A 115,343-nucleotide genomic window follows, 5' to 3' on the forward strand; every position below is an offset into this window, starting at 1 on the left:
AGTGTCAATTGATCGCCTACATCATGTCGTTCACAATTCATGGTAGCTACAGCCAACGCTTCATTAGAAATATCCACGGCATCAACCTGAGCCTCAGGGAATGCATAACAACAGGCAATCGCTATACAACCACTCCCGGTACACAAATCCAAAACATGATGTACTTGTTCTGCTTCTATCCAGGGGGAAAATTGATTACTGATTAACTCTCCTATTGGTGACCTGGGAATAAGCACTCGTTCGTCAACATAAAAAGGCAAATCGCAAAAATAGGCCTCCTTGATTAAATAAGGTACGGGGACCCGTTGATTAATTCGTTTATCCAGTTGATTACAAAGATGTTTACGTTCACTGGTTGTTAAACGTGCATTTAACAAAAAAGGATCAACATCGTAGGGTAAAGACAAACTTCTCAAAATCAGGGATCTCATGTCATCCCATGCATTATCCGTACCGTGACCATAAAATAATTGTGCGTTTTCAGCACAGGACAAACTAAATCGTAAAAAATCCAGAATAGTAACGAGTTCTTCTGTTTCCTTGATAAAATAACTGCTCACGAGCTTATCAACCATAACCATAGAAAAAGTACAAATTGTACACTAAATTAAAACATATGTCGTGCATTCTTTAATTCAAGGGATGTGATCAAAAGAGTGCCTTTGCATAGCTCGATTCTCACCTAAAGAATTACTCCAAATTAAGTTATAATTAAATATACTCTTTTGATTCCTGTTAAAAAATGACTGATGATTTCCTGACTGATGAGGATAAAGCCCTGTTTCGTCATCATATGCGTTCTGTAAAACCATTAAACGAAAAAACAAAGCGAGAGAAAACCTCGACTTTGCACACCCATGAAAAAAAAACCACAACTTCCAAGAGTCACTCCGTACCCAAAGAAGAATATTTTTTATCCGATTTCATTCGTGACGCTGTGGAGTCTGATACTGTTTTGTCTTTTTCAAATTCCAGTATACCCAATCAGCGATTCCGAGCGCTAAAAAATGGACAAATTCCGTGGGAAGCGAAACTAGATTTACACGGATTAAAAACTGAAACAGCTCGTCAAGCTCTTTATGATTTTATCCAGACTCAATCTCTCAATAATAAACGCTGCTTACTCATTATTCATGGCAAAGGAGGCCATCAAGGCGCTCCTCCGGTAATAAAAAATCTAATCAATCGCTGGCTGCCGCAATTTAGTCAAGTCCTGGCATTCCATAGTGCTCTTCCAAAGGATGGAGGCTTGGGAGCTGTGTACGTCTTATTAAAAAGAAATAGAGAAAAGGATGAATAAGGCAATTACTAGTAACACTTTACTTGCGTTAAAGCAGTAATCTTAGGATAATTCGTCAAATTAAAAAATATCTTGAGTACAGCTATGGAAAAATTAGGTCAGTTCATCATGAATCATTGGCAACTCTGGCTTGCCTTTGTTGTGGTTATATTTTTAATTTTCATTAATGAAATACTCTCTCAAAGAAAGAAAGCCAAGGAGGTTTCACCGCAATCCTTAGTGGATTTAATGAACAATGAAAATGCCATCGTAATCGACATACGCGACAAGGAATCATTCAAAAATGGCCATATCATTAATTCAATGAACGTAAACCCCGATGATTTTGATCAACAAAAAATGAGCAAGTACAAAGATAAACCCATTATTCTGGTCTGTGCCCGAGGCTTACAATCTCCAACCCTTGCAATGAAAATCCGCAATCAAGGCTACCAACCCCTAGTGCTGAGTGGAGGAATTCAAGCTTGGCAAAACGCTGATCTTCCTTTAGTCAAGGGTAAATGAACAGATGAATGAAGTCATACTCTACACTACGGCTTATTGTCCTTATTGTATCAAAGCGAAAGAATTGTTAGATAAAAAGAAAGTTATCTACAGCGAAATCCGCGTCGATTTACAGCCTGAATTACGTGAAGAAATGATACAAAAAAGTGGTCGACGTACAGTGCCTCAAATATTCATTAATGGCCAGGCAATAGGTGGCTGCGATGATTTATATGCCCTGGAAGCCCAGGGAACATTAAATGAACTTTTAAAAAAATAGGAATAAAACATGACTGAACAACTGAATACTAATCAGCAAAATGATGAAGCTCAATTCATGATTCAACGAATCTATATCAAAGATTTATCCTATGAAACACCAAATACTCCGGCTGTTTTTCAACAACAATGGGAACCAGAACTCAAACTGGATCTCAATACAACAACGACTCAACTGGATAAAAACGTTTATGAAGTGGTTTTAACTGTTACAACCACTGTGATGAATCAAAAAACCACTGCGTTTTTGGTTGAAGTAAAACAAGCAGGCATCTTTACTATCCAGGGTGCCGCAGCAAGTCAGTTGGATCACTTGCTTCATAGTTTCTGCCCCAGCATCCTGTTCCCCTATGCACGAGAAGCCATTACTTCTCAAGTCATTCGTGGCAGCTTCCCCCAATTAGTACTTGCACCGATTAATTTTGATGCTTTGTATATGCAGCAGCTGGAAGAAAAACAAAAAGCAGCCGGGGCTAAAGACGAGACCGTTTCTCACTAAGATGAATAAAAAAACCATTGCCATGTTAGGTGCCGGCTCCTGGGGCACTGCTGTCGCAATTCATTTAGCTAAAATAGGGCATAAAACGCTGTTGTGGAGCCATAATCCACAGCACGTTGCCCGCATGGCTAAACAGCATTCAAATCCAGCTTATCTTCCTGATATACCTTTTCCGGAGAATTTAATCCTGTCTGATGATTTAATTCAATGTGTTCAAATGGCAGATTACGTCATCATAGCGGTTCCATCTCATGCCTTTGCGGAATTAATCAGTAAAATCCCTAAACCAAACAAAGGGTTAGCGTGGCTTACGAAGGGTGTTGATCCAGGAAGTCATCAATTATTAAGTCAACTGGTTGCGAGTCGATTTGGGATTGATTTTCCCATAGCAGTTATTTCAGGCCCTTCCTTTGCCAAAGAAGTAGCCCGTTTCCTGCCTACAGCACTCACTTTGGCCAGCAACAATATGAGCTATCAAAAACAAATGCATGAATTATTTCATCACGACAACATTCGGGTCTATTTAAGTGACGATTTAATAGGTGTGCAATTGTGTGGCGCTGTTAAAAATATCTTGGCAATAGCCTGTGGAATCAGCGATGGCCTAGGGTATGGCGCCAATGCCAAAGCAGCGCTTATCACCCGTGGACTTGCTGAAATGACTCGTTTGGGATTAAGCATGGGGGCACGTCAAGACACTTTTCTAGGCTTGGCTGGCGTAGGAGACCTGGTATTGACTTGCACCGATGATCAATCACGCAATCGCCGCTTTGGATTACTCTTGGGTCGTGAAGTGCCTATTACTGAAGCTGAACAACAGATTGGCCAAGTAGTTGAAGGGAAACACAATGCCGCGCAAGTTTGCGCTATAGCTGATAAAAATCAGGTGGAAATGCCAATTTGTGAGCAAATTAATGCGCTTTTACATGGTATGGTTCATGCCCAACAGGCCGTTAACAACTTGATGAGTCGTCCCGCTAAGGAAGAATAACCTTAACTCATAGCATCAATTAATTCAATATCACTCAAACTCAATTGCTCGCCTAAAAATATCTCACCTACCTTCTGGAACCTATTAATAGAATCTGTTACCAAATAGTTGATTTTAGGGGGCACAACCAAATTGTCATTGTGTAGATTTTGATTTTGCAATAATTCATAAAGAGAAAGTGCAGTCGCCTGAGCAGAATCGACAATTGCTACACCTTCAGGTAATAAGCTGGATAACAATGGTTTAAATACTGGAAAATGAGTGCATCCCAACAACACTGCATCTTCATCGGAAAAATCGTCGAGATAATGTTTCAATGCCTCACGAGCAACGGAATTAGTCACCATGCCTTCTTCTGCCAAGGCGACCAAAACACTACAAGCCCGACTGCTGACAACCGCCTCAGGCAAATTCTTAATGATCAAATCATGATAGGCTCTGGAAGCAATGGTTGTTTCTGTAGCCAGAACAGCAATACGATGATTTTTTGTAGCAGATACAGCAGCGGCTGCACCAGGTGCCACCACACCCAGAACTGGAATGTCCGTTAACATGCTCTGTAAATGAGGCAAGGCAGCCGTCGTTGCGGTATTACAAGCAATGACTAAAGCTTTTATGCGACGCTCAACCAGAATTTTTGCCATTTGCATGGCATATTGTTTGACTGTGTCAGGGCTTTTCGTACCATAAGGCAATCGGGCCGTATCTCCCAAATAAACAAAAGACTCATGAGGTAACTTATCGCGCAGAGCCCTTAAAACCGTAAGCCCCCCCATGCCTGAATCAAATACGCCAATAGCCAATTCCTTATTAGAGTTCAATTGAGCACTCCTTATTGTCATTTATTTCTTAGCCCTGTCATTTGGCAAAATAACGTCGTTCTACCAAAAATGAGAACCAGAGTCATTATTATTTACTTACGCATTCCTGTACTTGGCGTTTCAGGCGCCGGTCCTTCCTGTTCAATGGTTCTTTCAGTTGTTTTATGTACCGGATTCAGTTCCTTCTTCATCTTGCTTTGTTTATCAGTGATCTCTTGTACTTTGGAGTCCACTTTTTCTCTTTCTTTCTGAGGACCAAATTTCTCATCAGTCATTTGTTGCATATGTTTTATTTTAGACTGTATTATGTTCTGGGTCTCGGTCAATCCTGTGTTAGTAAATACTTGACTATATAATGAATTGCTACTAAATCCCCACAACCGTCCCTTTACATTATCTGGATGGAATACCGCAGAATTTACCTCAATCGCGTCACGGCTAAACTTGAATTTTGGATTTTTTTCACCAAGTATCACCAGGGCAGTGTACAAATATTCCAGCTCTTCAGGATTAGATCCACGTAATCTTATCGGTTTATCCTTGGTCGGAGGACTATCCAGACTCGCTAAAATATCAGCTGCCATCGCCATAGAAAAATTGACTTTAGCTTCTACCAGAGGATCACCACTTCGACTGGTTGGAGGCGGAACTTGAGTCGGAAATTGTAAAATCTCAAATTTACTTCCGGGAACCTTGCTTATTTGTCCTTTTTTACTCGTTACTTGATCGGGAACGTTGTTATCCTGAGTATACCGTCCTATCGTTTCAACAGGAGCTCCGGATTTTGGTGCCGTTTTATGAGACACATCAACAACAACGATCTGTCCTTCCGGTATTTTTTCACCAACAAGAAATTCTTGTATCTTTCCAGTAGAGCCAGTGATGGCTGTTGTACCAGATGATCTCAAGGAAGGATTGGGCACATTGGGTAATGGAGGTATCTGATCGCGCGAAACAGGAGGATGGCGTTTGATACCCTCAGACTGATAGTAGTAATGCATCTTCCCTTTGGCTGCGACATCCACTTCTTTTACAATAGTCTCTAACTTTCCCTGTATTTTTTTATAAAAATCCAAATCCTCGCGCACCGCACTCAATTCCGCTTCCAAATCAGTACGCAACTTTTTGATTTCCGCTTTTTGCTCCAGGGTCAAACCAGCGGCCTTAAATTCATTGTCTTTGGGCAGACTTTTCAAATGGCCTTCGAGAGCGACCACCTGACGCCTTAATTGATCAACAACCAATCCACAATCCCTGGACAAACCTTCGTATCTTTCTTTCATTTGAGCCGCTTTCACTCTGGCGGTACCCTGAAAGGTTGGGTTGTATAAATGAACCGGATCAATATCATTGATAAATTTTAATTTATCTGTGTTTGTTCTTATTGGTTCTGTGATTCCTTTAATAGACTCTAATTCAGTACTCAGAACTTTGATTGCTGTCATCACATTAGCAGGATTGGTATCTAACAGCTCCTGCTTCCTGAGATCATTTTTTATCTCGTTAAATAAAGTAGGGGTTAGTTCCCTTAAACAATCTTGTTTAAGTTTTTTAAGTCCCGAATCAGTCGGATTTTCGCCAAATAATAAATCGGTGTATTCTTCAACGGTTTTACTGGCCTTTAGACGTTCCAAAAAATAATTTGTTATAGGTGAGCTTGTAGGTGTTGATGGCTTTCCTTCTATTCCAAAAATTACAAGTTTATCCAAACTTAATAAGACACCTAATAGTTTTTTATTTCCTGAGTTGTCAGGGTTATTGTATTCAATGTACAAATTCTTATTATGTTCTTGCTGTTTAGCCATCCCATCTTTTCGAGGAGTTGAACTGGTAAAAGCACCGCCATTATCATTTAGATTAAAAGCATTATAAAAATCTTTCTCATTTACAGAACCAGATTGAGTTTTAATCGCATCAATCAAGATCTTATAGTCAGCGACCTGAGTATAGGTATTGGGATTAGAATTGGCGGTGTTTAATGCCCGATTAATAGCAGCTACTTGCTTGTCATTTAAAGTGATTTCAGGTTTAAAATTAGCCAAAACTCTGGCTACCTCGGCATTGTGAATGGCTCTAAATCCCTCCAGCCTTTTATTTTCTGTCAAGAGCTCGGTTAGCCCAGGTGCATTTTTTCCGAGATAATGCTCTGCTACATGAGGCTCATAAGCATTCATTAAATGGCGTAACTGCTGGGGCTTGGCCAGAATTTCTCTTTGTTTTTCAACTGGAAGCTGGGTCAATGCGCTCATTAATTTCGAATGAGCCCCACTACCTAAAGAAGAGATCCTGTTTATTTCAAGTTCAAACTGGCGCGCTCTCGCCCATTGTTTCATATCCTTCAAGTCGCTGTCTTTTACCCAGTCTGCTGGAGTAATACCTAACTTACCCAGTACCTCTTTAAATTTATCCAGATTTTTAGCCCCATCCAATGCCTTTAAAGCATCCAGTGCCTTTAAATTCGTTTCATCCTTGAGATTTTTGATAAAGCTCTGCATCATGCTTTTTTTGAGCGAACCTAAATTTTCTTCTGTCACCGCTTTATCAATGTAGTCATGGGGTCCCAAAAGGGCAGGTTTTTTTAATTCAGCGATTAGTGCACCGGCTTCTTTGGCGTTGAGAGCATCCTTCAGATTTTGAGTTCCTGATGATAAAACCGCTTGAAGATAGCGAGTTCCCAATACCCCTTTGGCTCTCTCCCATTCCGATTCCGGTAAATACGTCTTGTAAGGTTCATCCAAACTGTCTCTAAAGTTTGAAAATGTTGTGCTTTCTAACCCGCTTTTTTTGGTTAAAAGTGCATCATGAGATAATGATTGGACATAACCATCAAATCCTCTCTTGGCAGCTTCCTGTTCTAACTTTTCAACTCTTTCTTCCAGAGCATCTATTACATCGCTGCTCAAAAACAATATCCCATTTCCTTCAACAGGAAAACCAAGGGCATTCGCAGCACGCTCAGCCTCGGGTTTAGTCCTGGCATCACGCAAATCTTTTAATAATTGAGTATTTTCAGAACCGTTAATTAATTTAATTAATAACAATTCTCCAGCTTCTTTTTTAATTCTATTAATCGCCTCATCAGGCAAAACATCAGTGGATTTATTAATTGTCACCGGAGGATTCGTTGAAGTATATTCATCCTTTTTCCAACCGTGAACATTTTCTTCACTAAAATTACCCAAAGCAGGTTTTTTGGATGCAATATACGCCCTACATTCATCAGGATTATTTTTCAAAATGGCAACTAAAGTATCTACATCAGATTTCACCAAATCAAATTTGATTCGTTGCTCAGCAGCAAATTGATGTAGCTTTTGAAAACTGTTTGTAGTGTCATTCGAATCCAGGAAATCGTCTGATTTTAAATATTCTTCTGTACTGGGTCCAAAAATTAATCCTTCATTAAACTCCATTAAACCGGGATCATGCTCATCCCAAAAATCCTGGTTATCCACTATTATTTCTCTAAAAGCCTCAGGATCAGATGGATCTGTTTTCAATATATCATCTAAAACATTTATAGTATCATTCCGAAGAGTTTCATCACTTTTTGCTGATTCTGCAATCTTTTTCAGTGCATCAAAAAATTCTTTATTTTTGGCCATACGGATGTACTCCTCGAGAATCATTATGTGTTCATTTTAAGCCAAAAAACTTAAGTTATCCTTAAATTTTGCCGATATTAATACCACAGTGTTTTAATAGATGGAAACTTAAGCCAGCTTTATAAATAGAAGTATAGCAAGAATAAGGTGAATAGAATGAGAATAAAAATAATTCTTTGTGGATTAATTCTAACAAACCTAACGTATGCCCAAGGTTGTATTGTTGGCGGTCAGGCTTCTCAACCCAGGTATGTCTGTTTTGATGGGCGAACGTTGGATCTGACTGAAACAGGCCTTGTATGGAATGCCAAACGGGGATGTTTTATCAGCTCAGTACCTTGCTGTAACTACAATGCCACTCATTATGCCTATTACCCAAACCCGACCAAAATAGGCGGAGCCTATGCCCGCTGCAGGCACGATTATCCGTTTACTCTTGGTCAAATGCAAACGCATTAATGTTTAAACCAACAAAAATCGAAAGTTTTTTTGAATTTCATTTAAGTCAAACTGGTTCAAATACAGAGAGAAACTCATCCATGCACTTAAAGCAGCCAAATCCTGGAAAGGAGGTGGAAGATACACTGGATCCGTTAAAATCTCGCGCTCTTTTAACTCCCCTAACAAAGGTAAATCATCCAAAACCAGCTTGCCGGCAAATAATAGTGGGATTGTGTCGACTCTTTTTTGGCCTATAGCAAAGCGTATGTAATTGTAAATTAACACAAATCCCTTGGCATAGGATAAATCCTTGGTAAATGGGCCACCTGTTGGTGTGCTGCCTCTAAAGATACGTACTGATTGATTATAGCTGTCTTCCTCTGATAATCCGCATTCCAGGAAATAGCGATAAATATCAATAAAATCCGCTCCTTGAGTCACCTTATCCAGGGCAATCACCCGGTTTGTAATTTTCAACATCCGACCTGGATAAGAAGAAAATGTCACGACTTCAGTAATGACTGCCAAGCCCTCCTGAATCACGCTGCTGGAAGGAGAACCTTTAGACAGGAAAAAGCAATTCGGTTGCAAGGCTCCATTGAGAGTCGTTCCCACATGAACCCAGCCCTCATGAACTTCCAAATAGCGTAAATCTCTATCGCTAAACATAGCGTTCTGGCTTAATTTGATGCTGTCAGCTCCAGCAGAAGCGTCAGCAATCATATCATCGCTGACCATAACACTCACTCGGCCAGGATGCTTGTCAAAAAACTTTCCTAATCGCTCCTGTAAAATTTCCTGAGCCTGTATCGGAGTGTAGCGCTTGATATCAGCTTGGGACTGCAATTGGACCTGGAGACTCTTTAATACATCAAATAGCAGGGAACCCATTTCACACATACGCGGTCCACCCACATAAAACACATCGTCCGGGCTACCATACAATTCCATAGCCATTTCACTAAACGAAGGAGTACCCCGCAAAGATAACATCTGGGCCGCGCGACTATACTCCTCGCATTGACGCCTGATTAAGCGAGTTACGGTGGAATATTGCCCTAGCTGATTCTGGGCATCACGCAAAATGATACGGAATTCTTCCTGCTTGTCTTTTACTTTAAATGGCAGTGGCTTACCGTCATAATAAGCCTTATCAATAGAAGGGAGTTTTTTTCCCTTGAACTTAAAAAACTCCTGCTTTACTGATTCATCCCATTTGATGCTATCAAGAATCCTGATTTGACGCTGCGCCTCCACGATACGCTGAGACAACTCCTGTATTATTAACAACTCTCCTGATTCTGATGGCGTCATGATGAATCCTTATGAAGTTGTGATATCTTCCACAGGAGGCACTATGCTGACCCGCGCATCCTGAGTTTGTTGAGGTAAATCATAAAAATTACTAATATTGGCACTAGTCAATGGAGGCGGTACTACCAAAGCTTCACCATTACGGCTCTGTAAATATAAATTCTCTCCATTACTGGCATAGCGAGAATTACATGCTGTTAGTGCCAGTGCTGCCAAGACTATAAAACTCAATTTTTTCACAACAAAATCCTCAGTTATATCAACTCTAAATTCTTCAATACCTTTTCCAAAGCCTGATGATGTTTTTCAGACAACTCCGTCATAGGTAATCTTAATTCCCCTCCAATCAATCCCATTTTTTTCATAGCCCACTTCACTGGAATTGGATTCGATTCCACAAACATAAGTTCATGTAAAGGCATTAATTGTTCTTGAACACGCAAACATCCTGCTTGATCATCATCCATTGCCAAATCACACATTTTTGCCATCAATTTAGCGGCCACATTTGCCGTGACTGAAATAACACCTTTAGCCCCGGCCAACAACCATTGGGCAGCTGTCAAATCATCGCCACTGTAAACATCAATACTCCCTTCACACAAGCGCAAAATTTGCTGCAAACGAGTCATCTGTCCGGTTGCTTCCTTTATTCCTATTATATTCGAGATTTTAGCCAGTCTTGCTACCGTTTCAGGCAACATATCGCAAGCTGTTCTACCTGGAACATTATATAAAATAATTGGAATAGCCACAGATTGAGCAATATGACTGTAGTGCTGATACAACCCCTCTTGAGTAGGTTTTATATAGGCTGGCGTCATAATTAATGCAGCATGCGCCCCATATTCCATGGCTTGTTGAGTTAGTTCAATACAATCCTTGGTCGCATTCATAGCAGTACCTGCAATCACTGGCACTCTTTCTTTTGCCTGTTCAATGACTGTTTTGATAACCAGAAGTTTTTCACTATGTGATAAAGTACCAGCCTCACCAGTTGTACCAGCCGCAACCAAGGCATGAGTTCCCTTGGCTATGTGAAATTCAACCAGCTCTCGCAGATGATGAACATCGACGCTGTCATTTCGCATCGGGGTTACCAAGGCTACTATACTTCCACTGAACATGTTACCCTCAAAAAATTAATGATCCATATTCTTATATTACTGGAAAACAGACATCCGAGTAAATTTTTAAATAACACTTTAGTCAACCATAACGCTCTATCAGCAAACCTTATCTCGAACAACACGCCTACATTTGAATAATTTTTTTACATATTTATCTTTTTTTGTACTATCCTTGATATGAAGGCAACAAATTACAAAAGGAAGTTTACTATGAAAAAGATTATACCAATGTTGTTTTTCATAGGGATATCAACCACTATGATGGTAGGTTGCACGAATACTCAAGTTGGAACAGCAGTTGGAGCAGCTGCAGGTGCTGGTATTGGCTATGGAGTTTCTGGAGGATCAGCATTAGGAACTGCGATTGGCGCAGGAGCTGGTGCATTGGTAGGTGGCTCCATCGGTCAAGAACAAGACAGACGTGAGTATTATTACTACAGCGGTTACCCCTATTATTACTACTAATCCTACTGGCTGACTAAATTTATTCTTTTTAATAATTTTAGCGCTCTGATAAGAACCTGGTCTTTTCTAAACATAGGGAAGATCAGGATATTCTTTATTTGAGTAAAACTATTGGAGAAACGATAAGGAAAAGAAACGATTACTCCTTTGAAAAAATCCTGCCACTAAAATTAAACAACTCATCAAAAATTTTTGTTAACAAATAATAAGGCATTATTAAAAATCCATTGCTATAATCAAGTCATGGAAAACAATGACAAGGATAGTAAATATGAAACTGAAGAATAAAGTCGCTATTGTAACAGGGGCAGCAAGCGGAATTGGTAAAGAAATTGCCCTTGTTTACGCTAGAGAAGGGGCAAAGGTAGCAATCGCTGATCTGAATCTTGATCAGGCAAGTCATGTAGCAGAGGAAATCAAATCATCAGGCGGACAGGCAATGGCTGTTGCCATGAATGTAACCGATGAAACACAAGTCAATCAGGGTGTGGATAAAGTAGCCAATCACTTTGGAGGAGTTGATGTTTTAGTCAGCAATGCTGGCATTCAAATCATCGAATCAGTTGATAAATTAGCCTTTTCAGACTGGAAAAAAATGCTCGCTATCCATTTGGATGGTGCCTTTTTAACTACTAAAGCTTGCTTAAAATACATGTATGCCTCAGGCAATGGCGGCAGTATCATTTATATGGGCTCTGTGCATTCCAAAGAAGCCTCTGTACTCAAAGCACCTTATGTGACTGCCAAACACGGTCTTTTGGGCTTATGCAAAGTAGTTGCCAAAGAAGGGGGCACTCACAAGGTCAGAGCCAATGTTATATGCCCGGGATTTGTCCGCACTCCTCTCGTTGATAAACAAATTCCAGAGCAAGCAAAGGAATTAGGCATCAGTGAAGAAGACGTCATTAAGAAGGTGATGCTAAAGGAAACAGTTGATGGGGAGTTCACCACCACAGACGATGTGGCTCAAACCGCTTTATTTTTTGCGTCCTTTGAATCAAATGCGCTTACAGGACAATCATTGGTAGTAAGTCATGGTTGGTTCATGGAGTAAACAACCATGACTCGAACTAAAAAGTCTGCAACACAGGTTGAGTATCCCCACATTGCATGCAGCTTTCAAGGCGGAGGCGCTTTGGGCGCTTATCAGGCAGGAGTATTGCACGCTTTAAATGAAGTGGGATACCACCCTCATTGGTACGTGGGAACCTCAATTGGAGCAATTAACGCTGCCATTGCTGCAGGTAACTCTGATAAAGAGCGGATAGAAAAAATGTATCAATTCTGGGAATCTATCGCTACTCCTTCTGCCGTCAATGAATCAGCCCTTCTCGATGATCAGATAAGTCGAAAAGTTCAACACTTAATTGCTGCTCATTCGGCTTTACTCCTGGGCCAGCCCGGTTTTTTTGTACCTCGTTTCCCTTCTCCGGATTTCGGTTGGCATAACAGTCCTGATTTATTAAGTTATTATGATACTTCTCCCCTGCATAACAGTTTGGAAAAGTTTATCGATTTTGATCGCCTGAATAACAATAAGGTAACACGAATCAGTGTAGGAGCCGTTGAGGTAAGTAGCGGCATGATGACTTATTTTGATTCCTATAAACAAAAAATTGGGCCTGAACACATTATGGCGAGCGGCGCGCTTCCTCCTGGCTTCCCGGCGGTTAAAGTCGATGGTAAATATTACTGGGATGGTGGCATATCAAGTAATTCACCAGTCAATTATATCCTCAATCATAACAATCAAAAACAGCTGCTTTGTTTTATGATTCATTTGTTTGATTCTTTTGGTATGGTTCCCACCTCAATGGATGAGGTATTAAAACGTAAAAAGGACATTGAGTTTTCAAGTCGGTTTATAAAATTAATCAACCTTCACAAGGAAATTTATGATTTAAGAAACACGATTCATATTTTATCAAACCATATTTCTCCAGAGGAAAAATCAAAACCTGAAATAAAGGAATGTATTAAAAAGGGACACCCTTCCTCTATTTCACTGATTCGATTTTTATATGAGCACGATGAAACGGAATTGTCTTCAAAAGATTACGAATTCTCCATGAAATCCATTCATGAACGCATTCAAAAAGGTTATGATGATGGTAAAAAAGCGATAAAAAAATCGCCATGGAATCAATCAGTCCCAATGACTGAAGGTATAGCACTGTATGACATGTCTACCAAAGACACTATGAAAAAATATCAAGATTAATTAATTGGACACCAGGTACTATAGGATAAGGATATGTTAATTATAGTAGGCTATATTGTAATACTACTCTGTGTGTTTGGTGGATTCAGCCTGACAGGCGGCCATCTCGCCGCTATCTTTCAACCCGTTGAATTATTGATAATTGGAGGGGCCGCTATAGGTTCCTTTATCGTTGGTAATAATATTACTGTTTTAAAATCTGTGCTAAAAGCTCTGCCTGCTACATTTCGCGGTCAGAAATCAGCAAAGCAAGCATCCAGTGATTTGTTAAGCCTTCTATATCATTTACTCAGCAAAGCACGGCAACAAGGATTAATGTCACTGGAAACTGACATTGACGAACCAGATAAAAGCCCCATTTTTACCAGTTATCCTAATTTAATGAGTAAACACCATTTAATAGAGTTTATTTGTGATTACTTAAGATTGATTATTACTTCAAACATGCAGCCGTTTCAATTGGAAAGCTTGATGGACATGGAGATTGAATCTCACCATGAAGAAGAAATGATCCCGGCCAATGCCATCACCAAACTGGCTGATGCCATGCCTGCTTTTGGTATCGTTGCAGCAGTATTAGGTGTTGTCCATACCATGGAATCCATCAGCTTACCTCCCTCTGAATTGGGAGTTTTAATCGCCCACGCGTTAGTGGGAACCTTTTTAGGTATTTTAATCGGTTATGGTTTTGTTGGGCCTATCGCTACCGCCATGGAACAAAATGCCAATCAAAATCAATTAATGCTGCAATGTATAAAAGTTACCATACTGGCAAGTTTGCACAACAATCCCCCTATTATTGCTACTGAATTTGGCCGTAAAGTATTATTTACGTCACAAAGACCTTCATTTAATCAGTTAAATGATGAAATAAAAAATGCCAAAACCGCTCAAGCAACAACTCAAAACTCTGAAACAACAGAAGCTACGTCCAGTTAGGTTACAGCCATGAGCGAAATAAACGATATCAGCGACCCAATCAAAGATGATCTGGAAAAAAAGGACAAACGGGAAAAAAAAGAAAAAACCGCTCACTTTACTCCTGTCATTAAAAAAATCAAAAAAAATGATCATAAGCATCATGGTGGTTCATGGAAAATAGCCTTTGCTGATTTTGTAACTGCGATGATGGCCTTCTTTCTGCTCATGTGGTTAGTTGCTTCATTAAACAAAGCCCAAAAAGCAGGTATTGCCGAGTATTTTAAACAACCAATGAAAGTAGCACTGTTTGGTGGAGAAAGTATGGGGAATAGAAAAGCAACGATTAAAGGAGGAGGCCCTAATATTGAAGACACAGATGGCCAGGTTTCTGCCACTAATAAACCTTTAATCAATGAGAGCATAGCAAAAGATAAAGAAATTGTTGAATCTCAAGCGAATGAAATAAAAAAACTTGAAGAGTTGAAAGCAGAGATCAATTTAAGCATGGAAAAAGATCCCTCTCTTGCTGGTCTAAAAAAACAACTCCTGATGGATGTGGTTTCCGATGGATTGCGTATTCAACTGATAGACAATCAGAAAAAACCGATGTTTGATGTGGGCTCTGATAAAATCAATCCCGAAATTGAGCCCATCCTTGCCAATATCGCAAAACTACTCAATTCTGTACCCAATAAAATAACCATTCAAGGCCATACTGATGCCAATCCTTATCATAATCCTGATGAGTTGGAGTACACCAACTGGGAATTATCTGCGCAAAGAGCAAATGCAGCAAGACGCGCACTGATAAAAGCTGGCATGGATGAAAACAAAGTCATGACTGTCACAGGTTATTCTTCCACTGTTCTTCTCGATAAAGCAAATCCCTACAACCCTGAAAATCGGCGTATTAGCATCATTGTCATGAAAAAAGGGGCAGAAAACAAAATCAAGGTCAATAAATAATTTGGCATCCGCTCAAGATTAACCCTGCTTTTGAGAATTTGTCATTAAAATTAATACTATTTTCTTTGCAAATTAACATTCACAATATCAGAACTCATAATGCATTCACCATCTTGATTAATCATAAGATAAATTCTGGTATCACCATTTTTATACAAATGAAAAATAATTCGATAAATGGTTACCTCCCCCCCTTCAATCTGAACTGTTTTGGGCTTCATATCCGACATAAATGCATAATAATTACTTAAACCGAGCGGATGCAGTGTTTCGCTCCACTTCGTCGATTGTAACTGCCTTAAATGAGCCAGCCCCATATTTCGCTCAAAGTTATAGTCATAATCAACAAAAACCTTTGCGCTATGCAGCAAAGCCGGGCATGAATCACTACGCTCTGTATTGGCTAGAGTAAAAAGAATGCTTGCTTGGGATGGAAGTAAGTGAGAAGGATAGGCTGAATTCAATAAACTCCATGCGATCATAAACAAAATGATTCGTTTCATAACTACTCCATTAATTAAACCTGTTCAAGAAACATTCTTATTACAATACGAATTCATTTGCAACAATTTAAAAGAATAAGATCGGAATGAGCCTTGTGAATTATTAAAGATGGCAAGGCCAGTTGCCTTGTTTCTTACCTTAAATTAATCTCTTGCTTTGTTCGTTTCAGTTGGATATGATTTAGGCCGCAACTGTTGAAATATTGTCTTTGTAGTGTTAATATTGATCAACTTGTGGGGCGCTATTTTACTAGTATTAAAACGAGGATGTTTTTCATGTCATCAAATGAATCTGCAGCTATAGTATCTCCGATAGTCAACGAAAAGCTATCGCAATGGAAAAAACAAGATACGATTTGGATGTTAAGCCTCTATGGCACAGCAATCGGTGCCGGAACCCTTTTTCTTCCTATAGATGCTGGCCTTAATGGCATTTGGCCATTAATCATCATGACAGTTCTCGCCTTCCCCATGACTTATTACTCTCATAGAGCTTTATGTCGTTTTGTCCTTTCAGGTTCATCCTCACACAATGACATCACCGATGTTGTAGAAGAGCATTTCGGCTCATTTGCGGGTAAAATGCTGACTATCCTGTACTTTTTTGCGATTTATCCCATTTTGCTGATGTACAGTGTCGCAATAACCAATACCACAGAAAGTTTCCTGATTAATCAAATGGGAATTTCCCCTCCACCACGAGCTCTTTTAGCAATCATATTAATCCTTGCATTAATGGGTATCGTGCGTTTAGGACAAGAAATTATTGTCAAATCGATGTCAGTATTGGTTTATCCATTTGCCACTATTCTATTTCTGCTTTCCCTTTATTTAATTCCAAATTGGAATAATGCAATTTTTATCCAAAGTAACTCTTTACATGCTAATGGTGGCCATGGCTTATTAATGACTTTATGGTTAATTATTCCAGTGATGGTCTTTTCCTTTAACCATTCTCCTATCATTTCTTCTTTTGCTGTGAATCAAAAGCAGCAATATGGCAAGCAAGCTGACGAGAAAAGTTCATTAATTATGAAATATAGTCACTTGATGATGGTATTCTCTGTGATGTTTTTTGTATTTAGCTGTGTGTTGAGTCTGTCACCTCAAGACCTTTTGCAAGCAAAGCAACAAAATATTTCCATTTTATCTTACCTGGCGAATCATTTTAACACTCCTATTATGGCCTATATTGCGCCTGTTATTGCATTCATAGCCATTTCAAAATCTTTTCTGGGACATTATTTAGGTGCTAAAGAAGGTTTAAGTGGGATTATTGTTAAATCATTAAAATCAACAACAGGCAAAACAATTAATAAAAACTCACTGCATAGAATCATTGAAATCTTTATGATTCTGACTTGTTGGGCTGTTGCTACAATTAATCCTAATATTTTAAAAATGATTGAAACCTTAGGAGGCCCCATCATAGCTGTCTTGTTATTTATCATGCCAATGTATGCCATTGCTAAAGTACCAGCCATGAAAAAATACAGCAATCAAATAAGTAACGTATTTGTTACCATTATGGGGATTATTTCTATCTCAGCCATCATTTATGGCTTAATTTAACAATCAACCCAGTATCCATATATTATTAAGGCGTATTATGCGCCTTAATAATATTGCTATAAATTAGTATTTTGCCTCAATACAATGAACTTAAATTTTATTTTTTGATAGTGATATATCCAAAAATACATTATCCAAAGTACTGCTGTCCCTGGAATCAAATAATGAATGTCTTTTTATATCTTTAACGTCCAGGCGTGCCAACTCCTTATCAATCATATAATCAATCTCGCCTTGCGTTGTAGACCATCCATATAGTCCTCTGATTTGACGAACAATCCATAGCCGACTTCTCAATTGACGTATATACATTAAAGGCGCATTTTCTGATTTTGTTCCCTTACCATCTACTTCCTTTTTTAATTTTAAAAGTATTCCTCTTAAACTGAGATTGTTTTGATTGGCCTTTATAAATTCAGAAATACATTCCACTGCCAACCTCTTTTTGAATTTCAAGCAATACTGATGGTCTTCACCAATATCCCTGAGCACCTCTTTCAGTTCATTATAAGTTTTAGCCTTAATGGCTTTGTTTAGATAAGGAGTATGAAATTGATAGGATCTGATATTTTCAATTTTATCGAATTCTTCAAACTGTTTTGTCCGATTGGCTCCATTAGCCAATAAATGTTTCATAATAAAACGATAATCTTTACGCACATCAGCAGGGTGAGCTTTAGACTGCCCAGCCATCTGCAAAGCGATATCCAAAGGAGTTTTTCCTGAGCTATTTTTAGTGTTGATGAATTGTCCATACATGCCAATCGTCTCGTCATAACGATAATCGCCTAACTTCATTGCTATATGCAGTGGAGTATCCCCATCCTCAAAAACAGCGGAACAACAAAGGTTATGGTTATAATCTAAGGATTGTCTAATTTCATTTTCAAAAGAATATCTCTCTTCTTCTGGCAAGTTATTCAGGATTTCATGACATAATAAATCTCGTTCTTTTCCATTTTGGGAAAGAATAAAATCACGAAAGTCTTGTAGAGAGAATAGCATCGCCTTCAAACGCGCCTGTCTAGCCAGCATCGCTTGAATGACTAGAGAAATATGTGCCCTGTCTGAAGAATTATTCTCATCAAAACAGGCCTTTAAGGTGACCTCCATTTGAGACTGAGATATTAAAATATGCTTGTAAAAAGACCGCCATTTAGCTTTGTTAAATTCCTCCACTTTAGCTAAGTCAGCAAAAGCCTGAATTTCAGCATAAGTACGATAATCTTTATTATCCCAAGGTTTATAAAAAAAGCTGGTTTTGGTTGGCCAATAACCATTAGCAGAGTATTTTAAATTAGGAAATTTCAACAAGTCTTCTTCAGTGATATCAAAAGCACCACATCCATCAAACAAATGGCAGAATCTTCTTGTTGTAAATGACATGATGCTGTCAACAAACATTAAATCATGATCGATTTTGAAAAAGACAACTCGCGGTTTTCCTTTTTTCTTCACCAAATAAAAACCAAAATTCCCTTTATGCAAATCATCCTCTTCCAACGTGTACGAAGTTGCCAATATACTTGCCAAAGAGGCATAATCTATGCTCAATTTATTATTTTTTTCTGCCGCCAGTAATTGATTAAAAAAACCTTGAGGCAATTTATCCAGGAAATAGAAAGGTATCTCATTTGAGCTAGTCACCTGCTTTTCAGTATAGTCACACCCATTCCTTGGAGCATTCAATGTATAAAACGGCTGCTTCAATCCTTCTTTATTTTCAATCACATAATTTAAATGCTCTACTATCAATCCCTGTACTTTATTAGCATCATTCACTACCATTTTTTGAAAAGAAGTTAATCCATTATCTAAAAATAATCGAGCTAACTGACTAAATGCCACTTCCATGCGAGATAAGTTAGCATTACCAAACTTATTTTTCTTATAAATAACTCTAAAATGTTTTTCAGACGGATCAGAAGGATAATAAACCGCATCAAGATAAACTTCATGCCCTGAAAAAGAAGGGGCACCCAGATAAATATCTTTAAGATTATAAACTCTAGGCATAGACCGGAATAAAAACCAATAAATTAGACTATAATTTTATCACAATGTTCCAATCAAAACAATGTACAAAAAAAATACACAAGGTATCAAATTTTATCCAAATCATCGGGTTGTATTTGTAGGTTCTCATCTTGGACATTAAAGTTTTTTTCTTCACCCAAGCGAATTTGTAAACCCACATTATTTTTTGAATCAGCGTACTTAATCGCATTCTCTTTGGTAATTTTTCCTTCTTTATATAAATTAAACAAAGCCTGATCGAAAGTCTGCATTCCTTGTTCCGTACTTCTCGCCATAACTTCTTTAATATCGTCTATCTTCCCTTTTTCAATCAAATCAGAAATATATGGAGAGTTAATCAAGATCTCCACCGCTGCGACACGCTGATTATCTATTCCTGGTATCAAACGTAATGAAATGATTGCTTTTAAATTAAGAGATAAATCTAACAATATTTGTTGTCTTGCCTCATCAGGGAAAAAATTAATCACTCTATCCAGCGCCTGATTGGCGTTATTGGCATGCAAAGTAGAAATGCACAAATGTCCTGTTTCAGCATAGGCTATGGCGTGTTTCATTGAGTTAAGATCACGAATTTCACCAATTAATATCACATCAGGTGCTTCTCTCATTGCATTTTTCAACGCATTGTCATAGCTTAGAGTGTCAATACCTATCTCACGTTGATCAACTATTGATTTTTTATGCTGATGTATATATTCAATAGGATCCTCTATTGTTAAAATGTGCCCCCTGTGATTTTCATTGCGGTGGTTGATCATTGCGGCCAGAGTAGTTGATTTACCTGAGCCCGTAGATCCAACAACTAATACTAAACCTCGTAACTCCAAAACCAAAGACTTTAAAATTTGGGGAAGATTTAAATCTTCTATAGAAGGTATTTCGCCCTTGATGTAACGCACTACCATAGCCACTTCACCACGTTGCCTGAATAAATTGATGCGGAAACGTCCTACCCCAGCTAACGAAAAAGCCATATTGAGCTCCATTTTCGACTCAAATTCTTTTTGCTGTGCGTCATTCATAATAGATAAAACAATTTCTGCCATTTGATTCGATTTGATAGGTACCTGGCCAACAGGTGACGTGACTCCTTCGATTTTAATATTCGGCGGCGCCCCGACACTGAAAAACAAATCTGAGGCACCTTTATCCACCATGAGCTTAAAAAAAGGAGTAATATCCATAAGTTAACTCAAAATATTATTATATTCTTAAGTTTAGTAGAGACTCCTGAATTTGCTAAGTTCTGTTTTTTGATTATTTTTCTGATTGTTTAACTCAATAGAGGTACAGGGGTTTCCAGTTGACTGTTCCTATGCTCCAATTCCGCCTTACAAACTTCTAAAAAACCTTTTTTTGCGGTAAGAGCTTCTTCTGAAGACATGCCCATCCTCGATACCTCAGCATATAATTTACTTAAAAACTCAGCGCACTCGAGATCAGAGTGCTCTTCATGCAACCTCTCCACACGTTGCTCGTTTTTATCGTTATCAATTAATTGATTGCTTAGTACACTTGGAGATAACATGCCTTGCAAATAAGGAGTATAAAAAGGAGACATGCTCAGACGCTCAGTACCATCGTCCTTTCCGGGAGTGCAATAGAATCTCTCCAATGCCTGCTTATACTTTGACACCCTCTCCACACCCAAAAACTGATCATAATGAACTATGCCCGCGGGAAAATTTTTTCCCAAATGATTTCTGGGAGTAATATTCATCTCTTTTAAGAAAGACATGAATCCCTTTTCAAAATTTGTAATCCCTGGTGCTTCAGGATGAGTGACTACGTCTATCGCTAAAATACGCTCTTCATCTGACGAAGTAAAACTGGTTGATAATCCGCCGTTAGTACCCTTAATATAACGGACATAAATCGCATAAGTGACAGGAAACTCCCCTTTACTACCCGCCTCGTTCAACATGGCTTCCATTTTTTGTAAAATCAGCTCCAATTTTTTACCTGCTTCGTCGTCTTTGACTGGAATCAAATAACTCACATCCCTCATCTCTTTTGGAAAAGCTACCTGGGGATGGGTAATATGATTTTCATAATCTACTTTGGGTGCAGTACCACGAGTACCTGTGACTACTGCTGCGGACAGCAACATAAAAGAAGGTAATAAATGCTTTAATCCTGAATCCAGTAAAAAGTCCATCACTGAGGCACCAATACGAACTTGTAACTCTTGAGCAAAAGAACGAATGTCTGGATCATAGGGCGCTTTTTCCTTTTTGCCTGGTTTGTCTGTCGTATAATTCCATTGACGAATTTGCCATTTGGAAACCAGTTTATCCGATTCTGGACATCCGTAACTTGGCATTCCCATAATACTGATGTATTGATTATTCTTTAATATATTACTTAACTTGCCTGTCATTGCTTTGGTATTGGGGAATAATTCTATTGTTTCACATAAATTGAAGGCCTTAACCGTCCGTAATTTCATGCTGACGACAATGCCCAACAACCCGCTATGACCACCTATCAAATCTTTAAAGTCAGGATGGTCGGAATTTATTTCACGCAGATTGCCATCCATATCACAAACTGTCACTGATTCAATTAAGCCACTGAATGCCGGTTCATCACGCCCCGTACCATGTCCCGCTGTTCCAGCCAAACCAACAGGAGTCACCCAGGAAATCATGCTCACAGTTGACAAGGATAATTGATGATTTCGCAAAAAATCGGCAAAATCAGCCACTTGCATCCCTGCACTCACTTCCACCAAAGTCACAGGAAGTTTATGGATGGGATTGTCTGGATTAAAAACAGGAGGGTTCTTTAATGGGCCAATCACTTTTGCGTGATGAAATTTTTTTGCAAAACGGATAATTACATCGGTACCTGCCGTATCAGGAAATGCTTTACCCCCTACAACTTGAGAAAAAGAAAACCCTTCATTGTACTGACTCTCTTGAGCTTCGCTCCAAGGAAAAAAACAACAGCTATTACCGGGTTTATCAGTCCATCCAGCAGTAGCCCGCACAGTCACCTTCTCTTCGGGTTCCCTGTCAGAATTCAATTCCTTAATCGCTTTAATAACTGTCTGAACCTCTTTTTCATTCTTAACTTCGACTACAATAGCAGCTGGATTATTAACACTCTCCATGTAGTTAGACCAACCAACAGAATGAGAGATCTTGTTTTGATTCAGAATTTGAATGAACTTGCTTTTTAACTCCATAGGTAACGTCATAATTACTCCTTGTAATATTAATCCTCAAACGGTTAAACATGGAAATAAGGGATGATCCATACTTGTGCCTGCTGGTAATTCGTCCGTCAAACCAGGAAAATCAGGTGAAGTAGTCCATGCCCTGGGAGCATGCGTAATATCATCACCTAAAAAACGCACAGAAAATACTCTCCTTCTATGCCTTCCCTCGACTCCTCTTGCCATATGTAAAGTCAGCATATGAAAACAGACAACATCTCCGGGCTCAATTTCCCATCCAATAATTGGATACCTCGCTCGTGCCTCTTCTATAGGAGGCAACTCCTGCAAACTTCCTTCAGGAAACCATTTTGCCTGATTGTCTAAAAAGGTTCTTGGCATTAACCAGGGGCCCAAGTGAGAACCGGCTACAAACTCCAGAGTTGAAGAACGACTGACAGGATCCACCGGGATCCAGAAACTGCAGTTTTGTCTTCCCTCAATATTATAATAGGGTTGATCCTGGTGCCAGGGTGTAACCTGACGTGTCCCTGGTTCCTTTACCAACAAATGATCATGATACAACCGGACTGTTTTGCTTTGCATAATTTGAGCGGCAACTGCTCCTAAATTCGTGTCAAAGATAATTCGCTGATAAAAAGGATTTTTTTGCCAGGTACAAAAATCCTCAACAAAATAGCCAGGATCATCTGGTCTGCTAGCTACCTTGGCACGGGAACTTAAGGAAGATAAGTTAAATTCTATGCCTTCCTTTAGGATAGCAATTTCATCCGCATTTAAAAATTGGCGAAGACACACAGCACCATCGTGATTAAAATCGTGGATGATGTCTTCATTCACCTTGTATTCAGGCATGCTTGCTTTTTGATAACTCACATTTTCTCCAATACATCTCGCAAATGTTTAACCGGCTCTATCACCATAGAATCCAGTTGCTGCTTGGGGGCATTGGCAAAAGGAACTATAGCACGCTTGAATCCATGTTTTATAGCCTCCTTAATGCGTTCCTGACCACTTTGCACTGGTCTGATTTCTCCTGCCAATCCCACTTCACCGAATATGATGGTTTCACTATCAAATATACGATTACGCAAACTGGAAATCACTGCCGCCAACAACGCCAAATCACTCGCTGTTTCCGTTACCTTTACCCCCCCGACTACATTGATAAAAACGTCTTGATCGTAAGTAGCAATGCCTCCATGGCGGTGTAAAACGGCTAACAAAATCGCCAGGCGATTATGCTCTAGCCCTGCAGTAACGCGTTTCGCTTGCTGGCCGTGGGCCTCATCAACCAATGCCTGTACTTCTACCAGCATAGGCCTTGAACCTTCCCATGTCACCATCACTGCACTGCCTGGTGTAGGTTCAGGTTGACGAGATAAAAAAATAGCTGAGGGATTGGCTACTTCCTTCAGACCTTTGTCAGTCATGGCAAATACACCTAATTCATTGACTGCGCCAAAACGATTTTTAATGGCGCGAATGACCCTGAAACGGCTATCGTTCTGCCCTTCAAAATAGAGAACACTATCCACCATATGTTCTAATACTCGAGGTCCAGCTAATGTTCCTTCCTTGGTGACATGACCTACCAGGAAGACCGCCGTATTGCTCATCTTGGCATAACGCACCAATTGTGCCGCTGATTCCCTCACTTGACTAACTCCTCCCGGCGCAGAGCTTATGGCTTCAGTAAATATGGTTTGTACCGAATCGACGACAATAATGCGCGGTCTTTCCTTTTGAGCTTGAGCAATGATGGATTCAACCTGTGTTTCTGCTAATAGCCGCAATCCAGCCAAAGGCAATCCCAATCTTTGGGCACGCATGGCAACTTGTTGTAATGACTCTTCCCCTGTCACATACAATACTGTTTCTTGCATGGATAAATTAGCGAGAGTTTGCAGCAGCAAGGTAGATTTACCGATCCCCGGATCCCCTCCAATCAAAACAACCGAGCCATAAACCAGACCGCCTCCTAAAACCCGATTGAGCTCGGATATGCCACAGTCCATACGCACTATTTTATCCATGACGACGTCTTCGACGGAAGTAATGACAGAACGTTGATTTGCCCATTGCCCACTTCGTAAAGTCCTGCTTTCTGGCACAATCCCTTCTTCAACAATGGAATTCCAGGCACCACATTGAGTGCATTGTCCTGCCCACTGTTTAAAAACGGCCGCGCATTGATTACAAACAAATTGGGTTTTCACTTTCATAATTTTTGCCTTGATTAAAGCATTTGATTTGATACCATTCATGATAACTCGCGTTGAAAATATTTACCTTAAATAATTTTTTAAACGAACCAAGACTTATCTCATCTTGAATAGCCCCTTTTCTCTTATTGCACTCAATTTACGAAATATTTATTAAAACTTTACTTTTCAAAAACACTATCTTGCCTTATTATTTGCCGAAGTGATTTTTTTATAAAAACCGAGGATAAAATTATGGCAAAATTCACCGTAGGTCAGGATCCAGTTAAAGGTTTAACTGAACTTAAGGCGTACATGGAAGAGCAAACATCAAAAATTAAAAAAGCAACCACAGAACAGGAAATAGATCAGTTACTCGTAGACACTTTGAATGAGTACGATGATAAAATGGGTTCACTATCAAAAATTTACAAAGGTGGAAATGAGCAAGTTGAACAGCTAAAGATTGACGTAAGAAAACTTTATGAACCTTTACGTGATCAATTTAGTCATAACCATCCACAAACACTGGTTGGTGAATTTCAAATAAAATTAGAAGAGCAACGCAAACAGGCTAAAGAAGAAATGCGTAAGCTGGAACAACAGCGCGAAGAACAATTGAAACTGGAAAAGCAACTTGAAGAAGAAAAGCAAAAACTTGCTAAGCAATATGAAGAAGAAAAACCTACGCTTGAAAATCAACAGGAAGAAACTATAAATCAAGCTCTCCAGAAAGTTGATGGAATTCTTCAAGAACTCACACTCAAAATAGACAGAGTCGATCAACACCAGTATAAAAAAGCACACGACACAGCAAATACACTGCTCAAAAGTCTTATAGCTGCTCGCGATGAGTATGAACGAGACTTAAGAGCCAATGAATTTTCTCAAGAACTTGCTGGAAGAAAATTTAAATTAGCTTGTCAAGATGCAGTAAAAATAGCTAAACCGGTTTTAGAAAAAGACTTAGGCTGGGGGGACTACCTGAAAAATCTTTTAAAGTGCTTAGGCAATGCTGTGATTACCATCTTTACATTTGGTGGTCAACAAGGTTTCTTCGCTTATGCACGCCCAGATTCAGCTAAAGCGGTAGAAAAAGCTGAAGAAGATTTGGGGCTTCGTCAAACTGCTTCATCACCCCAATAATTAAACCTCAAACAAAAGCCTGACATTCGCTTGGCTTCACGATGTTTAAATGCGAATGTCAGGTTTTTTTATAGAATCCAATCTGCCTCTTGACCAGCAAATGCCAAAAAGATCTTGCTCTCCAATTGCGCCTGATTCCCGCAGACTTATCCGACAAACAATATGACTTCATTTTAAATTGATTAATTCAATACCCAGCACTATGCATTAATACTTATCTAATAAAAAAGAATATGAGAATATTTGCTTTTCAATTGTTTGTTTTTGATTTAACTTAACCTAAGGGATTATTTTAAAATGTGAGGTCAAAATCATGCCTGCTTTCAAAAAAGGACAAAATCCAGTAACAGAACTTACTAGATTAAAGGAGTATATGGAAGACCAAATAGCGAAAGCAAAAGAGTCCTCCTCTTTAACAGCGCAACTAAAATTCCTGGAAAACGCCCATACAGAACACTTTGTCAAAATGGGTTCTCTAACCACAATTTACAAAGGCGGCAGTGAAGTGGTTGATCGCTTGAAAATTGAAATCCGTGCTTTGTATGAAGAAATGATTGCGTTAAAAGATCAATGTCGAGACCAGATTCAACAACACGATACATCTATGAAACACAGCCCCGCCTTCTTCACTACTAAGAATAAAAATACAAAGACTGAGGAAGTTGATATAGATTTTGACAAGGCATTCGGATTTTAAACGCTGTTCACTACTCAATGTTGGTCTTTGATATTAAGTAAGCAAAGCCCAACATTAAGCACTGGATTTCCTTTATCAAACCAGAAGCTGCCAGCAAGCTTTCCTCGTTGATTTTCCATTTACTTCCATTCAGAAGTTGAATCCTCATATTAACTCAGTATAATCACACCTTTTATCGCCTTGGAAAACAGTTATGAGTAAAGGCATACATTTCGAACAATCAATCACTGAACTCGAAGAAATTGTCCGGCAACTGGAAAAGGGAGAGCTTACCCTTGAAGAATCGCTGAAACAATTTGAAAAAGGAATTAGCCTTGCAAGACGTTGCCAAAATGCTTTGAATCAGGCAGAGCAAAAAATTGAAACCTTAACCAGTACTGATTCCAACTTTGAACTCGACCCAGATGAACAAACAAGTGATTGATAACTATACCCAAAGACATGAGCTTTATCTCAAACAACTGCTCGATGAAACGATAATACCAGCTCCCAAAATTCGCTCCGCACTGCATTATGCTTTATTTTCAGGGGGCAAAAGAATAAGACCCATTTTGGTTTATTTAGCTGGGGATTTAATTGATGTTGACCAGGAAGTTCTGGATATTATTGCAGCGGCGATTGAATTAACACATTGCTATTCCCTGATTCATGACGATCTTCCGGCGATGGACAATGACGATATACGCCGAGGTAAGCCCAGTTGTCATAAGGCATTTGATGAGGCAACTGCTATTTTAGTTGGTGATGGTATGCAGGCTTTTGCAATTGAGGTCGTATTGACCAGATTATCGCCCCTGCTCCCCGCAACACAAGTCGTAGCCATTACTCAATTATTAGTGAATGCCAGTGGAATCAGTGGAATGGTTAGTGGTCAAAGTCTTGATTTATCAGAACTGGCCAATTCATCGATCACTGAGGAGCAATTAAGAGAAATTCATCTTTTGAAAACTGGAAAATTGATCCTGGCATGTTTTGACATGGTTTTAGCAGCACAGCATTTGGTATCAGAACAAATCAAATCCGCACTAAGAACTTATGGAAAACATATAGGGCTTGTATTTCAAATGCAAGACGATTACCTGGATCTCTACGCTCCAACTCAAATATTGGGTAAAGGGCGCTCTTCGGATCAAGCAAACCAAAAAAACACCTTTGCTACCCTATTTAGCAAACAACAATTAGAAGAAGAAATTGCTGTTCATTATCAAATTGCAATGGACTCTCTGCAGTTATTTGGTAGTAAAGCGGCTGCATTAATTGAATTAACCAAACAATTACAAAATCGCAGCAATTTGTCTTGACACCATTGATGTACTGGACAAACCAAGCTATATCTGTGTTAAACTAGGATTTTTTGGCAATACGTGAAACAGGAATCCAGGTTTCTATGCCTTGCTCCATTTTACGTTGCTCACCCTTCCAGGCTTGCCCATAAACCACTTCATAAGTTAAGGGATATTTCCCGTTAGCAGTTCGCATGGCAGCGTATTGTGTTTCAAATTGTTGCCAAGCACTTTTACCTGTCAATCCATGATTTCGTTTAGGATTAATATTTCTGACCCCTTGAGTTTTTAGGGCCAAGAGCAATTGGTGTAAAGTATCGTAATGTATAGAGAGTAATTCCATGTCCATAACCGGATCCATGAAATGCTCTGCAAGCAGGCAATCTCCAATATCATGCATATCAATAAATTCATTAACATGGGCATATTGATTAGCAGCAGACCAGGCTGTTTGTAATTCTTTGAAGGTATCAGGGCCTAATGTAGTAAACATCAAGCATCCGTTGACATTCATTACACGATTAATTTCCCGAAAAACAGATCCTAATGAGCTACTCCAGTGAATGACCTGGTTAGCAAATACCAAATCAAAAATGCCAGTAGCAAAGGGCATTCGCTGCATATCAGCAGTAACTAAAGGCCACTTACGACGCCAACTCTGCTTTTTCCGGGCTTGTTCTAACATGGCGAACGACAAATCCATTCCAACAATCTGCGCTTTGGGATATAACAAAGCCAATTCTTTTGAAAAAAAACCCGGCCCACACCCTAAATCCAGAATTCGTTGAGGAGTAATTTTTAAATATTGTAATCGTTCAAACAAACGACTGCCTATTTCTTTTTGTACTTTGGCAACACGCTCATAGTCATCGGCATGTTTGCTAAATGCCTTGCTTATTTCTTTGTTGACCGTCATTATAAAGACCAGGGAAAAGTTATATGCTGGAAATCCAACTATCGTGCTCCAAAAATTCTTAAGTATAACACAGAACTTACGTTTGCCTTCAATATGCACTCTTTGCAACCAGCTTCACAAAAGCCAACTTGCAATTTGCTCTTATTGCATGGAATATATGAAACAACTCGGACCTTCCTGTCAATACTGCGCCTACCCCCTTTCTGATGATACCTACCTGGTTTGTGGTCACTGCATTAAAAAAAGGCCTCTCTTTGATAAGGCCTATATAGCGTATCGTTTTGAAGAACCTCTGCGTAGTTTAATACACCAGTTTAAATACCATAATGGCCTTTATCTGGCCTCGTTTCTAAAGCAATTGCTTCTTAATGCCTTGCCACAAAACGCATTTAAACCAGACTGTCTAATTCCTGTTCCCATGCATCCCAAACGATTAAAGCAAAGGGGATTTAACCAAGCTGCTGTATTAACCAAATTATTAGCTCGTCAATTAAAGATCCCTTATGACTTATACCATTGCCGAAAAGTAATCAATACCGCTTCACAAGCCAACCTCGATGGAGAACAACGAAGGAAAAATTTGCATCATGCTTTTTATGTGTCGCCTGTAACTTATGAACACGTCATGATTGTAGATGACTTATTAACCACAGGAAGCACAGCCAATGAAATGGCATATACATTAAAAAATGCCGGGGTTAAGAGAGTAGATATATGTTGTTGCGCAAGGGCTGTAGCTAAAAATTAAAAGATAACACCATGTTCATAAGTAAACTGTCAATGGTGCAAATATCGATTCAAATCATTCATTAATAAATGCACTAGCAATACACAAAATAGAATGACCATCAAACGATGCAACAAGACTTCCATAGCAACCGAGACGGGTTTTCCGCGAATTTTCTCTATAACCGAGTATAAAATACTTCCTCCATCAAGGCCGGGTATAGGAAATAAATTGACCAAGGCTACCGCCAGACTCAAAGTGGCTATGAACAAGAGAAAAACGATAACGCCTTGAGTTAAGGAGGCCACAGAAACAGAAAAAATAGCCAAAGGTCCAAGTAAAATAGAAAAAGGAATAATCCCGAGAAACAATTGTTTCAAAATCATTATAAAAAAGTACATTGTATGGATTATCTCATCAAACGCCTTTTGCATTGAAGCCAGTAGAGATGGATAACGCTTCAGACTAGAAACTGCTGACAAATCAGGCTTGATCCCCATACTCTCTAGCAAAGAACCATCTTTTGAAGTAAATTCGATCTGACTTAAATCAAGACTCAATTTTTTTAATTGCTGATTCGCTTGTCTTAAAACAATTTGAACATTCTTTTGCCCCCAATGAATCACCAACTGCATACCCACCCCCTGCCAGGAATCAGTAGGGTAACTCTCTACAGCAACCCATTGGTCGCCTGCTTGAATGCCTGTCTTTGCAGCAAGGCTATCCGGTTTTACCGATTGAATTTGGGGTAATTTATAGCTAATGCCAATATAAAAAACCAACACCAAAGCTATCCATGCAGTAACAAGATTTGCAATCGCTCCTGACAATAAAATCACCACACGAATCCAAACTGGTTTCTTATCAAAACAATAAGCATTTTCTTGCGGCTTTACTGGGCTAATCCGTGAATTCAGTAGTTGAACATACCCTCCCAAAGGCCACATTGCCCAGATCCAGTTACATCCACTTTGGGTTTGCCACTGAATTAATGGTTTTCCAAATCCTATAGAAATTTTACTAATTTTGACCTGAAACAAACGGGCTGCCAATGCATGCCCCAATTCATGTATACCAATCACCAAAATTAACGTGAGTATTATGGCTAGCAATGCCATAATCATAATGGACTCCTTATCCAGAATATGAGGCTTATTTAAAAAGCACCAGAGAGAATAATCTATTTGTGCGTATTATCAACTACCAACTGCAACATTGGAATCCCTTTTCTTCCAGCCAATTCATATCCTTTACGATAAACCTCAAAAATTCGATAAGGTTGATTCGTCTCACTATCAACCAACTCCACCTCATCACCCTGTTCATCAACTAAAGTCACAGTCAAATGTATCTCACGAAATCCATCAACCTGGTAACGCTCTTTAAATAATTTCAGAACCCTCTCCAGACTCTCAACGGTTTCAATAGCATTATGTTGACCTTGAAGGATAATGTCCATTTAAAGCTCCTATTGAAATGACACATGTTGTGCAATGTGTGGCTATATATGTTGGCGGCAAAACTCAACAGGACTTTAGAAAGACACTGTTTTATATATTGGATATGAGTCCGTTTGGGAATAGGAAGTGAGTTGAACCCTTGTCACTTAATTTCCCGAGACGGGACAATCGTGAGAAAGTAGATGGGTGAAAAATATACTATAAAATGATTTCAAGAAATAGAAATACAAGGAACCTTACCTTTTTCTCTACAAATTTTACAATGAATCGTTTACAATTCGTTAATTCTCTTAAATAAATAAATCAAGATTCTATGGTATTTGTAGCTTGCGGGCTTAATCATAAAACTGCTCCGATTCATGTGCGTGAAAAAGTCGCTCTGCAGCCAGCCATGCAAGATTCTCTACTGAATAGTCTTCTTGATTTACCTGAAGTCAATGAAGCAGCTATTTTATCCACATGCAACCGGACTGAAATCTACTGCGATACCAATACCCCTGAGGTTCTTGGAAACTGGTTAGCCCATGAGCACCAGTTATCAGAAGAATTATTATCTCAATTTTTGTATATCCATCAGGGTAAAGAAGGAATCAAACATACCTTGCGTGTTGCCAGTGGCTTGGATTCCATGATGATAGGTGAACCACAAATCCTTGGTCAAATGAAACAGGCCTATCAACATGCCTGTCGTCTTGGCACAGTAAAAACACAATTACGACCTGTATTTGAATATATTTTTAGAGCTTCCAAACGCATCAGAACCCGCAGCGGAATTGGCGCCAATCCTGTATCGATTGCCTATGCTGCTGTGCAACTGATAGGGCAATTATTTAAAAACTATCATTCTTTAAGTGTCTTTTTAATTGGTTCCGGAGAAACAGCCTCCCTAGTTGCCAAATACCTGCATCAACAAGGTGTTCATCGTTTTTTGATAGCGAGCCGTACTCTGGAAAATGCTCAAAAATTAGCTGAAACTTTTGGTGGGAAAACACTGTCCATTGGTGATATCCCGCAATATTTACCTCTGGCTGATGTGGTTATTTCTGCTACAGCATGTCCGCTTCCTTTTATCAATAAAAGCCTGGTTGAACATGCCTTAGAGCAAAGAAACCGTGCTCCTATGTTTTTATTGGATTTGGCTGTTCCTCGAGACATTGAAGAAAATGTCAATGAATTGGAACAAGTTCATCTCTATAACGTAGATGATTTACAATCCATGATAGAAAAAGGGATGGATGAAAGGCGAAATGCGGCATTGCAAGCAGAACAATTAATAGAAAGCGAACTGGATAACTACATCAGATGGCATCGTTCGCTGAGAGCCAAAGACGTCATTTGCGATTACCGCAATCAAATGCAAACTTTGGCCCAACAGGAATTACAACGTGCTTTGAAAAAAATATCCGCTGGTCAAAATCAGCAAGACGTTTTAAATGAATTTAGCATGCGTTTGGTCAATAAATTAACTCATAATCCCACCATAGGTTTAAGGCAAATGGCATGGGATGACAGGGAAGACTTACTTGCCCTCGCACGATATCTTTTTGATACAACAGCCAATCAATCATCTTATGAAGAAATCTCTTGAGTTAAAACTGCAACAAATGTTGGAACGATATGAGGAAGTAGGTCGCTTACTATCCGAAGCATCCATTATTGCTGATCAAAATCAATTTAAGTCTTTATCAAAAGAATATGCCCAACTTGAACCCGTTTCTCAATGTTATCAATCGTATTTAGAGGCAAAAAATAATTTAGATTCTTTAAACGAATTATTGGAGGGTGATGATAAAGACTTAGCGACTATGGCTGAAGAAGAGATTGACACCGCCAGGAAGCAAATTGAGGAATTGGATGAACAATTACAATGGCATCTCATTCCTAAAGATCCTGATGATGAACGCAATATTTATCTTGAAGTCAGAGCTGGTACAGGCGGCGATGAAGCAGCCATATTTGCCGGGGATCTCTTTCGTATGTACAGCCGTTATGCAGAAAGTCAGGGTTGGCAAATTGAATTAATTAGTGCCAGCCATGGTGAACATGGGGGTTACAAGGAAATAATTGCCAAAATCAGTGGGCAAGCGGTTTATTCACAACTTAAATTTGAATCAGGAGCTCACCGAGTCCAGAGAGTACCTGAAACTGAATCGCAAGGTCGTGTCCATACCTCCGCATGTACGGTTGCTATCATGCCTGAAGTGGATGAAATTAATGACATTCAGATAAATCCTGATGACTTGCGCATTGATACTTACCGATCCTCTGGTGCCGGGGGGCAGCATGTTAACAAAACAGATTCAGCCATTCGTATCACACACATCCCTACTGGAGTGGTTGTAGAATGCCAGGATGAGCGCTCTCAACATAAGAACCGTGCCAAAGCCATGTCCTTGTTAAAAACAAGATTATTAGACGCTGAATTAAGTAAACAAAAACAAGAACAAGCTCAAACACGTAAGTCACTGGTTGGGACTGGTGATCGCTCTGAGCGCATTCGAACTTATAACTTTCCTCAAGGTCGACTCACTGATCACCGCATCAATCTGACTATCTACCAGCTTAGTGACATCATGGAAGGAAATTTATCCCTGGTTATTGACCCTTTAAAACGCGAATACCATGCTGAACTTCTAGCCGATTTAGGTCGACATGATTGATATTCGTTCATTACTGGAACAAGCCCTGCAACAATTAAAAGTAAAAAACCAGGAAACAAAGCTAGAAGCCGAACTGTTACTCTGCCATGTGTTAAACAAGAACCGAGCTTATCTTTTTGCCCATCCGGATGCCTTGGTTAGTCCTGAACAGATTGAAACCTACTTGCAGATGATTAAACAACGTGCTGAAGGTGTACCTATAGCATACATCACTGGGCAACGCGAATTTTGGTCTCTTTCGTTAAAAGTGACATCCAATGTCCTTATTCCAAGACATGAAACTGAACGTCTGGTAGAACTTGCACTGGAGTTAATACCTGACAAGGAAAACACTTCTGTCCTTGATCTGGGAACAGGAAGTGGTGCTATCGCCCTGGCTCTTGCAAAAGAAAGGCCTCAATGGCATATTGACGCTTGTGATTTCAGCAAAGAGGCATTGGAGTTAGCCAGTTATAACGCTAAAACGCTCGGGTTAAACAATATTAATTTCTATCACTCCAACTGGTTTAATAATCTCCCTCAAAAACAATACCATGCCATTGTATCCAATCCGCCCTACATTGCCGAAAATGATCCTCATTTAAAACAGGGAGATGTCCGCTTTGAACCTGCAAGTGCATTAGTCAGTAGTCAAGATGGATTAGCTGATCTACAATACATTATCCAGCACAGTTACGAATATCTTTCGCCTGATGGATTGCTCTTGGTTGAACATGGCTTTGAACAAAAAAATGAGATACACGCTATACTTAAACAATTAGGATATAAAAATATACACTGTTGGCAAGATCTTCAAGGACATGATAGGGTAAGTGGAGGACAACGTCCAAATAATCGGAATAACAAACCTTTGTAGAGGTTATTTTTTTGTTGATGATACTGACGTTTTTTGGTATACGTAGCGATTTTGTATAAAACTCAGTTTCAGATACAGAATGAAATATAGGGTCTGGCATGACAGGACAATTAATTGATAAAACCAAAGAGAGATTATACAACGTGAAAAACGATGCAATAGGAAATATGGGAATAGCGCCATACCAGGAGACTGAGGGCGAGGAATATATGAATGAAAAACAGCTGGCACATATTGAAAAAATATTGCTCGCCTGGCGCCAGTCTTTAATGGAAGAAGTAGATCGAACTGTCTCGCACATGAAAGATGAAGCAGCCAACTTCCCAGATCCCTCCGACAGAGCAAGTCAAGAAGAAGAATTTAGCATTGAGCTGAGAACTCGCGACAGAGAACGAAAACTCATTAAGAAAATCGAAGACGCTCTGGAGCGATTAAGAAATGAAGATTTTGGATATTGTGAAGCCTGTGGAATTGAAATTGGTTTGAAACGTCTTGAAGCAAGACCTACTGCGACCTTATGCATCGATTGTAAAACCTTATCTGAAATCAAGGAACGTCAAAATCAGGGAGCCTGATGGTTTCTTGCCTCTGAGCATTAAACAATAAATTCCCGCCTGGCGGGAGTTTATTATTACAACCAATCGATGTTTTTTATGTATTATACCAATTATGGCTACAGATTAAATCAAATCAAAAAAGGCTCAGGTAAACACTGGCTGTTTCTGCCAGGTGGACCCGGACTTGGTTCTGAATATTTAGCCAGTTTTTGCAGCAACCTGACTTTGCAAGGCACTGTGCTCCTTGTTGACTTTCCAAAAGATGGAAACAACGGTGAAGGCCAACTTGATTTTATATCTTGGCAGGAAGGCCTCATTTCATTACTTAAGTCTTTGAATAAACCTATCCTCGTTACCCACAGTTTTTCAGGAATGTTCACGCTGAATTTGCCAGAAATTGAGAATCATTTAAGCGGGCTTGTTTTAATGAATACAACAACAACCAACAGTTTCTTTCAGCATGTTAATGAAATGCGCCAAAAACATAATTTGCCGGATTTAGTCCCCGCTGCGAGTCAATATCATTTATATCCATCCAACGAGACCTATAAAGAATTTTGGGACACTTATAAGCATTATTGTTTTACCCAAGAAGAACTACCTATCGGTGAGCAAATGATGGAGTTATTTGCCTACAACAATGAATCCTATCATTATGCGATCGAGTATTTTTATAATGATTTTCACTATAAGTGGCATCCCCAGACCATTCCAGCCATGACCATTGCCAGTGAGCTTGATTACATTTGTCCACCTGCAATATTTGTTCAGGATAAGAATTTTCAAAATCAAAATGTAATTAATAAAATAATTTATAAGGCAGGCCATTGCCCCTGGATATTACATCTTGAGCAAGTCCAAAAATGTTTTGACGAATTTTCTGGCATGATGCAAGAAATAAACACCGAGAGAACTATATAACAAACGATTATCCCAAAACTGCCTCAATTTTCTGCAAATACCTCACTACAGAACCCTTATTATTTTCAAGAACTGAACTGGCGTTTGTCACCATAGCGTTTTGAGACTCTTTATCCTGGTATAACCTGATAATTGCATCAATTAACTCATTAACATGATGCACTAACAAAATGGCCTGAGCTTCCTTAAGCTCTCTACAAATTGTTTTAAAGTTATGTACTTGATCCCCGCTTAAAACAGGAACATTCATTGCGATTGGCTCTAATACATTATGACCGCCAACCGGGACGAGGCTGCCGCCAACAAATGCAAAATTACTAATTTGATAAAATCCTAAAAGCTCACCCAAACTGTCCAGTATAACCACTTCATTTTCTCTGGAAAGCGTATTCAAATTGCTACGACATCCAGTATTAAATCCTGCCTGAACACTCAACTGATAGACCGTTTTAAAACGTTCTGGATGGCGCGGAGCAATTAATAACACCACTCCCGGAATAGCCTCCTGCAGCCGAGGTAACTGAGATAAAATCTGAGACTCCTCGTCGTCATGAGTGCTTGCTGCAATGACGGTAAGCCTATCCTCTCCCCAATGACTTTTTAATTCCCTGTATTTCATGCTATCAACAGAATTAATCTGCAAATCAAATTTCATATTCCCTAATACATGCACTAATGCAGCATTTGCACCCAAGGCAATGAACCTCTCAGCATCTTCATTGCTTTGGGTCAAAATCCCTGAAAATTGATTCAAAACCGGTTTAAATAAATATTTGAGCTTTAGATATCCTTGCAAAGAGCGATCAGATAAGCGTCCATTCGCCAGGAATAATGACACTCCAGAAGCATGAGCCTGATCAATTAAATTAGGCCACAATTCCGTTTCCATAATAATCCCGACACGAGGTCTCGTCTTTTTAAAAAATCGTTTGAGAATCCAAGGTAAATCATAGGGTAAATATTGATGCGCTACCTTATGACCAAATCGCGATTTGACTCGCTCAGAACCTGTAGGGGTCATAGTGGTGACTAACACCGACCAGCGTTTGTCAAGCATCGCATCAATCAAAGGTGTTGCCGCAATCACTTCCCCCAGAGAAACAGCATGAACCCATACATCAACTGGTGCATACTCTTGTAATCCCAGACAAAATCGTTCCCCTATGCGCTGCCTGTATGCTGGTAATTTTCTACCCTTCCACCACAGGCGAAAAAGCAAATAAGGCGTCAGTAAATACATTAAAAAGGAATACACAAAACGCATAAACAGGTACCAGACACAAAAAGGTAAAGTATATACCTAAAACAGTTCCTTGTGCGATATGTTACAATTCAATTAGAGGCTATGTTGTCCTCTGTCAGTATTAAATTAAAATTTGAAATCAAATTTAACATACATCTTTATAGGTAACTTCTGATAATGAACTTACGTGATTTCTTTATAATAACAACCTGGTGGGGCAAAATACTTGGCGCCTTCTTTGGCTATTTAACCGCTGGACCAGTAGGTGCTTTATTCGGCATTCTTGTTGGTAACTTTTTTGATCGCGGCCTTGTCAGCTATTACTCTAATCCACATTGGCTATATCATGCCGAAAAACAAAAAATTGTCCAAAAAGCCTTCTTTGAAGCAACCTTTTCCATAATGGGGCATGTTGCGAAATCAGATGGCCGTGTTTCTGAAGAAGAGATTAACATGGCTAAATCACTGATGAGTGAAATGAAATTGAATAAGGAACAAAAAGATTTGGCAAAACGATTATTTAATGAAGGGAAACAACCTGATTTCAATGTAAGTCTTGCTCTTATCCAATTACAAAGAATCTGCAAGGATAACCGTGATTTGTTAAAGCTTTTTGTAGATATCCAGTATAGAGCCGCCCAAGTCGATGGATTAAACAGCCAAAAAATTCATGCGCTTGATAACATTTTTACTCATCTGGGATTCGCCCCCTTACACAAACAGTATCGTTTTTATGAAGATTTTGGTTCTTATTTCCAACAAGAACAACCAAAACAGCACTATCATAATCAACAGGGATACCAGCATACATCCTCTTCTCAAGGACAAAGAGGTTACAAACCTCAATCACCCCCTAATGCTTTAGCACATGCTTATGCTTTACTTGAAGTAAGTCCGAATGCAAACAAACAGGAAGTTAGAAGAGCATACAGACGTCTCTTAAGCCGTAACCATCCGGATAAATTAATTGCTCAAGGCTTACCCGAAGAAATGATTAAATTGGCTAATGATAAAACCCATCAAATTATGAAAGCCTATGAATTGATCTGTGAAACCAAAGGTTGGTAATCCAATTCATCAATTGACAAAATCAAACTTGCAGAAGAATAAACCGGTTCCAGATAAGAAACCAGTATTGGGGGTGGTTGTGGCTCAAATTCTGGAAGCTTTGCCATCCAGCCATGAACAAAAGCCAATAATAATTGTTGACTGTATTGATAATCATGAGAGGCACCAGGTATATCAATAGCTAAATAAGTATTCTGTTTAAACCTCTCTTCCCTGCTCTTTCGTTGTTGCCTGACTAGGTCATAATCGAACTGCCCCACAATATCAAACAGTGGAAAACGTAAACGAGGTGCTTTTTGCAAATTTTTATTTAAATCGTAGGCAGACAACATCACTAACCCATTGATCATCTTGGATTGCGGTTTGCTAAAATACTCCAGAGATAGATTAAGTTGATCGCCATAATGGACTAAAACGATTCTTTTATTATTATTCTGCCTTAAAGTACTGATGACTTCCGGTAATTGATTAATCCAGAGAGTCGAGTTATTTTTAGTACAATTCAACAATACAACTGACCAGCCATTTCGAGATAATCCCTTGGCAAACTGTTCCAATAACAAAGACCATTGTGCAGTCTCTCCACCGCTAACAATGATGACCGCCCCATAGGAAACAGGCTTTGATATCCAATAAGGTAAATCGTCCTTTTTTTGCTCGACTGTTATTTCAAGCTTCTCTGCAAAAACATTGGAAACAATAAGACAAAATAGTAGAGCTATCCATTTAATTTGATTCATATTTCCCTATAAAATTGCCTGTAATGGGCAATATTCATTAGTCAGAATAAGAGTACAGGCAAATATCAAATAAACTATCCTCTCATCAGGCTCCATTCAATCTTAAAAACCTCCTTCCCTTGGAATTGTGGATTGATTTGTTGAATGATAATGCGAGTTGCATTTAAAGATATCTCTTAATTCTCAGCGAACTGGACTCCAGCCTCATCTAACATCAAACGTGCTTTTTCTGCCATTATTTTATGCGCCAAAGCCGTCGGATGGACTAAATCAAAGAACAAATAACCATCACATGCGTTTTCTGTCAATTCTGGTTTCACAGACGCAACCATCTTCAAAACGGAATTTTTAGTAATCTCATCTACTATCGAATAAGAACAAGTACCCGTTATATTCGTAAATCCATACTCGGAAGCATGTTCTATCACATGGTCAAAATGACTACCCGTATCAAAAAATAACCATTCCACCTCAGGATAAGTTTTTTTAAAATAATCCACTGTATTGGATAATGCATTATTGTGTTGTGTTGAAAAATAAGTCATCTCTTCAACAGAACCGAATTCCAGAGCGGCAGGAGTTCTGCCCAAATCAGGTAAATTGAGAACTAAAATATGCTTCGCACCCTTTTCTACCAGACGTTGTATGCTATCCGTAATCCCACGGTTAACATTTTTAAGTGTTTCCTCCACTTCAACAGGCATACCCAGGTAATTATTTGCTCCTATCCAAATAACAAAAAGACTGTCAGGACTTGCTTTATCCTGATGTGCTAACAAATAAGAACTCACTTCTCTTCTTAAGGTAAAAAACACCTCATCATCTTCTTCATCGACAGAGACTCCTGCTCCACCAAACGCATAATCCAGTAAATGAGAATTGGGATCATTAGGGAAATAAGAGGCGACTAAACGTTCTATCCACACTGGACCATTGGAGAAACGACCTTCAAAATAAGGGGGGATTGGGGAAGTTGGTGTTTCATGTATTCATATAAGTTACCGTTATCCGACAAGCTATCACCAAATACAACTATGTTATTAAGTGGTGTCGCGCTAACCACTCCCGACAATAAAAAAGCACACAAAGATGCTAATAGTTTCATGAAACCCCTTAAATAATAGATTGATTTTATATCATTAGGTTCATTCAATTATATAATGATTTATCAATTTTTCCACGGCATTTAACACATTACCGCATATAAATTTTTTGTTGATCTAAACCCGAAACCTAATTATAGTAAATCCTGTAAACACTTCCCTGACTCGATTCATAATGCGTTGTTTTTTAGTAATTAGGATATAGAAACTCAATGTCTTGCAATCGATTCAGCAGAAATGTCATCAGCCCCTATCGCTTTATGAGAACAACAATCATGACTAAATTTGAAAGAAATTTCCTGATTAATAGCTTGATGTTTTTTGAAACCATACTCTCCGTGGACAAAAAACTGGAAGATGCAATTCACCGTTTTACTCAAGGCCATTGTGAGAACCCCCGCTATCAAATTAATTCACGCATAACTGATGCTGATGACTGGTCGAAAGAAGATAAGCTAAAATTCACTTCTGCAATCGCGGAAGCCATTGCTCTAGTGTCGGAGAAATATGAAAATCCAACCAGTGAGATTACAGAGCAAATACAGGGTGCCCGAAACATATTATTAGATGATTATGTTCCATTGCTTACCGCGAACACCAATCCTGAGAATAGATTAAAATCCGTGAGAGAAAATAGTATCCAGATAAGAAAAGAGTTAATTGCCAAGCTCAAGGAAGAAGTACCCTACAAGAGTCAGTTTGAAAATCCCTATGTTCTTTTTCCATTCGTTGCTGCCACTGTAGCTGTAGCAGCTACTGCTGCGTCAGTATTGTTTAGCAACAAACCATAAAAGTTGTATTTAATACACTAATGAAGCCTCTTGTTGGGCTTCATTAAATTCAGCACTAAAATAATGATTACCTAATTCGATAAGCAGATTCATTATGAATATCGTCTAATGCTTCTCTTACTTCTTCCTTTATTCGCTGTTCAAACTGGCCTCTTGTTTTTTGACTGAAACCTCGTGACTTGTCAGCTCTCCGCATTGAGCAATCAGGCTCATATCGATTGCTTTCAATCCCTTTAGTATGGTTTACTTCTCGATCAAAAAAACCGGTTTCATATTTCTTTTTCATAATTCAGCCCCTCAATATTAAATTTCAGAACACCAATCCATATTAGGGGTATTAAATTAGAAAAACAAGCTAGATAAGGTTAGCCCTTAACCGTTTTAGAAAATGATTAAAGGCTAATTGAAGTGTTGCTTTACTACCGAGGTGTAATTCAGGCACTACCAATTAATGTCAAATTCAATTGACGGCCGCAAACCCAAGCCTTGGTTAAGTCTTTCATCACTTCTTTGGGCATACCTTTTGGTAGGCGAACGGTAGAGTGATCTTCATGAATTTTAAGGCCGGTAATATATCGGCTTTGCAAACCTGCTTCATTAGCAATAGCCCCTACTATGTTACCGGGTTTCACTCCATGAATTTTGCCCACATCGATGCGGAATAAATCCTGAGCTACCGGTTCTAGATTAACGGCCTTCCTGCCATCATTAAATTTTTTTCTTTCATTAGAAAAATCTTTAGCAAAATCTTTCTTACTTCCTCGCGCCCCTTTCCGGTCGCCAGAAAAACCTTTTCTCTCTTCTTTAAATCGACCACGTAAATCCAATCCCTTTTCTCCAGACCGAGTTCTCTCTTCCTTGAAGGCAGAAGCTGCTTTTGGTAAATTCAATTCTTTTTTCCATGGCATATCTTTATGCAGCAATAAAGCAAGAGCAGCCGCAACGTCAACCGCTGATACATCATTTTCTTTCATGTATTCTTCTACAATCCTTTTATAAGAATACACATGCTCATGGTTCAAACGAGCAGTAATGTTAGACATGAATCGTTGTTGACGAGCCATCTGTATCATATGGTCATTGGGAACTTGAACTTTTTCAATTCGTTGCCTGGTATGGCGTTCAATGCTGGAAATTAAACGAGATTCCTTGGGCGTTACAAATAAAACCGTAACACCAGAACGCCCTGCCCTCCCTGTTCTGCCAATTCTGTGAACATAGGTTTCATTGTCATGGGGCATATCATAATTAATCACATGAGTAACTCGTTCGACATCCAAACCGCGTGCAGCCACATCCGTCGCCACAAGGATATCAATAGCCCCTTGTTTAAACTGGACAATAATCCGTTCACGCAAAGACTGAGTAATATCACCATGAATTGCCATTGCTCTTAGTCCATGTTGTTGCAATAGCTCTGCCACTTCCTCAGTACTGCTTTTAGTGCGTACAAAAACTATAACCCCTTGATAATCCTCCACTTCCAGGACTCGGATTAATGCATCCGATTTTTGATGTGCAGAGGCAAATAAAAACCGCTGTTCAATAGACTTGACTGTCGCAGTTTCCATACGGATTTCTACTGAGGCAGGGTCATTCAAATAAGTATTGGCTATTTGACGAATTCGATAAGGCATGGTTGCTGAAAACAATGCCATTTGTTTTTTTTCAGGCAATTTTTCCAAAATGGTTTCTACATCTTCAATGAAACCCATGCGTAACATTTCATCTGCTTCATCCAGAATAAAAGTCTGTAAATTATTTAGCAGCAAGGTACCCTTGTCGATATGATCGAGAATACGTCCTGGCGTTCCAACAACCACTTGCGCGCCACTGCGCAATTGTTTTAATTGACGGCCATACTCTTGTCCGCCACAAAGAACGGCGATAGTCACATTGCGTTGGTACTTACTTAATAATTCAAATTGTTCTGCAACCTGGATTGCTAATTCACGAGTAGGAGCTAAAATCAAAGCCTGAGTGGCAGGTATATCAGGAGACAGATTTTGCAAAATTGGTAATGCAAAAGCCGCTGTTTTACCTGTACCGGTCTGTGCAAGAGCAATTGCATCGCGACCTTGCAACATCAAAGGAATGGTTTGGGCCTGAATAGGTGATGGAGTAGTAAACTTCATATCTTCTAACGCTTTATTTAAAGCATTAGAAAAATTAAAAGCGGAGAAGTTTGATATTTCTTGATTCATACTGTTCCTGAATATAATAAAGCGTCTTTCTGAAAAGGCTAACTAATATAAAAAATGTGCATTATAATAACAAAATTAACAAGATGATGCACTATATTTATTAATTTTATCAAGACAACACATACCTTGATAAAAATAATTTTACCAAAAGAGCCCAGTTTTGACCTTTACTATTTATTTTTAAACAATAAGAGGAAGCGTTTCCTCAATTAACTCAAACTGTGCTGGTAACTGACCAATGCTTTCACCATCGGCTTCAATTTCTATTTTACTTCCTTCCAATGGCTCAATTTTAATTTTTTTAGCTTGGACATAATGAACATTATTATCCAACAAATGCCCACCTGAATAAATTTTATATAACTTAAACAGTGCGTTTAGCTTTGAAAAATCATTAAAAAAAACCACATCAAATAAACCATCATTCAATTTTGCCATCGGTGCTACATGCATACCTCCACCGAAATATTGTCCACTACAAACAGCCATTAATAGCATCGTGTTTTCAAAAGGTATAGCATCATCGATCTGAATCTTCACTTTGGTGTTATGATAGGTCATCAATCCAATTAAAGAATGTAACAAGTAATTCAGAGTGCCGCCCAGCTTTCTTAACCATTTGCTTTTAGATGCACGCAAAACCACCTGTCCTGACAAACCACAGCTGGCAATGTTAATAAAATATCTCGAAATTTGATTAGCAAAAGTAATTTTTCCAATATCACAATTGATAAATTGATTATGACTTAACCTATCCAGGAACTCGGTCATTTTTTGTTTGGGAAATTGTCTTGTAAAATCACCACCACAACCTGCGTTAAAAAAGGCGATTTTTGTTTGCGGATTTTTTAATTTATCTTTGTCAATTAACCCATTTAAAACATGATTTAAAGTACCGTCTCCGCCAATTATTAACAGACTGTCAGGATTTTCAGCAAGAAGTCCGGCTGTGATTGCTTCAAGGTCATTAACCCTGTTTGATATTCTGTAAATAGTTTGATCGAATAGTGCATGTAACCCAGGCTTTAGAACTTTCCAAACTTTTTTCCCGCGACCACCACCTGCTATAGGATTTATCACAACAGCAATTTTACTCATACCAACGCGGCCAACCGGCAAGCCTGATCAATAGCGTGACGTGCATCAAGCTCTAAAGCTTTATAAGCACCTCCTATTAAATGAACCAATTTACCTGCCATTTTTAAAGGCTCATACAAACTCTTTAATTCTATTTGACCTGCGCAAATCACGATAGAATCAACTTCCAAGACTTGAGGTTTGTCGTCAACAACCAAGTGCAATCCCTGATCATCAATGCGCTCATAATTTACCCCTGAAAGCATTTTGACTTGTTTATGTTTTAAGCTGGAACGATGAATCCATCCGGTAGTTTTTCCCAATCGTTTACCCATTTTTTCTTTTTTGCGTTGTAATAAATACACTTCACGAGGGCTCGGTGCAATTTGAGGTGGTTTTAATCCACCCCTATGTTGTCCGCTAAGATCAATCCCCCATTCATTGTAAAATTCCTCAGAGGTCAACTGATGGTCATGAGTTAAAAATTCAGCAACATCAAAACCAATTCCTCCTGCCCCAATAACAGCAACTCGTGATCCAACTGGTTTGTTTTTAGTAATCACATCAATATAACTTACCACTTTTTCGTGATCTATACCTTTAATCTCAGGAACTCTGGGTATAATTCCACTTGCCAAGACCACTTCATCATAGTCTTTCAGTAATTCCACAGTAGCTTCAGTATTCAAGTGTACATCCACCTTATACTTTTGGAGTTGGTAAGCAAAATAATTCAGTGTGTGCTGAAACTCTTCTTTTCCAGGAATTTTTTTCGCTAAATTAAACTGTCCGCCAATCTGATTTGCTTTTTCAAACAGAGTAATTTTATGCCCTCGTTCAGCTGCCGTTACTGCAAAAGCAAGGCCAGCCGGTCCAGAACCAACTACAGCAATAGATTTTGGTTGATTTGTTGTTTCATAAATCAAGGTTGTCTCGTTACATGCACGAGGATTAACCAGACAAGATGCTGTTTTGTTCACAAAAACTTGATCAAGACATGCTTGATTACAAGCAATACATACATTAACCGCTTTGCTTTCGCCTAATTTTGCTTTTTCTGCAAAGCAGGGATCCGCTAGAAATGGTCTGGCCATAGAGATCATATCAGCGACTCCATCTTCCAATAATTGATTGGCCAACTCTGGTGTATTAATTCGGTTGGATGTAATCACTGGTATTTTAATTTCCGGCTTTAAATGCTGAGTTACTTGAGTGAAAGCAGCTGATGGAACCATCGTTCCTATCGTTGGAATTCTTGCTTCATGCCAACCTATACCTGTATTGATTAAACTGGCACCAGCTTGCTCAATGGCTTTAGCGAGGCTAATCACTTCCTGCCAATTACTCCCCTCCGCCACCAAATCAAGCATGGACAAACGATAAATGATAATAAAGTGCTCTCCTACCGCCTCACGGATGCTGCGAACTATTTCAATGGGAAATCGAATGCGATTGGAATAACTTCCGCCCCATTCATCCCTGCGGTGATTGGTATGAGTTACTATAAACTGGTTTATCAAATATCCTTCACTTCCCATGATCTCAACCCCATCATAGCCAGCCAATTGGGCTAGTCTGGCACATCGAGCAAAATGTTTGATGGTTTTGATAATTCGTCTTTTACTCATTTCCCAAGGCTTAAAAGGGCTAATGGGAGATTTAATACTGCTTGGTGCTACAATAAAAGGGTGATAGCCATAACGTCCAGCATGCAATATTTGCAAAGCAATTTTCCCACCTGCTTCATGTACAGCCTGTGTAATGACTTCATGTCGATGTTGCTCTTTGCTATTAGTCAGCTTGGCAGCAAAGGGAGCCAGACGGCCAGCTCGGTTAGGGGCAAAACCACCCGTTACGATTAATCCAACTCCGCCCTGAGCCCTTTCTCTATAAAAACTTGCAAGGCGATTTAAATTTTCTTTATCTTCCTCAAGTCCAGTATGCATTGAACCCATTAATAAACGATTCTTAATTTGGGTAAAACCCAAATCCAAAGGCTGAAAGATGGCTTTAAAAGGGGTATTATCAATTCTCAATTCCATGAGGACTCTCTGTTTAATAAAAGCTTAAAACATAAAGTATAAACCTTGCTTATTATACAGCAATCATTTTTTACTGATTCAATTAATTTAAAATTCTATCCCAAACTGGATTTACTAAAATGTCGAGGCTGAGGCAATGAGGGTTTGAACGCGAAAATCCGGATTAACCAAATGACTGAATTAAAAATATTTTTAAACCAAAAATTGAAGTTTTTTGTAAATCCTGTGGAATAAATGCTTTTCTTAGATAATACTAAAAATATTAACAGGTTTTGAATAATGTCAGGAAATGATATGAACAAATCAGGAACAATATTAGTTGGAACTCTTTTATTCTCAAGCATGGCTTTTGCGGATGATCTTTCAGCACCAATTTACACAACTGGTCCAAAACCAGTTGCAATAGGTAAAGTAACCTTTACGCAAACCCCATATGGTGTTTTGATTACACCTGATTTAACTAACCTTCCTGAAGGCCCACATGGTTTCCATTTACATAAAAATGCCGATTGTGGCGACCACGGAATGCAGGCTGAAGGACATTATGATCCTCAAAATACCAATAGCCACCAAGGCCCTTATGGTAATGGGCATTTGGGGGATTTGCCTGTTTTATATGTCACAAGTGATGGAAAAGCGATGATACCTACTTTAGCCCCTCGTTTGAAATTAAGTGATATGCACAATTTAGCTGTCATGATTCATGCCAATGGAGATACATACAATGACAATCCTCCACAAGGAGGCGGTGGAGACCGAATAGCCTGCGGTATCATTAAATAATTATGGGTATTTGAAGCAGGTAACCTGCTTCAAATACTGTTATTCATTTAATTCGCCCACAGACATGAACCGCATGTATAACAGCGGTAATACGTCCAACTCGTGCAAGGCATGCATCGGATAAGCCGTGCTCTTTCAATTGACGCGCGTGAGAACTAACACAAGCCCCACAACCATTAAGAGCAGAAACCGCAAGAGACAATATTTCAAAAGTTACCCTGTCTACCCCAGGATTCATCATTCCTTGCATCCGCAATCCTGTAGGAATGTGCTCAATTTCCTTAATTTCAGTTAAATGAACAAAGCGATAGTAAATATTAGTCATCGCCATAAGACTTGCCGCAAGTTGTGCTGCATGCACAATCTGTTCGTTGTGAACCAATTCTTTAAGTCCTTTAATTAGAACCTCATTGCCTAAAGAATAACTGACTGCTAATGCAGAACCTAAAATTTGCTGCTCACTCAATCCATCACTTTGCTCCAGATCCAGAACCTTACTCAAATTCAAGCGAATATCTTTAGCCACTTCCGGTATGCTTTCTTTAACATTCTCTAACATGATTGATGCCTCTTATTTCAATTTATTTAATATGAATTGTTTCTTCGCCTTTTTTCCAGTTACAAGGACAAAGTTCATCGGTCTGCAAAGCATCCAGAACTCGTAATACTTCTGCCGGGTTACGCCCTACGTTTAAATCCGTAACCATCACAAAACGAGTAACTCCCTGGGGATCTACAATAAATGTTGCTCGTTGAGCAACCCCCTCCTCGTCATCCAATATACCCAAATTAGCTGTCAATTCTCGTTTAACATCAGCCAGCATAGGAAATGGCAAGTTTTTTAAGTCCGGATGCTGATTTCTCCAGGCCAAGTGTACAAATTCACTGTCTGTGCTTCCACCTAGAATTTGAGCATCCCGATCGGCAAACTCTGAATTTAACCTTCCAAACTCCGCGATTTCGGTAGGGCAGACAAAGGTAAAATCTTTAGGCCAAAAAAATACGACTAACCATTTACCCTGATACGTTTCATTAGAAATAACTTGAAATGCATTGTTGACCTCATTAGCCACTGTTGCTTTAAGTTGAAATTTTGGAAATTTGTTGCCTACCGTAATCATAAATTTTCTCCTCATTAAATTAACACAATTGTCATTATTAAATTTAGGTGAAATCATTTAATAAATAAAATCAATTGTTTTTATTAAAACAATAAATATTATCAATTGAACCAAAAATTATTAATCCATTTTGCAAAATATTTGGCTTTTGTGTTTTTATAAACTACTTTTAAAGAAGGGCCGGTGGAGGAATATTGGTATGGAAGACCCTTTTTCTGTATTGCTAAAATCACTACAATCAGTATTTCATTTAGAAGCAATGAGAAATGGCAAATATACCTTTCCCGCAGTTCAACATCTTAAGGAAGCTACCGAGAACTACGATCCAAAAGCCAGAAATACTTTTATTGAACTGCTTAGAGCAATTAGAGAAGCCCTGCCCTATATTGAAAAATGGCGGATTAATTTTAATATAATCAGAAAATCCATGGATGCTCTGGCCAAATTGCACCACATGCCAACCATTGACTGGAATCAAGTCTTATCTCATCCAAAGGTATCTCCACGATTTCAATTCAGTGCACTGAATCATTCTCATCATGAACATGATTTAATAACCTGGCTTGCAAAAAAGACAGGGAAGCCCTTTACTCAATTGGATCATACTGAATTAACCCAAACACTGGTTGACCACAGGGATAGGCTTGGGTTTAGCCAAAGATTAAGCAATCACTTAAAAAAAGACCCTGATTTTTTATATAATATCATTCTCAGGTCAGAAAGAAATTTCATCAAAATTTCTCAAACCCGCTTAATCCTCTACTTAACAGACGAACAACTCGCCAGAGCTATAATTAAGCATATTCCCGTTTTGACTCATAAACGAAAAGAACCCTTCGAACAAATAGAACAATTGATTCATACCCTCAATGAAATATTATCCAATGGTCGTTCAGTATCAACTCTTTTACGAAATGCAGACGCTAAACTCATCCTGGAGAATTCACCGATATTTCAAATGTATTTGAGTGAGGAATATAAAAACAGACATCAACATCCCAATAAAGGCTCTGATTTACAAAAAAACGAGTCATTGAAACCAGGTTTATAAAACAAGAATTATAACACCCTGCCCTGAAAATTCAGAAAGCAGGGTAATTAGCAAAAACAACAAGATAAAATCTATTAATAATTGATCCAGTCTGATTAATCCAATAATCCCAAAGATTTGACCGTGTCGCGCTCACTTCGTAATTCGTTTAAAGTGGCATTAAATCTCTCGTGCCCAAAATCATTGAACTCCAGGCCTTCAACTACTTTTAATTCACCACGCTCTCTGCGGCATGGGAAAGAGAATATCAAACCTTCATCGACTCCATACTCTCCCTTTGAGCGACGGCACATTGAAAATGATTCACCAGCAGGAGTATCAGTAACCAAATGATTAACCCCAGTAATAATCGCATTGGCGGCAGAAGCAGCAGAAGATGAGCCCCGTGCCTTGATAACTGCGGCTCCTCGCTGTTGAACGGTTGATACAAAAGTCTCTTTTAACCAGGTTTCATCATTTATAACTTGCGCTGCAGAAATCCCATTGATTTTTGCGTTATAAAAATCAGGATATTGGGTAGAGGAATGATTACCCCAAATCGTCATTTGAGTCACTGCAGTAATATCTACGCCTGCTTTTTTGGCCAATTGAGTACGGGCTCTTAACTCATCCAATGTGGTCATTGCATAAAAGCGATCAGAAGGGACATCTTTCGCATGATTCATGGCAATCAGGCAATTGGTATTGCAAGGATTTCCTACAACAAATACCCGGACATCATCACTGGCATAATCATTAATCGCTTGGCCTTGTTTGGTAAATATGCCACCATTGATTTGTAATAAATCAGAACGTTCCATGCCTTGTTTCCGTGGAACTGAACCAACTAATAAGGCCCAGTTAACTCCATCCATTGCCTTATTCAAATCTGCGGTACAAACAATGCGTTTTAATAAGGGGAATGCGCAATCATCAAGCTCCATAGCCACTCCTTCCAGAGAGGGGAGTGCCGGCTCAAGTTCAAGTAAATTCAATTCCACTTCAGTATTTGGCCCAAACATTTGACCGGAAGCAATACGAAACACCAAGGCATAACCTATTTGCCCTGCTGCACCTGTGACAGCAACTCTTACTCGATTATTTGTCATATTATTTCCTCTTATTCAACCACTCTTTAACTAAAAATAACGCAGCAATACTGCGCGCCTCGGTAAAATCTGGTTTTTCCAATAGCTCATTAGCAGCGTGTAAAGGCCACTCTACTGTTTCAGGAGGTTCGGGCTCATCGCCTGGTAAGGGCGAGAGGTACAAGCCCTCCGCAACAATGAGTTCAATGCGAGCTCCAAAATAACCCGGAGCCAATGACATAGAGCGTATCCAGTGCAGCTCTCTTGCTGCAAACCCCGTCTCTTCACGTAACTCTCTGTTCGCTGCCTCTATAGGGGTTTCATTTCTGTCTATAACTCCCTTGGGAAAGGACAATTCATAAGAATCAGTACCTGCGGCGTATTCCCGGACTAATAATAATGATTCTCCAGGAGTCAATGCAACTATTAACACTGCCCCATGACCATGACTTTTAATCCGCTCATAGACCCTCTGAGCCCCATTGGAAAATTCCAGATACATTTCTTCAACTGTAAACAACCGGGATTGGGCTATCACGGTTCTTTGCTTACATTTTGGTTTATTCCGCATCAATGGTCATCACTTAATTTTGTAGCAAAATTGCTACCATGATACTATTGCATTCCCTAACAAGCCAGTTTAAAAATTGTAATGCTTCCGTTATCCTTGTACATTCATATTCCCTGGTGCATCAGAAAATGCCCATACTGTGATTTTAACTCACACAAAAGCCCTGATGTTTTACCTGAACACCAGTATATTCAAGCCTTAATTGAAGACCTTAAAACCGATATATCCTCATACAATGCCCGTGAAATTAACTCCATTTTTATTGGTGGAGGTACACCCAGTTTATTTTCAGCCGAAGCTTATAACAACTTATTTAATGAATTAAAGTCCTTACTTCCCTTTGCAAAAAATATTGAAATCACAATGGAAGCGAATCCTGGTACTGTAGAACAACATCGATTTACTGATTATAGACAATCAGGAATCAATCGTCTTTCTTTGGGAATTCAAAGCTTTAATCCCAATCATTTAAAAATTCTTGGCCGTATTCATGATGAGAAACAGGCTCATTCAGCCATAGATACCGCTCGTAAAGCCGGTTTTGATAACCTGAATCTTGATATCATGCATAGTTTACCTAATCAAAGTGTGGTACAAGGATTACTAGATCTTAAGACTGCTTTATCCTATCAACCTGAGCATTTATCATGGTATCAATTAACCATAGAACCGAATACTGTATTTTACAAGCATACTCCTCCCCTGCCCTCTGAAGAAGAGGATTACTTACTGGAGGAGCAAGGATTTGCCCTGTTATATGATTACGGATATCAACGCTATGAGATTTCTGCCTTTTCCAAGCCCGAAAAACAAGCCAGACATAATATCAATTATTGGCTGTTTGGTGATTATTTGGGCATAGGTGCAGGTGCTCATGGGAAAATAACAAGCCCAAACGAAGTAATACGGACCCGTAAGCATCGCCAACCAAAAGATTATCTGGATAATGAAAAGCCTTTTCTGGCTGCTCGGGAATCCATTAAAGGAAAAGAATTGTTATTTGAGTTTATGCTGAATACAACCCGGCTTGAGCAATCCATACCCTTTGACTTATTCACTACTGCGACAGGATTAGAACTTAATCAGCTTTTACCCTTACTTGAATTAGCCAAGAACAAACAATTGATAAGTTTAACAGAGACTCATTGGCAAGTAACGCCATTAGGCAGGCAATATACCAATGATTTGCAATCCCTGTTTCTGCCTTAGTTCTCTGCTTCAAAAATAATTAACCTTCACTTCATTGTAGAGAACGGATAAGGGCAGGCGGTTTATATCCACCCATTAATTGCTCAACTCGTTCTGCAATTGCCAGTGCGGTAGTATCTTTCCAGCGATTAGCGGCTATTAATACATTAATGGGTAACCCCTCAGTTGAAGTTCCACATCTTATGCTGACCGTTGGAAATCCGCTTAAGTTGTGTGTCATCGCGTAGGAAAAATCGCGGATTTCTTTAATCCCAATCCCATGAGGTTTTGCTACTTTTGGAAACACTGGACTGATCAACGCATCATAATCTTGCATAAATGAGGCTAATTCCAAACGAAATAAATCGATTTCACGCATACGTTGTTGCAATTGAGTCACCGAGAATTGAGATTGTTCTGCTTGACGCAAGAACTCTTGTAACTCCCATGACAGATTGTTAACCCCTAACTCCGATAACATATTTTTAAATCCTGCTCCTCGATCACCCCCGAGAAAAAGCTCCCAGTGCAAATCAAAAGCCTTACTGACACATTGAGGTCGTAACTCCCTAACTATGGCCACATCATCTTGCAAAACCAAGGCAGCTGATTGAACAACTTCTTGTATTTCCGCATCAACCGGCGTAAAACCATTTTCTGTGAAATAGGCTATGCGTAATTTTTTAAGTGGTATAGCTGGGGTAACAGGAACAGGATTTGTATAAGGATCATATTGATCAGGACCAGCAAGCACGGAGAGTCCTAAATAGATATCACTGACAGAACGAGCCATGGGCCCGAAAGAAATTAGACTGCCTATAAGACCATAGGAATCTCCACCTACAGAGCCTGTATGAGGAAGATGGCCATGTGTTGGCTTCAATGCAACAATGCCACAACAATGAGCAGGCTGCATCAAACTACCCCCTCCATCAGAACCCAAAGCAAAAGGAACGCCTCCTGATGCAATCAAAGCAGCCGAACCTCCACTGCTTCCTCCACTGGTTCTAGTCAAATCATAGGGATTATTGGTTCGTCCAAAGATTAAATTATCCGAATCACCTCCACGACATAATTCTGGAACATTGGTCAAGCCAAGAATAATTGCGCCTTCCTTTTTTAGTCGAGAAACCAATGTCGCGTCATGTACCGCTTTTTCTCCCTTATAAAATCCTGAACAAGCCGAAGAACAAATTAGCCCTTTCACATACAAAGCGTCTTTTATGGCAACTGGTAACCCCATTAGCCTGTTCAAACTTTTTTTCGACGCGATACTCTTGTCAATTTCTTTTGCCTGCTTTAAGCATTCCTCCGGGGGAACACGTTCCGTGAGCGCATTGATTACAGGATTGATCTTATCAATATGGTTTAAATGCGCCACCATGACCTCTACGGCCGAGAGTTCCTTCATTTTAATGCGGCGAATGATTTCTGTTGCTGAAAGGAGATGAATGGCATCCATAGCTTTAGTAAAATTCCCTTAAATAATGAAACAGATTGTTAGTGAAACATCGAATAGGCCTAAAAATCAACTTTCAGTATCCGTCTCAAACTATTGCAAATAGCTCAAATTTTATGGAACATCCACTTTTTTAGCAATATGGACTATCTTTTTGGTTCAAATTATACCAACCATGTCTTCAGTTTGCATAAACAAGTCAATTCCCACACTCATTCCAGCATTAATCATGGAATTAAATTGAAATAACATGAAATGAATTCTATTATCTAGTCTTGGTAAATTTTCTATCTTAAAATTGCCTGTCAATTAAGATTGTTTGATAATAAAAATTATTCCCGAGTAAGGAGAGATCGGTGGCGCTTTTTATATTTCTAATATTAGTTGGTTATTTAATGGGCTCCATTAATTCAGCTATCATCGTGTGCCGTACGTTCGGACTACCCGACCCAAGAGAAGAGGGCTCAAAAAACCCAGGGGCTACTAATGTACTTCGTCTTGGAGGGAAACAATACGGCATCCTGGTCATGGTATGCGATGCTTTAAAAGGTATACTTCCTGTAATCATAGCCCAATATTTAAGCGGTGAACCTGTAACCATTGCCTTTACTGCCTTAGCAGCAGTTGTTGGTCATATGTACCCTGTTTTCTTTCATTTTAGAGGTGGAAAAGGAGTTGCTACAACAATAGGAGCCTTGTTGGCGTTTCATTTTGTAATTGGGGTCATGGTTGGCGCAACCTGGTTACTGGTAGCGAATTTCTGGCGCTATTCCTCTTTAGCATCAATAATTTCTATCACTTTAGCTCCCTTTTACTCATTAATATTGGTGGGTAATCTCAATATATTTCCCCCCTTATTCATGATAACCATTCTGGTCCTATACAAACACCGAGATAATTTTAACCGTTTGATAGATGGAAAAGAACCTAAAATCAAATTTAAACATAGTGTGATAGAAGAAATAATGGACGCTTCACCGGCCACTTCTGTAGAGCAGGAGTTTCCCGGCAAAGAAGTCATTGATACGCATATCGAAGAAACAATAAAGACAGAACAAGCTGAGGCCGTAAAAAAGCCGAAAGCCAAAAAAACTACAACAAAAACAAAAAAGACAAGCAGCACAGAAGAAACAGCTAAAAAACCGAAATCAACCAAGCCTAGAACGAAAACTGTCAAAGAAAAGGAATAAGGCACAAATACTCTTCTTAATACACAAGCATTGTAACGGATGATAATGAGCATCTGCCAAGATGCGCCGAAGACAACCTGCCCTTGAACGCCCGTATTCGAGTGCAGGTTGACAGATCATTACGACTAAAAAAGCGGAGTGTACAGATTGGTACATGAGCATTTTTTAGGGTAATGATCTGACAAGATACACCCAAGACGATTTACCCTTGAACGCCCGTATTTGAGTGCAAGTTGTCAGATCATTACGACTAAAAAAGCGGAGTGTACAGATTGGTACATGAGCATTTTTTAGGGCAATGATCTGGCAAGATGCGCCGAAGACGGGCGTTCAAGCGAGGGGCCAACGAGGTTTGACTACAACACCCCACCCCTCATCACTCTCCCCTCGCAACATTCGTAAACATCCCGCATAAGCAACCATTGCACCATTATCTGTGCAATATTCCAGGGCTGGGAAGTACACTTCCCCTTGAATGTCTTTAATCCATTTTTGCAAAGCGCTACGCAACGCTTTATTGGCTCCTACCCCACCTGCTACCACCAGGCGCTTCGATTGAGATTCTTTGATGGCTCTTTTGCATTTGATGATTAATGTTTCGACTACTGCTTGTTGAAATGCTTTTGCAATTTCTGAACGGTCGTTTTCTTTTTTTGCACTTTGATTCCAGGTATTTAAGGCATGAGTTTTTAGCCCGCTGAAACTAAAATCCAAACCTGGCCTGTCAGTCATGGGGCGGGGGAATTGGTAGGGTGTTGATAAGCATTGATCGGCTAAATTTGCCAACACGGCTCCACCAGGATAGGGAATCCCCATCAGCTTGGCTGTCTTGTCAAAAGCTTCTCCTACTGCGTCGTCGAGAGTGTCTCCTAATAATCGATACTCGCCAATGTTGTTTACTTCTATCAGTTGACAATGACCGCCGGAAACCAACAGAGCAATAAATGGAAAATCCAGAGATGGAGTTTCCATTTTTGCGGCTAAAAGATGGGCTTCCAAATGATGAATTGCCAATGCTGGAATATTTAAGGCATAGGCGAGACTTTTGGCAAAGCAAGAGCCAACTAACAAAGCACCAATTAATCCAGGTCCTGCGGTATAGGCTATTCCGTCCAATTGGTTTTTACGAATTTGCGCTTTAGTTAGTACCTCATCAACCAAAGGAATTAAATAATTCACATGATCTCTTGAAGCCAGTTCTGGAACAACACCGCCATGGACACGATGAGTAGCAATTTGTGAATGCAGGGCGTGGGATAATAATCCTGATTCTGAATCATAGACAGCAACACCTGTTTCATCACAGGAAGACTCTATACCCAATACAAGCATGAACTACCTCAATAACCGAAATCAACTTTCCAGATCTTAATCATTTTTCAATTATATCACAGACAAAAGATACCATTAAACTAAAGAACAATGTCTTGATAATTTGCTAAAATAGCAAGAAACGTATAGATTAATCTTGACGAGTGGAAAATCTAGCACTAGAATTGCCCACCTATTAAGATTAAATAACCAGAGGACTAGTTAATGCCTACCGTTCGTGTAAAAGAAGGCGAAAACCCAGAATATGCACTACGACGTTTCAAACGCTCTTGTGAAAAAGCCGGTATTTTAACCGAATTACGTCGCCGTGAGTTTTATGAAAAACCAACCGCAGAGCGTAAGCGCAAGCAAGCTGCTGCAGTAAAACGTCATCTTAAAAAAATATCTCGTGATGTTAGCTCAAAACGAGGTGTTGGTCACCGACGTAAAAAAAGCACTACCTGATCTAATTTTTCAAGATTGACTGCACTAGAAAGCAAGTTTGCATAAGGCACTTAAACAGTGCCCTGATTTGGAAGCTCTGTTATTTTTAATTGTTTTTATTTGAAATTGGCCTTCGTGGCAGTTTCGGTAGTAAATCGCAGCTCGTCCTATATTACACCAAGGTCACATCGTATGTGACCTTTTGTTTTTTAAGGAATTAAAATGACTATAAAAGAACAAATCAATAATGACATTAAAGATGCTATGCGCGCAAAGGACAAAAACTTGCTCAATGCTTTACGCTTAATTAGTGCTGCTGTAAAACAAATTGAAGTCGATGAGCGCATTGAAGTAGATAATGAGCGCATGTTAGTCATCCTGGACAAAATGTCCAAACAACGTAAAGAATCTATTGCCCAATTTGAAAAAGCAAACCGGGACGATCTGGTTGCTCAGGAACAATTTGAGTTGGATGTCATTGCAAAATACCTGCCTGAACCTTTAACAGACGATGAAATTGATGCGTTAATCAGCGACGCGATTAAGTCTACTGGCGCTGAAAAAATGTCTGATATGGGTAAAGTCATGGCTATCCTTAAGCCAAAATTACAAGGACGAGCGGACATGGCTCAAGTCAGCGCCCAGATAAAGGCGAAATTAAGCTGAGATCCAATATGTCTGGCTTAATCCCACAGCCATTCATTGATGATCTATTACACCGAACTGATTTGGTGGAATTGATAGACGGCTACGTTCCTTTGAAAAAAAGAGGCAACAGTCATATTGCGTGTTGCCCTTTTCATAATGAGAAAACCCCATCATTCAACGTCGTTGCGAAAAAACAATTTTATCATTGTTTTGGTTGTGGTGCCTCAGGTAACGCCATCAGTTTTATCATGAATTATCTGAATCAAGGTTTTACCGATGCCGTGGAAACCCTTGCGACTCGCTTAGGCTTAAGTGTCCCAAGGGATGGTACAGGAGAGAAACATAAATCATCTCTCAATCTCTATAATCTCATGACAGAAGTCAGCCAATATTACCAAAAAAAATTAAAATATAATGGACAAGTGGCAATTGACTATCTTCGCAGCAGAGGTCTTAGCGGGGAGATTGCCAAGCGATATCATTTAGGCTACGCGCCTGAGGGTTGGCATAACCTGGAAAAAGCTTTCCCCAACAATCAACGCGAACTATTGAGCACTGGTATGCTCATTAAAAGCGATGACGGTAAAATTTATGACCGATATCGTAACAGGATTATGTTCCCTATCCACGACAGGAACGGGCGTGTAATAGGCTTTGGTGGCCGTGTACTCGATAAAGACCAAAAACCCAAATACCTTAACTCACCCGAAACAGTACTTTTTCAAAAAAGTCGTGAGTTATATGGCTTACATCAAGTCCTGTCTCAGCAGAAAAATCCCGACAGTATTATCGTTGTTGAAGGTTACATGGATGTCATTGCCTTGGCACAGCATGGCATTTTTAATGTGGTCGCAACCCTGGGAACTGCCACCAGCACATTCCATATACAACTACTGGCAAAACATACCAAACATCTTATTTTTTGCTTCGATGGCGATGCTGCGGGCAGACAAGCAGCCTGGCGGGCATTGGAGAGCAGTTTACCGCATTTGAATGCAGGGCTGGATGCTGGATTTATTTTCTTGCCTGCTGAGCATGACCCGGATAGCCTGGTAAGAAATGAAGGAAAAAACGGTTTCCTGGAACTCTTGCGGCAAGCAACCCCGCTCCACCGCTTTTTCTTTGATACTTTAAGTAAAGACATTAATTTGTTGAATCCCGCAGGAAAAACGCAGCTGATCAACGCCGTGAAACCCTATTTACAAAAAATGGTTGAAGGATCATACAAGCAGTTGCTTATTGATGACTTGGCACGTTTGACTCATATCGAAAGCCATCGCTTAAATAATTTGATTACTGAAAAATCTGAAAGCAAACCAGAAGTACAAGCCGCTATTTCTCGCTCGCCTCTACGTATTGCTATCGCGCTCCTCTTACAAAACCCCGAAATTTATTCTGTAGCAATACAACAAATCAACCCCGAGCTGCTCAATGAACAGGAGCATCATATTTTATTGAAATTATTGCAACAATTAAAAGACAATCCCAATGCCAATACTGCTACACTCATTGAATTCTGGCGCAATAGCAGTTATTTTGAATTGATAGTTAAATTAGCGGCCTGGGATCATCAAGTACCAGACCAGGAGTTGATTAAAGAATTTATTGATGTCTTATTATTTTTACAAAAGCAAAATCGTGAGATATTGATACGGCAATACATAGAAAAATCCAGAAAAATTGGTTTAACAGAAAATGAACGGCTCAACTTACAAAATTTGTTAAAGGAAAGACATGGGCAAGCTGAAATTGAAAAATAAAAATACTGAAATGCTGGTATGTTGGAGCTACCCAGTTTATAATTTAAAACTTTTTGTAATTTCCCATTGTTCCAACAGAAGTGCCTATGACCATGAATGACCAAGATCAGCAAAGCTCACAAATTACGAAAGTCATTAGCCTGGGTAAAGAGCAAGGTTATTTGACTTACAGTCAAATTAATGACTTATTACCTAACATTGTGGATACAGAGCATTTTGATGTAATCATTAGCATGCTGGAAGGCATGAACATCAAAGTTTTTGAGCTTCCACCCAGTGAAGATGAACTTGCGCTCTTATTAAATACTGAAGAAGTACCAGATATTGAAGAAGCAGCGATGGTACTCGCCTCTGTGGATAAAGAAACAGGTAGAACAACTGACCCGGTGCGTATGTATATGCGCGAAATGGGCACAGTAGAACTGCTGACTCGTGAAGGTGAAATCCGCATTGCCAAACGCATTGAAGAAGGAATATACCAGGTTCTAAAATCCTTGGCGCATTATCCGGAAACAGTGCAACTGGTTCTTGAGGATTATGATCGTTTCCTTGTCGAAGAAATTCGTCTTAATGAAATCATTAGCGGTTTTGCTGATGTTGATGAAGAAATAGCACCAGCCACCAACATTGGTTCCATGCTTGATGAAGAGCAACAGGAAGATATTCTTCTTGATGTGGATGAGGAAGATGAAGACGGAGAAGGCGGCATCTCTGATGTGGATGACGGACCCAATCCTGAGCAAGCAAAAGCTTACTTTGATGAATTGCGTGAAGCCTTTGACAAGGCAATGAAAGCTCTTAAAGAGCACGGCCGTACGAATAAAAAAACGGTGGAGTTGCTCGATTCCATGTCTGAATCTTTTCTGAAGCTCAAATTGACTTCCAGACAAGTGGATAAATTAACTCGCCATTTTCGCCAATTGCGTAATCATATCCGCGAATTTGAGAGAAGCATTATGCGTCTTTGTATCGAAAAGGCACGCATCCCCAGAAAATTGTTTATAGATACCTTCCCTGGCCAGGAAACTGACCTGAGCTGGTTAGAAACTATTATCAGCAAACACGCCAAAAAACTTGATCTTGAGCGTATTGAAGAATACCGGGAAGAAATACTACGCTTACAATCCAAGCTGGCCTCGTTTGAAATAGAATATGGTTTAACAATCAGTGAAATCAAAGACATTAACCGCAAGATGTCTATTGGCGAAGCCAAAGCAAGGCGAGCTAAAAAGGAAATGGTTGAAGCTAACCTGCGTCTTGTGATTTCTATCGCCAAAAAATATACCAACCGTGGTTTGCAGTTTCTTGATTTGATCCAGGAGGGCAACATTGGCTTGATGAAAGCAGTCGATAAATTCGAGTACCGACGTGGCTATAAGTTTTCTACCTATGCAACCTGGTGGATTAGACAGGCGATTACACGATCCATTGCCGATCAGGCTCGTACTATCCGTATTCCGGTTCATATGATTGAAACCATCAATAAACTCAATCGTATTTCTCGCCAAATTTTGCAAGAAACTGGCCGGGAAGCAACACCGGAAGAATTGGCCGAGAAAATGGAATTGAGTGAAGATAAAATTCGCAAGGTTCTGAAGATAGCCAAAGAACCTATTTCCATGGAAACCCCTGTCGGTGATGATGACGATTCTCATCTGGGTGATTTTATTGAGGACAACAACATTGAATCCCCCATCGATATGGCTACAGCAGAAGGTTTAAGAGAAGCCACTTTAGAAATACTGGAAACTCTGACCCCACGCGAAGCCAAGGTTCTCCGTATGCGTTTTGGTATCGAAATGAATACAGACCATACACTGGAAGAAGTCGGTAAACAATTTGACGTAACCCGCGAACGCATTCGCCAAATCGAAGCAAAAGCACTACGCAAATTACGCCATCCTTCACGTTCAGAAAAGCTAAGAAGCTTCCTTGAAGGAGATGAAGGTTAATTTAATGACTGTTTTTATAAACAGTCATTAAAAAAATATAAAAAATAGTAGAAGATTAAATAAATTAAGTTTAAAATGACCCCCTCTCCGGGCCCATAGCTCAGTTGGTCAGAGCAGCGGACTCATAATCCGTTGGTCCTAGGTTCAAGTCCTAGTGGGCCCACCAATAAAATCAAGTAGTTACGGTAGTTTTTTGAAAATTCGAAAAAGTCGTGTAGACGCAATGTAGACGGATTCTTTAGGGAAAAAAATTATGAGACGTGACTGGGATGTCATTAGAAATATCTTAATAAAGATTGAAAACCTAGAAACTAATACTTATTTACAGCTTAAAAACTTCCCTGAATCAGAACATAATAAAATTTCCCATCATATTGAGTTGTTATGTGATGATAACTTGATTGAGTGTAATATTCATAAAACAACAGCTGGTCGACCCTATGATTTCCATGTTAGCAGACTAACATGGAGAGGACATGAGTTCCTTGACTCAGTTCGTTCAGATACAGTTTGGAGCAAAACAAAAGAAGTGTTTAAAAACAAAGGTGTTGATATGGGATTTAACCTGATAATCGCTACTGCACAAAAAATTGCTGGAACCTTGTTATCTTAGAACTATAATAGCCAATCAAGTCTAGTGAAAGCTAACTGCTATGCTTACAACTGATAAAACTAACGCTCCAACGGATAACCAAATACTTGTTTTAAACCTTCTGTGATCATTTAAAAGTTCCGCTAGTATTGACACCATTAATGGAAATTGAATTACATGAATATCTGTACCCAGCTTAATCTCAAATAATGGGGTTTTATCAAAACTATGTTTTTTATTCAGATAGTGATAGATACGTCCAAATATCAATTACTCATCCGTTCTTAAAATTTCTGCTATTTTTTTAATCTCAATTGGAAGATAAATTTTTTCCTCGCGGGTTTTATTTTCTGGAGAATAATTGAGAAAATCTTCTAAATATAAACTGTATATGGTTTCCAGAATTTTCATATCTGTGGGGATACCATTTCCACCAAATTTATTTTTTAACCAGCAATAAATCTTATTTGTCCCTTTTTTGATTTGACACATTATTATTCCTTTATCTATTTGAAAACGCTGTTAACCCATTGCACAAATTCAGTCATGTTCATTAAATCGATTCTGCGCTTCGAAACATCTAACTCTCTTAAATTAAATTTTTCACAAGATTCACGAAGCCATTCTATAGCCCCAGGTTTTGCACCACCGCCATCAAGTAAAATAATAATATGAGGCTCAATCATTTTTTCAGAGCAGTTCAAAAATAAATAAGGAAGCTTTTCGTCAACGCTCCCTGAAACCTGTTGCCATTTACATTCAATCCTAGTGTTCAAATTGTATGCTTTGGACATTAATACAAATTCTGTAGCACTAGCATGCTTATAAAGCCCTTCATAGGGAACATTTTTCAATAATAGTTCATCACCATAGCTAGATGGATTCAATTTCCAATCTTTATAACGGACAACAGTAAATCCCTTTTTGGTGAGAGCGAACTCGACTAGTCCTTCGAGAACCCCTCCACTACTATTTGCATATGAACCGCCTTGTTTCATAACACGCCCCTAATTAAATAAGGCAAGTACTTCACGTGCTCGACCTCTAGTACTTCCGTTACAACTTATACTACGTTGCACGTCAAAACTTAGGATGCTTGATCCTTGATATAAATTCTGAGTAAACGCCGTATCATGATTCGATAAAATGACTGGAATTCCCTTAGCAGCTAGTTCTTTTGCTAGCTCAACTAATCTTCTTTGGTCTTCTGATCCAAAGTCAGTAGAATGATATTTTGTAAAATTTGCCGATGCAGATAACGGTACATATGGGGGATCACAATAGACTACATCTCCTTTTGTAGCTTCATTCATAATTAAGCTATAGTCAGCACATTTAAACTCTGCCTTTTCTGATTTTTGAATGAAAGTTAGCATTTCGTTTTCTGGAAAATAAGGCTTTTTGTAATCGCCAAAAGCCGTATTGAACTTGCCAGAACTGTTGTAACGCATTAGGCCATTAAAAGCATGACGATTAAGGTAAAGAAATAATGCAGCCTTCAAGTAGCTGTCTTTAGTAGAATTAAACTCCGAACGCAACGTTAGGAAAGTTGATTTTTTATTAAATTCATCACTAAAAAATTGCTTACAAAAATGAATAAAATCATGCCGTTCAGACTTTAAGTGCTCAAATAAATTAATGAGATCAGCATTGATATCAGCAAGAAGAAACTTGTCATAGTCCATATTTAAAAATACCGCTCCAGAACCTACAAACGGCTCAATCAAACGAGCCCCCTTAGGTAGGCTGGCTCGAATCTTATTTATTATCTGAAACTTACCACCAGCCCATTTTAAAAATGGCCTAATAGGAACTATTAAAGCCTGTTCATTGTTTTTTCTCATTATTTGTCCTTTTTATCTAATTTTAGTCTAGTTTAGAAAATCAGGACTCATTTGTGCTCTATAATTAAACAGTGGCGTCTTGCCTTATTATTATTTTTCCTCTGAGCAATTGCTGTGATGAAGGGCAATAATGCTCTAAGAGGGCTTGGACTAATCCAAGAAAATAATAAAGGTGTTTTATGCTGAACAAGCTAAAAACCGTTTTTGTAAGACAACATTGGAGAAAGCTATCAAGCTTCCCTGTTCATGTTCGTGCTTACTGGCGGTCACAATCAAGTAGGCGTTAAGTCTACATAAGGCGTTTTCGCCACCCCCTTTGGGGCAAAGGAGTCAATAAATATGGATATTATTGCAGCGAGTAGCCTGTTTGCGTGCAAACGGGAAAGCCAAACTAAGATTTCTAAAAAACATAAGGTATTATTTGCAACCCTTAAAAAATTACACGGGACAAAAGGGACAAGTGGGTCACCCGCGCTAGGACTGGGCTATAGCCGTCCCCACCTCAAATTACCTACGTGGGGCATAGGGGACATTTTAGATTTGGTTATTATCATCAACGATCATAAAGTAAAGCTTTTTCCTTCTGTTTGTTATAGATACTTTGTATCTTTTGATAAAACTCTGGATATTGACTTTTAACTTGATTGGCAACGGCCTTATTAGTTAATAATTGTCGTGACATCGTTGTAATTTGTTTATCCGCTTTTTCAGCAAAGTAACCAGTCATTCGCTGTCGCTTATTGATAAGGGTCTCAAGCTCACCGAGTTGGGGAAAATCTTTCTTCAAAGTTTCAAAGGATTGATGTGATATTTTGTAAGCTTTATTCTCAGGCATTGTTGCATCAACTTTAAGTGCTTCCTGTCTAGCATCTGCTCTCGCCTCCCCAATATCCTGTAATTTACCCTGTTTCCTTGCTTTCAAAAGATAAGCCTCATAATTAACGATAAAGTTATAAGCTTGTTTTATCTTATGCCCTACTCCAACAATATGATTCACGGCTCTACTAATTAATGAATCAGAATCAAAACCTGCTCGAGTAGCAAAATCCAGAGGCCAGTCAATAACGTTATCTTTGGTACTGCTACGGGATAAAGTTTGTTTTAATGCCTGTACTGTTGGGTGATTTTCTTGATCTGCATAGATATTCAATTGTTCTTTATGTCGTGTCATTGCAACAAAACTTAGATTTCTATCCCAATATTTGCTATCGATGAGAACGCGCACTTTCTTGGCGGTCATGCCTTGGGATTTATGAACGGTCAGCGCGTAGGCATAATCTAGGGCCTTATATTCTCTAGGAATAGTGAGTAACTCACCGCTATCTAATTGAACGCTCATTTGCTGGGAACTTATTTCTTTAACGGTTGCTGTGTCTCCATTCCGAACACCTAGAACTTTGTTGTTTTCTCTAAACAATAATCTCTCACCCGTTGATATCTTGAGGCTCCGCTCTAATCCTTGATAGACGATGTTTTCTTCACCAAGTTTATTCTCAGCAATTAACGATTCACGAGCCAAATCATTGAGCTGATTAACTGCTTTTCTGGTATAGGACAACATGATGGTGTCCGCCATATTCGTTATCTCAAGATCTTGTTTCCAGCCTGTAACTACTTGCTCTATAGCTTGCAGCTTGGTATCGGTAATTGTTATAGCGCCCTTGTCCTGATAATGTTGAATGGCTTTGTCTATATCTCCTTTGGCTAAATCAAGGCTTGCTTGCCTATCCCCCAAATCTTGTTGTCGTTTAATATTTTCAATCTCAATATAACCCGTGCGAGCAGCTATACCTCTGAATATTTCACCCTTTTGAATGGGTTTTAATTGATCTGGATCACCAATCAACACCACCTTGCTGCCTGCCTTGTGTGCTTCTTTAATCAAGTACGCTAGACTTGCAAAATCAACCATACCAGCTTCATCGATAATCAGGACATGCTTATCACTTAGCTGCATCATATTATTGGCTAATCGATAGGATAACGACTTTATAGTAGACGATTTAATGCCTGTTTCACTTTGTAACGCTTTGGCAACTTTGCCTGATAATGCCGCACCAATTACTAGTTGATTAGCTTGCTTATAAAATTCATTTACTGGCTTTAATAGATAGCTTTTCCCAGTTCCAGGGCGTCCTATAACAACCGCAATATCTGGGCTTTGGGTAATGTAGTGAAATGCCTCTTTCTGCTCCTCACTCAAAGTGTATTGCTGAGCAAGGTAATCTATCGATTGATTATTACGGTGCTTATTAGAGCGCATCATGTTTTCTATATCATCTAATAGGCCCGCTTCTTCGAGAAAATGACTTCGAGTTGTATAAGAAACTTTTCCCTTACTATTCTCCCCTAACAAAATTACATCCTTATCACTTAAGACCTTTTCAACAAACTGTAAATATTCTTGCGGGTTATTAGATGGACTAAAGGTCTTAAATAAAAGACGCTCTACGTCTCTTCTTGTAAATACACTATGTTGTGAAGACAGATGCTCAATCACATGGTTAATATTATCCCGCGTCATTTCCATGCGGGCTTGTTGAATCAATTGATTTTCTTCTTGTAAATAATGCGCAGATGAATTACGTTGTTGGCCTCTGTGCCTCTCGGAAATTAAATGATTAGCATCCACTTCTAAATCAAGATTCTGTTCAACAAAATATTCATTCTGCATCTCACGCCACAACTCACCCCAATAATCATTTTCTACAATAAAGCCTTTTGCAAAAGTAGGATTCAGATCACGTGCTTTATATTTAGAAAATTGTTTTCCTTCAAGTCGACGAGTGGGAATTAAAATATGAGCATGCGGATTACCATCACCATGATCATGAATAGCGATATCAGCTGGCAAACCATTCTCAACAAAATGAGTATGAGCAAATCGTCGGGTTAAATCAATCTGCTGTTCTCGATTCAATTCTTTGGGCAAAGCCAAAACAACATCTTTACATAGCTGCGCATCAACTCTTTTTTCAGCAGTCTCAACAGCACTCCACAAAATCGAGCGGTCTGAAAATGCAGAATCTGAATTGTTAGGCAGTAACACTTCTGAAAAAACGACATCCTGACGATGAGAAAAATCGTGAGTTAGTCCGGTGCGTTCATCAACTAACTTGATCCCAGCCCGATAAGAAATCGCAGCAATTGCACTATGACCTTTTGATCTGGAATGAATTGAAACTCTAGCAAAAGCAATAGCCATGAATACACCTATTTTAAAGTGATCCATCGGTTGCTTTTAAAAAGAAAAACCCTTGTCCATTAAGGATTTTGTTTTGACCTGATTTTTATAATCTAGCAAACATTCGAATGAATGTATATTGCGCCCTTTGCTTTTCGCTTCGGGATAAACAAATCAGATACTCATACCTTTTTTGTAGATCAATTTATTTGCCATTAGACTAACCGTAGTTTTCATGTAAATTAATTAGTTAATATATTAGGAAATTTAAAATAGATAAATTAACCAGTCCATCAAACTAGGAATGCTATAATACAAACTAATGTGTCAAAGATTCCTATCAAAATTAATTAGGGGAATCATTGTAAAGTGACGACATATAAATAAAGCAGCACTAAATTGAAACTTTTATCTTTCAGTTATCTTAAATAAGGATATTTGATGAAAAAAAATAAACGTTATGAGAGAACTAAATTTCCAAGCAACGTTATTATTAAATGTATAGATATAATTAAGACCGATTTACCAATATACCATTCGGTCTTTTCAGTTTCTTTTGATAATGAAGAATGGGAATATGACTCTTTTGATGAGTATGTTTCCGATTACAATAAAGATTGTTCACGTTCTTCTTTATTACTCATCTTTCAAGATGAAAAATCAACAAATAGAGATGTGTTCAATCTAAACTTTGATGAGGATAGAACAAGAATTTCTTTTGAATCTAACTCACGAGACCAGATAATTAAAATCTTCAATATATTCGAAGAAAATGCAAAATCATCATTATTACCAGAGTCAAAAAATAATAATATTATTAAAGATGAGTTAGTTGTTTATATTGGACATGGACATGATCAAGATTGGAAAATAGTCAAAGAAGAATTACAAGACAAGCATAATATAAAAATAGAGGCATATGAAACAGGAGCTAGAGCTGGCCATACGATTAGGGATGTTTTAGAAGATATGTCTAATAAAAGTCATTTTGCAATTTTAGTTTTCACCGGAGAAGATGTTCAAAAAGATGACAAGATACGTGCAAGGCAAAATATAATTCATGAAGCTGGTCTCTTTCAAGGCAGACTGGGATTTAATAAAGCAGTAATAGTTATGAAAGAAAACGTGGAGATGCCTTCAAATTTAGATGGTATACAGCAAATTAGATATACAGATAATATTAAAGAAACGATCAGTGAGATATTGGCAACTATTTCTAGAGAATTTTCTTAATATTTAGCACACAAAGTTAATCGAATTGCTGCTTAGTAATTAAGAGTTAAGCGCCCGAATTGACGAGACAGGAAAAATATTTTTGTCTATTAGTTAGTGATTCGCGCATAGCGAACCACATAGTTGGTTAACAATAAAAACACTACCCACCCCAAATCTTATCTGTAAACTTATACAACCTAGGGGTACCGACACCTTTAATACGAGGTTTATGAGTTGCCTTTCCATCAGGAGCAGGAATAATCCAACCCGCATTGAGCAAAGTTCTGGTTACCATTTTCTGCTCGAAGCCTTTACAAAGCTCATTTTTATAAGCTTCAGGTAGCACCATAAACTGGCGATATTCCGCTTCATCTACCTCATAAAAACCAACACGGTTATGAATGCGCTCGTTATTTGGGTCTTTTACATTATCAAAACGACTGGTACCATAAGTTTCGAAGAATGCGCGTACTTGGGAGAATATTGCTCTGTCTTCTCGATTGCCTTCTGTGCCAAAGGTTTCTTGCCATGATTCGAAACATTTTTTTGCAGCACTGAAGGATTCTCCGCTTTGCCATCCCGTTAGGCCAAACTGGGTGGCAAGCTCTCCTGCTGTTGCTACTAGGGCAAATCGTCTAGCAACTCGGATGGCTTGACCTGTAGGTTCTTGTCCTACTACCTTATCAACAAATTGCTTAATGATATTGCTTATCACAGGAATAAGCGTCTTGCGATTGGATACTATGTTTTGTAGCCATGCCATACCCACCGCGCCATAACATTGAGCGGCTGATTCTTTAAGAGCTAATGCCATGGCTGCCGGATTGATGTGGCTGTGGATCTTATCAAACAATCCCATGCCTAAACCTGCATCGGCTTCAATATCTGCAAGACGTATTTCCTGACCTGCATTAGCTCGAAGCCCCGCTTTTGCCATCAAGGAAGTTAATGACTCTTCGCCAGCCGATAAAAAAATCAATGACCAACGCGAGGATTGCTTCACCGTTCCCGCGCGTGATGCTCTAGTTTTTCCTTGACCATTAGCCAGCAGATAAGCAGCCTCCCCAACCTCTCTTGGGTCAACCTGACTCAGCTCATCAAGTATCAGTAATCCATCATTATGCAAGGCGGCTAATCCTTCTAGGCCATTGGTAGTACTGCGCCATAATCGACAATAATTTTCTGGGTTTCCCCAGACTGATGCTGCTACTTTTAAAGCGGTACTTTTCCCAGATGAAGAGGCACCTCGCAAATGAAAACCGCCTGAATCTTCCCCTACTAACTTTGCTAAACTAGGCGCAAAGGCGGCGGCAATAGCAAAGATTAAACGCGAATTACCTGATGCTAAATGCCCAATTGAATCTCGCCATTGCTTTACTGTCCCCGATGAAGATAATGCGGGTTCAATAGCATTGGTGTTTTGGAAAACTATTTTTTCTTCACTGTTGCCAATACATTCATTGGCAGTAACGAAAATATCTCCATACCAGCCTAATCGTTCAACACAACGAGCGCGATCTTCAACCGGAACAACCTGTAAATAGGAAGTCATTAAATCTCGCGCCAGTTTATTGGGGGATATAGCTAATCCAAGTCTTGCCAATTCACGCCTGACATCAGAGGCATCACCTTGCAACAAGGCTAATGGCATGGCCCATTGATGGATAACCCCATCATCATCGAGCCATTCGAGTAAACGACCCCATTCCCCACTTTTGGCATCGCGAGTTTTAGCAACAACATGCAATGGGGAGCAAATCCAACGAGGCGACAATTGACTGCCATCCTTATCAGTACCTATGAACCACAGTCCCTTCTCGTTTTGTCTGAAATGACCGCCACCGTATTCACAAACGATTGGGCGATTTTGGGAAATATTGGCTAATGTTACCACTTGATTTTGTGACATAAGAAAATCTCCAACGCGAGTTCGAAGAAGGAGTTATGTTAGATAAACAGTTCCTTCTTTGAATCGTTAAAAAACAAAAACCGTTATACGTTAACCGCTGAAAGCAATTGACCTTCGTCACTGGTTGAACGATACACTCGTTGTTGTTGGATAAATTCTTGAACCTCACTTTTGCGATACAAGACCTTGCGACCAATTTTCAAATACGGAATACCCGTACCTGCCCATCGATTGCGTTCGAGTAACTGAGTTGAGCAGCTCAATACCGCGGCAATGGTTTGTTGGCTAAATAAAGCAGACTCTGGAGCTGATTCAAATTCGTTTAATAGATCTAGGCGAGATATATTTATTACTGACATAGTGGAACCTCTTAAAATTGATCATTCATTGCAACTGTATGTTGCGCCTATCCTGCATCCTGCTGCATCCAGCGTAATGAATATCAACCTTTATCCAGCTCCATCGCAGATAAATTGTTTATGGTGATATACGTTTCCATTAATTCCTAAGCTTTTACTTCTACCGTTCCATTTACGGCTCATTAAAAGCTTGTGAAATTTTTACTTGAATCATAAAACTATGTCAAGCGAGTTCAGGTATTTTAAAATGAAGTGAGTTTAAATGATACTAATTGAAATATAAAAAGCACTTTTGTCCCATTTGCCCCACCAGCATATTATGGGGTGGGAACGCTAAGAACCCAGAAGTGGTAAGGGTTTCCCACTTGTCCCCTTCGTCCCTCTCATTTTTATAATCCATAATAGACGAACTTATAATCCATATTGGACGAAGTTAAAATCCACTTTAGACGATAGTTTGGCTAACCAATTAAGTTCAAAAACAAATAATTTCCCAACACAAATTAAATGTCGCATGAATAAACCACACAATCATTCAACCTTTTTCATTATTTATTTCATGATTTACTTGGTCGCTTTAGGATCTCAATCGATGTTCCCGATCGGTAACATTTTTATTTAATATGCAAAAAAACATCCTATTATTACCGATCGGGAATATTTTCTGGAATTTTCTTCAAATAGGGTATAAAATTACCGTACGGGAACATTATGAGAAAAATGATGATTCAATCCTCAGAAAATATAGGACGTTATATTCGCAAAGTTCGTAAAGAACTTGATGTTACTCAAAAAGATCTAGCTTTAACTGCCGGAACTGGATTACGTTTTATTATTGATTTGGAAAATGGAAAGCCCACTTGCCAAATTGGAAAAACACTGCAAGTACTGCAAGTACTAGGGATTCAACTCAACTTATCTCATACTGAGTTTGAAAATGAAAAATCATAACTTGGATGTCTATCTTAACCAAATACTAGCAGGTCAATTAAGTATTGATGCGCATGGCGACATGTCTTTTGTCTATGATGATAGCTATCTTGAAAACAAGAATAATTCCCCTTTATCACACTCGCTTCCCGTTAAAAAAACCCTTTATTCAATGCAGCAATGCCGACCGTTTTTTAGTGGTCTATTACCCGAAGCCCATATGCGTACTGCTATTGCTCGTCAATTGGGTATCAGTGAAAAAAATGATTTTGCCTTATTAGCCGCTATTGGAGGTGAATGTGCTGGGGCTGTGATGATATTGCCTCAAAATACCTCCATAGTTCAGCTAAAGCCAGACTATAAAATTATTCAAAAAAAGGACATATTAGAAATACTGCAAACCATGCACCAAAGACCTATGATAGTCGGTGAGGATGGAATCCGTTTATCCCTTGCTGGAGCTCAGGACAAACTCCCAGTAGCTATTATTGAAGGAAATCTCGCAATACCAATGAATGGTGCACCCAGTACTCACATTTTAAAACCAATCAATCGAGACTTTCCCACCCTAATTGAAAACGAGTGTTTCTGCCTTAACCTGGCTCAAAAAATTGGATTAAATGCTGTGGATGCAGTCATCCATTACGCTGATGATACTCCTTATCTGTTGGTTAAACGTTATGATCGGATTGAGACAGAGCAAGGAATCCAACGTCTTCATCAAGAGGATTTTTGTCAGGCAATGGGCATAAGCCCTGAGATGAAATATCAGCGAGAAGGTGGCCCCCAAATTAGTGAGTGCTTTGGTTTGATAAGAGAGATATCAAGTCTCCCTGTCTTTGACATTAAAGAATTATTACAAGGGATTCTGTTTAATGTGATTATTGGCAACAATGATGCACATAGCAAAAACTTCTCTTTGCTCTATCATGGTTCTAAAACTCGTTTAGCACCTTTCTACGATATGATTTCAACCGTATATTATCCTACTCTTTCTAGTAAAATGGCGATGAAAGTTGGTAGTAAATATGATTTTGATGGCCTCTTCCCACGTCACTTTACACAAATGGCAGAAGAGGCTCTTTTATCTGGCGCCCTAGTACGTAAAGAAGTCTTGAATCTAGTTAGCAAAATTCAAAAAAACATAACGCCTAGCCCATTTACCAGCATCATTTTGCAGCGTGCTGACAAATTATTTCAAAGGTTCCAGAAGTCTTCAGCAGAATAATCTTTATAATAATAGTTAGGGACGTCAAATACATTCAACTTAACTCCGCAGTTTCCATCATATACTCAAGTATAAAATTAGTAACCTGCTGCATTGGCTTACGCAAACGCTCAACATCTTTCATGATATATCCTGCTGTAACATCATTGTTCATTTTATGATTAAGCAATCGCTTCAAGGCATAAGCAGGTAAATCAAGACTATCTGCAATAGTGGCGAATGTTCTTCTTAAATCATGCAAAGTAAATGGTACGCCAGATAACTCAACCACCCTATTCACCGCTTTTTTAGGCTCATAGATATAACCGGTTTTACTTTCAGCTGGGAAGACAAACTCACTGGTTTTATTCCTACTTCTGCGTTCCATTAATTCATAAACAAAATCAGACATAGGCAGTGTATGGATTTCGTGGTTTTTGGTGTCTTGCAGAGTGATAGTTTTGGATTTGAGATCTATATCCTCCCAGCGCAAAGAGGCTGCTTCCATTTTTCGCATGCCGGTGAATAAGAGTAATAAAAAATAATCATGCCACAGTAAGGCATTGCGGTAGTTATTAGTCTCCACCAATACGATGACTGCCTTATACCAGTCAGCTAATTGATGCGGTTTGATCACTGTTTGTTTGCGATCCACTCGATACCATGCCCGGGTATGCGATAGGTATTTGACTGGGTTAATAGTAATAATTGGATGACCATTGCCATCTTGATATTCATACATGGCGTAATTAAAAATGGCTCTTAATACCCTCATGGCATTATTGGCACGTGCTTTACTATTTGCCTGACCATGCTTGCTATGACGTTTGGCAATCATTTCTCGGGTGATATTCACCAACGGTTTATCGAGCCAGTCAGGTACAACTTCATGCAGCACACATTGGTAATCGTTTAAGGTGCGTGGCTTTAAATCTTTTCTTGCTTTGAGGTAGTCATTCAACACCTGTTGTAAAGTCATGGCATGAACTTTTTTGGTTTTCTTCTCAGCAATTGGATCATCACCTCTGGCAACACTACCTAAAAGACTCTTGGCCTGTTTTCTCGCTTCTTCAACAGTCAGGTTGCCATATTTGCCTAAAGTGACTCTTTTAACCTTCCCACTGATTCTGGTTTCAACGATGAAACTTTTAACACCACCTGAGGTGATTCTTAAAGCAAACCCTTTTAGATCATTATCACGATAAAACGTTTGGGTCTTTCCAGAAATATGCTCGAGTTTATCAACGATAGTTTTAGTTAATTTGATTCCATTTTCGGTTGCTGCCATTTTCACCCCTAAAATTCCATGTAGACGCCATGTAGACAGTTTATTTAAAACCAAATATTTGTCAATAAAATTAAAAATAGCTTAATATCGTTGATTTTAAAGGGTTTTTAAAAGAATTTAAAAATTGATAAAAGTGGCTAAAACCCCTATTTTACAGACTCATAATCCGTTGGTCCTAGGTTCAAGTCCTAGTGGGCCCACCAATAAAGTCCTTTAAATTCAATAAGTTACAATTGATTCTCCAACCCCTCAAAAACCATTGTGGGGATTTTGTGGGGCACAGTAGATACAAACTCATAAACTAACTACCTTACGTCTCTGAGCTGTATCTTTTTCTTTTCTATTATTTGGATTACGAAGCAACGTGAGAACCACCCCACTTTGTTGCTTTTCGCAAACCTTGTTTCCAGCTTCATATAGATTCTGCAATTCAGCTGATGAGTAATGCGTTGTAATACGACCTGAACGATGCCCCAGCAGATCTTGCCTGTCTTCAAAGCTAACTCCAACAGAACGTAATGGCTCTTCCCCATTTCCGGGGGCACTAATCAAGAACACAAAACTTTAACCCTTAACCTGTAATTTTCAAAATTTCTAAACCCATAAGCACGCCGTTGAATCAGTTTCATCTTACGATGAAAGCCTTCAGTAATGCCGTTGTTTTTAGTAAACCGCCACATTCTAACCACTTCTTCCCGCCATTGATATAATGTTTTACCTAACGTTTTGAGTGATTCAAAAGGGCTTTCCTTCAGACTGGCAACCAATTTAAGAAAGAGAGGTATTAAACGCGTACACTGTTTTGCGGTACGATGTTTTCGCATGAGAAGCCGATGTAATCGCTGTTTAAAGTAATATATTGCAGCAATGACAGGCTGCTGTTGCAAATAACGTTCTCGTCTATTGAGTCGCTTTACCGTGAGATTATTAGGATTAGTTCTCAATGCGGCCAAGAGGCCTCGCTGATACTTTATTTCGGGATCAATCTGCTGATAAGTCTGCAAACAGAATTGATTCAATAAACGAATCACATGAAAGCGATCGGCAACAATCATGGCATTGGGAAAGTAATGCCTGATCAACTTGCGGTAACTCGAGCTTAAGTCAATACAGACTACCTGTACCTTCTCTTTTCCTTCCAAGGTATTAAGATAGCTCTCTAAGTCCTTTTCTGAGCGTCCCTCAACTACATCAAATATTTTATGTTTGGCCAAGTCACAAAAGGTTGTAGCATAACCCACCTTTCTATTAAATAAATGCTCATCAAGTCCTAATACTCGGGGGCAGGAACGAGTAGCTATCTTCTTATAGCGAAGCTCATAACCGTAATGATACCAGCGCTCTACCGTCGATTTACCCAGCTTTAAGTCGCGCGCCAAATCCTTTTGACTGACTCCTTTGCTATGATAGTGAAACACCTGTTTACGCAAACTCTCGCTGGCTCTTTGATACTTACCTATCCCCGGAAAGCGTTGATTAAAATAACGTCCGCAAGGAGGACAATAATATTTATGGGCTTTGATGCACAAGTAGCTGCGACGTAAACCAATAGACTCATGACGTATACGTCTTATAAAACTGTCTTTTACGCGTAATTTCTTATTACCACAATGAATACAACGAACAACACAACGATAGTTTACTTCAATATAAACCGGGATAAACCGGGTTCTCTCCGCTCACTTTTTTAATAGAATATCCTGGCAAATTTAGGATACAATCTTTCTTAGGCATTTTAATCTTCCTTTTGACCGTCAAATCAAAGGGTTAGTCTAGACTAACTTGATTAAAATGCCCCCTTTGTTGGGGTAGAGCCTCAAGAATTAACAGAATTATAAAACAACTCTACGATCAAGAAGCAAAAGGCAAGATCTGACCCCGTATTCCGTGCTCCGTATTCTCGACTAATTCACCTTACTGCATAAAAAGCAATTTTGACATGTTTTCTCCTGAAGTAGCGCACCAAAAAATGTTAAGCGCATCTTCATGTTGCAAGGGTTTGATAATACAACCAGACGTATCTAAATCAATTGAAGCAAGCTTTTCTTCCGTATTGTAAGCGCCAGTAAGCAGAAACACTTTAACATTTATAAAATTAAAGTCCTTCCTTAATTTTTTTAAAAAATCAAGTCCATTCATTTTAGGCAAATTAAGATCAAGCAATATAACTCTAGGATTGATTTTAAGCTGACCATTTAATCCATATAACATATCAAGTCCCTGCTCCCCATCCTTAGCAATAACAATGTTAATTGGTTTTTTGGTTTTTAGAAATTCACGCTGCATTGCAATAATATCAGCTTCATCATCTTCTATATACAAAATATCAACCTTCGTAACCATATTAAAACTCCCTGCCGTTTAACAGCTTAACTGGAGTTATAAATTCTCTTTTATTATATATAAGTATAATACATACTTAGATAATATGTTGTTCTGTGAAAATACATAAAGGGGGCAGATCTTGCCTTTTGCTTGAAAAAATTGGTAAATATTTGAGGCTCCACTATTCAAGAATTAACAGAATTATAAAACAACTCTACGATCAAGAAGCAAAAGGCAAGATCTGACCCCGTATTCTGCTAATTAAAAACTGCTCCTTAATAACCACTGTATTTGCGAATGGAGCCTTTTTAGTATTAGAAGCACAAACTTGCCCCTTGTGTTGGACTGCACTGGTATAGCGAGCCCTACGTATAGAATAAATATGAAAAAATCTATTGCTCAAATTTTTTTACTTTATACCACTTTTAACATTCCAATAGGGCTCGGTTGGGCCGAATCTATAGTAGTTGAAACATCTTCAATTTCTTTACCCTACCCTGCGACAACAGGCCCTCTTGTTGTTAACTCTAATCCGTTTGATATCGAAGCAGGCGCACTCGGAAATATTTATATCAACGGCATCATAAGCGGTCTTGGCCTATGGCAGAATAATCCTGTAGCAGGAAATCCCAACTCACTGCTCGATTTGGATAATGGCCAGCTTTTTATTCAGAATAATAAAGGTTTGTTGCAGTTTTATGTTCAGGCGGGTGGTCATTCTTTACCATCTCTTGGCACTACTTATCTACGTATGGACGATACGACTCGTGATTTTTTCGGTCCCGTTCCAGTGGCTTTTATCAAATTGGTTCCTAGTGATAATTTTTCGATAATGGCAGGCAAGTTATTCACACTTATCGGCGCTGAAAGTACCTTTACCTTCCAAAATTTTAATATTGAACGTGGCTTGCTGTGGAATCAGACTAATGGGGTTAATCGCGGTGTGCAAATAAATTACAACCAAGGGGCTTTGAGTGGCTCGGTTGCTATAAGCGATGGTTTTTATTCGGGACGGCTTAACTGGCTTTCAGGGTTGGTGACTTATGCTATTAATTCAAAAAATAGCTTAAGCATAGTTGCTTCCGGCAACATCAAACATGACAACGAATCCACTTTAGTAACTCCATTGGTTCAAAATAACAGTCAGATTTATGATTTGATTTATTCTTATACATCCGGCAGATTGACGATAAGTCCTACATTACAATTTACTCATGTCCCAAAAGATCCAAGTATTGGTCTACTGGACTCAGCATCGACTTATGGCGTTGCCTTAGCGACAAAATTTGCTTTCAATACCTATTGGAGCATTACTGGTCGCGCCGAATATATTGACACAACAGGTGGGACCAACGTGGCCTATGGTCCTGGCAGTAATGCCTGGTCGCTAACACTAACACCAACCTACCAACGAGGCATCTTTTTTGCGCGCGGTGAGGCATCCCTTGTAGTGGCGGATAATATTATTGCGGGTTCAGCCTTTGGTGAGGATGGTACAAACCACTCGCAAGGGCGGTTGCTTATTGAAACAGGAGTGTTGTTCTAGAAGGGGTTGCACTATCGACAACATTAATGAATCATCGGGGTCAGTAATGAATCATCGGGGTCAGATCTTGCCTTTTGCCATCAACGATATTTCCGAGCGAAAGGCAAAATCTGACCCTATAACCTGTAAGATTCTCCTATCTTTCCCAATTGGTGATTTTCATGAGTCAATAAGTCGCATCTTCACTTTTATTTGATATTCATTTGGTTAACTAGGAGGTGATGTTATAGGGTAAAAGACAAGACTCGATCCCATTGCCTTTTTGAAAAAACAAGCCAGAGATCACTTTTAATGATTAATTAATAAGCTATACTAAAAAAGAACATCATTTATCTTACTTTGGAGATCCCATCATTGATTTAACTGATGGAGAGGCGCATGAAATATGCATTTATTGGATTATTATTTTGTGGATATATTGATATCGCAGTGGCGGATGAACCCTATGTCACTAAAGGGATTGATGCTGGTATAGAACAATATGATGACAAGATCTCAGAAAGTTCATTTTATAACGCTTGTCTTTTGACCTGTACACATTCAGAAAACCTAGACTGCCCTGATAAGTGCAAAAAAATAGCGAAGGACAAAGCAGCGGAAAAAAAATCGAAATGAAAAACAATAAGTAATCTCGGAACAATCTAAAGCACATAAAGGGGTAAGATCTTGCCTTTTGTTTGAAAAAAATTGGTAAATATTTGGGGCTCCACTATTCAAGAATTAACAGAATTATAAAACAACTCTACGATCAAGAAGCAAAAGGCAAGATCTGACCCCGTATTACGTTTGACTAACACCCTCTGTATGATGGTGAAACACCTCTTTACGCAAGCTTTCTGTGGCTCGCTGGTATTTACCTACCCCCGGAAAACGCTGATTAAAATAGCGTTTGCACCCATAGCACTGAAATTTATGCGACTTGATAATTAAATAGCTATAACGCAACCCTATCGATTCATGACGTATCTTGCGTTCAAAGCTATCCTTCTTTCTTAATCGCTTTTCATTACAGTAAATACATCGCACTACTCGGTTATAACTCACTTGTATATAAACAGGATTGTTTCCTGTCACCTTGACTATTGAGTAGCTAGGTAAATTTAGGATAATATCTTTTCTCGGCACTTTAATCCTCTTTTGATTGCGGAATCAAAGACTTAGATTACTATAATCCGATTAAAGTGCCCCTTCATTTGGGGTAGAGCCCAAATCCTTTTGACTCACTCCTTTGCTGTGATAGTGAAATACCTGTTTACGCAAACTCTCGCTCGCTCTTTGATACTTGCCTATCCCAGGAAAACGCTGATTAAAATAGCGACCACACGCAGGACAATAATATTTATGAGCCTTGATACACAAGTAACTGCTTCTTAATCCAATCGACTCATGACGTATGCGTCTTATAAAACTGTCTTTTTTACGTAACTTCTTATTACCACAATGAATACAGCGAACAACACAACGATAAGTTACTTCGATAAAAACTGGGTTTTCTCTACTCACCTTTTTAATAGAATATCCTGGTAAATTTAGGATACAATCTTTCTTGGGCATTTTAATCTTCCTTTTGACCGTCAAATCAAAGAGTTAGTCTATACTAACTTGATTAAAATGCCCCCTTATTTGGGGTAGAGCCAAAACTTATAAACGATAAAATAAGGAGCAAACTATTGAAAAACGAGGCTATTGAGAAGATTTTGAATCACCAATTGATTGATTTGGATTTACCGGCACTTCCTGCAAAACATAATCATCATGGCTGGGAGGCTTTATATCGACTTTATTTTCCAGAAATGCCAGAGGTAAATACGAATTTTTATAATGCCTTTAGCAAAGCCTACGCACAGATTTTCCGTGACGGGCTTAATTCATCACCCATGTTGCAATATCGTTCGAAAGCTGTTAGAAGCGATAAACGGCTTGTTTATCATGTGGTATCTTTTTGTGGTAGTGAACTAAAATGGGCTGATGACCTCCTTCAAAATGATAAGGAAACGGTATTGGCTGCGGTTGAATCCGATTGTAACGCATTAGAATTTGCCTCTCCTTTGATGCAAGACGATGATGATGTAGTATTTAAAGCCATAGGGAATAAACGAGGCTTTGCAATACGGTATGCTTCTCCACGTTTGAAAGAAAATAATGATATGTGTCAATCTGCCGTTGAAGAAAATGGTTTGGCATTGGAACATATTCCTAGCCAACACAGGGATCTTAACTTATCTCTACGCGCATTACGCTCAAATTTTTTTGCGTCATTGTATTGTACTGCGAATGTAAGAAAAACAATTGAATACCAGAAAGTGCATGAGCTGACCGATTATCAAGAAAGGAATCAGCTTATTACTTTCTTTCTCGCCAAGAGCTCAGCGACGAAAAATGCCCGCAAGACTATTACCGCAGAGGAACCTAACGAGTCCATAGAAACATTAGACTTGTAATTAAGCAGATTAATTTTCTATATTTAATCTGAATTAGTTTTGATTTAATCTGCCCATAGTCCCGTAAAGCATGCAAGGCAAGCTAGGAGCGTTCAGGGTCAGATCTTGTCTTTTGCTTTTTTATTTTAAGAAGCAAAAAGCAAGATCTGACCCTAGTCCCGCTAGTGACCCTAGTCCCGCTAGTCCCGCGCTTTGAAAAAAGATAAATTTAAAGAATTTTTGATTAATGAAGCTCGGTTATTATTATCCGAATTGATGACGTTATTTGATGGTAAATCAGAACAGGCGGAGTTTTATATTTAAGATTTGAGAGTTTGCAGGATGAACAAAGCAAAGTGTGTCCACCGGGACAAAATTGGGCTATGATCGGTAGGCACGTCAGTGGGTTCCTTTGTCCATCCTATATATCTGGTAAATTAGCTTTTAATCAATTCAAAAACGCTTATAGGCATTCATGTCGAAAAAATAATAGCTAATATTATAATTTTTTTTGTTCACATCAAAAGCATCTTCAACTAGATAATATTGCCAGGAATTAGCAGCAGACCCTGTATCTGAGAGAGAGGTTTGTATACATAGATAAGATTTATCGCCTTTATTTATTCTCCACCACTCAGAAAAACGAAGAATTGGGATATCTGGTTTAACACTTGGATTCATCGAATAGTTTTTAGCTGTTGCTGTACTTATTTTTTTATTTGCAATTATTAAATAAGGTTGGTCATCACAAACTACCGCTCCATAGAGCTGACCATTAATTTCAGAATCGAAATGATTTCTACAACCTGGTTCATTATCTTTAGTGCTGCCAAACCCATCAAGTAAGGTCATGGTTATAGAATCATTGGCTGGCTTACTGTTTTTACATGATTGTAAAAATTCTACTGGGGGCATAGCCAATACAATAGAGCTTATGAATATACAACTTAAAATTACAACCAATTTTTCCCTTAAATACATTGCGTTTCTCCTGCTTCAAGCGCCTCTTTAGTGTACTTCCAAAATATAGTTTTATTGATGCCAGATGTTGAAATATAAGTATATTCAAAATACTTATTATTTTTTCCTCTTCTTTGTAATGGTGGTAGTTCAATTACAGAAAGAACATTATGATTTTTATTAGCAAGCTTAAATCTTGCTTTATATCTATAAGCATTTTCTCCATTTACCTTCAAATCAACTCCATCCCCAAAACATGCCCCATTTGAATAATCAGTTCCATCGTTTAGAGCATTCCTGGAAGCTTTATACGCTAATTCTACCCCTGAGGAATCGATTCCACATATGATATTGTAGTAACGCTCATTCCTTATCTTGGGATCAGTAGCATAAGCAAAATTTTTATCTTTTAATATCAGTTCATTAATACTCTTAAATCCCATTGCTTTCATTCTTCTTCGGGCAGCACTTGCAATACCTGCCATTTCTTTATAATCGTTAGACCAGTGCGACTCGCCATAGGCTAAAGCAGCCAACGCTTGCTCTTCTGAAATATTTTCTGGATCGGGGATACAAGGCAAATCCTGACGTATGCAGTATTCCTTGTTTTCAGACAGTGTCCAACTTGCATCAGGACAAACAATAAAATTCAGACAATAATTATGCGGAACATTAAAATAAGCATTTGTTCCATCAGAGCAATACCATGTATCTGCTCCGATAACCATATTGTAAGAAGTGCTTGAATAACACGCCGGTTTTTCATTTTTCGAGGGTACTACGCCCCAAAAATACTGCTCGCCTGATAAATTGCAAGCTCCATGATAATCTGAGCCAATGACCATCTCGCCAGTTCTTGGATTATTGATGATGTATATTGCTTCAACAGGATAAGTGAATAGAGAAATACTATTCACTTTTTCGCTATATGCATTACTAGATAACAAGCTGAACAAAAACATCAGTACAAAAAAAACATCCATCATATGAAACCGCAATCAACTTTATTTCTCTAGATATATAGTGAAATAAAATTCATTTTTAAAAGCCAGAAAAAACAAGAGCCTCCGAAGAGGCTCTGCGCCCTAGGAGAGAAGTCCTAGGGGAAGTAGTAAATTAATTACTACTAAATATTCGTCAAATCACCATGATATTTAATGAATTATCCCCCTCAATATGCTTTAGCAAGAAGTTAGCAACCTGCTGCATCGGCTTACGCAACCGCTCAGCATCTTTCATAATATATCCTGCTGTAACGTCATTGTTCATTTTATGATTCAGCAAGCGTTTTAAAGCATAAGCAGGCAAATCAAGGCTATCCGCGATAGTCGCAAAAGTTCTACGAAGATCAGGCAAGGTAAATGGTACGCCAGACAACTCCACTACCCTATTCACTGCTTTTATAGGTTCATAGATATAACCTGTTTTACTTTCAGCCTGGAATACAAATTCACTGGTTTTATTTCGGCTTCTGCGTTCCATTAACACATAGACAAAATCAGACATAGGCAAGATGTATTTCTTGATTTTTGGGTTTATTCGCGCCTAATTTGAAATCATTTTGTTTAAATCAGATTGCAATATAAAATCTTTAAACAATTGATGTATATAAAGAACGCTTTTTTCTTTGTGATATACCATATAATACTCATTATCCACATTAAGCCAATCAGGTAATACCTTAACCAAGGTTTTGTGTTTCAAAGCATCTGAACATAAATAGTAAGGCAGAAAGGCAATACCATGATGAAGGCATGACATTTTATGCAAAAAAATTAAGGAATTACTTTCTATTACAGGATTTTTAACATGTATTTTAAATGCCTCTTCCTCCTTTTTTAAAAGCCAATCAGGCAAGGAGCTATGTTTTAGCAGCTGATGATTAAACAAATCTGCTGGACTTTTGATTGGTGAATTATTAGATAAATATTCAGGGGAGGCGACTAAGCATCGTGGCACTGCTCCAATATAGCGGGATACTAATCCCGAGTCAGTCAATTTCCCGGTTCTAAAGGCAAAATCAATGCCCTGCTGGGTTAAATCCACAAATTGATCGGTAATAATTAAACGAATCTTGATTTGAGGATAAAGTAATTTAAACTGATGCAATAAGGCAGGAAATAAGTCTAAACCTGAAATCTCAGGACAGGTAATAACCAGCTTTCCAGAAGGTGCCTTAGCGTATTCCCGCAAATGATTTTCAGCATGAATCACTTCTTTCAACATGGCTTGGCAATGTTCAAATAAGATTTCACCACCTAGAGTAAGACTTAAAGAACGCGTGGTTCTGTTAAGTAATTTTATATCAAGCTTACCCTCCAACTGAGAGATTTTTTGACTGACCCATGCTTTGGAAATCCCAGCCTCCAATGCGGCTTGAGTAAAGCTTCGCTTTTTTACTACTAATGCAAAAATTGCCAAATCATTTAGATTAAGTGAATTGTTTATCATAGCGAACAATGAGTTTATATTATTTGGTCTAATCAATTAATTGGCTAATCTATATCATTAACGCTTGATATACAATAACCAGGAGCTATCATGCGTTTTATAATAATTTTCATTTATTCATTGTTACTTAACCCCGTTTTTGCTGAAGTAATTCATTATCAGACCGATACTTTTGCAAAGATTGCGGCACAGTATAAGGAGTTAGGAGCGGATCCGAAGACCACTTTAATGGTGTTTGATTTGGATGACACATTAATTACCATGACGCAGCCCTTAGGTAGTGTTGGTTGGTGGGACTGGCAACATGAATTACAGAAACAAGGAGTAGATTCAGATAAATTATTCACTAAAGATTATCAACAATTAGTGCGCATCCAAAATATTTTATTTCAATTGGTTAAAATGGAAGTAACCGATGAATATGTACTGCCCTTTCTAAAAGACGCTGCAAATCAAGGCACAACCCTCATGGGATTAACCGCGCGTGGAAAAGAGCATTTAAGTGCCACGCTGATGCAACTTAAAGATAATCAATTCACGATAGATGATAAATTATTATTCAGAAAAAAAGGATTAAAATTAAACAACAATAAAACATCGGTAGCTGGTAATTTTCATTGCCCACAATTTAGTCGAGAAGTAGTTTATCAGCAAGGGATTATGTTTCTTGATGGAGAAGATAAAGGTGAAGCCCTACTTTGTATTCTAGCTAATACAAAACAAGATATTAAAACTATCCTTTTCGTCGATGATGCAAAAAGGAATATAGTATCTATGGATAAAGCCTTTGCAAATCGCGATGAGTTCCTGGTTTTGAATGTATTCTACACCAAAGAAAATGCCAGGGAGCTAGAAATTCAAACAAACCCACATCTGCAAGCACAAGTATTTGAGCAATGGAATTTTATCAAAGAGAACTTAAATAATGTCATTATTCAGTCAAATTTCTAAAACAACTAATATTTGTAGTTAATTCCTGCTATAAAAATTACAATATAATCAATTGCTAATTTTGGCATTGAGGGGCTCATAATCCGTTGGTCCTAGGCTCAAGCCCTAGTGGGCCCACCAATTTAATTTTAAAATCAATAAGTTAAACTTGTCCTTCCTAACCCGTTGCATAGAGTTCAAATCTCAAAAGTAGCATAGTTGCTTTTGATAATAATTCAAATCTATCAAGCAAACCTCCTTGCTTTTTAGCAGAAGGAACATGAATTTTTTCATTGTTTTAATATCGGTCCAAACTATCTCATTATTGAATAGTCATGTATTAAATACCTCTATGTTTAATACATAACAGTCATTTAGAAATAAATATTCCCCTAACCAACATGAGGTCAGAAGTATGTTGATAATTTTTTCTTCGCTTCGCATCATCAAACAATTTTCCATAGTTCTGCCCTTGATTCCTAGATACAACAGTATCAGATCTTTTAATTTGCTTGATGACTAATTCTAAACCATGCTTAATCGGCAGTGCAGAAAGCTCTTTGAGATATTCCCATAGCTTGCCTCTTAATTTTTTAAATTTAGGGGTTTTTAACTTGCCTGCCGAGTCACTCATCAATAAATATCCTTTTTGGGGATTACCTGAAAACATAAATCAATTTTTAAATACTACCAGCTTTCTCTATGACAAGTATTCTTGCAGCCCCTTTTGGATAAGCTACATGCTCACATCCTTCTTTCAAATAACATATGTCCCCACTATTTAATTCTTTTTGATTTTCTACACCACCCTCACGGTAGTGCATAATCACTTTTCCAGACAGCACAACAAAAACCTCATCCCCATCATTCTTATGCCAAATATATGGTTGATCCGCCCAATGAAGTCTAATGCTCGCATCAGATATTTGAGCAATATCTAATGCTTGCCATGCAAAATCGCCAGTAAATAATGATGATTTAATTATTTGCATATTACCTTACGCTTATTAAATTTTAGTGGTTTTAGACTCCTGCTGGCAGCCAGAACGAATAATTCTTTTTGCTCCGATTTCCCAACTAAATTATAATCACTTTCAACTTGTTCTTTCGATTCATGGCTTAGAATTAATAGACCAGGCATGGAAAAAAGGTCGACTGTTTTCTTAAGATACTTACCAGGTCGAACGTTAAGTTTAAGAGTTACAAAACTAATTAATTTTTTAATATACCCTAGATTTTGATGTTCATCTAATAAGTTGATCATCTACATCACCATTCATCCTCCAGAATTTTAATACTCATTATTAAAATTTCATTAAGACTTTTAAGAATACGCTAATTATTCATCGATAAAATGGCACGTATCAATTCAATAAGATTAAAAAATATCCACATTGAGGCGATGAATTTATTAAATAATTGTAAAATAGGAGTTATCCATGCGTAGCAGAACAGAAAAATTAAGCAGTAAACGTTCAATCATCAATCATGATCATTTAATAACTGATGAAACCTGTATGATAGGAATTTATAGAGAAGGGGGTGATTTATCAATTTATGCTGAATCATCTGAAGGAATTGAATATTTCTCTATAAATCGGGGAAACAGTTTTGATATGGTGATATTACCACATACTTTAGTTGGAACTTGGAGGCATCATCAATTACTTCGTACGGTGGAGCAAGCAGCACAGATTCGAGCATTAAGAATAAGATCTCATGATTACATCGAACAATCAGTCACCCGAACGGAACTTGAGCAATTCAAAGAGGTATTTGTGCTCGCATGCAAAGAGGAAATAAGCAATCAACCTGAAATTGAAGAGTATCTCCAAACCGCTTTGGGTAAGTTACATGGGGAACCAGAGATGACTTACAAACCAAAGTTCACAGAGCAATGCAGCATTCTCTAATTTTTATTAGAATAATCAGAGAAAAAGCTCAAGATTCAAAATCTTCGAGCTTTTTTAATATCCTTCATCAGTTCGATTAGTACCAGGCTTATTTGCAAACTGTATCGTTCTCAACTAACCTCAAACAAAAAGCCGTTAAAAATAGAGTAATTTAAAACCTATTAGGGTCCTATATATGGATGATGTTTTATGGATAAACTTAATCTCAATTTACTTCGCGCTCTGTATGCACTATTAACCTGCCGTCATCTAACACTTGCTAGCAAAAAAATGGGTATAAGCCAATCCTCAATGAGTATTTACTTGAAGCAACTGCGTGAGCATTTCCATGATGATTTGCTTGTACGTGGCCAAGGCAATATTATGCAATTAACTCCTTTAGCTAACTCGTTGATTGGTAAAGCCCGACAAGCTCTCTCACTGATTGAAACACTATTTAATACTATAGAGACCTTTAACCCCCTAATTTCAGAAAGAAGTTTCTCAATTGGCATGACTGATTTAATGTCTATTTTGTTGACTCCAAGTTTGATTAAACGATTGGAAAAAGAGGCTCCAGGAGTCAAGCTAAATATCAAACACCCTAGTTATTTAAATACGGTGGAAGTGTTTGAGTCCGATGATATTGATTTAATGATTGGTATGTTTGAGAGAGTCCCAGAAGGCTTAAAGCAACAAAAATTGTTTCAGGATGAAGCCGTCATCGTTGGGGGAAACATCCATCCAGGAATCCAAAAAGGGAAAATTTACATTGAAGAACTATTTAAGTACCCATTAATTCAATTTTCATTAAGAGAAACTCCTTTTTACAATTATTTCGATCGCTATTTACGTCAACTGGGACATGACAAACGGGTTTCTATTAGCTTAGGACAGGGGATCATGCCTTTATTTGTTCTTACTGACTCTCATTATCTTACATTAAGTATTCGAAAAGTAGCAGAAAAACTTTCCCATTTGATACCATTAAGTATTGCCTCTGTACCCTTTGAGGTTGACAGTTTTAATTGCTATCAATATTGGCACCAAAAAGATGATGCTGATCCTGGCCATCGTTGGTTACGGGAAATGGTTCTCAGTATAGCTAAGAAATCTTATCTAAAATAATCAGTTAAAACCCACTCTACGAACCAGCTATAGATTGATATAAAACACATATAATAATTAGATAATCACAGAAAAAGTCTCTTTTAATAGACCATGAACCAGGACTGGTATTACTAGCAAATCGCAAATAATAAAAACTAAATGGCGATAAAATGCACCCTGAAACCAGCATTATAAAATGTCCCCAATGCACTAAACAGGGAAATTGAGAGTAGGGACAGGGCTGGGCCAATGACTTTTTTGTTATCCTCCAAAAAATTTACCGCGATAACAGTAATTTTATGAATTTAACATAAATAAATACACGGAAAATCAGGAAACCAAGAAAATTTACCGCCATAACAGTAATTTATGACGAATTCATACAAAAAAGATGAAATCATAGCTGTATTTTTATTATTTTTACTGCTATAACAGTAATATATGATTAATTTATGGTGTTCCATGCCCACACACGAGATAGCCAATTTAGTCCATTACTACCGCAAACAAAGCGGCTTATCGCAACAAGAATTAGCCCGGTTAGCGGGTGTCGGCAAGACAGTTATATATGATATTGAAAAAGGGAAAGAATCGGTGCGCTTGAACACCTTGCTAAAAGTATTAGATGTTTTAAATATCCAAATGAAATTTGAAACGCCTTTTCCTCAAACAACGGATAATAATTCATGAGAAAAGCATATGTATCAGTGAATGGCATTAAGGCAGGAATATTAGAAGAATTACAAGGTGGAAAATATCAATTTACTTACTTTGATGATTATCAGGGTGCACCTGTTTCGCTCACAATGCCGTTGAAAAATAAAGTCTATTATTTTGACGTATTCCCTCCTTTCTTTGAAGGATTACTTCCTGAAGGCATTATGCTTGAAGCACTATTACGTAAATATAAGATAGATAGAAATGACTATTTTGGTCAATTGATAATAGTTGGCCAAGATGTCGTAGGCGCGGTGACTATTGAGGAACTAAGATGAAACGCTGTCCTATTACTTATGAAAGGATTAGTGACCAGGAAAACTACTCGCAACGTGGATTGTATTTGCTTTCTCCTCAATTAAAAAACCTTAGTCCATTAGATTTAAGTGCCGATGAGCAGCGTCAGGAAGCAATCGCTCGAGTAGGAAAGATGTCTATTCAAGGTGTTCAAAAGAAACTAAGTGCAAATCTAAAGATTAAAGAGGGATGTTTTGAAATCGTCGATCAAAATGGTCACTATATTTTAAAACCACAAAGTGATGTTTATCCAGAATTGCCGGAAAATGAAGCCATTACTATGACCCTAGCAAAAACCATTGGCCTTGAAGTTCCAGTTCATGGTTTAGTTTATTCTAAAGACAACAGTTTGACCTACTTTATTAAACGGTTTGATCGAATAGGCCATAATAAAAAGTTAGCTTTAGAAGATTTTGCACAGCTATCAGGTGAAGATCGACATACAAAATATAAAAGTTCTATGGAAAAAGTCATTGAAGTCGTAGAACAGTTTTGTACATTCCCCAAAATTGAATTCGTGAAATTATTTAAGTTGACGTTATTTAATTTCCTGGTCGGCAATGAAGATATGCATCTAAAAAATTTTTCCCTAATTACTAAGGATAGAAAAATTTCCATATCACCAGCCTATGATTTACTTAACTCAACTATTGCTCAAAAAAACACAAAAGAAGAAATAGCCTTGCCTCTAAAAGGGAAAAAAAATAATTTAACAAAGAGTGATTTTCTTAAATACTTTGCCGTTGAAAAATTAGGATTAAATCAGAAAATCATCGATGGGATCGTACAAGAGTTCCATCAAATAATACCTGAATGGCGAAAGCTGGTTGGTTTCAGTTTTTTATCTCAACAGATGCAGGAAAAATATCTCCAATTGCTAGAGCAACGATGCAAGCAATTAAATTTTTTTTGATTAACTTGATATCAGCCGTCGTCCTCATATGCTCAAGTATAAAATTAGCTACTTGTTGCATAGGTTTCCCTCAGCCGTTCAACATCTTTCATGATATATGCGGCCGTTACATCGTTATTCATTTTATGATTGAGTAATCTCTTTAACGCATAAGCTGGTAAATCAAGGCTTAGCTAGATCCCACTTCGATTTCCTTGATCGCTGGACATAGTGAGATAACCAATGTGGCATTTCTTATTAATTGATTTGCGAATGCAACATATGTACAATATGGGCGACTTTAATTCATTGGATAAATAAATTGTACTCCCTCCCCCTTAAGTCCAAATCCTTACGTTTTTTTAATCTTGTTTTCATTGCTCTGGTTCTATCTTTCTATTTATTAGCTAATGCCAATGCAACAGAAATTAAGCGTTATGATTTTGGGGAAATGGCCTCAAAAGTGACTAAAGCTTGGGATCAAGATGTTGCGTTTTATGTTGCCAGGCGTTTTGCGGCAGAAAATGGTTTTGATGAAAAGGAGATTACGGTCAAAAAATTAGATGCAGGGGCGACCAACCATTTTATATATTTGATGTTTATCAATAACCAATTGAAATTTGTTCTCAAAGGCCTGGGAACGGAAAAAGAGGCAGAAGCATTGTTTGCTTTACAAAATTACTCAAAAATTCCTGATATTCAAAATAATCCACAAGCGGCTACTGTTACATTAAGTAAAACCATCAATTCATATGAGGTTAAGAATGATCGGAAGACTTATTACTTTGCAATTTTAGAAGCAGCTCAAGGAAAAGAATTATTTAAGATAATGACTTATGAATTACTACAACATAAAGATATTAACACCTTAAAAGATGTTTTTTATCGAATAGGGCAACAGACGAGCGAATTACATAAAACGATTATCGAGAGTGATCAATTTATAACACCAAGAGATTTAGTGACCGTTATTCATGATGATTTTCACCCTGAAAATACGTTTTATAATCTTGAAACCAATGTCTTCTCATTAATTGATAATGAAAGCATGGGGGATAGTATTACAAATCCTTTACCGATTATTAGAGAATTGTATGGGTTTTATGAAGTTCCTATCATTCGCTGGCCCTCAGAAAAAATAACCGTTGACCTCTTAAGGGATGCGGATCCTCATGACATAGCCAGTATCTATTACGAGTTTGTGCTCGGCATGGCATCGGTGTATCACGATTCCCAAGATGCAAAACGAGTGTTAATTGAGGCTATTATTGATTTAAATAATATGGCCATTGCCTTTCTGAAGGATAGATATTCCGAGCCATGGATGTTTAACCCAAGCGATAAACATGAGGCACATATCGTGTGGGGCAAGTTAGCAAAAGTCGCTGATAACCCGCAGCTGGCAGAACTCTATATCAACAAATTAGCCATTATTAATACTGACTTACAATCCCTTTCGGGATTTTGATTGCAGCAGTTACACTGATGAGCCATCTGTGCCAATTAAAACGTAGCTTTTTAGCCGAAGAGAAAATTGATGCAATACATCCAGGCCTGATTGTTCCGCCCTTTTGCACCATTGGTTTAAAGATTCAATTAACTCTTTTTGAGAGGATACTTTTTTTAACCAAATCTGTTGCAATGATTGGCGATAATTATAGACAAGCTGTAATTGCTCAAAACGATTGAGCAAGATTTGCAAATGAGCATTAGCTTTTGTGGTTTCTTGGCGTAGTAGGCGTTTAGCCTCTTTAAATAAATGCCATTCTTTTCTATTTTTAATATAGTTACAGTTGCGTTTTTCATTTTTCAAAATAGGAATAGTCACCCTTTTGTAGTAATCAGACATAATTTGAAAACGGTTACTAATGATGGCTTTTACAGTATTTAAATCAACACATTGTTTGGTATCGTCTCTGGCCAATTTGGGAGGTAGTTTTTTTACCTTGGCAAGCCCTAGAAAGGATAGGCAACGTATATAAAACCAGCCCAAATCGAATTCCCACCATTTCACAGAAAATTTAGCAGACGAAGCGTAGGTGTGATGATTATTATGAAGTTCTTCTCCACCTATTAGAACGCCCAAAGGAAATACGTTTGTTGACTTATCAGGGCATTCAAAATTGCGATATCCCCAATAATGACCGAGTCCATTCACTACACCTGCTGACAGTGGAATCCAAATCATTTGTATTGCCCAAATAGTAATTCCAGGAAAACCAAACAGCAGCAAATCAATTAGAAACATAAGCAGTATACCCTTGCTGGAATAACGAGTGTACAATTTGCGCTCAATCCAGTCGTTTGGAGTGCCATGAGAATATTTTTCAATCACATCTTTATCTTTTGCTGCTTCCCGGTACAATTCAGGAACCTGCCAAAAGACCTTTTTGATACTAAAAATTTGGGGGCTATGAGGGTCTCCTTCAACATCCGTCATTGCATGATGTTTACGATGGATAGCAACCCATACTCTTGTCACCATACCTGTTGTTAACCAAATCCAGAATCGAAAAAAATGGCTTACTATTGGATGCATGGTTAAAGCACGATGGGTTTGATAACGATGCAAATAAAGAGTCACCGCGGCAATAGTGATTTGAGTTAGAACAACAGTTGCTAAAACATATCCCCAAAGCGTTAGGCTTAAAATACCAAAAAACATGAGAGCCTCATTATCTGTGCTTAACCCAACCTCCTTACCACATTATTCTCCTTATTGGATACTTTGCTTTCCTATAAATTTATTCATTATATGGCATATTCTGGTTGTTTAAGGCTATTTCCAATTAGAACCCAATAGGTACTTTACCTAGTAGAACAAGTATCAGATAGATAACCAGTATAAGTCCAATAAGACCCATCGGTGTATATCCCCAGCTCCTGCTATATCCCCATCTCGGTACGCTACCTAAAAGCAACAGGATGAGTAGAATTAGTAAAATTGTTCCTAGCATGATGGCTTTCCTTAAAGAAACAGTTCATACTTTAATTATAGCTTAATTTATGTTCAAAAAGCTGTTTTATTGATCTATAATTAAATGAATGGGTGTAAAGGTCGATAAATCATGGAAAATGAACAAATAAGGGAATCTCTTCAAGAGATTATTTGGTATCTGGAGAATTATGAAGAGGTGGAACACTTGCCAGCAAATCCTTCTCAAGCCCCCAAACAAACCCGGTTTTCCTCAATAAGAGATGTCGTACGTAAGTTAAATGAAATACTTAATTCCATACATTAATTTTATGCGCTCTCGTAACTCCATGAATCTGTCACAGCAATGGATTCGATATTTTTTATACTATAATTTATGTAAACTTAAACGGAGAATGCCATGCCCTTTCAACTTCCTTTTGAAAAAAAGAAAAACCCATTAAATCCTGTGGGGTTCTGTTCTCCAGATATTTGTTTCGTGAACCTGTCAGTATTTTCTGCTTCGGAACTATTCGCAGGAGCAGACCCTGAAAAGGTCATTCAAGAATTGACTATGGTAAGCAGATCCTATGGTTCAGCAATAAGCTATCATAGATTGCCCGTTGGTTCTATAAAAGATCTGTCAGAACATTCTAAATATTATCTTAATCTTATCGATCAGGCTATTGAGGATGTCAATTTAAGTCTGGATGACAATAGCAAGGCAACCTATTCTCTCAGATTTGCTCTATTACAACCATTACTTGTGAACCTGGTAGCGGCTGCGGAAGTATTGAAAAACGAAAAAACTCAAGAACAGGAACAAAAATCAAGTCATTCTGTAAGATTCATGTAATTCCTACCTCTTCATCCAGAGTTGGGGAATCCATAGAAAATTATTTGGAATTTTTCATTGGACGACTGAAATTTTCTTGCGCGATTTGATTAGCTTCTTCTTCATTACATAAATAGGAGTCTCGAGTTAAGCCTGCAATTATTATGCGTAATTCTCTAGGCATGGCCTCGCTAAAAAAGAATTGTCCACTATGAGTACGTTCCGCTTGAGCAAATAAACGCGCGTTTTTTCTAATTTCCGCATGGGGAGCATTTGCCAAATACAATTGGCGGTTTTTTTCATTTTCATCAATAGGCACATTATTGGCAAATATTTTTTCGTACTTGGGAAAATGACTGAGCTGTTCAGACCAATTAGATCGATTACTTATAAGTTTTTTAAAGTGCTCTTTATCCTTAATAACCATATTAATTAATGTATCTGCATGTTGAGGATGATTAATTGCAAGGCGAAGTAAATTACCCATATCTCCAACTACTAGCTTAAAGTAGTCAGGATCTTTGAGAATATGATTAATTAACCTATCTGAATATTGACGTAAATTTCTATGGAAAAGAAAGCGACATAGATTGTATGAATCTCTTATGATATGTTTGTATATCTTATTTTCATTACAAAAAATAAAATCCATTAACTTATTGGCTACACGTGGATTGAGGGCCTCTACAACTTGACCCAACTCAGATGAGAAATGAATAATCTTCTTAAATTTTTCTGGGTTACTAATAACAATATCAATCAGTTTATCGGCGAATTTAGGGAATTTTTTTGCAACAATGCTTATGTCATACGGCGACCATATTAAACGATTAAACTCCTCTTCATTATTTAAAAGACATTCAATTAATTCATCAGCCTGTCGCCAAGGAAGAGTATGAGCCATTTCACCTAATTCCTGGGCATCTTGGATATTCCTAAGACGAGTCAATGCTGGATAATAGTTGGTAAGGCTATTTAATTGATTTTTTTTCATGGCATAAATCTCTCAAACCACATTGAGCAATAAATACATAAATTAGTCGAAAAAAATACCATATGCTTGCTGGTTTGAGAATTGGTGATTTTAGAAATAATTAATTTCCAAATTAATATATTCTATAAAAGTTCTATGTAAATAATATATTCATAAAGACTTAAATTAATGTATTTATGTTAAAAAAATAACAAATGGACTAAATTTTATTAACAGGACTGATCAATGTATAAAATCCTCTAATAATGAAGGGAGTATTATTAGCACTTGGGTTGGATAGCAAGCAATGATATGCACTTATCTGGCATTTAAAAACACTATCCAGGCTTCCTTTTAGAATGGTTAGTGATGCATACAGAAATAGAAATGATTGAATGATGAAGCTTATCATAATGAATCTCATAGTCGACATTAAATTGATCTAATTCTGAAGTGATAAATGTTTTTGGTGCACGTAATACAATTTTATTGAAATGATCAAGCACATAACTGAGTAATTTACTTCCATTCGGATTAAAATGCTGCAAACGAAATTCTTCTATCTTTCTGTAACGAGGCCATCCCCATGGCGGGTCGATAAGGACAGCATCAGCTTTTATCTCAGCAGCAACATCGAAAAAATCTCCATGAACAAACGTGATAAGATGTTCAACACCATAAACACGAGCATTATTTTTTGCCATTGCTAAACGGACGGAATCCATTTCGATAGCAATGACTTTTTTACCTGTTCTTGCCAGGGCAATAGCCGACCCGCCAATACCACAAAAACCATCTACTACAATCTTCGCATTATTGAATAATTTGGCTTGAGTGAGCGCAGCCTCTTCAGGCATAACGGTATGCAAGCCTTCAGAGTCTGTCTGAATTCCCTCATCAAAGCGATGAAAATAATCGTATCGCTTATCCCAATATTGTTGTAATTTAGGGCCAAATGGGCAAATTTCAGACGATCTCATTTTTACCTGTATCAAGCAAAACCGGCAGTGCGCTCCATATGGCTAGCCCGCCTGCATAATCGCGGATTGAAAATTTTAGAGTTTCCTTGTTTGTACTGACATTCTGCATAGAGGATACCTCAATATTGTTATATTTAAGTATCCCTCGACACATAGCCACTTATTACATCAGCACCGGAGGGATCGAGAGTTGCTGAATAAGGTAACTATTAAGTTTTGCTAGGCTATCGTGCCTTGTAACATAATTCAAGTAGAGAATAGGTATTTATTTTGTAGACGCAACAGCTATTGACGTATGCCATGTAAGAAAGAGCATCCTCTAATCGAGTCTTTGAAAGGATTGCAAAAAAGGGGAAAATCTTCAATGGGTTGTTTTTTGGGCTTCAAGCTGCATCTGGTAATTAATGATTATGGCGAGTTAATGGCTTTTAAGCTGACCGGAGCCACTGTGGATGACCACATATCGAAGCTATCAGTCAGTTAATGAGCAGCTTAAAAAGCCTTCACTCGACCTTGCTCGGCAAGACCCATTCTTGCCAAGCGCTTATTTACTATAATTTGAAAAATACTTAGAGTATTGCTCATCAATAACACTACTTTTTTCATTATTATCAACAGCAGTAAAAAAAGGTATTTTACTCGTATTTTTTTGATTAGATTGTTCTAATGACTTTGCCTGTTTAGGGATTGGGTTTTGATCAAAGGGATTTGCCCATGAGTCACACCAGGATTCCACTGCATCAGCATTGTCTAGCGCTTTTTCGAACTCTTCTTGTGTTTGCCCGAGATCTTCTCTGGAATAATAGTTATCGCTAAGAAAAGCTGGTCTTATTGTATCACGTTCCCAATAGTAAAGATCTTGTGTTTTAGACGCACGGCGTAATCTGAAAAGTTGATGCAGTTCCTCTTCGCTAAGCCAATCTTTATAAATTGCATCTTGTCTTCTATTTTCCAGATACAATTCTTCCTTGTCAGAATAACACCACACCACTCTCAACATTGGATATTTTTTACATTTTTCCTCAAAAATCGCTTTGAATTCTGCTTGGTTTTTGAATGGGATGATATGCGACTGATTAATTTTCACTAATTGTCGTAATTTTTCCAAACCATTTAAACTAACCATCATATTAGTCAGGTTGTGGGAGTTGAAATTAAGAGGAGCTTTTAATAAGTCCAATCCTCCGCAAACCAAGGTTAACATCATTCGGCTTCCAATGTTTGATAGACGATTATCAGGAGTGAAACTAACCAAGCTCACAATCCTCGCCAAATCGCGATCAGTGAAACCTACCGCTTTAAATCGTTCATAATAGCCTGCCAGCATTTCTACATTAATAGCAAGTTCTTTAGAAGTAGCAGCTCGCTTTTTAAGGCGTTCCAGGTAATCTGGGTTAAAACCAAGTTTTTCTAAATCGGACCAGGGATCTTGTAGTGGAGGAAACATTTAATTAATTCACTTAAATCAGTTAAAAGGGACAAAAAATATATCACATGGTTATTTATTTTACTATTTCCAATTTCGAAACCGTTACTTTCCAAATGAGTACATTCTAAAAAAAACCAATATGTGTAAAATACACACACTTAGATTTAAATTAGGTTTTAAATATGAAAAATAAAACAAGGGCGCTAAATTTCCTTAACCGTATTCAGCGATGTATTGTACCCCAATCAAATCCTCAAATAATGAAGCAATTATTATCAGCTCTTGGGCTGGATAATATAAACACTGGTAATGAAGAATATAAATTTTTTATCGAAACAATTAAAAGAAAAGCAATTGATCTGAATCCGTTAATTAATAAGATCAAATCAGATATTTTAAAAAATAAATCTTTATGTACTTTACTTGCCTATATCGAAGAAAACGAATTAATTGATGACGCTGAAATCGAAAATGCTTCTTCTACGATACAGTTACAAATTAATTTATTATGCCTTTTAGAAGCAATAACCATCACTATGGCCAATAGTAACGATTTTGCTCATGATATTTATAAGCATATGATGAAGCAGAGAGGAGAAGGCGCCACAGGCAATCCTTTTTACAATTTTTTATTTGGAATACCTTCTCGTGCCAGCTTATTTGAAAGATTAAAGCTGATTTCCATAGATCCTGGTTTGACAAGCATTATATTTCATCGACTGATGGGGGCAAATCCGGAAACTCAGGCTGATCTCAATGATTTCGTAAGTCAAAATCGTTTATCTGGATGGAATGCTGATATCGAGCTTGCTAATTTTGATGTTGCATCAACAAGCACTTTACCTGCTATGGGAGTTAACATTTTAGAAGCCGTGTGGGAGGACTCTACAGGCCACAATAAAAATACCAGTGGTATTCCAAACGCGCAAGCTGGTTTGGGATTAATTGGTATCATGGAAGAAAAAGAATACACCACTTCTTTTAAATTGGCTGAAACTACTTTGCCTCAGGGCACTACACTTCGTTCAGATTTAGGTTATTCATTAATACCTGAGTTAAAAGTTGATAACTCACCAAAGAAAGTCTCTCAGTTTCATATCGATAAGCGATGGATGAATTTATACAATAGCTGGAATTTATGTTTTGTGATTGCAAATATAGATCCTGTATTCGTACCACTTAAATTGTTAATACCCAGTGTTTTTTCAGCAGAACCATCCAATTATAAAGAAACGAGAGTGCTCACCTTATTTCTTGTTGCCAATCTCTTCTTGAACCAACAAACTCTTAATAACCCTCTCTTTTCCAATAATTTTTCCTTTCGAAATGGAGATGCTATTCTGAAAAAATGGGGTGAAATTAATAAAAATCATGCCAGTGAACTATTGCAACAATGTTGTCCAAAAGAATGCAAAGAGCCCGAAGCTTTATATAATCGTGTACTCGGTAAGCATGCTCACTTAAACTTTGGATTAAAACTTCTCTCATATTTTCAGGATTCTCATCAGTTTAGACTCACTAAAAAAGCAAAACAAAGTGCCTTGAATGATCATTCATTTTTCTCAGGCAATACCACACCTGCGGATAATTCAGAACCACGGAATTTAGCCTCTCAACCCTCTTTGAATAAGGTATAAAAATTTTATGCTTTAATCTCATTGAACAATTATCCACAACTGGAGATAAGCGATAGCTGGTCTCCGGTTATTAGAAAACAACTCTCCTTTTTGTGGTTTCTCATGAGAATGAGTAATGATCCGTTTTAGGCTGATATTTTATAGAATAAAACAACAACAAGTGTCTCTGTCAGTGAATCATTGTTGCTGATTTACAAAACAGTCATTCAGGTCTATACCATTTAAAAGAGCTCAATTAAGAACATTTTAAGATGAATATTTTATCCTGTTTGAAAGGATTTATTGCGACCGTTGATTGCAAAAGTTTTTCAAAGGCAGCACAAAAATTATATGTATCCCCCTCTAAATTGAGTAAGCAAATAACCTGGCTGGAGGAGGAATTAAAAGTTACCTTGTTGATACGCTCTACAACACGATTAATTGTAACAGAATCAGGTCATAGGCTGTATGAGAAGGCGCTAGAGCTTTTCAAGCAATTAGAAGTACTCAAGGTCATAGCAATACCTGATACGTTTGAATTAAATGGTGAAATCAAGCTCTATCTTACTGTTACTCCGGCAATTCCCTACTTAACCTCATTAAGTATTCAATTTATGCGCAAATACCCCAAGATTGCAATAGATATTATTGTAGGCTCGGATACAAAAGAGCTCTATTCCTCTACCTTTGATCTGGCCATTTCATTTGATGATGTTAAACATTCAAAACTGGTTTGCAAAAGATTATTTTCTATCCAGAGGAATGTCTTTGCTTCACCAGGGTATATTACTCAATATGGACTTCCTCAGACAATTGACGAATTACCAAAGCATAACTGTTTGATTAATACTCTCTATGGTCTTCAAAATAAATGGGTTTTTAATAAAAAAATCATTCATGTATCGGGAAATTTAAAAAGCAATAATGCCAGTGTTTTAAAGCAAGCTGCAGTTGCAGACGTAGGGCTTCTGTGGGCTCCTTATTTTTCAGTTTATGAAGAAATAAAAAATAAAGCATTAATTCCAGTATTACCCCATGAATCCTCACCGGATATAAATCTTTACGTAATCTACCCAAAATCCATAGCAGATGAACAAAAAATAAATTTACTTTTGAGCTTTATTTGCGAAAAAGCCTTGTCAGAAAACATTGCGACATCCTTTATTGATGAAAATAATTAAAGATGGATAGACACTTTAATCTATTTTCTATTGCAAATTCAAAGAATTAGATTAATTTATCTAAGATTAAAGTGCCACTTATTGGGGGTAGCCCCTACTAAGTAGAGCCAAACTTGATAAGAGTGTCTACTCAATGCCCTCAACAAAAAACATTACACAACAGAAAGACTCAAATCCTACATTGCGAGCATTGAGTCTATCAGCCTTAGGCATAGTTTACGGAGATATAGGAACAAGCCCTCTTTATACTTTTAAAACAGTGATATTGCTGGCTGGGGGAGGAACTCCAAACGTCAATACGATTATGGGTTCAGTATCATTGATTATATGGACTCTGATAATCATTGCTTCTGTTAAATACATCCTCTTTGCTTTACGGATTGACAACGATGGAGAGGGAGGGGTTCTCGCGTTAATGTCTCTTTTAAGTTTAAAGCTAAAGCAAAAGCCTTTCATTATTGCAGTGGGACTTATGGGGGCTGCTCTTATCTATGGAGATGGTACCATTACCCCCGCTATATCCGTGCTCTCTGCTGTTGAGGGACTGGAGATCCTTTCCCCATCACTTAAGTATTATATTTTGCCTACTGCAATAATCATTCTAATTATTCTTTTTGCTATTCAACCTAAAGGTACCACCACTATTGGAAAAGCATTTGGTCCAGTAATGGCGTTTTGGTTTTTAACCATTGGTATTTTAGGAGCAAGTGGAGTTATCCAACACCCTGCAATATTAGCGGCGATTAACCCCATCTATGGTTTAAGTTTTTTATTTTCAAATGGCGCAACAGGATTTTTTATTCTATGTGGGGTCTTTCTTTGCGTCACTGGTGCAGAAGCTTTATACGCCGATCTGGGGCATTTTGGTACTGCCCCAATTCGCTGTGCCTGGTTTGGCTTGGTTTTTCCAAGTCTTATCTTCAATTATCTGGGACAAGCGGCTTTGGTTTTGGAAGGAGCATCCACAGAACATAATATTTTTTATATGCTGTGCCCAGGTAATTTTTTATTACCGTTAATACTTCTGTCCACCATCGCAACAATTATTGCCAGCCAATCCATTATTACCGGAGCATTTTCCATGACGAGACAAGCAATGCAATTAGGTTGGCTGCCTAGATTACGAGTCACACAAACGTCTTCGGAAGGTTATGGACAAATTTATATTGGAGTCGTTAACTGGCTTTTAATGCTGGCTACCCTTGGGCTTACTATTGGATTTGGTAGCTCTGAAAAATTAGCTACTGCCTATGGCATTGCTGTTTCAGCCACTATGCTCTGCACCACTGTGCTTTTATTTATTGCCCTGCATAAAATATGGAAATGGAATATTATCAAATCAGGGCTTGTTGCTGGATTATTCATGGTTGTGGACACATCCTTTTTTGCGGCTAACCTCACGAAGTTTACTAATGGCGGATATATACCAATCACATTGGCAGTCATAATCTACTCCATAATGTATATTTGGCATAAAGGCTATCAAACCGTCGCAAATCAACAAAAAGAAAAAAATATAACTATCGATTCCTTTCTGGAGAGTCTTCAAACAGAGGGGGTACTGCGTGTGGCTAAAACGGCCGTTTTTCTTACATCCAAAGAACAGGATATTCCTCCTATCCTGGTTTGGCATGTAAAGAAAAATCGTGTGTTGCAGGCAAAGGTAATTATTTTGAGAATAAACAACTTGTCAATTCCATGGTGTAAATCCGATGATCAATTACAAATTATGGAAGTAGCAGAGGGCATTTGGCGTGCTGTGGCCAATTATGGCTTTATGGAACATCCAAATATTCCCAAATTGTTAAAAAAATTACAAAATCAAGGCTTTGACATCAATGTCAAAGACATTACCTATTATATCGGTCACGAGACAATCCTTATCCGAAATGATAGCCATATTCTGTTAAAATACATTAAAACTCTCTTCGTTTTTATGCATCGCAACGCGCTTCCTATGAGTAACTATTTCCATCTTCCACCAGAATCAGTATTTGAAATAGGGCGACAGATAGAAATTTAAAGTGAGCTATAATTATAAAAAAATACCTTGGATGATAGAAATGGTTCAATTTGCCAAACCATCTATTGGCCCTCCAGCTGATTCTGGACGCATTAATCTATTGATTGATCACGAGTTAGGACCATACCAAAATATCATCCAAAAATGGATTGCCAAACTTGAAGACAATGCTAAAAACAATCCATCTAATATTTCTCAATTTAAATTTGGAAAAATTTTAGGGTATCTTTTACTTCAAAGCTTAAAGAAAGCAAATTTACATCCAGACAACTTCAGGTCTTTTAGTTCAGACCCTTGGGAAGAACCCCATTATCAATCTGGACGAATCGCTGGAAAAGTTGTGATAACTCAGGATACATACCGAATTTACTTTGGTATACCAGGAGTTGATCGCTCAGACCAGGAAAAAATAAATGCCAATAAGGAGAAGGCACAAATACATCATTTCACAACAATGACCAATGATGGCCTTATGGTTTTTTCCTTTGAAGATAAAATAGAAGAAATAGAACCTGAATTATTTGTGGAGCTGGCAAAAAATATAGAAGTAGACTCAGAGGCGTGGAGACAATTAATACAATTTACCGAAGAGAATTTTCGAGATTTTGAAGATGAGAAGACTAATTCGAAAATCCCTCAAATATTAGGTTTAATCTTACACGAAAGCATCGTTCCAGAGCATCGGGATGATATTTTTAACAAACTTTGTTCATTACTTTTAAAATCAGAAAAACCCGCCCTTAATTCAGTTACTACAAGACTACTTAAAGATATTATTCCTGATTATGAAAAGAAAGTGATGGCATTCCTGCATAAAAATAACAATCCAATGCGTTATGGCGAAAGCGATATCAGCGAACAAGGAGCTATGTTAGGTCTTTCAAGTGAAAAAATTGACACAGTAAAAAACGAAATGAGAGAGCGTAAATCATTGGAAGTACAAAATAGCAATCGATCACAAGCCATTGAACTTAGAAAAACTCTAATTGGCGCCGTGGATGAATACCTAAGATGGCGCAATAATGAAAGCAAAGAAACAGATTATCAAAAAAGCTCAGGTGCTTTCACCTGGCTACGTCATTACACCAATTTTGGCAAAAATCGAGCTCATGATTTAAAGAATGAGCTTAATAAAGCACAAGATTTAAAGACCATGCTTGATGTTTTACAAAAACATTTCGCAAATAACTCCCGATTACATAATCATTCTCTTGACAGCTACCTGTTAAGAGCTATGTACAAAGATTGTAATAAATTTAATTCAATATTTAATTTTGAACATCTTACAATTAAAAATGATACAGATGCTAATCGTGAATGGCTAAGAAAAGAAATGTTGCAGATGGCAACAAAAACAAACATGAATATTACATTAGAAAATCCGACAGGTAGTAGACAAGAGAGCCCACCTCTACCCAATAAAGCAAAAGTCCGTATCAGTATAATGAAAATACCTGCCAATGAAAGAGAGGAAAATATTTTGGCAGTCTACACAGTACTAAAGAATGTTGAATTGCTGAGAAATAAAGGTGGTTCAGTTCCAACTATCATAAAGGAAATACGAGACATAGTAGGGAAGATCGATCCGTCCAATGAAGAAAATATAGCCAATGCTATTATTGAAATCAAAAGAAAAATAGCTGACAACAGCGACAATAATTATAATGAAAATGCGCACGACATCGTTAATGCATTAAATAAGCCAAGTTGTTGCGATTTTCGAAAAATCCGCGCTGCCTTAACGGCCAACCCAGCAATGGACGAAATAATGAATCCTGTCAGAATAGGAATGCAGCCAAACTAGTTCAAATTATTTTGTCATAGATTATTTTTCTACCTCTCAGCTATGCTGCTAGCAAGACGGAATTGTTCGGATTTACCCAAAGACTGGTTAACACAGAAACAACCATGATTCGAAAAATCCGCGAAGAACTTTTAAATACTATAATTTCAGCAATATCAGTTGAGCGTTGGACCGCCAACAAGAAGAAAAGGGAAAAAAGATAATGGAGGAACAACAACATATTTCAGCTCCCAGTTGGCATGAGCAATCAGTAGAAAAAACACTTGTTGCGCTAAACACTACAGAGCGAGGGATAAGTGAGCAAGAATCTAAAAAGCGATTAGAGTATTATGGTTTCAATCGCTTGCCAGAACTAAAAAGAAAAAGTATTTTTTTACGCTTCTTGCTCCAGTTTCACAACATACTCATCTATGTGCTAATAGGTGCGGCTGTGGTGACCTCCCTCTTGCAACACTGGGTAGATACCGCCGTTATTATAGCTGTTGTTATTATCAATGCCCTGATGGGTTTTATCCAGGAAGGAAAAGCCGAAAAAGCGCTGGATGCGATTCGAAAAATGTTGTCCCCTGCTGCCATTGTATTACGCAATGGGGAACGAAGCCGTATTGCCAGTGAGGAACTTGTTCCAGGTGATATTATTTTTCTGGAAGCAGGGGATAAAGTTCCTGCTGACATACGCTTAATAAAATCTCACGGCTTGAAAGTTCAGGAAGCCATCTTGACTGGTGAATCCATTCCTGTTGAAAAACAAATTCATCCTGTTCCAAATAATATGGTACTAAGCGACAGAACTTGCATGGCCTTTAGCGGAACCCTGGTAACTAATGGTCAAGGCAAAGGCATCGTTGTAGCAACGGGAGCATCTACCCAAATAGGACATATTAGTGGCTTATTATCCAAAGTAGAGTCATTAACCACACCATTAGTCCTACAAATTGGGCTATTTGCAAAATGGCTCACTTTATTCATTCTGTTGATTGCTGCATTGCTTCTTGTTTATGGTTATTTTATCCAACATCATCCGTTTGCCGAATTGTTTATGGTCGTGGTCAGTTTATCAGTTGCAGCTATCCCTGAAGGTCTTCCTGCCGTTCTTTCAATCACTCTGGCCATTGGGGTACAGACGATGGCGCAACGGCATACCATTGTGCGTCGATTACCCGCCATCGAAACCTTAGGCTCCGTATCGGTTATCTGTACTGATAAAACGGGTACCCTGACTCTGAACGAGATGACAGTCTCTTCTGTCCTCACCAGTAATCATCTATTTATTTTGGATGGCATCGGTTATGAGCCTCAAGGAACAATTACGTTAAATGAACAATTAATTGATAACAATGAATATCCTTTGCTTAAGAAACTCGCACGTGCCGCCATACTTTGTAATAATGCCACGCTTCATAACCAGGAAGGCAACTGGACTGTAGAAGGCGACCCCATGGAGGGCGCCCTACTTGCATTTGCCGGTAAAACAGGACTGGCTATGCGAGAAGAAAACGCCTTGTGGGTACGTACCGACGTGATTCCTTTCGATGCAAGACATCGGTTCATGGCCACTTTAAACCACGATCATTTGAAGCACGCGATGATCTTTGTTAAAGGTGCCCCTGAGCAAATTTTGAAGATGTGTCAAAATCAACAAATCAATCAGGGAGAAGTACAGCCTTTAAATGACCCTTATTGGAAGCGACAAATGGAACAGGTTGCTGCAAGAGGACAGAGATTACTAGCCTTTGCGGTAAAAAAAACAAAGCCAGAACACACCGTGTTGGAATTTGCCAATATTAAGGATGGTTTGACATTACTTGGAATGGTTGGGTTAATTGATCCTCCAAGACCTGAAGCCATTGAAGCTGTGGCACAATGTCATACAGCAGGCATTCGGGTCAAAATGATTACAGGAGATCATGCCAGCACAGCATTAGCCATTGGTCGCCAAATAGGACTTAAAAACCTGGATAAAGTATTAACAGGCATTGATTTGGATAAAATGAATGATGCGATACTTAAGAATGCTGTGTTGGAGACAGACATTTTTGCCCGAACCAGCCCAGAGCATAAACTAAGGCTGGTGATGGCATTGCAATCGCACGGGATGACTGTGGCCATGACCGGTGATGGAGTGAATGACGCTCCCGCGTTAAAACGAGCAGACGCAGGAATTGCCATGGGCAAAAAAGGCAGCGAAGTAGCCAAGGAAGCTGCGGAATTTGTACTGGTGGATGACAATTTTGCCTCGATTGTGGCTGCCGTTCGTGAGGGGCGTACCGTCTATGACAACCTCAAAAAGGTCATCAGTTGGACTTTACCTACCAACGCAGGTCAGACAATGACCGTTATCTTAGCTTTACTTTTGGGACTCAGTTTGCCAGTGACACCGATTCAGATTTTATGGATTAACTTAATTACCGCAGTCACTTTAGGGATTGCGCTGGCTTTTGAACCAACGGAAGAAGGCACCATGCATCGTCCACCGCGTCCTCGAAATGAACCTCTGCTAACCAGCAGTTTAGTATGGCACATTATTCTGGTTTCCATTCTATTCATTTGGGGGATTTTTGGACTCTATTTCTATGCACTCGATCGCGGCTACTCGATTGAACTGGCTCGCACAATCGCTTTGAATACTTTAGTGGTACTTGAAATTTTTCATCTGTTTTATATTCGCAATATTTATACTACCTCGCTCACATGGAAAGCAGTTCAGGGGACAAAAGTAGTTTGGATAGCGATCATAGTGGTTACTGTAGCACAGTTTGCAATCACCTATTTCCCTCCTTTACAAACAATATTTGTTACCGAAAGTGTTCCATTTTGGGATGGAGTATTAATCGTTCTAACTGGAGCTACATTTTTCGCTGTGATTGAAATTGAAAAACAGCTTCGTTTGAGATTAAGTGTTATAAGCCCTCCAAGTGCACGAGAAAATACTCATTATAGTGATAAACTCCTGTGATGCTTGGTCATAAATCCATCGTCTAATTCTGACTACCAATTCCCCTCTGGTTATGCAATGACTAAGAAAGTACACATTTCCATGATTTTAAGGTATGGTTATTCACGTACCTAATATGAAAAATATACATTACAGAGATTGTGATCAATGACCATCTATTTCTTGTTTGGCAAAACTGGCTCGGGCAAAAGTTATATTGGAGAGCTGCTCAGTCAGCTAAACATCATCCATATCGATGGTGATAACCACATCACGCAAAAAATGCGTGACTGTCTAATCGAAGATGAACAAATGACCCCTGAGATGATTGATGAATTTGTCGATGTCTTGATTGATGTCATCAACACACAAAAAACAAAGACACCGAACGAGAGTTTTGTTATTTCACAAGCGATGTATCTCGACAAGCACCGCATCAAGTTATTAAACGCCATACCCGAGCTCACGTTTGTAATGATCGATGTCACACCTGTACTGCGGGCAAGCCGCATCACCAATCGATTTCGCAACCAGGAAAGCAAAGTAAGCCTGCGCTATGCCACCAGGATGGATACATTTTTTGAGTATCCTTCACATGAAACAATACGGCTTGAAAACAATCAAGGCTCAGATGAAACGCTTATAGAGCAGATCCGTGAAAAAATGCCGGCACTTTTTAACATGGAACCAAAAGAAGAATTAAACTCAGCCATACAATTTCAGTTTGCATAATTTCAGATCCATATGCAGATATTGTTGAAATAAAGAACGCATGCAGCAACTGTCTTGAAGCCAGGACTTAAGACAGTTTTGGGATTAGAGAATTTGAGCCTTTTAAAAAAGATATTGTAAACCAAGAGCGACGGTATAGTGTTTATTGGATAAACCTGCTGAGTCACCGAAATAACTGCGCTCACCCGTGTCATTGTCAATGATTTCAGTATCCGCTCTCCCATTAGAATAATGATTGTAAGAGGCCTCGACAAAAATTTTCGTGTTAGGTTTCAAAAAGTAGCCGGAATGAATCGTTGCCGCATAATATCTGGAGCTATTTCCTCGCTCATTGAATGTTAAGTTGCGGGCATAATGCTCATCATGATCTCGCGCTGAAACCCAATCGCTAAATTTTAAAAGAGCACCAAACTCAAAATTATTAACAAAATACTTCCCTGCCAAACCAACATAAGGAGTTCTAAATTTTTGTTGGTATCCAATTCCAGGTTGATCACTGCGAAAACAACCGGCATAGAGTCCTCCGTTATATTGATAACAGCCTCCAGTAGCTTTCCAGTCAAAGGAATTCCATTGATACCCAGTGGCCAGGCCTAACTTGTAATTTTGTTTTTGCATCAACCAGGCCCTTAGGCTCACATCTAACTCATTCGCATAATTGAGATACGTATCCTCATGATGAGACCAGTGAGTCCATGTCTCTTGATAAGGATTGAGCCAATCATAATCATCCATAGCAGCCTTATTTTTTACCAAGGTTGTCCAACCTCGACCATTCATGCTCAGCCAATCCAGGACATCATAATTTAATTCCCCTTTTATTATCGGAGCATTTTTTATGCGCCAATCCAGCTGGCTTAATTTGGTGTCTGTCTCTGGATGGTAAACATATTCATGAGCGTTACCTGACAGAATGCCGAGAGAAGAACTTAATGACAAACCATTAAAATGGTAATCCGCAGCATAAGTATGGAGTGAGAAAAGAAAGGATAAAGAGATTAGAGCCAACAAAACTATTTTATTTTTCATATTTTTTCCTAGTTAAGGCTGGCATTCCTTGCAGCAAAGTGACTTTAAAAAATCAATCGCATTATTGTGATCCATACTGATTATGTCAAGATCAATGTTAAAAAATATTAATCATTGAGGATTCTAATCAAGCAATATAATATCGCTCAGTTGAGAAAGCAGGCACAGCTATTGTGGCATTTTTGATCAACGAATCAAGTCGATTACGTGGTTGTTTTGGCAACCAGTTTTTGAGTATGGGCACCGGGTTTTCTGGATAATAGAGCAAAAACAAACACAAGCATGCTGAAAACTAATAAATACACCAAATCCCAATACTGGGGGAGGATATGCTTACCGCCATAATTACCAAAAAATGAGAAAATACCAAGGCCGAGAAGATAGAATATAAACCATAGCGCTTGTTTGCTATCAATCTCCCGATGTGTATTTTTTATAAGGCAATAGAGAAAAGAGCACACCACCCCCAGAACAGTGATCACCAATAACTTTCGCACACTGTGGAAGCCCGCCCAATACACGCCAACTGTACAAACATAAAATCCGATAAAGCCAATCAGGTTACTCATCTGCAAACGAAAAGGCCGCTTATAGTGTGGTAACTGATGACGCAAACAAACAAGTGCTACAGGCCCTATGGAATAGCTGATCATTAATATTGCTACAAGAAAAGCCGACATTTCCTGCCATCCGTGTAACACAAGCGACATGATAGCAGCGAGTAAGAAATTTACGCCTAAACAAACCCAGGGCACTTGATATCTGTTTTGTTTGGTAAGAATTTCAGGTGTAGGAACGACTGAGCCCATACTGCTTAGCATATGAGCTGCTGTGGTTGAATAGACAAGACCAGTTGAATATGGCGATATAAAAGCATCGACATACAACAAAACACTCAACCAAAGCATGCCGGCCAGCGCAGCCAGAGCGGCAAATGGTCCTGCGTCACCAGTGAAAGATAAATTCACCCACCCTTTTGCCAGCGCTTGTTCGCTAACACTGCCAATAAAGGACCATTGTAAACTTGTGTAAAGTAGCGTCACGAGCACTAGTGAACCACCTAAAATAAGTGGTATGTATTGTCCTGGTTTTTCCAGTTCACCCATCATGACAACCACTTGTCTAAATCCTAACAGGGAAAAAAGTACGCCTCCACTTGACATCGCAGCCATAACACCCTGCCAGCCATAAGGCATAAAACCACCATGCTGAAAAAAATTATCCGAGTGATAACTCATGGTTACCAAGCTTACAATAGTGAGAACAGGGATTATTACCTTCCAAACAGTAAATGCGGCATTAATGCGGGCAAACAAACCAATACCAAAATAATTAAACAAAACAAAACTCATTAATACAACCAGGGACAGCATATAACCTGCTGGCGTATTTCGATAGTGCAAAGCGTCATGAGATACCAGACCTGGAAGGTAATTACTGGCGTATTGAATGACACCTTGTGTTTCAATCACTGGCAAAATAGCCAGGGAAAACCAGGTCATGACATTCATAATAATGCCAGTCAAACGTCCATGAGTATATAAAGGCAAGCAAGCCAGGCTATCGGACTGGGGAAACATCGTACCTAATTCAGCGTAGGACAAGGCAACAAATAGAAGTAAAAAACCTGCCAGTGGCCAAGCGATAATGGCGGCAGGGCCAGCAAAATGAGCAGAATATAAAGAACCAAATAACCAGCCTGAGCCTACCATGCTGGTAATTGAAATCCAAAGTAAACTCAAAGCACTTAAATTTTTATTCATCTGATTTTCACATGTCCATATGATTTTGATGCAGACAAACAATTCGCCAGTCAGCAAAGTGAAATCTTATATTTTTGCATTGTAAATAGAAATATCATGACTACCAACCCTATAAGAGTCAAGTTTAACCAGGTATGTTAAGAATATCTTTCTGTATTAGGTAAAAAGAAAACCAGAACTTGAAACCGTTACTTTTTGATTTGTGATTGTCATTTTTTTGTCTGAAATCTCTCACTTTAAAATGTCTTTGCTTCGATTGCTTAGCTAACCACCCTTAAGCTATAGTTAGAACTTTAATTAATTATGATCTGTGACCAGGAGTGTCTATGGATGGAAAAGGTAAGAATGCAACAACAGGATGCCCGGTGATGCATGGCGGTATGACGTCCTCAGAAACATCCAACACGGCATGGTGGCCCAATGCCTTGAACCTGGATATATTGCATCAGCATGACACCAAGACAAATCCAATGGGAAAAGATTTCAACTATCGTGAAGAAGTCAAGAAACTGGATTTTGAGGCGCTCAAAAAGGATTTGCACGCTTTGATGACTGACAGCCAGCCATGGTGGCCTGCTGATTGGGGGCACTACGGTGGTTTAATGATTCGTATGTCCTGGCATGCTGCAGGTTCTTATCGTGTTGCGGATGGCCGCGGCGGTGCTGGTACAGGCAATCAACGCTTTGCTCCATTGAATTCCTGGCCTGACAATGTGAACCTGGATAAAGCACGTCGCTTATTATGGCCCATCAAGAAAACATATGGCAACAAGATTAGTTGGGCAGACTTGATTGTCCTGGCTGGCACCATCGCTTATGAGTCAATGGGACTAAAAACTTTCGGTTTTGGTTTTGGCCGCGAAGACATTTGGCATCCCGAAAAAGATGTTTATTGGGGTTCAGAACAAGAATGGTTAGGTGCCAAGCGTTACGATGGCAAAAGCCGTGAATCTCTGGAAAACCCGCTGGCGGCAGTACAAATGGGATTAATCTATGTAAACCCTGAAGGGGTGAATGGTCAACCTGATCCGCTACGTACTGCGCAGGATGTTCGTGTAACCTTCGGGCGCATGGCTATGAACGACGAGGAAACCGTTGCCCTGACTGCCGGAGGGCATACTGTTGGCAAATGTCACGGCAATGGCAATGCAAAACTTTTAGGCCCGGATCCCGAAGCCGCTGATGTTGAAGACCAAGGCCTTGGTTGGATTAACAAAACCACCAGAGGGGTAGGTCGTAATACCGTTTCAAGCGGTATTGAAGGCGCATGGACGACGCACCCTACCCAATGGGATAATGGCTACTTCTATTTATTGCTGAATTACGATTGGGAACTGAAAAAGAGCCCCGCTGGCGCCTGGCAATGGGAACCCATCCATATTAAGGAAGAGGATAAACCAGTAGATGTCGAAAACCCTGCCATTCGGCACAATCCAATCATGACCGACGCTGACATGGCAATGAAAATGGATCCTGCATATCGTAAAATTGCCGAGCGCTTTTACAAAGATCCCGACTATTTTGCAGAAGTTTTCGCACGAGCCTGGTTTAAACTGACCCATCGTGATATGGGGCCGAAGACGCGCTACATTGGTCCGGATGTTCCTAAAGAAGATTTGATTTGGCAAGATCCAGTTCCTGCAGGTAACACAAGTTATGATGTTGCTGCTGTCAAAGAAAAAATTGCTGCCAGCAATCTGACCATAGGTGAAATGATTTCTACCGCATGGGACAGCGCGCGAACTTTCCGCGGCTCAGATAAGCGCGGGGGAGCAAATGGAGCACGCATTCGACTAAAACCACAAAAGGACTGGGAAGGTAATGAGCCAAAACGCCTGGCTAAAGTCCTGCAGGTACTTGAAGGTATCGCTTCTGATACGGGCGCCAGCGTGGCAGATGTGATTATACTTGCCGGAAATGTCGGTATTGAGAAGGCTGCCAAGGCAGCTGGTTTTGAGATTATCGTTCCCTTTGCTCCCGGTCGTGGCGATGCGACCGATGACATGACGGATGCAGACTCCTTTGATGTGCTGGAACCCCTTCATGATGGTTATCGTAACTGGCTTAAGAAGGAATATGATGTCCGTTCTGAAGAGCTAATGCTGGACCGCACCCAACTCATGGGACTGACAGCCCATGAGATGACAGTCCTTGTCGGAGGCATGCGCGTGTTAGGTACTAATCATAACAATACCAAACATGGCGTATTCACCGAACGCGTTGGTGCCTTGACTAATGACTTCTTTGTCAACTTGACCGATATGGCCAACGTATGGACACCAACCAACAATAATTTGTACGAAATTCGTGACCGTAAAACAGGTGATATCAAGTGGACAGCGACTCGAGTAGATCTTGCTTTTGGCTCTAATTCGGTTCTGCGCTCCTATGCTGAAGTCTATGCTCAGGATGATAACAAGGAAAAATTCGTACAGGACTTCGTTGCTGCATGGACAAAGGTTATGAAAGCCGATCGTTTTGATTTGGCATAATCTTTTGCAAGTTTTCATACCACGGATAATCACAGAAGAAAATGTTACGCATATATTTAGCTTTGATTACGTTTTACCGCATCAAAGCTAATCATACAGCATTATCACAAAATGTTATTTTCAAAAGCGGACGTTTAAGATGGTTTGTATTAGACCTTACTTGCTTAACCTGCCTCTTTCGTTTTATTGATCGCTGCGTTGCAGACCTTTCTGCAATACTCATTTACTGCGTGCAAACTCCACTCCTCAAAGCGTTTGCACCTTACCCTAAAACAAAATGATTAGATCATGCAAGAAGTCTAATTATATTATGTCTCAGCACAAACGAGATGCTTCAGCATTTATATCAATGGGAGATGCTTCTTCATTGTCTTTGTTTTGTGCCACAGTCGAATGCATTTCAGTTGATATTTCAGGTTGTGCTGATTGAAAAAAACCAAATGCTTCTTTAGCCTTTACATTTAAACTACGTGAATCACTTAAAATTTCACTGCAAACCAGGCTCTTTTTTTCTACCATCTTTGCATCAAGAGCGCGCTCTGTAATAATGGATGCGCGCGCTTGTATTTTAAATGCAAGCTCTACTCGCATTAAAGCATCCTCTTCAATACTCACATTACTTGATAAACGTCCTATTTCTGCAAGACTCGGAACCTCTTGTCTCTGTGTATTGGAATGACAAATAACCTGAGGATAATTTTCTTCCAGTATTTTTTGCATATTAAGGCCCATTGCAATACCACAACCCTCTTGGCTAAATTGTTTCGCTTGAGAAAAATTGACTTTATCAATTGCTGGATAGTGAAACTTAGCCAATAACTCATTGACCTGTGGAAGGATATGCATTTTATAATCTTCCATGTAATACATATAAGTGTAGTAATGAAATGAAACTAATAAGTTTTCTGATTCAATATAATAAAGTGCAGGAATATTATTTTCATCAATAGATAGCATACACAAATTCCAGTGATGAGGCCCCCCTTTTGTTGCCACTGGGATTAGTAGTTCCCTAACCACACAACTATTTTTTAATGAACACATTTCCTGGACATATGGCAGAAGAATTTTACTAATATCTCCATTGTTTTTTTGATTAAATTCATAATCCTTATCTCCACCAGTTCCAGGTAGATGAATAAAGGGAGTGATTGTTTGCAAACGGGTTGACTTACTCTTGGGATGAAAATTATTAAGAACCATATGCACTAACAAATTAACATCACGGATATTAAAACTTTTATCCATATCCAGAATGCTATCATCTTGAAAAATTATGAGCTTTCCATCAACCTTTACTTTAATTGTTCGGTGTCTGTTTTCACCTTCTTCAACTATAGGTATTTCTATTTCGATTCTTTTGAGAACTGGATTATTATCTAGATCAACATCTTCTTTATAGTAGGTGATAGTTTTTGATTGTTTTTCATAATAATCAAGTGGTCTTTCTGAAGATGAATCCCAAGGAATAGGGTAGTGAGATTCGGTAATAATTTCTGTATCAATACCGCCTATCTCTTTTTTTTCCACATAAATATATTGTCTGGATTTTTGATCTGCATCCTGATTATTTATTTTATTATTTCTCTTCATTTGTTTCTCTTTGAAAATTGTTATATTTATTACTTCAATACATTAGCTCTCAACCACTTCTTGATAATTGGCAAAAAATTTCTGAATACTTTGATCTCAAAATTAATTACCCATGAGAAAACACTGAAGTGCCTTTAACTTCTTTTATCTGGTGGATTTGAAATTTTTAAAAACAGAGGGCTATCTGATATAGCGAGATTTTTTCGCACCTTAGAGATTGATTTCGTATATCAGGGTTGATACCACTTTTTTTCAGCATTCGTTGGTCCGCAGTAACTTGCTTTTACCGAGCTGAAAAACTGTTTTTTGTTATGTATTAAATTGCAAATCCTTTTCAGGTTTTGCATTTCTTCCGGAGAAATAAAAACTGGTGCAGTATCTGGCAAACCAATTGGCTTGAGAATCCACAATTTTGGAAACTATTTTTTTCATAAATAGAAATTTTTTATAAGGTGAGACCAACTTCCGTATGTCCGCAGTCAGGATAAATATATTTTACACAACCAAACTGGGCACATTTTTGTGTTAGATCACTGTTTTTCGTACCATAAACTAATAAATTAATTCGTGCCTTTTTCTTGAATCAACCATAGGGCAGGAAGGGTCAACAAAGCCATCACCATCAAATAAATAGAAAATGCAAAATGGATGAAAGCATAACTTAATAGCAAAATAATGAGTGGTGCTGTGCCCCCAAATAAAGAATTGCCTAAGTTAAAAAATAAAGTAAAGCCACTGGCCCGTTCTTCTTGTGGTAATTGTTCAAGACTGGCGGTAAATGCGCTTCCAATAAAAAAAGAAATAATAATTGCCAACACACTGCAGGCGATAATAATCTGCAATAATGTACCTGTATTAATTAAATAATTTATTACTAAAACACTGCATAGAGTTGCAATTAAACTGACCGCCAAAGGGAAGCGCCTGCCTAGAATATCAGAAGTAAACCCTGACATTAATAACCCTATGCTATAAAAAAACATTCCTATAATAATGACATCCATCGCTGCAGTTAATGATAATTCCTGCTGTTGCAGATAGGAAGGCATATAAACAAAGAAGGTATAGAAGCTACTATTACAATAAATTGCCAAAAGAAAAATAGCAGCTATTGCTTTTTTCCGATAGCGCCAGGCATTTAGTATTGGATGAGCTTGTTTTTTGGCAACTCCTTTTGCAAAATCGGTTAATTCCCTGGTTTGACTTCGTAAATAAAGTCCGACAAAACCGACAAATATTCCTATTAAAAATGGGAAGCGCCAGAAGAAATCGACATGCTGTTTGGAGAAAAATATCATGGTTATTTTGCTTACTATTATTGCAAACAACAACCCACAAATAGAACCCAAAGTGACAAAGCTGACAGCTAAACCTTTGTGACGCATGCTCACATTTTCATAGATATAGATACTGGCTAAGGTCATTTCCCCAGCTACAGAAATCCCTTGGGTCAATCGACACAGCGTGAGTAACATTGGTGCAATAATGCCCGCCTCTTGATAAGTGGGTAATAAACCAATAAAGCTTGATGAAAAAGTCATGACCATAAGAGTCATAGTCAATGTTTTTTTGCGGCCAATTTGGTCACCCAGATTCCCTAACCAATAAGCGGAGAATGGTCGAACAAGAAAACCCGCAGCAAAAATACCAAATGTTGCGATGAGAGCAGTGTGTTTATCGGTAGTGGGAAAAAAAAGCGGCGCCAAAATAGGCGCCATAAACCCATAAATGGCATAGTCGTACATTTCAAACAAAGTACCAAAAGAGGCTGCCGCAATAATCCTTTTATCCATATCCAATCTGTTGTTTTTATTTTACGGGTAAGTGATACAGCCTACTTTAACTCAATTGATTTCTGCTCTTGTTTCTCTGAATCCACCTCATCTCTAACCGGTGGAGTACGACTAAAGAAACCAGCTATACTAGGCCTTGATGGTAACACAGACACAATCAATTGTCTTAGTGAAACTGTTTCAGACTCAAGAGGCCTAGGCAATTCGTCAA

The 115,343-nt window shown here is 38.5% G+C and carries 107 protein-coding genes, 1 tRNA gene and 7 pseudogenes (2 of these 115 running past the window's edge); 57 read left to right on the forward strand and 58 right to left on the reverse strand.

Annotation, left to right across the window (positions count from 1 at the left end):
* Positions 1-581, reverse strand: partial view of a 50S ribosomal protein L3 N(5)-glutamine methyltransferase gene (prmB, locus tag EL201_RS11555; RefSeq protein ID WP_027222398.1) — the 5' portion only. It extends 349 nt beyond the left edge of the window; 581 of the gene's 930 nt are visible here — the first part of the coding sequence; it begins with the start codon at positions 579-581; its stop codon lies off the left edge, out of view.
* A gap of 161 nt (positions 582-742) precedes the next feature.
* Here prmB and EL201_RS11560 point away from each other — a divergent pair, with 161 nt between their 5' ends.
* The 5 genes from EL201_RS11560 (at position 743) to EL201_RS11580 (ending at position 3,552) form a co-directional block, all read left to right on the forward strand.
* Positions 743-1,300: a Smr/MutS family protein gene (locus tag EL201_RS11560; protein ID WP_027222399.1), complete on the forward strand. Its 558-nt coding sequence runs from the start codon at positions 743-745 to the stop codon at positions 1,298-1,300.
* Between the two features lie 84 nt (positions 1,301-1,384).
* A complete protein-coding gene (locus EL201_RS11565) occupies positions 1,385-1,804 on the forward strand; it encodes a rhodanese-like domain-containing protein (RefSeq protein WP_027222400.1) in 420 nt (139 codons plus the stop codon).
* A gap of 4 nt (positions 1,805-1,808) precedes the next feature.
* Positions 1,809-2,063, forward strand: coding sequence for a glutaredoxin 3 (grxC, locus tag EL201_RS11570; protein ID WP_027222401.1), 255 nt, complete (start codon positions 1,809-1,811; stop codon positions 2,061-2,063).
* Between the two features lie 9 nt (positions 2,064-2,072).
* Complete coding sequence (gene secB, locus EL201_RS11575; protein WP_027222402.1) at positions 2,073-2,561, forward strand: protein-export chaperone SecB; 489 nt, start codon at positions 2,073-2,075, stop codon at positions 2,559-2,561.
* A gap of 1 nt (position 2,562) precedes the next feature.
* Positions 2,563-3,552 carry an NAD(P)H-dependent glycerol-3-phosphate dehydrogenase gene (locus tag EL201_RS11580; protein ID WP_027222403.1) on the forward strand — a complete coding sequence of 330 codons (990 nt, stop codon included), beginning with the start codon at positions 2,563-2,565 and terminating at the stop codon, positions 3,550-3,552.
* A gap of 2 nt (positions 3,553-3,554) precedes the next feature.
* On the opposite strand, the gene murI is transcribed toward EL201_RS11580, so the two are convergent.
* Positions 3,555-4,394, reverse strand: coding sequence for a glutamate racemase (murI, locus tag EL201_RS11585; RefSeq protein WP_080273092.1), 840 nt, complete (start codon positions 4,392-4,394; stop codon positions 3,555-3,557).
* A gap of 71 nt (positions 4,395-4,465) precedes the next feature.
* Complete coding sequence (locus EL201_RS11590) at positions 4,466-8,002, reverse strand: interaptin (protein ID WP_080273093.1); 3,537 nt, start codon at positions 8,000-8,002, stop codon at positions 4,466-4,468.
* A 132-nt stretch (positions 8,003-8,134) separates the two neighbouring features.
* On the opposite strand from EL201_RS11590, the gene EL201_RS11595 reads away from it, so the two are divergent.
* Entirely contained in the window at positions 8,135-8,437 is a 303-nt protein-coding gene (locus tag EL201_RS11595; RefSeq protein WP_027222406.1) for a hypothetical protein, read from the forward strand.
* A gap of 3 nt (positions 8,438-8,440) precedes the next feature.
* On the opposite strand, the gene EL201_RS11600 is transcribed toward EL201_RS11595, so the two are convergent.
* From EL201_RS11600 to dapA, 3 genes are read right to left on the reverse strand one after another with little or no spacing between them, the layout of a single operon-like run.
* Positions 8,441-9,733 (reverse strand): flavohemoglobin expression-modulating QEGLA motif protein, encoded by a 1,293-nt coding sequence (locus EL201_RS11600; protein WP_027222407.1) that lies wholly within the window; start codon positions 9,731-9,733, stop codon positions 8,441-8,443.
* A gap of 9 nt (positions 9,734-9,742) precedes the next feature.
* A complete protein-coding gene (locus EL201_RS11605) occupies positions 9,743-9,973 on the reverse strand; it encodes a hypothetical protein (protein WP_027222408.1) in 231 nt (76 codons plus the stop codon).
* A gap of 14 nt (positions 9,974-9,987) precedes the next feature.
* On the reverse strand, positions 9,988-10,860 hold the full coding sequence (gene dapA / locus EL201_RS11610; RefSeq protein ID WP_027222409.1) for a 4-hydroxy-tetrahydrodipicolinate synthase: 873 nt from the start codon (positions 10,858-10,860) through the stop codon (positions 9,988-9,990).
* Positions 10,861-11,073: 213 nt separating this feature from the next.
* Between dapA and EL201_RS11615 the strand changes: the two genes are divergently transcribed.
* The 5 genes from EL201_RS11615 (at position 11,074) to motB (ending at position 15,436) form a co-directional block, all read left to right on the forward strand.
* The gene (locus EL201_RS11615; protein ID WP_027222410.1) at positions 11,074-11,328 is read left to right on the forward strand and encodes a YMGG-like glycine zipper-containing protein; all 255 of its coding nucleotides are present in this window, start codon (positions 11,074-11,076) and stop codon (positions 11,326-11,328) included.
* A gap of 271 nt (positions 11,329-11,599) precedes the next feature.
* Complete coding sequence (locus EL201_RS11625) at positions 11,600-12,382, forward strand: 3-hydroxybutyrate dehydrogenase (protein WP_027222411.1); 783 nt, start codon at positions 11,600-11,602, stop codon at positions 12,380-12,382.
* 6 nt (positions 12,383-12,388) lie between these two features.
* Positions 12,389-13,549, forward strand: coding sequence for a patatin-like phospholipase family protein (locus EL201_RS11630; RefSeq protein ID WP_027222412.1), 1,161 nt, complete (start codon positions 12,389-12,391; stop codon positions 13,547-13,549).
* A gap of 33 nt (positions 13,550-13,582) precedes the next feature.
* Positions 13,583-14,488: a flagellar motor stator protein MotA gene (gene motA / locus EL201_RS11635; RefSeq protein WP_027222413.1), complete on the forward strand. Its 906-nt coding sequence runs from the start codon at positions 13,583-13,585 to the stop codon at positions 14,486-14,488.
* A gap of 9 nt (positions 14,489-14,497) precedes the next feature.
* Positions 14,498-15,436 carry a flagellar motor protein MotB gene (gene motB / locus EL201_RS11640; RefSeq protein WP_027222414.1) on the forward strand — a complete coding sequence of 313 codons (939 nt, stop codon included), beginning with the start codon at positions 14,498-14,500 and terminating at the stop codon, positions 15,434-15,436.
* Between the two features lie 56 nt (positions 15,437-15,492).
* On the opposite strand, the gene EL201_RS11645 is transcribed toward motB, so the two are convergent.
* On the reverse strand, positions 15,493-15,939 hold the full coding sequence (locus EL201_RS11645; protein ID WP_027222415.1) for a hypothetical protein: 447 nt from the start codon (positions 15,937-15,939) through the stop codon (positions 15,493-15,495).
* A 276-nt stretch (positions 15,940-16,215) separates the two neighbouring features.
* On the opposite strand from EL201_RS11645, the gene EL201_RS11650 reads away from it, so the two are divergent.
* Entirely contained in the window at positions 16,216-17,511 is a 1,296-nt protein-coding gene (locus tag EL201_RS11650; RefSeq protein WP_027222416.1) for a serine/threonine transporter, read from the forward strand.
* A gap of 90 nt (positions 17,512-17,601) precedes the next feature.
* Here the strand turns inward: EL201_RS11650 and ankK are convergent, their stop codons facing one another.
* From ankK to radA, 5 genes are all read right to left on the reverse strand, one after another.
* Positions 17,602-19,527 (reverse strand): Dot/Icm T4SS effector AnkK/LegA5, encoded by a 1,926-nt coding sequence (gene ankK, locus EL201_RS11655; protein WP_027222417.1) that lies wholly within the window; start codon positions 19,525-19,527, stop codon positions 17,602-17,604.
* An 86-nt stretch (positions 19,528-19,613) separates the two neighbouring features.
* Entirely contained in the window at positions 19,614-20,735 is a 1,122-nt protein-coding gene (locus EL201_RS11660; protein WP_027222418.1) for a PilT/PilU family type 4a pilus ATPase, read from the reverse strand.
* Positions 20,736-20,824: 89 nt separating this feature from the next.
* Complete coding sequence (locus tag EL201_RS11665) at positions 20,825-22,753, reverse strand: FAD-binding oxidoreductase (protein ID WP_027222419.1); 1,929 nt, start codon at positions 22,751-22,753, stop codon at positions 20,825-20,827.
* Positions 22,754-22,777: 24 nt separating this feature from the next.
* The gene (locus EL201_RS11670; protein ID WP_027222420.1) at positions 22,778-23,608 is read right to left on the reverse strand and encodes a phytanoyl-CoA dioxygenase family protein; all 831 of its coding nucleotides are present in this window, start codon (positions 23,606-23,608) and stop codon (positions 22,778-22,780) included.
* Positions 23,605-24,957: a DNA repair protein RadA gene (radA, locus tag EL201_RS11675; RefSeq protein ID WP_050598309.1), complete on the reverse strand. Its 1,353-nt coding sequence runs from the start codon at positions 24,955-24,957 to the stop codon at positions 23,605-23,607. Before radA ends, EL201_RS11670 begins: the two co-directional genes overlap by 4 nt.
* Before the next feature lie 234 nt (positions 24,958-25,191).
* On the opposite strand from radA, the gene EL201_RS11680 reads away from it, so the two are divergent.
* The 4 genes from EL201_RS11680 (at position 25,192) to EL201_RS11695 (ending at position 28,080) form a co-directional block, all read left to right on the forward strand.
* A complete protein-coding gene (locus EL201_RS11680; protein WP_027222422.1) occupies positions 25,192-26,082 on the forward strand; it encodes a lpg2327 family Dot/Icm T4SS effector in 891 nt (296 codons plus the stop codon).
* Positions 26,083-26,395: 313 nt separating this feature from the next.
* Positions 26,396-26,779 (forward strand): hypothetical protein, encoded by a 384-nt coding sequence (locus tag EL201_RS11685; RefSeq protein WP_027222423.1) that lies wholly within the window; start codon positions 26,396-26,398, stop codon positions 26,777-26,779.
* Positions 26,780-26,972: 193 nt separating this feature from the next.
* On the forward strand, positions 26,973-27,203 hold the full coding sequence (locus EL201_RS11690; protein ID WP_027222424.1) for an exodeoxyribonuclease VII small subunit: 231 nt from the start codon (positions 26,973-26,975) through the stop codon (positions 27,201-27,203).
* Entirely contained in the window at positions 27,184-28,080 is an 897-nt protein-coding gene (locus EL201_RS11695; RefSeq protein WP_027222425.1) for a polyprenyl synthetase family protein, read from the forward strand. The genes EL201_RS11690 and EL201_RS11695 overlap by 20 nt, the downstream gene beginning before the upstream one ends.
* Positions 28,081-28,123: 43 nt before the next feature.
* Here EL201_RS11695 and bioC read toward each other — a convergent pair whose 3' ends face one another.
* Complete coding sequence (bioC, locus tag EL201_RS11700) at positions 28,124-28,978, reverse strand: malonyl-ACP O-methyltransferase BioC (protein ID WP_027222426.1); 855 nt, start codon at positions 28,976-28,978, stop codon at positions 28,124-28,126.
* A 43-nt stretch (positions 28,979-29,021) separates the two neighbouring features.
* Here bioC and EL201_RS11705 point away from each other — a divergent pair, with 43 nt between their 5' ends.
* Positions 29,022-29,726 carry a ComF family protein gene (locus EL201_RS11705; protein WP_231955058.1) on the forward strand — a complete coding sequence of 235 codons (705 nt, stop codon included), beginning with the start codon at positions 29,022-29,024 and terminating at the stop codon, positions 29,724-29,726.
* 29 nt (positions 29,727-29,755) lie between these two features.
* On the opposite strand, the gene EL201_RS11710 is transcribed toward EL201_RS11705, so the two are convergent.
* Together EL201_RS11710 and EL201_RS11715 are read right to left on the reverse strand one after the other, a co-directional pair.
* Positions 29,756-30,829, reverse strand: a complete 1,074-nt coding sequence (locus EL201_RS11710) for a M50 family metallopeptidase (protein ID WP_027222428.1) — start codon at positions 30,827-30,829, stop codon at positions 29,756-29,758.
* A gap of 56 nt (positions 30,830-30,885) precedes the next feature.
* Complete coding sequence (locus tag EL201_RS11715) at positions 30,886-31,164, reverse strand: hypothetical protein (RefSeq protein ID WP_027222429.1); 279 nt, start codon at positions 31,162-31,164, stop codon at positions 30,886-30,888.
* Between the two features lie 314 nt (positions 31,165-31,478).
* Here EL201_RS11715 and hemA point away from each other — a divergent pair, with 314 nt between their 5' ends.
* The 5 genes from hemA (at position 31,479) to EL201_RS11740 (ending at position 36,159) form a co-directional block, all read left to right on the forward strand.
* A complete protein-coding gene (hemA, locus tag EL201_RS11720; RefSeq protein ID WP_027222430.1) occupies positions 31,479-32,753 on the forward strand; it encodes a glutamyl-tRNA reductase in 1,275 nt (424 codons plus the stop codon).
* The gene (gene prfA, locus EL201_RS11725) at positions 32,737-33,825 is read left to right on the forward strand and encodes a peptide chain release factor 1 (protein ID WP_027222431.1); all 1,089 of its coding nucleotides are present in this window, start codon (positions 32,737-32,739) and stop codon (positions 33,823-33,825) included. Before hemA ends, prfA begins: the two co-directional genes overlap by 17 nt.
* Positions 33,818-34,681 (forward strand): peptide chain release factor N(5)-glutamine methyltransferase, encoded by an 864-nt coding sequence (prmC, locus tag EL201_RS11730; RefSeq protein ID WP_027222432.1) that lies wholly within the window; start codon positions 33,818-33,820, stop codon positions 34,679-34,681. Before prfA ends, prmC begins: the two co-directional genes overlap by 8 nt.
* 98 nt (positions 34,682-34,779) lie before the next feature.
* The gene (gene dksA, locus EL201_RS11735) at positions 34,780-35,256 is read left to right on the forward strand and encodes an RNA polymerase-binding protein DksA (RefSeq protein ID WP_010948044.1); all 477 of its coding nucleotides are present in this window, start codon (positions 34,780-34,782) and stop codon (positions 35,254-35,256) included.
* 69 nt (positions 35,257-35,325) lie between these two features.
* Entirely contained in the window at positions 35,326-36,159 is an 834-nt protein-coding gene (locus EL201_RS11740) for an alpha/beta fold hydrolase (protein ID WP_027222433.1), read from the forward strand.
* A 7-nt stretch (positions 36,160-36,166) separates the two neighbouring features.
* On the opposite strand, the gene waaA is transcribed toward EL201_RS11740, so the two are convergent.
* On the reverse strand, positions 36,167-37,423 hold the full coding sequence (gene waaA, locus EL201_RS11745) for a lipid IV(A) 3-deoxy-D-manno-octulosonic acid transferase (RefSeq protein WP_027222434.1): 1,257 nt from the start codon (positions 37,421-37,423) through the stop codon (positions 36,167-36,169).
* 156 nt (positions 37,424-37,579) lie between these two features.
* On the opposite strand from waaA, the gene djlA reads away from it, so the two are divergent.
* On the forward strand, positions 37,580-38,470 hold the full coding sequence (gene djlA, locus EL201_RS11750) for a co-chaperone DjlA (RefSeq protein WP_027222435.1): 891 nt from the start codon (positions 37,580-37,582) through the stop codon (positions 38,468-38,470).
* On the opposite strand, the gene EL201_RS11755 is transcribed toward djlA, so the two are convergent.
* Entirely contained in the window at positions 38,437-39,210 is a 774-nt protein-coding gene (locus EL201_RS11755) for an alpha/beta hydrolase family protein (RefSeq protein ID WP_027222436.1), read from the reverse strand. The genes djlA and EL201_RS11755 overlap by 34 nt on opposite strands.
* A gap of 176 nt (positions 39,211-39,386) precedes the next feature.
* Positions 39,387-40,315, reverse strand: a pseudogene (gene plaA / locus EL201_RS11760) (GDSL family lysophospholipase PlaA).
* Positions 40,316-40,588: 273 nt separating this feature from the next.
* Between plaA and mavE the strand changes: the two are divergent.
* The gene (gene mavE / locus EL201_RS11765) at positions 40,589-41,104 is read left to right on the forward strand and encodes a Dot/Icm T4SS effector MavE (protein ID WP_027222438.1); all 516 of its coding nucleotides are present in this window, start codon (positions 40,589-40,591) and stop codon (positions 41,102-41,104) included.
* 67 nt (positions 41,105-41,171) lie between these two features.
* Here the strand turns inward: mavE and EL201_RS11770 are convergent, their stop codons facing one another.
* The 4 genes from EL201_RS11770 to EL201_RS11785 all read right to left on the reverse strand — a co-directional run bounded on the left by EL201_RS11770 (position 41,172) and on the right by EL201_RS11785 (position 46,427).
* Complete coding sequence (locus tag EL201_RS11770) at positions 41,172-41,390, reverse strand: hypothetical protein (protein ID WP_027222439.1); 219 nt, start codon at positions 41,388-41,390, stop codon at positions 41,172-41,174.
* A gap of 148 nt (positions 41,391-41,538) precedes the next feature.
* The gene (locus tag EL201_RS11775; RefSeq protein WP_027222440.1) at positions 41,539-43,308 is read right to left on the reverse strand and encodes a DEAD/DEAH box helicase; all 1,770 of its coding nucleotides are present in this window, start codon (positions 43,306-43,308) and stop codon (positions 41,539-41,541) included.
* Positions 43,309-43,488: 180 nt separating this feature from the next.
* Entirely contained in the window at positions 43,489-44,406 is a 918-nt protein-coding gene (locus EL201_RS11780; protein WP_027222441.1) for a diacylglycerol/lipid kinase family protein, read from the reverse strand.
* On the reverse strand, positions 44,403-46,427 hold the full coding sequence (locus tag EL201_RS11785; RefSeq protein ID WP_027222442.1) for an oxidoreductase: 2,025 nt from the start codon (positions 46,425-46,427) through the stop codon (positions 44,403-44,405). The genes EL201_RS11780 and EL201_RS11785 overlap by 4 nt, the downstream gene beginning before the upstream one ends.
* A 294-nt stretch (positions 46,428-46,721) precedes the next feature.
* On the opposite strand from EL201_RS11785, the gene EL201_RS11795 reads away from it, so the two are divergent.
* Positions 46,722-47,210 (forward strand): superoxide dismutase family protein, encoded by a 489-nt coding sequence (locus EL201_RS11795; protein ID WP_027222443.1) that lies wholly within the window; start codon positions 46,722-46,724, stop codon positions 47,208-47,210.
* Positions 47,211-47,253: 43 nt separating this feature from the next.
* Here EL201_RS11795 and EL201_RS11800 read toward each other — a convergent pair whose 3' ends face one another.
* Together EL201_RS11800 and EL201_RS11805 are read right to left on the reverse strand one after the other, a co-directional pair.
* Positions 47,254-47,769 carry a carboxymuconolactone decarboxylase family protein gene (locus tag EL201_RS11800; RefSeq protein WP_027222444.1) on the reverse strand — a complete coding sequence of 172 codons (516 nt, stop codon included), beginning with the start codon at positions 47,767-47,769 and terminating at the stop codon, positions 47,254-47,256.
* A 22-nt stretch (positions 47,770-47,791) separates the two neighbouring features.
* A complete protein-coding gene (locus EL201_RS11805; RefSeq protein ID WP_027222445.1) occupies positions 47,792-48,331 on the reverse strand; it encodes a peroxiredoxin in 540 nt (179 codons plus the stop codon).
* 130 nt (positions 48,332-48,461) lie between these two features.
* Here EL201_RS11805 and EL201_RS11810 point away from each other — a divergent pair, with 130 nt between their 5' ends.
* A complete protein-coding gene (locus EL201_RS11810) occupies positions 48,462-49,382 on the forward strand; it encodes a hypothetical protein (protein WP_080273102.1) in 921 nt (306 codons plus the stop codon).
* Between the two features lie 95 nt (positions 49,383-49,477).
* Here the strand turns inward: EL201_RS11810 and EL201_RS11815 are convergent, their stop codons facing one another.
* Positions 49,478-50,470 carry a malate dehydrogenase gene (locus EL201_RS11815; protein WP_027222447.1) on the reverse strand — a complete coding sequence of 331 codons (993 nt, stop codon included), beginning with the start codon at positions 50,468-50,470 and terminating at the stop codon, positions 49,478-49,480.
* Position 50,471: 1 nt separating this feature from the next.
* On the reverse strand, positions 50,472-51,020 hold the full coding sequence (gene nudE, locus EL201_RS11820) for an ADP compounds hydrolase NudE (RefSeq protein ID WP_027222448.1): 549 nt from the start codon (positions 51,018-51,020) through the stop codon (positions 50,472-50,474).
* An 81-nt stretch (positions 51,021-51,101) separates the two neighbouring features.
* On the opposite strand from nudE, the gene hemW reads away from it, so the two are divergent.
* Positions 51,102-52,229 (forward strand): radical SAM family heme chaperone HemW, encoded by a 1,128-nt coding sequence (gene hemW / locus EL201_RS11825; RefSeq protein WP_027222449.1) that lies wholly within the window; start codon positions 51,102-51,104, stop codon positions 52,227-52,229.
* 31 nt (positions 52,230-52,260) lie between these two features.
* Here hemW and EL201_RS11830 read toward each other — a convergent pair whose 3' ends face one another.
* Entirely contained in the window at positions 52,261-53,670 is a 1,410-nt protein-coding gene (locus EL201_RS11830) for an amidase (protein WP_027222450.1), read from the reverse strand.
* A gap of 353 nt (positions 53,671-54,023) precedes the next feature.
* Here EL201_RS11830 and plsY point away from each other — a divergent pair, with 353 nt between their 5' ends.
* Positions 54,024-54,857 (forward strand): glycerol-3-phosphate 1-O-acyltransferase PlsY, encoded by an 834-nt coding sequence (plsY, locus tag EL201_RS11835; RefSeq protein ID WP_027222451.1) that lies wholly within the window; start codon positions 54,024-54,026, stop codon positions 54,855-54,857.
* Positions 54,858-55,187: 330 nt separating this feature from the next.
* On the opposite strand, the gene tsaD is transcribed toward plsY, so the two are convergent.
* Positions 55,188-56,189 carry a tRNA (adenosine(37)-N6)-threonylcarbamoyltransferase complex transferase subunit TsaD gene (gene tsaD, locus EL201_RS11840; protein ID WP_027222452.1) on the reverse strand — a complete coding sequence of 334 codons (1,002 nt, stop codon included), beginning with the start codon at positions 56,187-56,189 and terminating at the stop codon, positions 55,188-55,190.
* A 204-nt stretch (positions 56,190-56,393) separates the two neighbouring features.
* Between tsaD and rpsU the strand changes: the two genes are divergently transcribed.
* The 6 genes from rpsU to EL201_RS11870 all read left to right on the forward strand — a co-directional run bounded on the left by rpsU (position 56,394) and on the right by EL201_RS11870 (position 61,585).
* A complete protein-coding gene (rpsU, locus tag EL201_RS11845; RefSeq protein ID WP_027222453.1) occupies positions 56,394-56,633 on the forward strand; it encodes a 30S ribosomal protein S21 in 240 nt (79 codons plus the stop codon).
* A 201-nt stretch (positions 56,634-56,834) separates the two neighbouring features.
* A complete protein-coding gene (locus tag EL201_RS11850) occupies positions 56,835-57,278 on the forward strand; it encodes a GatB/YqeY domain-containing protein (RefSeq protein ID WP_027222454.1) in 444 nt (147 codons plus the stop codon).
* 8 nt (positions 57,279-57,286) lie between these two features.
* Positions 57,287-59,020 (forward strand): DNA primase, encoded by a 1,734-nt coding sequence (gene dnaG, locus EL201_RS11855; protein WP_027222455.1) that lies wholly within the window; start codon positions 57,287-57,289, stop codon positions 59,018-59,020.
* An 86-nt stretch (positions 59,021-59,106) separates the two neighbouring features.
* A complete protein-coding gene (gene rpoD, locus EL201_RS11860; RefSeq protein ID WP_027222456.1) occupies positions 59,107-60,972 on the forward strand; it encodes an RNA polymerase sigma factor RpoD in 1,866 nt (621 codons plus the stop codon).
* Between the two features lie 89 nt (positions 60,973-61,061).
* Positions 61,062-61,138, forward strand: a tRNA-Ile gene (locus EL201_RS11865).
* A gap of 87 nt (positions 61,139-61,225) precedes the next feature.
* Complete coding sequence (locus EL201_RS11870; RefSeq protein ID WP_027222457.1) at positions 61,226-61,585, forward strand: DUF2513 domain-containing protein; 360 nt, start codon at positions 61,226-61,228, stop codon at positions 61,583-61,585.
* 249 nt (positions 61,586-61,834) lie between these two features.
* On the opposite strand, the gene EL201_RS11875 is transcribed toward EL201_RS11870, so the two are convergent.
* From EL201_RS11875 to traA, 4 genes are all read right to left on the reverse strand, one after another.
* The gene (locus EL201_RS11875; protein WP_027222459.1) at positions 61,835-62,056 is read right to left on the reverse strand and encodes a hypothetical protein; all 222 of its coding nucleotides are present in this window, start codon (positions 62,054-62,056) and stop codon (positions 61,835-61,837) included.
* A 14-nt stretch (positions 62,057-62,070) separates the two neighbouring features.
* Positions 62,071-62,562 (reverse strand): PD-(D/E)XK nuclease superfamily protein, encoded by a 492-nt coding sequence (locus EL201_RS11880; RefSeq protein WP_027222460.1) that lies wholly within the window; start codon positions 62,560-62,562, stop codon positions 62,071-62,073.
* Positions 62,563-62,571: 9 nt separating this feature from the next.
* Positions 62,572-63,408 (reverse strand): Dam family site-specific DNA-(adenine-N6)-methyltransferase, encoded by an 837-nt coding sequence (locus EL201_RS11885; RefSeq protein WP_032828924.1) that lies wholly within the window; start codon positions 63,406-63,408, stop codon positions 62,572-62,574.
* 553 nt (positions 63,409-63,961) lie between these two features.
* A complete protein-coding gene (traA, locus tag EL201_RS11890) occupies positions 63,962-66,613 on the reverse strand; it encodes a Ti-type conjugative transfer relaxase TraA (RefSeq protein WP_027222462.1) in 2,652 nt (883 codons plus the stop codon).
* A 420-nt stretch (positions 66,614-67,033) separates the two neighbouring features.
* Between traA and EL201_RS11895 the strand changes: the two genes are divergently transcribed.
* The gene (locus EL201_RS11895; protein ID WP_027222463.1) at positions 67,034-67,825 is read left to right on the forward strand and encodes a TIR domain-containing protein; all 792 of its coding nucleotides are present in this window, start codon (positions 67,034-67,036) and stop codon (positions 67,823-67,825) included.
* A 142-nt stretch (positions 67,826-67,967) separates the two neighbouring features.
* Here EL201_RS11895 and EL201_RS11900 read toward each other — a convergent pair whose 3' ends face one another.
* Together EL201_RS11900 and EL201_RS11905 are read right to left on the reverse strand one after the other, a co-directional pair.
* On the reverse strand, positions 67,968-69,716 hold the full coding sequence (locus EL201_RS11900; RefSeq protein WP_027222464.1) for a DUF927 domain-containing protein: 1,749 nt from the start codon (positions 69,714-69,716) through the stop codon (positions 67,968-67,970).
* Between the two features lie 83 nt (positions 69,717-69,799).
* Entirely contained in the window at positions 69,800-70,075 is a 276-nt protein-coding gene (locus tag EL201_RS11905) for a helix-turn-helix domain-containing protein (RefSeq protein WP_027222465.1), read from the reverse strand.
* Between the two features lie 711 nt (positions 70,076-70,786).
* On the opposite strand from EL201_RS11905, the gene EL201_RS11910 reads away from it, so the two are divergent.
* The gene (locus tag EL201_RS11910; RefSeq protein ID WP_172457045.1) at positions 70,787-71,026 is read left to right on the forward strand and encodes a helix-turn-helix transcriptional regulator; all 240 of its coding nucleotides are present in this window, start codon (positions 70,787-70,789) and stop codon (positions 71,024-71,026) included.
* On the forward strand, positions 71,013-72,233 hold the full coding sequence (locus EL201_RS11915) for a type II toxin-antitoxin system HipA family toxin (protein ID WP_027222467.1): 1,221 nt from the start codon (positions 71,013-71,015) through the stop codon (positions 72,231-72,233). The genes EL201_RS11910 and EL201_RS11915 overlap by 14 nt, the downstream gene beginning before the upstream one ends.
* Positions 72,234-72,267: 34 nt before the next feature.
* On the opposite strand, the gene EL201_RS11920 is transcribed toward EL201_RS11915, so the two are convergent.
* From EL201_RS11920 to EL201_RS11935, 4 genes and pseudogenes are all read right to left on the reverse strand, one after another.
* Positions 72,268-73,500, reverse strand: a complete 1,233-nt coding sequence (locus tag EL201_RS11920) for a tyrosine-type recombinase/integrase (protein ID WP_027222468.1) — start codon at positions 73,498-73,500, stop codon at positions 72,268-72,270.
* A 294-nt stretch (positions 73,501-73,794) separates the two neighbouring features.
* Positions 73,795-74,019 (reverse strand): annotated as a pseudogene (locus EL201_RS11925) (site-specific integrase); the annotation flags it as partial.
* A gap of 29 nt (positions 74,020-74,048) precedes the next feature.
* Positions 74,049-75,234: pseudogene (locus EL201_RS11930) on the reverse strand (ISL3 family transposase).
* A 180-nt stretch (positions 75,235-75,414) separates the two neighbouring features.
* A complete protein-coding gene (locus tag EL201_RS11935; protein ID WP_027222470.1) occupies positions 75,415-75,843 on the reverse strand; it encodes a response regulator in 429 nt (142 codons plus the stop codon).
* Positions 75,844-76,207: 364 nt separating this feature from the next.
* On the opposite strand from EL201_RS11935, the gene EL201_RS11945 reads away from it, so the two are divergent.
* A complete protein-coding gene (locus EL201_RS11945) occupies positions 76,208-77,371 on the forward strand; it encodes an outer membrane beta-barrel protein (RefSeq protein ID WP_050598289.1) in 1,164 nt (387 codons plus the stop codon).
* Positions 77,372-77,749: 378 nt separating this feature from the next.
* Positions 77,750-77,986 (forward strand): hypothetical protein, encoded by a 237-nt coding sequence (locus tag EL201_RS11950; protein ID WP_027222472.1) that lies wholly within the window; start codon positions 77,750-77,752, stop codon positions 77,984-77,986.
* Positions 77,987-78,157: 171 nt separating this feature from the next.
* Here the strand turns inward: EL201_RS11950 and EL201_RS11960 are convergent.
* Positions 78,158-78,496: pseudogene (locus EL201_RS11960) on the reverse strand (transposase family protein); the annotation flags it as partial.
* Positions 78,497-78,577: 81 nt separating this feature from the next.
* Positions 78,578-78,925, reverse strand: a pseudogene (locus EL201_RS11965) (transposase family protein); the annotation flags it as partial.
* A 116-nt stretch (positions 78,926-79,041) separates the two neighbouring features.
* On the opposite strand from EL201_RS11965, the gene EL201_RS11970 reads away from it, so the two are divergent.
* Entirely contained in the window at positions 79,042-79,812 is a 771-nt protein-coding gene (locus EL201_RS11970) for a DUF4116 domain-containing protein (RefSeq protein ID WP_011947271.1), read from the forward strand.
* A gap of 432 nt (positions 79,813-80,244) precedes the next feature.
* On the opposite strand, the gene EL201_RS11980 is transcribed toward EL201_RS11970, so the two are convergent.
* The 4 genes from EL201_RS11980 to EL201_RS11995 form a co-directional block, all read right to left on the reverse strand.
* Positions 80,245-80,772: a hypothetical protein gene (locus EL201_RS11980; protein WP_027222474.1), complete on the reverse strand. Its 528-nt coding sequence runs from the start codon at positions 80,770-80,772 to the stop codon at positions 80,245-80,247.
* Positions 80,763-81,668, reverse strand: a complete 906-nt coding sequence (locus tag EL201_RS11985; RefSeq protein ID WP_231955060.1) for a hypothetical protein — start codon at positions 81,666-81,668, stop codon at positions 80,763-80,765. Before EL201_RS11985 ends, EL201_RS11980 begins: the two co-directional genes overlap by 10 nt.
* Positions 81,669-81,888: 220 nt before the next feature.
* Positions 81,889-82,257, reverse strand: coding sequence for a site-specific integrase (locus EL201_RS11990; protein ID WP_027222476.1), 369 nt, complete (start codon positions 82,255-82,257; stop codon positions 81,889-81,891).
* A gap of 39 nt (positions 82,258-82,296) precedes the next feature.
* Positions 82,297-83,202, reverse strand: coding sequence for a LysR family transcriptional regulator (locus EL201_RS11995; RefSeq protein ID WP_011947275.1), 906 nt, complete (start codon positions 83,200-83,202; stop codon positions 82,297-82,299).
* 90 nt (positions 83,203-83,292) lie between these two features.
* On the opposite strand from EL201_RS11995, the gene EL201_RS12000 reads away from it, so the two are divergent.
* Positions 83,293-84,153, forward strand: coding sequence for a DUF2608 domain-containing protein (locus EL201_RS12000; protein ID WP_011947276.1), 861 nt, complete (start codon positions 83,293-83,295; stop codon positions 84,151-84,153).
* 349 nt (positions 84,154-84,502) lie between these two features.
* Here EL201_RS12000 and EL201_RS12005 read toward each other — a convergent pair whose 3' ends face one another.
* Genes EL201_RS12005 through EL201_RS12015 form a run of 3 tightly spaced genes read right to left on the reverse strand, consistent with a single transcriptional unit; the run spans position 84,503 to position 85,396 of the window.
* Positions 84,503-84,766 carry a hypothetical protein gene (locus EL201_RS12005; RefSeq protein WP_231955063.1) on the reverse strand — a complete coding sequence of 88 codons (264 nt, stop codon included), beginning with the start codon at positions 84,764-84,766 and terminating at the stop codon, positions 84,503-84,505.
* 46 nt (positions 84,767-84,812) lie between these two features.
* Entirely contained in the window at positions 84,813-85,124 is a 312-nt protein-coding gene (locus EL201_RS12010) for a cupin domain-containing protein (RefSeq protein ID WP_011947278.1), read from the reverse strand.
* A complete protein-coding gene (locus tag EL201_RS12015) occupies positions 85,115-85,396 on the reverse strand; it encodes a hypothetical protein (RefSeq protein ID WP_050598290.1) in 282 nt (93 codons plus the stop codon). The genes EL201_RS12010 and EL201_RS12015 overlap by 10 nt, the downstream gene beginning before the upstream one ends.
* Positions 85,397-85,571: 175 nt before the next feature.
* Between EL201_RS12015 and EL201_RS12020 the strand changes: the two genes are divergently transcribed.
* From EL201_RS12020 to EL201_RS12040, 5 genes are all read left to right on the forward strand, one after another.
* Positions 85,572-86,045: a hypothetical protein gene (locus EL201_RS12020; RefSeq protein ID WP_027222478.1), complete on the forward strand. Its 474-nt coding sequence runs from the start codon at positions 85,572-85,574 to the stop codon at positions 86,043-86,045.
* 189 nt (positions 86,046-86,234) lie between these two features.
* Positions 86,235-87,152 carry a LysR family transcriptional regulator gene (locus tag EL201_RS12025; protein ID WP_027222479.1) on the forward strand — a complete coding sequence of 306 codons (918 nt, stop codon included), beginning with the start codon at positions 86,235-86,237 and terminating at the stop codon, positions 87,150-87,152.
* 444 nt (positions 87,153-87,596) lie between these two features.
* Positions 87,597-87,824, forward strand: coding sequence for a helix-turn-helix transcriptional regulator (locus EL201_RS12030; protein ID WP_027222480.1), 228 nt, complete (start codon positions 87,597-87,599; stop codon positions 87,822-87,824).
* Positions 87,821-88,129 carry a HipA N-terminal domain-containing protein gene (locus EL201_RS12035; RefSeq protein WP_027222481.1) on the forward strand — a complete coding sequence of 103 codons (309 nt, stop codon included), beginning with the start codon at positions 87,821-87,823 and terminating at the stop codon, positions 88,127-88,129. The genes EL201_RS12030 and EL201_RS12035 overlap by 4 nt, the downstream gene beginning before the upstream one ends.
* Entirely contained in the window at positions 88,126-89,061 is a 936-nt protein-coding gene (locus tag EL201_RS12040) for a HipA domain-containing protein (protein WP_027222482.1), read from the forward strand. Before EL201_RS12035 ends, EL201_RS12040 begins: the two co-directional genes overlap by 4 nt.
* A gap of 7 nt (positions 89,062-89,068) precedes the next feature.
* Here the strand turns inward: EL201_RS12040 and EL201_RS15995 are convergent.
* Positions 89,069-89,231: pseudogene (locus EL201_RS15995) on the reverse strand (integrase); the annotation flags it as partial.
* A gap of 131 nt (positions 89,232-89,362) precedes the next feature.
* Between EL201_RS15995 and EL201_RS12050 the strand changes: the two are divergent.
* On the forward strand, positions 89,363-90,508 hold the full coding sequence (locus EL201_RS12050; protein WP_027222483.1) for a hypothetical protein: 1,146 nt from the start codon (positions 89,363-89,365) through the stop codon (positions 90,506-90,508).
* 9 nt (positions 90,509-90,517) lie between these two features.
* Here EL201_RS12050 and EL201_RS12055 read toward each other — a convergent pair whose 3' ends face one another.
* Positions 90,518-91,705 (reverse strand): DesA family fatty acid desaturase, encoded by a 1,188-nt coding sequence (locus tag EL201_RS12055; protein WP_061773169.1) that lies wholly within the window; start codon positions 91,703-91,705, stop codon positions 90,518-90,520.
* Positions 91,706-91,829: 124 nt separating this feature from the next.
* Positions 91,830-91,997: a DUF3309 family protein gene (locus tag EL201_RS12060; RefSeq protein WP_011214444.1), complete on the reverse strand. Its 168-nt coding sequence runs from the start codon at positions 91,995-91,997 to the stop codon at positions 91,830-91,832.
* A gap of 111 nt (positions 91,998-92,108) precedes the next feature.
* Here EL201_RS12060 and EL201_RS15700 point away from each other — a divergent pair, with 111 nt between their 5' ends.
* Positions 92,109-92,282 carry a hypothetical protein gene (locus EL201_RS15700; protein ID WP_158272786.1) on the forward strand — a complete coding sequence of 58 codons (174 nt, stop codon included), beginning with the start codon at positions 92,109-92,111 and terminating at the stop codon, positions 92,280-92,282.
* 93 nt (positions 92,283-92,375) lie between these two features.
* Positions 92,376-92,810, forward strand: a complete 435-nt coding sequence (locus tag EL201_RS12065; RefSeq protein ID WP_231955065.1) for a hypothetical protein — start codon at positions 92,376-92,378, stop codon at positions 92,808-92,810.
* A 40-nt stretch (positions 92,811-92,850) separates the two neighbouring features.
* Here the strand turns inward: EL201_RS12065 and EL201_RS12070 are convergent, their stop codons facing one another.
* Both EL201_RS12070 and EL201_RS12075 read right to left on the reverse strand, forming a co-directional pair.
* A complete protein-coding gene (locus EL201_RS12070; protein WP_027222485.1) occupies positions 92,851-93,783 on the reverse strand; it encodes a hypothetical protein in 933 nt (310 codons plus the stop codon).
* Between the two features lie 317 nt (positions 93,784-94,100).
* Positions 94,101-94,742 (reverse strand): RsmD family RNA methyltransferase, encoded by a 642-nt coding sequence (locus tag EL201_RS12075; protein WP_027222486.1) that lies wholly within the window; start codon positions 94,740-94,742, stop codon positions 94,101-94,103.
* A gap of 260 nt (positions 94,743-95,002) precedes the next feature.
* On the opposite strand from EL201_RS12075, the pseudogene EL201_RS15885 reads away from it, so the two are divergent.
* A pseudogene (locus EL201_RS15885) lies at positions 95,003-95,205 on the forward strand (transposase); the annotation flags it as partial.
* An 81-nt stretch (positions 95,206-95,286) separates the two neighbouring features.
* Here the strand turns inward: EL201_RS15885 and EL201_RS12085 are convergent.
* Positions 95,287-96,189 carry a hypothetical protein gene (locus EL201_RS12085; RefSeq protein ID WP_027222487.1) on the reverse strand — a complete coding sequence of 301 codons (903 nt, stop codon included), beginning with the start codon at positions 96,187-96,189 and terminating at the stop codon, positions 95,287-95,289.
* A gap of 164 nt (positions 96,190-96,353) precedes the next feature.
* Between EL201_RS12085 and EL201_RS12090 the strand changes: the two genes are divergently transcribed.
* The 6 genes from EL201_RS12090 to EL201_RS12115 all read left to right on the forward strand — a co-directional run bounded on the left by EL201_RS12090 (position 96,354) and on the right by EL201_RS12115 (position 106,462).
* A complete protein-coding gene (locus EL201_RS12090) occupies positions 96,354-97,808 on the forward strand; it encodes a lpg2382 family Dot/Icm T4SS effector (RefSeq protein ID WP_027222488.1) in 1,455 nt (484 codons plus the stop codon).
* A 251-nt stretch (positions 97,809-98,059) separates the two neighbouring features.
* The gene (locus tag EL201_RS12095; RefSeq protein ID WP_027222489.1) at positions 98,060-98,968 is read left to right on the forward strand and encodes a LysR family transcriptional regulator; all 909 of its coding nucleotides are present in this window, start codon (positions 98,060-98,062) and stop codon (positions 98,966-98,968) included.
* Between the two features lie 133 nt (positions 98,969-99,101).
* On the forward strand, positions 99,102-100,991 hold the full coding sequence (locus tag EL201_RS12100; RefSeq protein WP_027222490.1) for a potassium transporter Kup: 1,890 nt from the start codon (positions 99,102-99,104) through the stop codon (positions 100,989-100,991).
* A 40-nt stretch (positions 100,992-101,031) separates the two neighbouring features.
* Positions 101,032-102,795 (forward strand): hypothetical protein, encoded by a 1,764-nt coding sequence (locus tag EL201_RS12105; protein ID WP_027222491.1) that lies wholly within the window; start codon positions 101,032-101,034, stop codon positions 102,793-102,795.
* 202 nt (positions 102,796-102,997) lie between these two features.
* Positions 102,998-105,751 carry a cation-transporting P-type ATPase gene (locus tag EL201_RS12110; RefSeq protein ID WP_027222492.1) on the forward strand — a complete coding sequence of 918 codons (2,754 nt, stop codon included), beginning with the start codon at positions 102,998-103,000 and terminating at the stop codon, positions 105,749-105,751.
* Between the two features lie 147 nt (positions 105,752-105,898).
* Complete coding sequence (locus EL201_RS12115; protein WP_027222493.1) at positions 105,899-106,462, forward strand: hypothetical protein; 564 nt, start codon at positions 105,899-105,901, stop codon at positions 106,460-106,462.
* A gap of 102 nt (positions 106,463-106,564) precedes the next feature.
* Here the strand turns inward: EL201_RS12115 and leo are convergent, their stop codons facing one another.
* Together leo and EL201_RS12125 are read right to left on the reverse strand one after the other, a co-directional pair.
* Positions 106,565-107,491, reverse strand: coding sequence for an omptin family outer membrane protease Leo (leo, locus tag EL201_RS12120; protein ID WP_027222494.1), 927 nt, complete (start codon positions 107,489-107,491; stop codon positions 106,565-106,567).
* Between the two features lie 203 nt (positions 107,492-107,694).
* On the reverse strand, positions 107,695-109,254 hold the full coding sequence (locus EL201_RS12125; RefSeq protein WP_027222495.1) for an APC family permease: 1,560 nt from the start codon (positions 109,252-109,254) through the stop codon (positions 107,695-107,697).
* A gap of 326 nt (positions 109,255-109,580) precedes the next feature.
* Here EL201_RS12125 and katG point away from each other — a divergent pair, with 326 nt between their 5' ends.
* Complete coding sequence (gene katG, locus EL201_RS12130) at positions 109,581-111,746, forward strand: catalase/peroxidase HPI (RefSeq protein WP_027222496.1); 2,166 nt, start codon at positions 109,581-109,583, stop codon at positions 111,744-111,746.
* A gap of 315 nt (positions 111,747-112,061) precedes the next feature.
* Here katG and EL201_RS12135 read toward each other — a convergent pair whose 3' ends face one another.
* From EL201_RS12135 to sdbB, 3 genes are all read right to left on the reverse strand, one after another.
* On the reverse strand, positions 112,062-113,339 hold the full coding sequence (locus EL201_RS12135) for a hypothetical protein (RefSeq protein ID WP_027222497.1): 1,278 nt from the start codon (positions 113,337-113,339) through the stop codon (positions 112,062-112,064).
* 560 nt (positions 113,340-113,899) lie between these two features.
* Positions 113,900-115,132: an MFS transporter gene (locus EL201_RS12145; protein WP_027222498.1), complete on the reverse strand. Its 1,233-nt coding sequence runs from the start codon at positions 115,130-115,132 to the stop codon at positions 113,900-113,902.
* Positions 115,133-115,173: 41 nt separating this feature from the next.
* A protein-coding gene (gene sdbB / locus EL201_RS12150) for a Dot/Icm T4SS effector alpha/beta hydrolase (RefSeq protein ID WP_027222499.1) crosses the window boundary here: on the reverse strand, positions 115,174-115,343 show its 3' portion. Its footprint extends 1,135 nt past the window's final position; the window shows 170 of its 1,305 coding nt (coding positions 1,136-1,305); the start codon falls outside the window, past its right edge; it ends in the stop codon at positions 115,174-115,176.

This window comes from Legionella pneumophila subsp. pascullei, assembly GCF_900637585.1.
Lineage (GTDB): Bacteria > Pseudomonadota > Gammaproteobacteria > Legionellales > Legionellaceae > Legionella > Legionella pascullei.

What these genes read in the sequence shown, in the direction of transcription:
- EL201_RS11560 (WP_027222399.1), top strand. Translation starts at nt 743, where the DNA reads ATGACTGATGATTTCCTGACTGATGAGGATAAAGCCCTGTTTCGTCAT.
- EL201_RS11565 (WP_027222400.1), top strand. Translation starts at nt 1,385, where the DNA reads ATGGAAAAATTAGGTCAGTTCATCATGAATCATTGGCAACTCTGGCTT.
- grxC (WP_027222401.1), top strand. Translation starts at nt 1,809, where the DNA reads ATGAATGAAGTCATACTCTACACTACGGCTTATTGTCCTTATTGTATC.
- secB (WP_027222402.1), top strand. Translation starts at nt 2,073, where the DNA reads ATGACTGAACAACTGAATACTAATCAGCAAAATGATGAAGCTCAATTC.
- EL201_RS11580 (WP_027222403.1), top strand. Translation starts at nt 2,563, where the DNA reads ATGAATAAAAAAACCATTGCCATGTTAGGTGCCGGCTCCTGGGGCACT.
- murI (WP_080273092.1), bottom strand. Translation starts at nt 4,394, where the DNA reads ATGACAATAAGGAGTGCTCAATTGAACTCTAATAAGGAATTGGCTATT.
- EL201_RS11590 (WP_080273093.1), bottom strand. Translation starts at nt 8,002, where the DNA reads ATGATTCTCGAGGAGTACATCCGTATGGCCAAAAATAAAGAATTTTTT.
- EL201_RS11595 (WP_027222406.1), top strand. Translation starts at nt 8,135, where the DNA reads ATGAGAATAAAAATAATTCTTTGTGGATTAATTCTAACAAACCTAACG.
- EL201_RS11600 (WP_027222407.1), bottom strand. Translation starts at nt 9,733, where the DNA reads ATGACGCCATCAGAATCAGGAGAGTTGTTAATAATACAGGAGTTGTCT.
- dapA (WP_027222409.1), bottom strand. Translation starts at nt 10,860, where the DNA reads ATGTTCAGTGGAAGTATAGTAGCCTTGGTAACCCCGATGCGAAATGAC.
- EL201_RS11615 (WP_027222410.1), top strand. Translation starts at nt 11,074, where the DNA reads ATGAAAAAGATTATACCAATGTTGTTTTTCATAGGGATATCAACCACT.
- EL201_RS11625 (WP_027222411.1), top strand. Translation starts at nt 11,600, where the DNA reads ATGAAACTGAAGAATAAAGTCGCTATTGTAACAGGGGCAGCAAGCGGA.
- EL201_RS11630 (WP_027222412.1), top strand. Translation starts at nt 12,389, where the DNA reads ATGACTCGAACTAAAAAGTCTGCAACACAGGTTGAGTATCCCCACATT.
- motA (WP_027222413.1), top strand. Translation starts at nt 13,583, where the DNA reads ATGTTAATTATAGTAGGCTATATTGTAATACTACTCTGTGTGTTTGGT.
- motB (WP_027222414.1), top strand. Translation starts at nt 14,498, where the DNA reads ATGAGCGAAATAAACGATATCAGCGACCCAATCAAAGATGATCTGGAA.
- EL201_RS11645 (WP_027222415.1), bottom strand. Translation starts at nt 15,939, where the DNA reads ATGAAACGAATCATTTTGTTTATGATCGCATGGAGTTTATTGAATTCA.
- EL201_RS11650 (WP_027222416.1), top strand. Translation starts at nt 16,216, where the DNA reads ATGTCATCAAATGAATCTGCAGCTATAGTATCTCCGATAGTCAACGAA.
- ankK (WP_027222417.1), bottom strand. Translation starts at nt 19,527, where the DNA reads ATGCCTAGAGTTTATAATCTTAAAGATATTTATCTGGGTGCCCCTTCT.
- EL201_RS11660 (WP_027222418.1), bottom strand. Translation starts at nt 20,735, where the DNA reads ATGGATATTACTCCTTTTTTTAAGCTCATGGTGGATAAAGGTGCCTCA.
- EL201_RS11665 (WP_027222419.1), bottom strand. Translation starts at nt 22,753, where the DNA reads ATGACGTTACCTATGGAGTTAAAAAGCAAGTTCATTCAAATTCTGAAT.
- radA (WP_050598309.1), bottom strand. Translation starts at nt 24,957, where the DNA reads ATGAAAGTGAAAACCCAATTTGTTTGTAATCAATGCGCGGCCGTTTTT.
- EL201_RS11680 (WP_027222422.1), top strand. Translation starts at nt 25,192, where the DNA reads ATGGCAAAATTCACCGTAGGTCAGGATCCAGTTAAAGGTTTAACTGAA.
- EL201_RS11685 (WP_027222423.1), top strand. Translation starts at nt 26,396, where the DNA reads ATGCCTGCTTTCAAAAAAGGACAAAATCCAGTAACAGAACTTACTAGA.
- EL201_RS11690 (WP_027222424.1), top strand. Translation starts at nt 26,973, where the DNA reads ATGAGTAAAGGCATACATTTCGAACAATCAATCACTGAACTCGAAGAA.
- EL201_RS11695 (WP_027222425.1), top strand. Translation starts at nt 27,184, where the DNA reads ATGAACAAACAAGTGATTGATAACTATACCCAAAGACATGAGCTTTAT.
- bioC (WP_027222426.1), bottom strand. Translation starts at nt 28,978, where the DNA reads ATGACGGTCAACAAAGAAATAAGCAAGGCATTTAGCAAACATGCCGAT.
- EL201_RS11710 (WP_027222428.1), bottom strand. Translation starts at nt 30,829, where the DNA reads ATGATTATGGCATTGCTAGCCATAATACTCACGTTAATTTTGGTGATT.
- EL201_RS11715 (WP_027222429.1), bottom strand. Translation starts at nt 31,164, where the DNA reads ATGGACATTATCCTTCAAGGTCAACATAATGCTATTGAAACCGTTGAG.
- hemA (WP_027222430.1), top strand. Translation starts at nt 31,479, where the DNA reads ATGGTATTTGTAGCTTGCGGGCTTAATCATAAAACTGCTCCGATTCAT.
- prfA (WP_027222431.1), top strand. Translation starts at nt 32,737, where the DNA reads ATGAAGAAATCTCTTGAGTTAAAACTGCAACAAATGTTGGAACGATAT.
- prmC (WP_027222432.1), top strand. Translation starts at nt 33,818, where the DNA reads ATGATTGATATTCGTTCATTACTGGAACAAGCCCTGCAACAATTAAAA.
- dksA (WP_010948044.1), top strand. Translation starts at nt 34,780, where the DNA reads ATGACAGGACAATTAATTGATAAAACCAAAGAGAGATTATACAACGTG.
- EL201_RS11740 (WP_027222433.1), top strand. Translation starts at nt 35,326, where the DNA reads ATGTTTTTTATGTATTATACCAATTATGGCTACAGATTAAATCAAATC.
- waaA (WP_027222434.1), bottom strand. Translation starts at nt 37,423, where the DNA reads ATGCGTTTTGTGTATTCCTTTTTAATGTATTTACTGACGCCTTATTTG.
- djlA (WP_027222435.1), top strand. Translation starts at nt 37,580, where the DNA reads ATGAACTTACGTGATTTCTTTATAATAACAACCTGGTGGGGCAAAATA.
- EL201_RS11755 (WP_027222436.1), bottom strand. Translation starts at nt 39,210, where the DNA reads ATGAATCAAATTAAATGGATAGCTCTACTATTTTGTCTTATTGTTTCC.
- mavE (WP_027222438.1), top strand. Translation starts at nt 40,589, where the DNA reads ATGACTAAATTTGAAAGAAATTTCCTGATTAATAGCTTGATGTTTTTT.
- EL201_RS11770 (WP_027222439.1), bottom strand. Translation starts at nt 41,390, where the DNA reads ATGAAAAAGAAATATGAAACCGGTTTTTTTGATCGAGAAGTAAACCAT.
- EL201_RS11775 (WP_027222440.1), bottom strand. Translation starts at nt 43,308, where the DNA reads ATGAATCAAGAAATATCAAACTTCTCCGCTTTTAATTTTTCTAATGCT.
- EL201_RS11780 (WP_027222441.1), bottom strand. Translation starts at nt 44,406, where the DNA reads ATGAGTAAAATTGCTGTTGTGATAAATCCTATAGCAGGTGGTGGTCGC.
- EL201_RS11785 (WP_027222442.1), bottom strand. Translation starts at nt 46,427, where the DNA reads ATGGAATTGAGAATTGATAATACCCCTTTTAAAGCCATCTTTCAGCCT.
- EL201_RS11795 (WP_027222443.1), top strand. Translation starts at nt 46,722, where the DNA reads ATGAACAAATCAGGAACAATATTAGTTGGAACTCTTTTATTCTCAAGC.
- EL201_RS11800 (WP_027222444.1), bottom strand. Translation starts at nt 47,769, where the DNA reads ATGTTAGAGAATGTTAAAGAAAGCATACCGGAAGTGGCTAAAGATATT.
- EL201_RS11805 (WP_027222445.1), bottom strand. Translation starts at nt 48,331, where the DNA reads ATGATTACGGTAGGCAACAAATTTCCAAAATTTCAACTTAAAGCAACA.
- EL201_RS11815 (WP_027222447.1), bottom strand. Translation starts at nt 50,470, where the DNA reads ATGACAAATAATCGAGTAAGAGTTGCTGTCACAGGTGCAGCAGGGCAA.
- nudE (WP_027222448.1), bottom strand. Translation starts at nt 51,020, where the DNA reads ATGCGGAATAAACCAAAATGTAAGCAAAGAACCGTGATAGCCCAATCC.
- hemW (WP_027222449.1), top strand. Translation starts at nt 51,102, where the DNA reads ATGCTTCCGTTATCCTTGTACATTCATATTCCCTGGTGCATCAGAAAA.
- EL201_RS11830 (WP_027222450.1), bottom strand. Translation starts at nt 53,670, where the DNA reads ATGGATGCCATTCATCTCCTTTCAGCAACAGAAATCATTCGCCGCATT.
- tsaD (WP_027222452.1), bottom strand. Translation starts at nt 56,189, where the DNA reads ATGCTTGTATTGGGTATAGAGTCTTCCTGTGATGAAACAGGTGTTGCT.
- rpsU (WP_027222453.1), top strand. Translation starts at nt 56,394, where the DNA reads ATGCCTACCGTTCGTGTAAAAGAAGGCGAAAACCCAGAATATGCACTA.
- EL201_RS11850 (WP_027222454.1), top strand. Translation starts at nt 56,835, where the DNA reads ATGACTATAAAAGAACAAATCAATAATGACATTAAAGATGCTATGCGC.
- dnaG (WP_027222455.1), top strand. Translation starts at nt 57,287, where the DNA reads ATGTCTGGCTTAATCCCACAGCCATTCATTGATGATCTATTACACCGA.
- rpoD (WP_027222456.1), top strand. Translation starts at nt 59,107, where the DNA reads ATGACCATGAATGACCAAGATCAGCAAAGCTCACAAATTACGAAAGTC.
- EL201_RS11870 (WP_027222457.1), top strand. Translation starts at nt 61,226, where the DNA reads ATGAGACGTGACTGGGATGTCATTAGAAATATCTTAATAAAGATTGAA.
- EL201_RS11875 (WP_027222459.1), bottom strand. Translation starts at nt 62,056, where the DNA reads ATGTGTCAAATCAAAAAAGGGACAAATAAGATTTATTGCTGGTTAAAA.
- EL201_RS11880 (WP_027222460.1), bottom strand. Translation starts at nt 62,562, where the DNA reads ATGAAACAAGGCGGTTCATATGCAAATAGTAGTGGAGGGGTTCTCGAA.
- EL201_RS11885 (WP_032828924.1), bottom strand. Translation starts at nt 63,408, where the DNA reads ATGAGAAAAAACAATGAACAGGCTTTAATAGTTCCTATTAGGCCATTT.
- traA (WP_027222462.1), bottom strand. Translation starts at nt 66,613, where the DNA reads ATGGCTATTGCTTTTGCTAGAGTTTCAATTCATTCCAGATCAAAAGGT.
- EL201_RS11895 (WP_027222463.1), top strand. Translation starts at nt 67,034, where the DNA reads ATGAAAAAAAATAAACGTTATGAGAGAACTAAATTTCCAAGCAACGTT.
- EL201_RS11900 (WP_027222464.1), bottom strand. Translation starts at nt 69,716, where the DNA reads ATGTCACAAAATCAAGTGGTAACATTAGCCAATATTTCCCAAAATCGC.
- EL201_RS11905 (WP_027222465.1), bottom strand. Translation starts at nt 70,075, where the DNA reads ATGTCAGTAATAAATATATCTCGCCTAGATCTATTAAACGAATTTGAA.
- EL201_RS11910 (WP_172457045.1), top strand. Translation starts at nt 70,787, where the DNA reads ATGAGAAAAATGATGATTCAATCCTCAGAAAATATAGGACGTTATATT.
- EL201_RS11915 (WP_027222467.1), top strand. Translation starts at nt 71,013, where the DNA reads ATGAAAAATCATAACTTGGATGTCTATCTTAACCAAATACTAGCAGGT.
- EL201_RS11920 (WP_027222468.1), bottom strand. Translation starts at nt 73,500, where the DNA reads ATGGCAGCAACCGAAAATGGAATCAAATTAACTAAAACTATCGTTGAT.
- EL201_RS11935 (WP_027222470.1), bottom strand. Translation starts at nt 75,843, where the DNA reads ATGGTTACGAAGGTTGATATTTTGTATATAGAAGATGATGAAGCTGAT.
- EL201_RS11945 (WP_050598289.1), top strand. Translation starts at nt 76,208, where the DNA reads ATGAAAAAATCTATTGCTCAAATTTTTTTACTTTATACCACTTTTAAC.
- EL201_RS11950 (WP_027222472.1), top strand. Translation starts at nt 77,750, where the DNA reads ATGAAATATGCATTTATTGGATTATTATTTTGTGGATATATTGATATC.
- EL201_RS11980 (WP_027222474.1), bottom strand. Translation starts at nt 80,772, where the DNA reads ATGTATTTAAGGGAAAAATTGGTTGTAATTTTAAGTTGTATATTCATA.
- EL201_RS11990 (WP_027222476.1), bottom strand. Translation starts at nt 82,257, where the DNA reads ATGTCTGATTTTGTCTATGTGTTAATGGAACGCAGAAGCCGAAATAAA.
- EL201_RS11995 (WP_011947275.1), bottom strand. Translation starts at nt 83,202, where the DNA reads ATGATAAACAATTCACTTAATCTAAATGATTTGGCAATTTTTGCATTA.
- EL201_RS12000 (WP_011947276.1), top strand. Translation starts at nt 83,293, where the DNA reads ATGCGTTTTATAATAATTTTCATTTATTCATTGTTACTTAACCCCGTT.
- EL201_RS12005 (WP_231955063.1), bottom strand. Translation starts at nt 84,766, where the DNA reads ATGAGTGACTCGGCAGGCAAGTTAAAAACCCCTAAATTTAAAAAATTA.
- EL201_RS12010 (WP_011947278.1), bottom strand. Translation starts at nt 85,124, where the DNA reads ATGCAAATAATTAAATCATCATTATTTACTGGCGATTTTGCATGGCAA.
- EL201_RS12015 (WP_050598290.1), bottom strand. Translation starts at nt 85,396, where the DNA reads ATGATCAACTTATTAGATGAACATCAAAATCTAGGGTATATTAAAAAA.
- EL201_RS12020 (WP_027222478.1), top strand. Translation starts at nt 85,572, where the DNA reads ATGCGTAGCAGAACAGAAAAATTAAGCAGTAAACGTTCAATCATCAAT.
- EL201_RS12025 (WP_027222479.1), top strand. Translation starts at nt 86,235, where the DNA reads ATGGATAAACTTAATCTCAATTTACTTCGCGCTCTGTATGCACTATTA.
- EL201_RS12030 (WP_027222480.1), top strand. Translation starts at nt 87,597, where the DNA reads ATGCCCACACACGAGATAGCCAATTTAGTCCATTACTACCGCAAACAA.
- EL201_RS12035 (WP_027222481.1), top strand. Translation starts at nt 87,821, where the DNA reads ATGAGAAAAGCATATGTATCAGTGAATGGCATTAAGGCAGGAATATTA.
- EL201_RS12040 (WP_027222482.1), top strand. Translation starts at nt 88,126, where the DNA reads ATGAAACGCTGTCCTATTACTTATGAAAGGATTAGTGACCAGGAAAAC.
- EL201_RS12055 (WP_061773169.1), bottom strand. Translation starts at nt 91,705, where the DNA reads ATGTTTTTTGGTATTTTAAGCCTAACGCTTTGGGGATATGTTTTAGCA.
- EL201_RS12060 (WP_011214444.1), bottom strand. Translation starts at nt 91,997, where the DNA reads ATGCTAGGAACAATTTTACTAATTCTACTCATCCTGTTGCTTTTAGGT.
- EL201_RS15700 (WP_158272786.1), top strand. Translation starts at nt 92,109, where the DNA reads ATGGAAAATGAACAAATAAGGGAATCTCTTCAAGAGATTATTTGGTAT.
- EL201_RS12065 (WP_231955065.1), top strand. Translation starts at nt 92,376, where the DNA reads ATGCCCTTTCAACTTCCTTTTGAAAAAAAGAAAAACCCATTAAATCCT.
- EL201_RS12070 (WP_027222485.1), bottom strand. Translation starts at nt 93,783, where the DNA reads ATGAAAAAAAATCAATTAAATAGCCTTACCAACTATTATCCAGCATTG.
- EL201_RS12075 (WP_027222486.1), bottom strand. Translation starts at nt 94,742, where the DNA reads ATGAGATCGTCTGAAATTTGCCCATTTGGCCCTAAATTACAACAATAT.
- EL201_RS12085 (WP_027222487.1), bottom strand. Translation starts at nt 96,189, where the DNA reads ATGTTTCCTCCACTACAAGATCCCTGGTCCGATTTAGAAAAACTTGGT.
- EL201_RS12090 (WP_027222488.1), top strand. Translation starts at nt 96,354, where the DNA reads ATGAAAAATAAAACAAGGGCGCTAAATTTCCTTAACCGTATTCAGCGA.
- EL201_RS12095 (WP_027222489.1), top strand. Translation starts at nt 98,060, where the DNA reads ATGAATATTTTATCCTGTTTGAAAGGATTTATTGCGACCGTTGATTGC.
- EL201_RS12100 (WP_027222490.1), top strand. Translation starts at nt 99,102, where the DNA reads ATGCCCTCAACAAAAAACATTACACAACAGAAAGACTCAAATCCTACA.
- EL201_RS12105 (WP_027222491.1), top strand. Translation starts at nt 101,032, where the DNA reads ATGGTTCAATTTGCCAAACCATCTATTGGCCCTCCAGCTGATTCTGGA.
- EL201_RS12110 (WP_027222492.1), top strand. Translation starts at nt 102,998, where the DNA reads ATGGAGGAACAACAACATATTTCAGCTCCCAGTTGGCATGAGCAATCA.
- EL201_RS12115 (WP_027222493.1), top strand. Translation starts at nt 105,899, where the DNA reads ATGACCATCTATTTCTTGTTTGGCAAAACTGGCTCGGGCAAAAGTTAT.
- leo (WP_027222494.1), bottom strand. Translation starts at nt 107,491, where the DNA reads ATGAAAAATAAAATAGTTTTGTTGGCTCTAATCTCTTTATCCTTTCTT.
- EL201_RS12125 (WP_027222495.1), bottom strand. Translation starts at nt 109,254, where the DNA reads ATGAATAAAAATTTAAGTGCTTTGAGTTTACTTTGGATTTCAATTACC.
- katG (WP_027222496.1), top strand. Translation starts at nt 109,581, where the DNA reads ATGGATGGAAAAGGTAAGAATGCAACAACAGGATGCCCGGTGATGCAT.
- EL201_RS12135 (WP_027222497.1), bottom strand. Translation starts at nt 113,339, where the DNA reads ATGAAGAGAAATAATAAAATAAATAATCAGGATGCAGATCAAAAATCC.
- EL201_RS12145 (WP_027222498.1), bottom strand. Translation starts at nt 115,132, where the DNA reads ATGGATAAAAGGATTATTGCGGCAGCCTCTTTTGGTACTTTGTTTGAA.